The sequence below is a fragment of the Alteromonas sp. ALT199 genome (assembly GCF_018619335.1).
Lineage (GTDB): Bacteria > Pseudomonadota > Gammaproteobacteria > Enterobacterales > Alteromonadaceae > Alteromonas.
In genome coordinates, this window is the sequence record NZ_JAHHDX010000015.1 from 1 (window position 1) to 91,722 (window position 91,722).

General features: G+C 44.5%; 80 protein-coding genes, 1 tRNA gene and 2 pseudogenes. 55 read left to right on the forward strand and 28 right to left on the reverse strand.

Translation table 11 applies throughout. The annotated features are described in order from the left end of the window. The first annotated feature begins 428 nt into the window (after positions 1-428). Complete coding sequence (locus tag KL866_RS01755; RefSeq protein ID WP_251139772.1) at positions 429-1,559, forward strand: MBL fold metallo-hydrolase; 1,131 nt, start codon at positions 429-431, stop codon at positions 1,557-1,559. 21 nt (positions 1,560-1,580) lie between these two features. On the opposite strand, the gene KL866_RS01760 is transcribed toward KL866_RS01755, so the two are convergent. After that, a complete protein-coding gene (locus KL866_RS01760) occupies positions 1,581-2,219 on the reverse strand; it encodes an MOSC domain-containing protein (RefSeq protein ID WP_214992824.1) in 639 nt (212 codons plus the stop codon). Between the two features lie 118 nt (positions 2,220-2,337). On the opposite strand from KL866_RS01760, the gene KL866_RS01765 reads away from it, so the two are divergent. The 5 genes from KL866_RS01765 to dnaB all read left to right on the forward strand — a co-directional run bounded on the left by KL866_RS01765 (position 2,338) and on the right by dnaB (position 6,683). Then, positions 2,338-2,913 carry an RNA polymerase sigma factor gene (locus KL866_RS01765; protein ID WP_214992825.1) on the forward strand — a complete coding sequence of 192 codons (576 nt, stop codon included), beginning with the start codon at positions 2,338-2,340 and terminating at the stop codon, positions 2,911-2,913. After that, positions 2,906-3,418 (forward strand): hypothetical protein, encoded by a 513-nt coding sequence (locus KL866_RS01770; RefSeq protein WP_025257445.1) that lies wholly within the window; start codon positions 2,906-2,908, stop codon positions 3,416-3,418. Before KL866_RS01765 ends, KL866_RS01770 begins: the two co-directional genes overlap by 8 nt. A 13-nt stretch (positions 3,419-3,431) precedes the next feature. Further along, positions 3,432-4,445 carry a DUF4097 family beta strand repeat-containing protein gene (locus KL866_RS01775; RefSeq protein ID WP_214992826.1) on the forward strand — a complete coding sequence of 338 codons (1,014 nt, stop codon included), beginning with the start codon at positions 3,432-3,434 and terminating at the stop codon, positions 4,443-4,445. A 266-nt stretch (positions 4,446-4,711) separates the two neighbouring features. After that, positions 4,712-5,182, forward strand: coding sequence for a hypothetical protein (locus KL866_RS01780; protein WP_025257447.1), 471 nt, complete (start codon positions 4,712-4,714; stop codon positions 5,180-5,182). A 115-nt stretch (positions 5,183-5,297) separates the two neighbouring features. Beyond that, the gene (gene dnaB, locus KL866_RS01785) at positions 5,298-6,683 is read left to right on the forward strand and encodes a replicative DNA helicase (RefSeq protein WP_025257448.1); all 1,386 of its coding nucleotides are present in this window, start codon (positions 5,298-5,300) and stop codon (positions 6,681-6,683) included. A gap of 153 nt (positions 6,684-6,836) precedes the next feature. On the opposite strand, the gene KL866_RS01790 is transcribed toward dnaB, so the two are convergent. The 5 genes from KL866_RS01790 to KL866_RS01810 all read right to left on the reverse strand — a co-directional run bounded on the left by KL866_RS01790 (position 6,837) and on the right by KL866_RS01810 (position 9,989). Then, positions 6,837-8,033, reverse strand: a complete 1,197-nt coding sequence (locus tag KL866_RS01790) for an OmpA family protein (protein WP_025257449.1) — start codon at positions 8,031-8,033, stop codon at positions 6,837-6,839. Between the two features lie 101 nt (positions 8,034-8,134). Then, entirely contained in the window at positions 8,135-8,572 is a 438-nt protein-coding gene (locus KL866_RS01795; protein ID WP_025257450.1) for a secondary thiamine-phosphate synthase enzyme YjbQ, read from the reverse strand. Further along, a complete protein-coding gene (locus KL866_RS01800; protein ID WP_025257451.1) occupies positions 8,562-9,026 on the reverse strand; it encodes a chemotaxis protein CheX in 465 nt (154 codons plus the stop codon). Before KL866_RS01800 ends, KL866_RS01795 begins: the two co-directional genes overlap by 11 nt. Beyond that, complete coding sequence (locus KL866_RS01805) at positions 9,016-9,489, reverse strand: transcriptional repressor (RefSeq protein WP_025257452.1); 474 nt, start codon at positions 9,487-9,489, stop codon at positions 9,016-9,018. The genes KL866_RS01800 and KL866_RS01805 overlap by 11 nt, the downstream gene beginning before the upstream one ends. Positions 9,490-9,524: 35 nt before the next feature. Beyond that, positions 9,525-9,989 (reverse strand): Rsd/AlgQ family anti-sigma factor, encoded by a 465-nt coding sequence (locus tag KL866_RS01810; protein WP_025257453.1) that lies wholly within the window; start codon positions 9,987-9,989, stop codon positions 9,525-9,527. Between the two features lie 227 nt (positions 9,990-10,216). Here KL866_RS01810 and nudC point away from each other — a divergent pair, with 227 nt between their 5' ends. The 3 genes from nudC to KL866_RS01825 all read left to right on the forward strand — a co-directional run bounded on the left by nudC (position 10,217) and on the right by KL866_RS01825 (position 13,052). After that, complete coding sequence (gene nudC / locus KL866_RS01815) at positions 10,217-11,050, forward strand: NAD(+) diphosphatase (RefSeq protein WP_025257454.1); 834 nt, start codon at positions 10,217-10,219, stop codon at positions 11,048-11,050. Positions 11,051-11,316: 266 nt separating this feature from the next. Beyond that, positions 11,317-12,408 (forward strand): uroporphyrinogen decarboxylase, encoded by a 1,092-nt coding sequence (hemE, locus tag KL866_RS01820; RefSeq protein ID WP_014951100.1) that lies wholly within the window; start codon positions 11,317-11,319, stop codon positions 12,406-12,408. A 23-nt stretch (positions 12,409-12,431) separates the two neighbouring features. Then, the gene (locus tag KL866_RS01825; RefSeq protein WP_025257456.1) at positions 12,432-13,052 is read left to right on the forward strand and encodes a hypothetical protein; all 621 of its coding nucleotides are present in this window, start codon (positions 12,432-12,434) and stop codon (positions 13,050-13,052) included. A gap of 18 nt (positions 13,053-13,070) precedes the next feature. On the opposite strand, the gene queG is transcribed toward KL866_RS01825, so the two are convergent. Beyond that, positions 13,071-14,213 carry a tRNA epoxyqueuosine(34) reductase QueG gene (gene queG, locus KL866_RS01830; protein WP_214992830.1) on the reverse strand — a complete coding sequence of 381 codons (1,143 nt, stop codon included), beginning with the start codon at positions 14,211-14,213 and terminating at the stop codon, positions 13,071-13,073. A gap of 6 nt (positions 14,214-14,219) precedes the next feature. Between queG and KL866_RS01835 the strand changes: the two genes are divergently transcribed. The 14 genes from KL866_RS01835 to KL866_RS01900 all read left to right on the forward strand — a co-directional run bounded on the left by KL866_RS01835 (position 14,220) and on the right by KL866_RS01900 (position 31,431). Continuing rightward, a complete protein-coding gene (locus tag KL866_RS01835) occupies positions 14,220-15,719 on the forward strand; it encodes a bifunctional ADP-dependent NAD(P)H-hydrate dehydratase/NAD(P)H-hydrate epimerase (protein ID WP_025257458.1) in 1,500 nt (499 codons plus the stop codon). A 74-nt stretch (positions 15,720-15,793) separates the two neighbouring features. Next, positions 15,794-16,276 (forward strand): tRNA (adenosine(37)-N6)-threonylcarbamoyltransferase complex ATPase subunit type 1 TsaE, encoded by a 483-nt coding sequence (gene tsaE, locus KL866_RS01840; protein ID WP_025257459.1) that lies wholly within the window; start codon positions 15,794-15,796, stop codon positions 16,274-16,276. A gap of 72 nt (positions 16,277-16,348) precedes the next feature. After that, entirely contained in the window at positions 16,349-17,692 is a 1,344-nt protein-coding gene (locus KL866_RS01845; RefSeq protein WP_025257460.1) for an N-acetylmuramoyl-L-alanine amidase, read from the forward strand. A gap of 98 nt (positions 17,693-17,790) precedes the next feature. Then, a complete protein-coding gene (mutL, locus tag KL866_RS01850) occupies positions 17,791-19,638 on the forward strand; it encodes a DNA mismatch repair endonuclease MutL (protein ID WP_214992841.1) in 1,848 nt (615 codons plus the stop codon). Continuing rightward, the gene (gene miaA / locus KL866_RS01855; RefSeq protein WP_214992844.1) at positions 19,622-20,575 is read left to right on the forward strand and encodes a tRNA (adenosine(37)-N6)-dimethylallyltransferase MiaA; all 954 of its coding nucleotides are present in this window, start codon (positions 19,622-19,624) and stop codon (positions 20,573-20,575) included. The genes mutL and miaA overlap by 17 nt, the downstream gene beginning before the upstream one ends. 78 nt (positions 20,576-20,653) lie before the next feature. Beyond that, positions 20,654-20,902, forward strand: coding sequence for an RNA chaperone Hfq (gene hfq / locus KL866_RS01860; protein ID WP_014951092.1), 249 nt, complete (start codon positions 20,654-20,656; stop codon positions 20,900-20,902). A 17-nt stretch (positions 20,903-20,919) separates the two neighbouring features. Beyond that, positions 20,920-22,209 (forward strand): ribosome rescue GTPase HflX, encoded by a 1,290-nt coding sequence (gene hflX, locus KL866_RS01865; protein ID WP_025257463.1) that lies wholly within the window; start codon positions 20,920-20,922, stop codon positions 22,207-22,209. A 67-nt stretch (positions 22,210-22,276) separates the two neighbouring features. Then, on the forward strand, positions 22,277-23,428 hold the full coding sequence (hflK, locus tag KL866_RS01870; protein ID WP_025257464.1) for an FtsH protease activity modulator HflK: 1,152 nt from the start codon (positions 22,277-22,279) through the stop codon (positions 23,426-23,428). 5 nt (positions 23,429-23,433) lie between these two features. Further along, a complete protein-coding gene (hflC, locus tag KL866_RS01875; RefSeq protein ID WP_025257465.1) occupies positions 23,434-24,315 on the forward strand; it encodes a protease modulator HflC in 882 nt (293 codons plus the stop codon). Between the two features lie 318 nt (positions 24,316-24,633). After that, a complete protein-coding gene (locus KL866_RS01880) occupies positions 24,634-26,211 on the forward strand; it encodes an AbgT family transporter (protein ID WP_029661578.1) in 1,578 nt (525 codons plus the stop codon). Between the two features lie 210 nt (positions 26,212-26,421). Continuing rightward, the gene (gene hemH / locus KL866_RS01885) at positions 26,422-27,501 is read left to right on the forward strand and encodes a ferrochelatase (protein WP_025257467.1); all 1,080 of its coding nucleotides are present in this window, start codon (positions 26,422-26,424) and stop codon (positions 27,499-27,501) included. Between the two features lie 82 nt (positions 27,502-27,583). Continuing rightward, complete coding sequence (locus tag KL866_RS01890; RefSeq protein WP_025257468.1) at positions 27,584-27,991, forward strand: DUF4112 domain-containing protein; 408 nt, start codon at positions 27,584-27,586, stop codon at positions 27,989-27,991. Between the two features lie 336 nt (positions 27,992-28,327). Then, entirely contained in the window at positions 28,328-29,968 is a 1,641-nt protein-coding gene (locus KL866_RS01895; RefSeq protein WP_025257469.1) for an acetolactate synthase large subunit, read from the forward strand. 32 nt (positions 29,969-30,000) lie between these two features. Next, positions 30,001-31,431, forward strand: coding sequence for an aldehyde dehydrogenase family protein (locus KL866_RS01900; RefSeq protein WP_025257470.1), 1,431 nt, complete (start codon positions 30,001-30,003; stop codon positions 31,429-31,431). 252 nt (positions 31,432-31,683) lie between these two features. Here the strand turns inward: KL866_RS01900 and KL866_RS01905 are convergent, their stop codons facing one another. Beyond that, a complete protein-coding gene (locus KL866_RS01905) occupies positions 31,684-32,049 on the reverse strand; it encodes a DUF2237 family protein (protein WP_214992847.1) in 366 nt (121 codons plus the stop codon). A gap of 176 nt (positions 32,050-32,225) precedes the next feature. Here KL866_RS01905 and ubiG point away from each other — a divergent pair. The 5 genes and pseudogenes from ubiG (at position 32,226) to KL866_RS01930 (ending at position 36,672) form a co-directional block, all read left to right on the forward strand. Then, a pseudogene (gene ubiG / locus KL866_RS01910) lies at positions 32,226-32,974 on the forward strand (bifunctional 2-polyprenyl-6-hydroxyphenol methylase/3-demethylubiquinol 3-O-methyltransferase UbiG). Between the two features lie 252 nt (positions 32,975-33,226). Then, positions 33,227-34,201: a triacylglycerol lipase gene (locus tag KL866_RS01915; protein WP_214992850.1), complete on the forward strand. Its 975-nt coding sequence runs from the start codon at positions 33,227-33,229 to the stop codon at positions 34,199-34,201. After that, positions 34,201-35,205: a lipase secretion chaperone gene (locus KL866_RS01920; protein WP_214992852.1), complete on the forward strand. Its 1,005-nt coding sequence runs from the start codon at positions 34,201-34,203 to the stop codon at positions 35,203-35,205. The genes KL866_RS01915 and KL866_RS01920 overlap by 1 nt, the downstream gene beginning before the upstream one ends. A gap of 199 nt (positions 35,206-35,404) precedes the next feature. Continuing rightward, complete coding sequence (locus tag KL866_RS01925; protein ID WP_025257475.1) at positions 35,405-36,013, forward strand: glutathione S-transferase family protein; 609 nt, start codon at positions 35,405-35,407, stop codon at positions 36,011-36,013. Beyond that, positions 36,013-36,672 carry a glutathione S-transferase family protein gene (locus KL866_RS01930; protein WP_214992855.1) on the forward strand — a complete coding sequence of 220 codons (660 nt, stop codon included), beginning with the start codon at positions 36,013-36,015 and terminating at the stop codon, positions 36,670-36,672. The genes KL866_RS01925 and KL866_RS01930 overlap by 1 nt, the downstream gene beginning before the upstream one ends. Here the strand turns inward: KL866_RS01930 and KL866_RS01935 are convergent. After that, entirely contained in the window at positions 36,662-37,564 is a 903-nt protein-coding gene (locus KL866_RS01935; RefSeq protein ID WP_214992858.1) for a LysR family transcriptional regulator, read from the reverse strand. The two genes, KL866_RS01930 and KL866_RS01935, sit on opposite strands and share 11 nt — an antisense overlap. A 116-nt stretch (positions 37,565-37,680) precedes the next feature. Here KL866_RS01935 and KL866_RS01940 point away from each other — a divergent pair, with 116 nt between their 5' ends. Further along, the gene (locus KL866_RS01940) at positions 37,681-38,451 is read left to right on the forward strand and encodes a hypothetical protein (RefSeq protein WP_214992860.1); all 771 of its coding nucleotides are present in this window, start codon (positions 37,681-37,683) and stop codon (positions 38,449-38,451) included. Between the two features lie 31 nt (positions 38,452-38,482). Here KL866_RS01940 and KL866_RS01945 read toward each other — a convergent pair whose 3' ends face one another. Beyond that, the gene (locus KL866_RS01945; RefSeq protein WP_025257479.1) at positions 38,483-39,388 is read right to left on the reverse strand and encodes a homocysteine S-methyltransferase family protein; all 906 of its coding nucleotides are present in this window, start codon (positions 39,386-39,388) and stop codon (positions 38,483-38,485) included. A gap of 27 nt (positions 39,389-39,415) precedes the next feature. Continuing rightward, positions 39,416-40,588, reverse strand: a complete 1,173-nt coding sequence (locus KL866_RS01950; protein WP_025257480.1) for an ROK family transcriptional regulator — start codon at positions 40,586-40,588, stop codon at positions 39,416-39,418. A 268-nt stretch (positions 40,589-40,856) separates the two neighbouring features. Between KL866_RS01950 and KL866_RS01955 the strand changes: the two genes are divergently transcribed. Then, positions 40,857-41,825: a carbohydrate kinase gene (locus KL866_RS01955; RefSeq protein ID WP_214992864.1), complete on the forward strand. Its 969-nt coding sequence runs from the start codon at positions 40,857-40,859 to the stop codon at positions 41,823-41,825. A gap of 131 nt (positions 41,826-41,956) precedes the next feature. On the opposite strand, the gene yeiP is transcribed toward KL866_RS01955, so the two are convergent. The 3 genes from yeiP to KL866_RS01970 form a co-directional block, all read right to left on the reverse strand. Further along, positions 41,957-42,532, reverse strand: coding sequence for an elongation factor P-like protein YeiP (gene yeiP, locus KL866_RS01960; protein ID WP_025257482.1), 576 nt, complete (start codon positions 42,530-42,532; stop codon positions 41,957-41,959). 100 nt (positions 42,533-42,632) lie between these two features. Then, complete coding sequence (locus KL866_RS01965; RefSeq protein WP_214992867.1) at positions 42,633-44,363, reverse strand: cisplatin damage response ATP-dependent DNA ligase; 1,731 nt, start codon at positions 44,361-44,363, stop codon at positions 42,633-42,635. Beyond that, a complete protein-coding gene (locus KL866_RS01970; protein ID WP_214992870.1) occupies positions 44,363-45,379 on the reverse strand; it encodes a ligase-associated DNA damage response exonuclease in 1,017 nt (338 codons plus the stop codon). Before KL866_RS01970 ends, KL866_RS01965 begins: the two co-directional genes overlap by 1 nt. A gap of 65 nt (positions 45,380-45,444) precedes the next feature. On the opposite strand from KL866_RS01970, the gene KL866_RS01975 reads away from it, so the two are divergent. Beyond that, complete coding sequence (locus KL866_RS01975) at positions 45,445-45,705, forward strand: hypothetical protein (protein WP_251139774.1); 261 nt, start codon at positions 45,445-45,447, stop codon at positions 45,703-45,705. Positions 45,706-45,795: 90 nt separating this feature from the next. On the opposite strand, the gene KL866_RS01980 is transcribed toward KL866_RS01975, so the two are convergent. Further along, positions 45,796-47,007, reverse strand: coding sequence for a DUF418 domain-containing protein (locus tag KL866_RS01980; RefSeq protein WP_214992873.1), 1,212 nt, complete (start codon positions 47,005-47,007; stop codon positions 45,796-45,798). Between the two features lie 259 nt (positions 47,008-47,266). On the opposite strand from KL866_RS01980, the gene KL866_RS01985 reads away from it, so the two are divergent. Together KL866_RS01985 and pdeM are read left to right on the forward strand one after the other, a co-directional pair. Then, positions 47,267-49,765 (forward strand): ligase-associated DNA damage response DEXH box helicase, encoded by a 2,499-nt coding sequence (locus KL866_RS01985; protein WP_214992876.1) that lies wholly within the window; start codon positions 47,267-47,269, stop codon positions 49,763-49,765. A gap of 188 nt (positions 49,766-49,953) precedes the next feature. Further along, entirely contained in the window at positions 49,954-50,658 is a 705-nt protein-coding gene (gene pdeM, locus KL866_RS01990; RefSeq protein WP_214992890.1) for a ligase-associated DNA damage response endonuclease PdeM, read from the forward strand. A 135-nt stretch (positions 50,659-50,793) separates the two neighbouring features. Here pdeM and KL866_RS01995 read toward each other — a convergent pair whose 3' ends face one another. The 5 genes from KL866_RS01995 to folM all read right to left on the reverse strand — a co-directional run bounded on the left by KL866_RS01995 (position 50,794) and on the right by folM (position 56,284). Continuing rightward, entirely contained in the window at positions 50,794-51,687 is an 894-nt protein-coding gene (locus KL866_RS01995; RefSeq protein ID WP_025257489.1) for a carbon-nitrogen hydrolase, read from the reverse strand. Beyond that, entirely contained in the window at positions 51,674-52,738 is a 1,065-nt protein-coding gene (locus KL866_RS02000) for an agmatine deiminase family protein (RefSeq protein ID WP_025257490.1), read from the reverse strand. Before KL866_RS02000 ends, KL866_RS01995 begins: the two co-directional genes overlap by 14 nt. 152 nt (positions 52,739-52,890) lie before the next feature. Further along, positions 52,891-54,909 carry a S9 family peptidase gene (locus KL866_RS02005; protein ID WP_214992892.1) on the reverse strand — a complete coding sequence of 673 codons (2,019 nt, stop codon included), beginning with the start codon at positions 54,907-54,909 and terminating at the stop codon, positions 52,891-52,893. 4 nt (positions 54,910-54,913) lie between these two features. Further along, a complete protein-coding gene (locus tag KL866_RS02010; RefSeq protein ID WP_025257492.1) occupies positions 54,914-55,462 on the reverse strand; it encodes a hypothetical protein in 549 nt (182 codons plus the stop codon). A 114-nt stretch (positions 55,463-55,576) separates the two neighbouring features. Further along, positions 55,577-56,284, reverse strand: a complete 708-nt coding sequence (folM, locus tag KL866_RS02015) for a dihydromonapterin reductase (protein WP_214992894.1) — start codon at positions 56,282-56,284, stop codon at positions 55,577-55,579. Between the two features lie 162 nt (positions 56,285-56,446). On the opposite strand from folM, the gene folE reads away from it, so the two are divergent. Next, positions 56,447-57,130: a GTP cyclohydrolase I FolE gene (gene folE, locus KL866_RS02020; RefSeq protein ID WP_214992896.1), complete on the forward strand. Its 684-nt coding sequence runs from the start codon at positions 56,447-56,449 to the stop codon at positions 57,128-57,130. Positions 57,131-57,217: 87 nt separating this feature from the next. Here the strand turns inward: folE and KL866_RS02025 are convergent, their stop codons facing one another. Both KL866_RS02025 and KL866_RS02030 read right to left on the reverse strand, forming a co-directional pair. Continuing rightward, a complete protein-coding gene (locus tag KL866_RS02025) occupies positions 57,218-57,427 on the reverse strand; it encodes a hypothetical protein (protein WP_251139775.1) in 210 nt (69 codons plus the stop codon). A gap of 435 nt (positions 57,428-57,862) precedes the next feature. Then, positions 57,863-59,812, reverse strand: coding sequence for an alpha-amylase family glycosyl hydrolase (locus tag KL866_RS02030; protein WP_214992910.1), 1,950 nt, complete (start codon positions 59,810-59,812; stop codon positions 57,863-57,865). 358 nt (positions 59,813-60,170) lie between these two features. On the opposite strand from KL866_RS02030, the gene KL866_RS02035 reads away from it, so the two are divergent. Both KL866_RS02035 and KL866_RS02040 read left to right on the forward strand, forming a co-directional pair. Continuing rightward, a complete protein-coding gene (locus KL866_RS02035) occupies positions 60,171-61,388 on the forward strand; it encodes an MFS transporter (protein ID WP_025257497.1) in 1,218 nt (405 codons plus the stop codon). Between the two features lie 140 nt (positions 61,389-61,528). Continuing rightward, on the forward strand, positions 61,529-62,344 hold the full coding sequence (locus tag KL866_RS02040) for a mechanosensitive ion channel family protein (RefSeq protein WP_214992920.1): 816 nt from the start codon (positions 61,529-61,531) through the stop codon (positions 62,342-62,344). A gap of 102 nt (positions 62,345-62,446) precedes the next feature. On the opposite strand, the gene KL866_RS02045 is transcribed toward KL866_RS02040, so the two are convergent. After that, the gene (locus KL866_RS02045) at positions 62,447-62,830 is read right to left on the reverse strand and encodes a VOC family protein (protein WP_025257499.1); all 384 of its coding nucleotides are present in this window, start codon (positions 62,828-62,830) and stop codon (positions 62,447-62,449) included. Positions 62,831-62,849: 19 nt separating this feature from the next. Continuing rightward, positions 62,850-63,800, reverse strand: a complete 951-nt coding sequence (locus tag KL866_RS02050; protein ID WP_214992923.1) for an aldo/keto reductase family oxidoreductase — start codon at positions 63,798-63,800, stop codon at positions 62,850-62,852. A 276-nt stretch (positions 63,801-64,076) separates the two neighbouring features. Here KL866_RS02050 and KL866_RS02055 point away from each other — a divergent pair, with 276 nt between their 5' ends. The 5 genes and pseudogenes from KL866_RS02055 (at position 64,077) to KL866_RS02075 (ending at position 68,868) form a co-directional block, all read left to right on the forward strand. Next, a complete protein-coding gene (locus KL866_RS02055) occupies positions 64,077-64,619 on the forward strand; it encodes a lipocalin family protein (protein ID WP_214992925.1) in 543 nt (180 codons plus the stop codon). Between the two features lie 97 nt (positions 64,620-64,716). Further along, positions 64,717-65,762 (forward strand): annotated as a pseudogene (pyrC, locus tag KL866_RS02060) (dihydroorotase). A 32-nt stretch (positions 65,763-65,794) separates the two neighbouring features. Continuing rightward, entirely contained in the window at positions 65,795-67,042 is a 1,248-nt protein-coding gene (locus tag KL866_RS02065; protein ID WP_251139776.1) for an ABC transporter substrate-binding protein, read from the forward strand. Beyond that, the gene (gene dbpA, locus KL866_RS02070) at positions 67,042-68,421 is read left to right on the forward strand and encodes an ATP-dependent RNA helicase DbpA (protein ID WP_214992930.1); all 1,380 of its coding nucleotides are present in this window, start codon (positions 67,042-67,044) and stop codon (positions 68,419-68,421) included. Before KL866_RS02065 ends, dbpA begins: the two co-directional genes overlap by 1 nt. Positions 68,422-68,463: 42 nt before the next feature. Beyond that, positions 68,464-68,868, forward strand: coding sequence for an ACT domain-containing protein (locus tag KL866_RS02075; protein WP_251139777.1), 405 nt, complete (start codon positions 68,464-68,466; stop codon positions 68,866-68,868). On the opposite strand, the gene KL866_RS02080 is transcribed toward KL866_RS02075, so the two are convergent. Together KL866_RS02080 and KL866_RS02085 are read right to left on the reverse strand one after the other, a co-directional pair. Beyond that, positions 68,865-69,542 carry a lysoplasmalogenase gene (locus tag KL866_RS02080; protein WP_214992947.1) on the reverse strand — a complete coding sequence of 226 codons (678 nt, stop codon included), beginning with the start codon at positions 69,540-69,542 and terminating at the stop codon, positions 68,865-68,867. The genes KL866_RS02075 and KL866_RS02080 overlap by 4 nt on opposite strands. A 137-nt stretch (positions 69,543-69,679) precedes the next feature. Further along, positions 69,680-71,746 (reverse strand): M13 family metallopeptidase, encoded by a 2,067-nt coding sequence (locus tag KL866_RS02085; RefSeq protein ID WP_214992950.1) that lies wholly within the window; start codon positions 71,744-71,746, stop codon positions 69,680-69,682. Between the two features lie 250 nt (positions 71,747-71,996). On the opposite strand from KL866_RS02085, the gene KL866_RS02090 reads away from it, so the two are divergent. From KL866_RS02090 to nusG, 5 genes are all read left to right on the forward strand, one after another. Then, a complete protein-coding gene (locus KL866_RS02090; RefSeq protein ID WP_214992953.1) occupies positions 71,997-72,620 on the forward strand; it encodes an RraA family protein in 624 nt (207 codons plus the stop codon). A gap of 197 nt (positions 72,621-72,817) precedes the next feature. Then, positions 72,818-74,659, forward strand: coding sequence for an ABC transporter ATP-binding protein (locus KL866_RS02095; RefSeq protein ID WP_214992956.1), 1,842 nt, complete (start codon positions 72,818-72,820; stop codon positions 74,657-74,659). A 167-nt stretch (positions 74,660-74,826) separates the two neighbouring features. Then, positions 74,827-74,903: transfer RNA gene (locus KL866_RS02100), tRNA-Trp, on the forward strand. Positions 74,904-74,984: 81 nt separating this feature from the next. Further along, entirely contained in the window at positions 74,985-75,362 is a 378-nt protein-coding gene (gene secE, locus KL866_RS02105; protein WP_014951045.1) for a preprotein translocase subunit SecE, read from the forward strand. A gap of 4 nt (positions 75,363-75,366) precedes the next feature. Then, complete coding sequence (gene nusG, locus KL866_RS02110; protein WP_025257510.1) at positions 75,367-75,918, forward strand: transcription termination/antitermination protein NusG; 552 nt, start codon at positions 75,367-75,369, stop codon at positions 75,916-75,918. Between the two features lie 675 nt (positions 75,919-76,593). Here nusG and KL866_RS02115 read toward each other — a convergent pair. After that, the gene (locus KL866_RS02115) at positions 76,594-76,839 is read right to left on the reverse strand and encodes a Blp family class II bacteriocin (RefSeq protein ID WP_214992968.1); all 246 of its coding nucleotides are present in this window, start codon (positions 76,837-76,839) and stop codon (positions 76,594-76,596) included. Next, a complete protein-coding gene (locus KL866_RS02120; protein WP_159120527.1) occupies positions 76,829-77,044 on the reverse strand; it encodes a bacteriocin in 216 nt (71 codons plus the stop codon). Before KL866_RS02120 ends, KL866_RS02115 begins: the two co-directional genes overlap by 11 nt. 240 nt (positions 77,045-77,284) lie before the next feature. On the opposite strand from KL866_RS02120, the gene rplK reads away from it, so the two are divergent. The 9 genes from rplK to fusA all read left to right on the forward strand — a co-directional run bounded on the left by rplK (position 77,285) and on the right by fusA (position 91,641). Next, a complete protein-coding gene (gene rplK / locus KL866_RS02125; protein ID WP_014951043.1) occupies positions 77,285-77,713 on the forward strand; it encodes a 50S ribosomal protein L11 in 429 nt (142 codons plus the stop codon). 4 nt (positions 77,714-77,717) lie between these two features. Then, positions 77,718-78,413: a 50S ribosomal protein L1 gene (gene rplA / locus KL866_RS02130; RefSeq protein ID WP_025257514.1), complete on the forward strand. Its 696-nt coding sequence runs from the start codon at positions 77,718-77,720 to the stop codon at positions 78,411-78,413. A 306-nt stretch (positions 78,414-78,719) separates the two neighbouring features. Further along, the gene (gene rplJ / locus KL866_RS02135; protein WP_025257515.1) at positions 78,720-79,238 is read left to right on the forward strand and encodes a 50S ribosomal protein L10; all 519 of its coding nucleotides are present in this window, start codon (positions 78,720-78,722) and stop codon (positions 79,236-79,238) included. A 57-nt stretch (positions 79,239-79,295) separates the two neighbouring features. Further along, complete coding sequence (rplL, locus tag KL866_RS02140; protein ID WP_015068303.1) at positions 79,296-79,673, forward strand: 50S ribosomal protein L7/L12; 378 nt, start codon at positions 79,296-79,298, stop codon at positions 79,671-79,673. Between the two features lie 325 nt (positions 79,674-79,998). Next, positions 79,999-84,027: a DNA-directed RNA polymerase subunit beta gene (rpoB, locus tag KL866_RS02145; protein WP_025257516.1), complete on the forward strand. Its 4,029-nt coding sequence runs from the start codon at positions 79,999-80,001 to the stop codon at positions 84,025-84,027. An 81-nt stretch (positions 84,028-84,108) separates the two neighbouring features. Beyond that, the gene (gene rpoC / locus KL866_RS02150) at positions 84,109-88,281 is read left to right on the forward strand and encodes a DNA-directed RNA polymerase subunit beta' (RefSeq protein ID WP_025257517.1); all 4,173 of its coding nucleotides are present in this window, start codon (positions 84,109-84,111) and stop codon (positions 88,279-88,281) included. A 309-nt stretch (positions 88,282-88,590) separates the two neighbouring features. Continuing rightward, positions 88,591-88,965 (forward strand): 30S ribosomal protein S12, encoded by a 375-nt coding sequence (gene rpsL, locus KL866_RS02155; RefSeq protein WP_025257518.1) that lies wholly within the window; start codon positions 88,591-88,593, stop codon positions 88,963-88,965. 75 nt (positions 88,966-89,040) lie between these two features. Beyond that, complete coding sequence (rpsG, locus tag KL866_RS02160; protein WP_025257519.1) at positions 89,041-89,511, forward strand: 30S ribosomal protein S7; 471 nt, start codon at positions 89,041-89,043, stop codon at positions 89,509-89,511. A gap of 27 nt (positions 89,512-89,538) precedes the next feature. After that, complete coding sequence (gene fusA, locus KL866_RS02165; RefSeq protein ID WP_025257520.1) at positions 89,539-91,641, forward strand: elongation factor G; 2,103 nt, start codon at positions 89,539-89,541, stop codon at positions 91,639-91,641. Positions 91,642-91,722: the final 81 nt, after the last annotated feature.

Sequence of the window (91,722 nt, forward strand, 5' to 3'; positions counted from 1 at the left end):
GAGTAACACAAGGTCAAAATTTTCCTCAAGCGCAGCTTGTAACCCCGCATTACCGTCGCTTTCGTAGCGAGTGTCAAACCCTCGAGACTGCAACAGATGCGAGATTTGTTCACTTAACGTGGCATCATCTTCAATAATGAGTATTCGTGTTTTACACATAGCGGCTTAAGAAATTAATTTCAGGTTATATTATAATTATCATTTGCAACTTGTCGGTTTTGGAGCCCTTCTCGCTTTTATCTTGTTACAAATTTATTGTTAAGCGATTACTTTCTCGTCTTACAATAGCGGTCATCGTCTAGCTGTGTAATAGCGCTAGCTTTTTTAAAAAAGCGTCTTTCACATAAGCGTATTAATAGAATATAAATACAACGGCAAACTTAAGCCTTTGCTTGCAAGACTAAAATTACAAGGACGGGATATAAAAAATGCTAAGTTGTTCAAAGAAGCTACCAAAACAGTGGGCCTTTTTAGCGACTGTTGTTGCTACTATCGCAGCTGCAATTGTTCTAACAGGGTGTGCTACGCCTAATAAGGTTACTCACGTTGATAGTGACGAAGCGGTAACTAAGTACTCTAATACACCGGGCTTCGAGGATAGATTTAGTAATATTTACGGTCGTTTTAAGGCTTACCCCGTCACCTGTACCGAGGATTGCTACCCCGCCTCTGCCGATATTGAATGTGAAAGTGACATGCAGCATTGTCAGTTTGTGGGCAATAATCCGCCAGTGAATTCACACACAGGCTTTACTGTTACTTGGTTAGGACATGCGAGCTTTGTACTTACAACAGCTGGTGGTGAGCAAATACTTATCGACCCAGTATTTGGTCAGTTTGATTGGCCGGTTAACTGGGCTTTTAGATTGGCGGAAGGGTTCAGCCGCAACGAACCCGCTAAGATAGGTGAAAAAGAACTCGCTCAAACAGACGCTGTGGTGTATTCCCATATACACTATGATCATTTCAATAAAGCCGATATTGCCGAATTAGGCACAAAGCCCGAATATCTTGTACCGCTAGGTTTCGCAAAGCACTTTCCTAGTAGAGGTTATTCCATTAGCGAGATGGCGTGGTATACCAGCAAAAACGTAGGCAAAACCTCTATTCACTTTGTGCCTGCTCATCACTTTAGTAACCGAATTTGGGTGCCGTATTTATACGAGGACGACAATGCAACATTGTGGGGCGGCTGGGTCTTTGAGCATGAAGGCAGCACCTTGTTCTTTGCGGGAGATACGGGATATTCACCCCACTTCAAAGATATTAAAGACCGCTTTGGTGATATAGATGTTTGCCTATTACCCATAGCATCTTACTTCAGCGAAACCTCACCTAAATGGTATCGCAAGGTACATACTACGCCAGAAGATGCCATCGTTGCGGCTCAAGACCTAGGCTGTAAAGCCGTAGTGCCTTGGGGATATGGAAATGCCAGCTGGATGATGGGTGACATAACCTCACATTCTGCGCTGTTTCGACTGATGAAAATGAAAAAGCAGCTAAATCCCCCTATGCCTTGGGTTATTCTGAATGAAGGTGAGCAAGCGTCTTTTTAATTTAAGCTACGGATAAATGGTCTATTTATCCGCAATCTTTTGGCATTTTCCACGCCACTCATCATCAAGCGGTTCCAGCTTAGCTAGCTTTTGAGCTAGTGCTTTGTCGGCTTTCGTATGGGTGCACTGCATCAAGGTGTGAACATTAACAGTATCGTCTTCACGGTGCAGTAGTGTTACTTCGTCGCCAACGTTAATGGTGCCGGTTTTAATAACCCGGTAGTACCAGCCAGTAATGCCTCGCTCTCCAACAAACCTGTCTAAGTTAGGAATGCCGAAGCGTTGAGATATTTTATTGCAAGGGGCACGCGGTGCACTTACTTGCAGCTCTACATCGCCGAACTTCCAGATATCGCCGATATAGACGGTAGCATCGTCCATTCCCTCTACACTGATGTTTTCGCCAATACTGCCTAGCGAGAATTCGCCTTCAGGAAAGTGTTTTCTTAATGTTAGATAGTTGGTCGGATTAAACTGATGCAGCACTTTTTCTGGGCCACCGTGGAGGCGTTTATTGGCCTGTTCGTCTTCATCGGTTCTGTCCGTATGTACCGTTAACTTTTCGACGGCGGTTTTAACAATACTACTTGGTGCTCCACGAGGGCCAAGCGGCTGAGGTTTTCCAGCAAACAAAGCGTTAACAGTAAAGGTGGCAGACATGGCAACTCCAAAAAATTATTTTTGTGTATTTAAACCTTTCTACTATAGGGTACGACTAACCTTATAACACTAACAAGTGCTAATGCTAATCAGCACCACAAATAACAAAGAGAAAAGAATGGAACACACACAACAACGTGTTGTACACGCCAATGTGGTGTTTGGTAACAAAGGCGAACACGAACTTATATTTAAGGCGAAAGAGGGCGACAAACAAGCGTTTAGGTCTCTTTATGATGAGCATATTGGTCGCGTCTACGCACTGTGTTATCGGCTTACTGGTGAAAAAGGAATGGCAGAAGATGCTTCTCAGGAAGTTTTTATTCAGCTGTGGGAAAAGCTCGGAAATTTCGATGGGCAAAGCCAGTTTTCTACATGGCTACATAGCGTAACGGCAAACATTACCATTTCCTACATGCGCAAACAGAAAGGCTGGGTGCAGCGCATGTTTAACTTGGAAAATAGCGACATTAATGAAAGGCCAGCTCAGGAGAATAGCACCGATGTGGATTTAGAAGCATTAATTGTTCGTCTACCAGAGCGCGCCAGAATGGTTTTTGTACTTCATGCACTTGAAGGGTACCGACACGAAGATATTGCCAAAATGTTGAATATGGCAGTGGGCTCAAGCAAAGCACACTTTTTCCGTGCTAAGCAATTATTGAAAGAATATATGGGAGTCGATGATGAGTGATTTTGATGACAAGCTTGCTCAGCATGTTTCTGGGTTATCGAGAGAGAAACAGCCAGAACGGGATTTGTGGCGAGGAATCGAGCTGGGCATAGCGTCTCAGCAGAGCGATGCTTCAAATGAAGATAGCTCATCTTCTACGGTAACTTCAAGGCAGTGGATGGCAATAGCTGCCAGTGTTTGCTTAGTCACAGTCTTGTGGTTCGCTGCCCCTTTTGCGTTCAAAAGCGATGAGAGTAGAAGCAGTGGATACGCTTTGATTGACGCTATGAGCACCCAACAGCAGCAGCAGGTAAATAGTTTGCTAGCAAGCTATGAAAGTACAACTGCACTAACCCAAGACTGGCAAGAGCAGCTGAAGGAATTAGATGATGCCGCTGATGTTATTAAGGCGGCGTTAAAAGACGATCCAGACAATTCAGCATTAATAAAAATGCTGCATCATGTATATCAACAGCAAATTGCCTTAATTGAGCGAGTGCACGCGCCAAAGTGGCAGCAAATTTAATAAGGGCTTCAACATGAATATAAATATGAAAAACACAATATCGGATAAGTTAACGCACACGTTCAGCACATCTAATGGAATTAAAGCTGTGCTAACTACTGCATTGTTAAGCATTGCTACTGCCGCCTTAGCGGGCGAAAAAGTTGATAAAACCATTGATACCTCATCCTCTCCTAAAATCGATATTGAACATATTGATGGAAAGGCTGATATCCGCGTGTGGGATAAACCTCAGGTTCGTGTAACAGGGGAACTTGGTGATCAAACCGAAGAATTTATTTTTGAAAAGCGCGGCGATGTTGTTGTTATTCACGTAGAAGTAGAGCGTCATTCAAAGAGTTGGTATCAGAAGAGTCGAGATGGTGATGACCTGATAATTTACGTGCCATCGGCAAGCGATCTGCATTACACCGCAGTTAACGCAGATGTGACAGCTAAAGGAATAACAAAAGCGGTAGATGTAGAAGTCGTTAACGGCAATGTGACACTTGAAAACATTGGCGAGCGTGTTGAGGTTGAGTCTGTTAATGGCGATATTGCGTTAAAGAATGTCAGAGGCCGTTTGGAAGCTGGCACGGTTAACGGTGATATAGAAGCTACTCACAAAGGCAGCTCGCCTGTGAGTTTTACGGCGGTAAATGGAAAGCTCGATATAGCATCAAGCAGCCCTGACTTATCGATTGAAACAGTCAACGGACGTATTGACCTATCGTTACAAAGTGTTGATAGCCTGCAGATAAATACAGTTAACGGTCGTACTTTTGCAAAATTGGGGCTGAATGCGAACGGCAGCATTAAAGCTAATTCGGTAGGTGGCGCGATGGAGTTTTTATTCCAAGAAGATGTATCAGCACAGTTTGATATTGAGACTCACGCAGGGGGCAATATCGTAAACAACATTAGCGATGAAAAAGCTCAAAAACCAAAGTATGGACCGGGAAGCTGGTTGCGCTTTATACACAACGGTGGTGCAGCAAGCGTCGATATTTCAACGGTTCACGGACGTATAGAAATAGATCAAAAATGAATAAGCTATAGACAGTTTGATAGGGACTTTAGCTTGAAAAAACCAATTTAGACCACATTTATTAATTAGAAGATGTGGTGACCTTGAGAAGCTGCGTATAAACGCAGCTTTTTTTTATTCTGTCGCTAATTGTTGATGTTTGAACGTGTAATCAGAACTAAAGCTAAACTAGAGAACTCTATAATTACGTGATTTCAAGTGAACTTTATAGATGGTTACTACGTTAAACTGTTTGATTTTAATAAGCTTTATGAATGGAGGATAGATTGAGTATTGTTGGACACGTCAAAAGGTTTTGGCGATTTCATAGCCTAATTGTCGGTGCGTTTGGGATATGCGCGTTAACTTTAGGTTGTGCTGTTCAAGAGCCCGCTTATTACGAAGGAACGTGGGTCGTCACGAAGGCTTATAATGTGGGTATTACGGCTCACTCAACAGCCGAATCAAAGCAGTTTCTTGGCCGCTCTGTCACCTATGACCAAAATACAGCAAAACTAGATCAAGCGCTCTGTGAGTCGCCTGTTTATTCATCGCAAAAAATGAGTTCAGAAGATTTCTACGCTGCTTTTGGAACGTCACCGTCGTCATTAGGCTTTAGTGATGACGAGATAAACCAAGTGAATTTGGCTTGTTCCGATAGTGACGCAATCATTGGATCTACTCTAATTTTCCAAGAAAATAACCAAACCTACACGCTAGTGGATGGTACTTTTTTAAAGTTAGAGAAAACCCTTTAGCCCCAATCGTCTTTTTGGGCTTTCCCGATAAAAGACCTGCTTCCTTTGTTGAGAGATGTGCGTTAAAAGCGCATAATATCCAACTGACTTTTGTGCATTGGAATAGGTTTTACTTGTGGCGTCTGCGTCTAAAAACGATAAAAATGTTGAGAAATTGAAGGTTCCACCTCATAGCATTGAGGCCGAGCAATCTGTTTTAGGCAGCATGCTTATCGACCCTGAAAGCTGGGATAAGGTCGCGGAACTCGTTACCGATAACGACTTTTACAACCGTTCACACCAAATAATATTTCGCGCGATCACGCGTTTGCTTAATAGTAGCCAACCTATTGACCTTATTACGGTATCAGAAGAGCTTGAAAAGCACGATGAGCTGGAAGATGCGGGTGGCTTCGCCTATTTAGGCGAGCTTGCTAAAAACACCCCAAGCTCTGCCAACGTGGTGTCTTATGCACAAATTATAAGCGAGCGGGCTATCACACGTGAGCTTATTGGCGTAGCGCACGAAATTGCCGAAGTAGGCTATAACCCTGAAGGGCGCGATAGCGCCGACATTCTTGATTTAGCTGAAAGTAAAGTTTTCGAAATCGCAGAACGAAGAACCGGTGAAAACGAAGGCCCTCGTGATGTAGAGTCTGTTCTAGGTAAAACCATTGACCGTCTTGAAGAGTTGGTTAAAACCAATAAAGAGGTGACGGGTGTTACTACTGGCTTTACTGATCTGGATAAAATGACCAGTGGTATGCAGCCTTCCGACCTTATTATTGTGGCGGCGCGTCCATCAATGGGTAAAACCACCTTTGCCATGAACTTGATTGAAAACGCCATGATGGCAGAAGAAAAGCCAGTGCTGGTGTTCAGTCTTGAGATGCCCTCAGAACAAATCATGATGCGTATGCTGGCGTCATTAAGCCGTGTGGATCAAACTAAAATTCGTACCGCGCAGCTAGACGATGAGGACTGGGCGCGTATATCTAATACAATGGCTATGCTTAAAGATAAAGATAGCTTGTTCGTTGATGACTCGTCGGGTCTAACACCTATGGATGTGCGAAGCCGTGCCCGTAAGCTTGCGCGGGAGCGCGGTGGGATCAGCCTTATCATGGTGGATTACCTTCAGCTGATGCGTGTGCCGTCGCTAAGCGATAACCGTACGTTGGAAATTGCCGAAATATCACGGTCATTAAAGGCGCTTGCTAAAGAACTTGAAGTACCCGTAGTTGCACTTTCACAGCTTAACCGTACGCTGGAACAACGAGCCGATAAGCGCCCAGTTAACTCTGACCTGCGTGAATCTGGCTCAATCGAGCAGGATGCCGACCTTATCATGTTTATCTATCGCGATGAGGTTTATCACGAAAACAGCGAATATAAAGGTATCGCAGAGATCATTATTGGTAAACAGCGTAACGGTCCAATCGGTACTTGCCGACTGACTTTCCAAGGCCAGTTTTCTCGTTTTGATAACTACGCGGGCCCTGCTATCGCCGACGAGTATTAACGCTTTTTCTTTGGTTAATAAATTATAAAACAGACATGCTAGCTGAGATTAATTAGTCCGAGGTATTACTCTTTACAGTACGCTTGTTTGGCTAAGGTCTACAGATACAAAAAAGGCGCCTTTCGGCGCCTTCTTCAATTCATATAGTATGAATTACTTTTCTTCAGCTACTTTCACTGTGTCTTTAACTGTCACTGAAATGCGACGGTTAACACGGTGTGCTTCAGCGTTCTTACCATTGTCTAGAAGCTGACTTTCGCCGTAACCGATAGTCTCTAGACGAGAGCTGTCGATGCCGTACATGTCTACCATAACTTCTTTGAAGTTAGCAGCACGACGCTTAGAAAGGTCCATGTTATACGCTTCAGAACCTGGTGCAGAAGTGTGACCTTCTACTACAGCAGTTGTTGATGGATACTGCTTCATGAACTCAGCGAATTCAGAGATTTCAGGATCTTTTGGCATTTTAACAACAGCACTTTCGTTGTCGAATAGAACGCGTAGCGTAATTTCTACTGTCTCTTCGTCAAACACTGTACAACCTTTAGCGTCAACTTTAACGCCTGCTGGAGTATCAGGGCACATGTCTTTGCTGTCTACAACACCGTCGTTGTCTGCATCTTTGATTGCACAGCCAGTTGCATCTACTTTTGTGCCAGCTGGTGTATTAGGGCACTGGTCAACACTGTTTAAAACGCCGTCGTTATCGTTATCTACGCTACAGCCAGTCGCATCAACGCGAACGCCAGCTGGAGTCATTGGGCACTGGTCTTTGCCATCTACAACACCATCGTTGTCGCTGTCTTTAGGTGCAGCAGGAGTAGACTTACCAAACGGTACAGCAATACCTAGTTTTATGCTGTAGTCATTGTAGTCTTCACCGAAGTCGTGGTATGCCGCGATTTCAGTAACAAGCTTAACGCTTTCGTGAAGGTCCCAGTGTTTACCAACACCAATGTTACCTAGCGTAGTTGACTCACCAACCGATTGGCGCTTAACACCACCAAATACGAACCATGCATCGTTAGGCATGAAGTAAAGTGCGTCAACACCAACCATCTCGCCGCTGTCATCGCCGCCACCAGCATAGTCAAGGTCTAGCGCTGTAAATTCAACACGAGCAGCCCAGCTTTGAGTGAAACGGAAACCGTACTCAAAAGCTACACCACGACCGTCGTCGTAAAGTTCACCTTCAGTAAGGTCTAGTGGGCGTGAGTCATCAGTGTTGTAGTACATGCCAGATAGGCCGAACCAATTTTTGTATTCTGGCTCAGAAGAGTCTTGAGCAAATGCACTGGTAGATGAAAGTACAGCAAGAGATAGCGCTGCCATTTTAAAGTGTTGTTTCATAGTCACATCCTGTTTAACGTTGAGTGATTATCGATTTTAGATAATTTTGTATTGTGCTTAGCGGAATACGCTAGCACATATTGTGCCATTTATAATATGGGTTATGCTGCTATCCCTTGTAATGTGGCAATAATTGTTCGTCTTCCACCATGATCCCGGTGTTCGCCGAGCATGATACCCTGCCAAGTACCAAGTGCAAGTTTGCCTTGTTGGACAGGTACAGTAAGTTGACAGCCTAGTATACTCGATTTTAAGTGAGCAGGCATATCATCTTTACCTTCGTAAGTATGCCTGAAAAAAGAAAGATCTTCTTTTACACTATGGTTGAAGAAAGCCTCCATATCTTGCCTTACTGTAGGATCGGCATTTTCGTTTATAGTTAGGCTTGCACTAGTATGCTGAAGCCATAAATGTAGAAGCCCAACTTCAACCTGACGAATGCTAGGGAGCGAAGAAAGCACCTGTTCTGTTATCAGATGAAAACCTCTTGGGTAACTGTCGAGTGTAATTTTTTCAGAGTGCCAGAAACTATTTGTCAAAACAGATTTCCAAATGCGCTAACCCTTCATCGCACATGAAAGGGAGAATAATTTTAGCACCATCGACCTGGTGACTAATGGTATGTTGCTTTCCCGATACAACAATAGGTGTTGCCATACCGAACTCATATCCTCGTTCTGCAAGATCCCGTTTAGCGTTTCCGCAAATCATATTGGTGACTTCACCAACCATATCGCCCACTTCGGCATCGAGTTTTTCAGGACGCTCTCCTACCATTCGCTCCATAATAGTAAGGGCAAGTGATTCGTCAAACGTAATAGACATAGAGCCGCGTACATCTGGGCCTACCATGCCAATCAAACCCGAAACATCTCCCTTCGCTACATCACTTTGCTTACGTTTTGGTTTTCCTGGAGTCAATTTAGTTTGTGCCATAGTTTCAAGCACATTTAGCAGACCGCCGATAAACGGGTTCACAAAATCAGCATTCATGGACACTCTCCTGGTCAGTGTGTTCTTCCGTTTGTTGACAGTCGGCGCATAATCCGTGGGCCTCTATAGTTTGTTTAGAGACTTTAAAGCCGTGTTGCTTTGCTTGGCTATCAAGAGTCTCTTGAAGGCCTTCAGATTGAATTTCTGCGACATCCCCGCAACTATCACAGATTAGAAACTGAACAGGATGATTACAGCCAAAATGGTAACAGGCTACGAACGCGTTGGTAGACTCTAAGCGATGGATGAAGCCAAAATCGAGAAGAAAATCTAAGGCGCGGTATACTGTTGCTGGTTTAGCACTAGATTCAGTTTCTTTTAATGAGTCGAGTAATTCATAAGCACCCATAGGCCCGTGCTTTGATACAAGAATCTCGTACACCTTTTCTCTAAGCGGTGTAAATCTGGCCCCGCGCTGTTCGCAATACGCACGTGCCTTATGAATAAGTGTGGTTTTGTTCATTGATGATAACCGTAAACTCGACTTTCATTGTTATATTAAAGCGTTAATTCTGGATCACGTTTATTTGTATGTACGTGAGCAATTAACTCGTCTTCCAAGGCAAAACGCTCTTCTAATGTTTCTCCAAGCTCGGCTAAGGCGGAATCGAATCCTGCAGCCTGCTCTGGCGTCACTGCTTGTGCAAACGTATCATTAAATTTCAGAGCTTCGTCAGTGGTTTTTGTCAATCTAGGGTAAAGTTTATCTCGCAGTAGTAAGCCTTCGGCATCGTTTTCAACCAAAATATCGAAAATTTCGAAATGGCCTGCAGAAAGATAATCGAGTAAAGCACCACAAAAACTCGTGATTTCATCGGCATCGGGTAAGCATTCGGTATGTTTATTAATGCCTCCAAGCTCGCAGTAAGAAACCAGCAAAGCCTGCCTTTCTAAGAGCCAGCGGTCTATGATTTGGCTTTTACCGCCCCATTTAGATTTTACGCTTTCCAACTGTTGCAACATTATGATGTGCTACCCGTTTAGCGACAATAAGTCTCAGTATAACACTGTGCACTAGCGACACAAATTTTGGGCGAAAAAGATTGCAGTAAAAACATAGTACTAAGATAAACCGGGTTATCATGAGAAGGCAGTTGATCTTACATTTATAAATTTTGGTCTACACCTAAGGTAATTTTTATCAGCCTCTGGTGTACTATAGAGATCAGAAGCATAGGAGCAATGCAGCAATGATGATGAAATTAGATAAGGCAAAATTAACTTCCCAGCAAGCGATGTGGGTTGTCTTCAGCCGCAGTAAAGTCCTAGTAAAGGAGTCATCTGAGTCTATACCCGTTGCTAACTTAAGTGATATTCCGTTTTTAGCGTCTTATGTCGATGAAATTCATCAACTTCCACCGCTAAACGAAACTGCGTTTAGAGAATTGCCCGTTTTTGTCGTTGATTTAGGTGCCGAACATATAGATGAACCAGGTTGGGAACGGGTATCTTTACGCCAGCTACTGTTTGCTGAATACGATATTTCTTTTTCGGTAATTGGCAGAGCTTGGCAATACATTCATTTCTTACGCACACACCAATTTTGTGGTCAGTGTGGCGCGAAAACGGAACGTGTAGACTGGGAAATGGCAATGCAATGCCACCGTTGCCAGCACCGCACTTACCCTAGAGTTTCACCTTGTATTATCGTTTCTATTCATAACAATGAACAAATTCTTTTAGCAAAAGGCGTACGCCATAGAGAATCGAACATGTATTCAACCCTTGCTGGCTTTGTAGAAAGTGGTGAAAGTTTGGAGCAGGCGGTACACAGAGAAGTGTTCGAAGAAGTCGGCGTTAAGATTAAAAACCTACAATACTACAACAGCCAACCGTGGCCGTTCCCACACTCTCTAATGGTTGGCTTTATTGCAGAGTATGAAGAGGGGGAAATTCGTTGTCAGGAAAACGAAATAGATGACGCACAATGGTTTAATGTTGACGCACTCCCGATTATTCCACCTAAAGTATCTATCGCAGGGCAACTAATCGCTGAAACTGTGTCTCTGATCGGCAACAAATAAAAAACCCTGCCGAGGCAGGGTTTCAATAGGTTTAGCACGGTCCCATATAGGGCTTCTTTTTGTTAAGAGCTATAGTAATAGCAAACACTTACTTTGAGTGCAAGTTACTTTTTCAACAATTTTCAAGGAATGTTCGTCGTTGTTTATCGACGCTACGTCGATTTGTCGTTAAAACGTCGATTTTTTAGTACAGGTTTTAGCACACCCTGTACAGAATACTGATATACTTTGCCGCTCAAATATCTACAGTTATTTAGGTGAGTTATATGTCGCAAAATTTCCCCAGTGTTGATAAGCCCGCGTTAAAGAACGATCGTTACTTACGTGCGTTACTTAAGCAGCCGGTTGATGTCACACCTGTATGGATGATGCGACAGGCTGGACGCTACCTTCCAGAGTACAAGGCTACCCGCGCGGTGGCAGGCGATTTTATGTCGCTGTGTAAAAACGCAGAGTTAGCTTGTGAAGTAACGTTGCAGCCGTTGCGCCGTTTTCCTCTTGATGCCGCTATTCTTTTTTCTGATATTCTGACCATACCTGATGCAATGGGACTTGGTCTTTACTTCGAAACAGGTGAAGGTCCACGTTTTAAAAATCCAATTACGTGTAAAGCTGATGTGGATAAAATTGGCCTGCCCGATCCAGAAGGTGAATTGCAGTATGTAATGAATGCTGTTCGCACTATTCGCCGAGAGCTTAAAGGTGAAGTGCCACTAATTGGTTTTTCTGGAAGCCCTTGGACACTTGCGACTTATATGATTGAAGGTGGTTCGAGTAAGGCCTTCACTAAAATTAAGAAAATGGCATTCGCCGAGCCAGCCACGCTTCACGCGTTATTAGCAAAATTAGCTGATTCGGTGACAGAGTATCTCAACGCTCAAATTGCTGCGGGCGCGCAATCTGTCATGGTATTCGATACTTGGGGCGGCGTACTATCTCCGCGTGACTACAAAGAGTTTTCACTTCAGTACATGGAGCGTATCGTAAGTGGGCTAACTCGTGAAAATGAAGGTCGTAAAGTGCCTGTTACCTTGTTCACGAAGAACGGTGGAATGTGGTTAGAATCGATTGCGGCGACAGGATGTGATGCAGTAGGTTTAGACTGGACAATAGATATCAAAGAGGCGCGTGCTCGTATAGGCGATAAAGTAGCACTTCAAGGCAACATGGACCCTTCTATGTTGTATGCTCAACCGCAAAGAATTGAGCAAGAAGTGGCGTCTATCCTAGAAGGCTATGGTGAAGGAAGTGGCCATGTATTTAATTTAGGTCACGGTATTCACTTAGACGTACCACCTGAAAACGCAGGTGTGTTTGTTAATGCTGTACACGAACTTAGTAAGCAATATCACAAGTAAGCGACTTCAACAAAGGAAGTGGAATGAAAACGTGGCTTGTGTTGTTGCTGATAACGTTTGCGTTGATAGCAGGATATAAATTTTCTGGCTATCAACACCAACTCAGTGAATCCAATGCAGAGAAGGAGCGACTAACTAGTGTGTTGGGTCGCTCTCGTGCCACACAAACGAGTGAACTAAAAATCATCAAGCCGGCTGCCAAACTTGTAACACATGAAGCTGAAGAAACTCAGCCGAATGTAGGCATTGAAAAAGAGAGTTTGACAGAGACTGATATTACCAATGCTGTTGAACCGATTGTGCCAGACGTGTTTTATACGAAGACTGAGGGTTCACTCAACACGTTTTTTGCTTTGCCCCCTAATAACGAACGATTCGCGTTAGATTCGGTGAAATGCGAAAACGGGCTTTGCGAAATAAGCGGAGAGTATGATGGCTCTGAAACTGAGCTCTCTTTAGTTATTGAAGCGCTAGAAAAAGAGCCATGGTGGCAATTCGGCTCACCGACTATTAGCACTGAAGTAGCGCAGCGGGGTTTGAAACTTAATGTTTCTTTTGCTGCTTCTCACATGCCAAGTGCCCGAGTGCAAAATCACGATAGTATTCAGACCGACCTAGAACACCAGATTGCCTCAGCAGGATAGACTCTAATCTTGCATTTATTAAGCGTCTCTCGGTAAACCTTTTTCAACCACACGAATAAGTCGCGCTTGCTGCCTATTGTCAGCTTTTAAAGTTCGATGCTTTTCTTGCTGTCGCTCAATAGCCCAATCTATGTGCCTGTCTACTAAATTACTTACGCATCCCCGCCTTTCTTTTAAAAGTTGAATACTCTCTTTATTAAAGGGAGCGTTCCCTAACGCGACGGCGATATTGCGTTGCCACTTCTCAAAGCCGATACGTCGAATTGGCGAGCCTTCAGTATTGCGTAAGAAGGTTTCTTCAGACCAGCTGAAAAGCGTATTGAGACTTTGACCGTGCAATACCTGCCTTGGGTGAAAGTCTTCTTCACTAGTAATATCGGCGAAACGATTCCAAGGGCAGACGAGCTGACAATCATCACAGCCATATATGCGATTGCCCATCATTGGGCGCAACTCTTCAGGTATGTCCTTATCCGATTCAATGGTGAGATATGAAATACAGCGGCGACCGTCCACCTTGTATGGTGCTAAAATCGCGTTTGTCGGGCATATGGTTAAGCACGCCGTGCAGCTTCCACAACCTTCTTCAACAGGTGAGTCCACCGGCAGCGGCAAATTAATAAAGAGTTCACCTAAAAAGAACCAAGAACCCGCTTCTTTATTGAGTGTCAGGCTGTGTTTTCCTGTCCAACCGATACCTGCCTTTTCGGCGATAGCGTGTTCCAGCACCGGAGCTGAGTCTACAAACGGGCGGTATTGAGTATGCGCGAGAGATGCGGTAATTTTTTCACCCAGCTGCTTTAAGCGCTTGCGTAACACTTTGTGGTAGTCACGGCCCAATGCATAGCGGCTGATATAACCTATTTCTGACGCTTTTAAATGTTTTGCAAACGAGGCGTCAGGCGGTAAGTAGTTCATGCGAACACTGATCACTCGTAACGTACCAGGGACGAGTTCTTCAGGCCGGGCACGCTTCATCCCATGGCTTTCCATGAAGGCCATATCACCGTGGTAGCCATTGTCTAACCATTCTTGCAGGTGCGACTCGTGCTGATGTAGATCAATATCGCTGATGCCAACCTGCTGAAAGCCTAGCGCTGTACCCCAAGCCTTGATATTGTTGGTCAATTCAACAAGGTCGATAGAACTAATTTCGGACATTTGCTCATGCTAGATACTCAATTAACGTCAAGTTTATCATACAAACTATTTCGGGCCGATCAGGTTAGGGAAAATGAAGGGCAAGCCGCCGCAGATTCAGGCTGTGACATGTTCACCTTGATGCAACGGGCTGGTGATGTGGTATTCAAGCAATGCCAAGAGCTGATGCCAAATTCTGATGTTTATTTAGTATTGGTAGGGCAAGGCAACAATGCGGGCGACGGCTACATTGCCGCGATTAACGCGAAACTTGCTGGTAAGCAAGTACACTTATGTGCGGTAGAGCCTGAGCGCACGCTAGAGGGCGATGCTGGCAAGGCACAGCAGCGCTGGCTCGATTCAGGCGGCCGCATTAATGGGTTCGATGCGTCGTTATTGGATAAATCAGATGTAGTTATTGATGCACTTCTTGGTACGGGTATTAATAGCTACATTCGCAACGAGTTTGCTGACGTTATTGATGCGGTCAATGCGTCATCGACCCCTGTGGTAAGCGTGGATTTGCCCTCGGGAATAGATGCTGACACAGGGCAAAGCTTGGGACGCTGTGTTCAGGCCGATATTACCGTGACATTTGTAGGCATAAAACCCGGGCTTGTCACCGGAGCGGGCAAACAGTCGTGCGGTAAGTTGGTGTATGCGGACCTAGGTATAGGTAAAGCCTTCCAAGCACTAGCCAAAGCTAGCGCAACCATGCTGAATATCGACCACTTCAAAGGAATGGGCCCTAGGGAGATCAATAGTCATAAAGGGACATACGGGCGATTGTTGTGCATTGGTGGAAACCGAGGTACTGCTGGGGCTATTCGTCTAGCCAGTGAAGCGGCGCTTCGAAGTGGCGCGGGTATGGTGCGAGTGTATACCCATGAATCGTCGGTGGTTCAAGTAAGTGCTGGCAGACCTGAACTTATGGTGACCGATTTTAATTTAGAAGATGCATTAGCTTGGGCAACCTGCGTGGTTATTGGCCCGGGCCTTGGACAGGATGACTGGGCCGAAGAAGTGTTTGAAGCAACAATGAAGCATTGCCAAAGTCAAAATAAGCCTGTAGTTATTGATGCTGATGCTTTGAATTTATTGTGCAAACAGTCGACGGCCTATACGTTATCGGACAGTATTCTGACTCCTCACTCCGGTGAAGCGGCCCGCCTACTTGGTGTATCTATAGACGACGTAGAAAGTGACCGCTTTAACTATGCAAGGCAGTGCTCCCAGCGCTACCACGCTGTATGCGTGTTAAAAGGGGCGGGCACGCTTATTGATAACGAAAAGAAAACTTGGGTTTGCCGCCACGGTAACCCCGGAATGGCAACGGCGGGAAGCGGCGATGTGTTAAGCGGGATTTTAGGCGCACTACTTGCTCAAGGTGTAGAAACAGATATCGCTGCAAAATACGGCGTTGTACTTCATGCTAAAGCGGGTGATGATGTTGCCCAAGAGTATGGTCAACGTGGTATGATAGCAGGCGATTTGTTCGATGCAGTACGTGCACTTATAAACCACTAAGTTGCGTGGTTTTGTCATAAACGGGCAGGCATCTACTGTGTTTTTCGGCTTTTAACTACTGTGGAATTTTGTTGATGTCTTACCCGCATACCTCTTTTTTTGCCAATGAAGTAGAAGATACTGCGCAGCTTGCCAGAGACTTAGCGCAAGCTGTTTCAAGTCAACTACCTACACACGCTGTTATTTTTTTAAACGGCGACCTAGGCGCTGGAAAAACGACATTTAGCCGTTATTTCATTCAATCTTTAGGTCATTCAGGTAGCGTTAAAAGCCCAACGTATACATTGGTTGAACCTTACGAGTTGGATGGCATCAATGTTTATCACTTCGATCTTTATCGCCTAGCCGACCCCGAAGAGTTAGAGTTCATGGGAATCCGTGATTACTTTGGCTCGGGTGCAATTGCGCTTATTGAATGGTCGGAAAAAGGTGGCGAATACTTGGCATCCCCCGACTTAGTGATTAGTATAAATATTACTCCATCTGGAAGGCAGTTCAGTCTGGAGGCGAAAAGTGCACATGGTGCGAAGTTACTCCAGCAATGTAAGCGCGTGTAATACGCGAAAAGTAATTTAAATAGTTGCTCCGAGGTTTACGAGAGCAACATTACAAAAATACAAAGGCTAATTATGGTGCGCAGTATAGTTTCGATATTATTATTGTGTTTCGTGGCGTCGTTCGCTCACGGAGTTCAAAATAACATCGACGGAGTAAGGGTATGGCCGTCGGCTGAAAATACTCGCATTGTTTTTGATATGAAGGCAGAGCCTGAGTTCACCTACTTTACCCTTAACAACCCGGTACGTTTGGTGATTGATATTAAAAACACCGACGACTCTACCAAACTATCAGGTGTAGCAAATAGCGGCGATCTTGTTAGGAAAATTCGCTATTCCACGCCCAAAACACCGTCTTCTGCTCGCGTGGTAATAGAGCTCAACCGCAAGGCTAAACCGTCAATTTTTGCTGTAGCCCCGAAAGAGGAGTATGGCCATAGGTTAGTGGTTGACCTACCAGATAGTGCTCCTGCAAAGGCGCCAGTATTGGCTGGTTCAACGGGCTCTGTTGTCATGGACGATTCAAGCAGTGCTCGGGACAGAGATATTATTGTTGCTATTGATGCAGGGCATGGGGGGCATGACCCTGGTTCAGTTGGCCCGGCTGGCACTTATGAGAAGCATATCACTTTGAGTATCGCCAAAAAGCTCGAAAGCCTGATAAATAAAGAGCGTGGTATGCGCGCAATAATGACTCGCAGTGGGGATCATTATATCTCCCCAAATCGCCGCCCTGAAATCGCACGCGAGAAAAAAGCAGATCTTCTAATTTCTATTCATGCGGATGCTTTCAGTCAGCCCCAACCCCGGGGTGGGTCAGTTTGGGTGCTCTCTATGCGACGAGCAGACACTGAACTCGGTCGTTGGTTAGAGAAATCTGAACGTCATTCAGAGTTACTCGGTGGAGCTGCTGAGGTGATCAATGATAAGTCGAGCGAGCGTTATCTGACTGAAACGATACTTGGATTGTCGATGGACCATAGTATGGCGACTAGCCACGACTTAGGTAATAAAGTTGTAGAAGAATTAAAACAGGTGACTAGCCTTCACAAAAGGAAGCCACAGGCTGCTAGCTTTGCTGTACTAACCGCACCAGACATTCCTTCTATATTAGTAGAGGTAGGGTTTATTTCTAACCCTCAGGAAGAGAAAAACCTTAATTGGTCTAAACATCGCGAGCGTTTGGCCAATGCTATGTTCAAAGCGGCTAAGCGTTACTTCAAGCAAGTACCGCCAGATGGTACACTATGGGCTCATGAGCGAGCGAACAATAGAACTCACAAAGTGAGAAGCGGAGAGTCGCTTTCTTTGTTAGCACAGCGTTACAATGTGAAAGTGAGTAGCATAAAAGCCGCTAACGATCTTTCAAGTGATGTGGTACGCATTGGGCAGGTGCTAAATATTCCAAGAACTTAGCCAGACGCGAGTTTTTGAATCACCAGCGCCTTTAAATTTCGCATTTAGAAGTAAAGTCACTACTTATCCGTAATAGCAAACATCAATAGGGTAGCCTTTTGCCTATAAAGCTTTTATCCCCCCAATTAGCCAACCAGATTGCCGCTGGTGAAGTGGTAGAACGTCCCGCATCAGTAGTAAAAGAACTACTAGAAAATAGCCTTGACGCCGGTGCTACTAAAATAGAAGTGGATATTGAAAAAGGTGGTCACAAAAGGATTCGGATAAAAGATAACGGGGCAGGAATAATAAAAAGTGAGTTGCAGCTTGCTTTGAGCCGTCATGCGACCAGCAAAATCACTACGTTAGATGACCTTGAACAAATTTTGTCGCTAGGCTTTCGCGGTGAAGCATTGGCAAGTATTAGTTCGGTAAGCAGGCTTACACTAACATCGCGGACCGAATCTCAAACAGAGGCGTGGCAAGCGTACTGCGAAGGCAGAGAAATGGCAGTAAATATTCAGCCTGCGGCCCACCCTGTTGGAACTACAATCGATGTTGCCGACCTATTTTATAATACGCCAGCAAGACGCAAGTTTTTACGCACCGAAAAAACTGAATTTCAGCATATTGAAGAAGTTATAAAGCGCATTGCTTTAAGTTACCCCAAAGTGTCGTTTGTGTTGAAACATAACGATAAGGTAGCAAAGCGCTTTATCGCCGACAAAGAAGGAAGCTTAGCAACTCGAATTGGAACCGTAGTCGGGCAGAAATTCATTCAAAATGCCGTGAATATTAGTACAGAGTATGAAGGTCTTCACATTGATGCGTGGTTAGGGAACGAAGCTATGCTACGCAGTAGCAATGACTGTCAGTTTAGTTTTGTCAACGGCAGGGGTATGCGTGACAAGCTTATTATGCACGCTATTCGCCAAGCGTATGAAAGCGTTTGGGGTGTTATCGAGCAGCCTAGCTTTGTGGTATACCTAGATGTTGATCCTAAGGATGTTGACGTAAATGTTCATCCAGCTAAGCATGAGGTTAGGTTTCAACAGGGACGCTTAGTGCATGACTTTATCTGTAAAACAGTGAGTGACGCACTGCATGCCATGACCGATGAACAGTCGTTGACGGGTATGGAGACAAGTCGTCCAGTCAGTTCAGACTTCATTGCTTCACAAGTAGAGCACGATTACATTAGACCCCTGCAAAACCAAACTTCCGACAACACGCGTACATTTAACGAAAACTCTAGTTATCCATCGGGTTCGACTTCTCAAGGGTATGGCCAATTTGCAGGGGGGGCGAAATCGACATCAGCGGGTGGCTTTGGAGGAGGCCGAAACGGGGGCGCAACATCCTTACAAAACAGAGGGCCAAGCGCAGCATATCAGTCAAGTTATAACGCATTGATGACGCCAAATAGTGACATTAGTGATAATGGTACTGATGTAGTGCCAGTAGCTGCACACGTTAATATCTCTTCTATAGCTAGAATTTACCCAAAATTAGAAAAAATTTACCTTCTTTGCGCAACTAAAGTTGCAAGTATCTGGTTAAGCGAACTATTTTTAAAAGCACAGCATGGACAACCACTATTGATGCCGGTCGCAGTTTCGCTTGAGAACGTAGATGACAAAATTGTAGCGTTACTTAATGCATCGCATTTCGAAGTGAACAAAGTGGCTGGGAAATATCGACTGCAACAGGTACCTGCTGGCACGCGTCATTTACCTTGGCTTAAATGGTTTGAATTCTTTTTAACAATAGAAAGCGAAAGTATTGGAAGCACGCTTGAAGAGGCAATGAAATCCCTCGCGTTACCCGAAGAAGTCTTAGATAGTGAAGTGTTGAGCATGCTTTGGTACTGGTTGGATCAGCAAAGCGAAGGGAAACAATGGGAAATTATTGAGCAATTTGCTAAAGTGCGCCCCTTAAATTCAGTGCTAGATGTGTGGGGAGAATAAGGTGTCAAATGGCATAAATTCTGCATTACCTGTAATAGCAATTATGGGCCCTACTGCATCAGGCAAGACTGGCTTGGCATTAGATATAGCGGCCAAGGTTGACAGCGAAGTAATTAGTGTTGATTCAGCCCTTGTATATAGAGGCATGGACATCGGCACTGCTAAACCTACGCTGGAAGAGCAAGCGGGTGTAGTGCATCACCTAATTGACATTATTGACCCTGCAGACAGTTATTCGGTGTCGCAATTTGTTAACGATACAAATGGGCTCATTGGCGATATTTTAGCGCGTGGCAAGGTGCCAATTTTGGCTGGAGGTACAATGATGTACTTTAATGCCTTGATAAATGGAATTTCGCCACTACCTAAGTCAGATGAAAAGATACGAGATGATATAACACAGCAGGCACAACGCTTGGGTTGGTCTAAATTACACGATGAATTGCGTGGTGTAGACCCAATCAGTGGTGAGAGAATTCACCCCAATGACCCACAGCGAATTACCCGGGCACTAGAAGTGTTTAGGAGTACCGGCAAGACGTTGACATATTGGCAAGCGCAAGAGGGCGAAAAGTGCCCTTATAATATTGCACAATTTGCCATAGCGCCCGCAGATAGGGCAGTGTTGCACGAACGTATCGCGACTCGGTTCGACATGATGTTGGAGCAAGGGTTCGAAAAAGAAGTACTGAAACTTTATGAACGCGGTGATCTACATGAAGATTTACCGTCTATACGTTCAGTAGGGTACAGACAAATGTGGCAGTACCTTGATGGCCAGTTGAGTTACGCAGAAATGCGTGAAAGAGGTATTATCGCTACAAGGCAGCTTGCCAAGCGCCAGCTTACGTGGTTACGGGGCTGGGAGCAGATTACATGGCTCGACACATTTGCTAACGATAATTTGATTAAAATTACAGCGAAAGTCACACTTTAAATGTTTGAGTGTGGTATATATTAGACGTGCAGTGATAGTGAAATTTCTATCATGAATAATAAAAACTAAGGATATCAAATGGCTAAAGGGCAATCTTTACAAGACCCATTCTTGAACGCTTTGCGTAAGGAACGTATTCCAGTATCAATTTATTTGGTAAACGGTATTAAACTTCAGGGGCAGGTTGAATCATTCGACCAGTTCGTTATTTTACTGAAGAACACAGTAAGCCAAATGGTGTATAAGCACGCGATTTCTACTGTTGTTCCAGCACGCGCTATCACAATGCCTAGCGCAGGAGATTCTGAAAATACTAAAGGTGAATAATTTAAAAGGTAACGCGCTTGTTTGACCGTTATGAAGCCGGTGAACAGGCTGTACTTGTTCATGTTAATTTTTCCGACGAGAACAGTAAAGAAGACTTAAGTGAGCTTGAATTACTTGTGTCTTCAGCAGGTGTAAATGCGGTCGAAGTCATCACGACCTCGCGCAGTGCGCCTCATGCTAAGTTTTTTGTCGGATCAGGTAAGGCAGAGGAAATAGCAGCTGCTGTAAAGGCACACGATGCTAACGTTGTTATTTTTAATCACGCGCTTTCTCCCTCTCAGGAGCGTAATTTAGAAGCGGTGTGCAAATGCCGGGTGTTAGATAGAACTGGGCTCATTCTTGATATTTTCGCGCAACGCGCGCGAACGCACGAGGGTAAGCTTCAGGTTGAACTAGCTCAGTTGAGACATATCTCAACTCGTCTCATCAGAGGATGGACACACCTTGAGCGTCAAAAAGGTGGTATTGGTCTTCGCGGTCCGGGTGAGACTCAGCTAGAAACTGACCGTCGATTACTTCGTGGCCGTATTAAAGCCATTCTTCGTCGTTTGGAAAAAGTGCAAAAGCAGCGTGAGCAGGGTCGTCGCTCACGTAAACGCGCTGAAATTCCAACGGTATCCTTAGTTGGCTATACGAATGCAGGAAAATCGACGCTGTTTAACACCATTACCGACTCACACGTTTACGCTGCTGATCAGCTGTTCGCAACGCTGGACCCTACGTTACGTAAAATCGAGTTAAAAGATGTTGGACCGGCAATTCTAGCCGACACAGTTGGTTTTATTCGTCATCTTCCCCACGACTTAGTCGCTGCGTTTAAAGCGACGCTTCAAGAAACACAAGAAGCTGATTTACTGCTTCATGTTGTCGACATTGCCGATGCAAAATATCGTGAAACCATGGACGAGGTAAATAACGTACTTGAAGAAATTGAAGCTGGGGACATTCAACAATTACTAATCTGTAATAAGATTGATAAACTAGACGACGTTCAGCCGCGTATAGAGAGAAACGATGAAGGCGTGCCTGTTAGAGTGTGGTTGTCTGCACAAACTGGCGAGGGAACGGAATTATTAAGCCAAGCTTTGACTGAATGTTTAGCGAAAAGCATGGTGAACTACACATTGAAAATTCCGCCTGCTCAAAGTCGATTGCGTGGCGTGTTGTACGAGCTAAACTGCATTGCAAGTGAAGAATACGACAGTCAGGGAGACTGGGTAGTTGATGTAAGAATGCCCGCTGCCGATTGGAACAGGCTTGAAAAGCGTCTGGAAAACGGAATATCAGAGTATGTTGTGCGACATTAAGCAGTGTTAGACACTGCATTGAGCATGCAAAATTCAAAAATATAACAGTAATCTATGGAGTATCAGCATGGCTTGGAATGAGCCGGGTGGCAATAATAACGACCCGTGGAAGAATCGCGGTGGGAAAGAGCAAGGTCCCCCAGATTTGGACGATGTTTTTAAAAACTTATTTGGTAAGTTTGGAAAGTCAGGTGGCAACGGTGGTGGCTCGGGCAAAAGCCTAGGCGGCATCGGTGCTGGTATTTTAGTAGGTTTACTTGTCGTGATTTGGTTCATTAGTGGTTTTTATACCATTCGTGAAGCCGAGCGCGGTGTAGTACTCCGCTTTGGCGAGTATCATCAACAAGTAGAGCCAGGTCTTCGCTGGGCACCTACATTTATCGATACTGTAATTCCTGTCGATGTTCAGTCTATACGCGATCAATCATCTTCAGGCTCTATGCTTACTGAAGATGAAAACGTAGTGAGCGTTCAAATGGAAATGCAATTCCGCGTTGTTGATCCGTACCGTTGGACGTTTGCCGTTGAAAGCCCGGAGCAAAGCTTGAGTCAGTCTCTTGATAGCGCTATCCGTTATGTAGTTGGTCATTCGACAATGGATGACGTACTTACAGACGGACGTGAAGTAACGCGTCAGCGTGTGTGGGAAGAGCTACAGTCGATCATTGAACCATACAACATGGGCGTTTCTATCATTGATATGAACTTCCGTGATGCTCGTCCACCTGAGCAAGTTAAAGATGCATTTGACGATGCTATTGCTGCACAGGAAGACGAACAGCGCTTCATTCGTGAAGCAGAGGCTTATGCAAGAGAAATTGAACCTCGTGCTCGTGGTCAAGTGAACCGCATGAACGAAGAAGCACAGGCTTATAAAGAGCGTGTAACGTTAGAGGCGCAAGGTGAAGTGGCACGTTTTGAAGAATTACTTCCTCAATACGAGCGAGCACCTGTGGTTACGCGTGAGCGTATTTATCTTGAGACCATGGAAGAAGTGTTAAGCAATACCAGCAAAATCATGGTTGATAGCAAAGGTGGCAACAACATGATGTATCTTCCGCTAGATAAAATTATGGAACGCCAGCAATCTACGAACAACAAAAATACGCGCAATACATTGGAAGGCTTACAAGCACCAGTAACCGATGCTAACGGCCGCAGCCGCAACAGTTCACCAAGTTCAGGCTTGCGCGGCGATAGCTACAGAGAGGGGAGATAAGCACAATGAAGAATTTGTTAATTGCAGTATTTGTTCTTCTTGTTTTGCTTGCATCAGGCTCACTGTTTGCAGTTAAAGAAGGCGAGCGCGCCATTGTTATTCAATTTGGTAAAGTTCAAAGAGACGACGCAACCGGAGATACAAAAGTATTTGAACCGGGTCTTCACTTCAAGCTGCCATTCATTGACACAGTACGTGTACTAGATGCACGTGTTCAAACGCTTGATGGCTCACCAGATCGTTTTGTAACAAGCGAGAAAAAAGACCTTATCGTTGACTCTTACGTGAAATGGCGCATAGAAGATTTTGCGCGTTACTATCTATCGACTGGTGGTAATAAGCTTCAAGCCGAAGCATTACTTAAGCAGAAAGTTAACAACGGTCTACGTTCAGAGTTTGGTACACGTACTATTGCGCAAATAGTTTCAGGTGAGCGTTCAGCGCTTATGAATCAGGCAATGGAACAGGCCTCTACTTCTTCTGATGAATTGGGCATTGAAATTGTAGACGTTCGTGTCAAGCAGATTAACCTGCCTACTGAAGTAAGTAACTCTATCTTCCAGCGTATGCGCGCAGAGCGTGCTGGCGTTGCCCGTGAGCACCGCTCAGAGGGCCAAGAGCAAGCTGAAGTAATTAAAGCGAACATTGACGCAAAAGTAACGGTAATGCTGGCAGATGCTGAGCGTAATGCTCGTCAATTGCGCGGTGAAGGTGATGCGATTGCAGCTCAAATTTACGCTGATGCTTATTCTAAAAATGCAGACTTCTACAGCTTCTTGCGTAGTATGGATGCGTACAAAGAAAGCTTTAACAGTAAACAGGATGTTATGGTCATTGCGCCTGATAGTGACTTCTTTAAGTACATGAATCAGTCGAAAGGCAACTAAAAATCTAGTGTTTTTATGATTATAAAGGCCAGTCTTTTAGACTGGCTTTTTTGTATCTGCTCTAAAAGTAACTTACTGATACAAAGTGGTTATTTTTAATTATATGAGGCCAATTTAGCAAAGTGTACAGTGAGTTTACCTCTCATTTTCCCTATTCACTGCCAAATTTTCACTAAATCGGGTAAAATACCGCCTGAATATTATTAAAACACGCCACTCATTAAGTACAAAGTTGAAGCCGTCCCAGCGTTAACTTTGATGTAGTAGGCGTAAATAAACGACAGAGGGAAGATTTTGACAACGGAAAATAAAAATTCAGTGTCTGCCGATAATAACGGCGGACAAGGTGGGTTATTCTCGCGATTTCTCGCCACGGTGGAATGGTTAGGAAATCTACTTCCACACCCGGTAACGTTATTTGCGCTGCTTTCACTTTTCATAGTGGTTTTAAGTGGCATATTAGGTTACTTCGATTTAGCTGTTGCTGACCCTCGCCCTGTAGGCGCGAAGGGACGTGAAGAAGACGGTATGATTGAAGTAATATCCTTGATGAGTGCCGAAGGCCTGCAGCGAATTGTGACCGGGCTTGTAACTAACTTCACCGGGTTTGCACCACTTGGCACCGTGCTTGTTGCACTTCTAGGTGTATCGGTAGCTGAGCACTCAGGTCTTTTATCGGCAGCAATGCGTGCGTTGGTTATGAATGCCTCTAAACGCGCCGTAACCTTTGCTGTTGTGTTTGCCGGTATTATTTCAAATACCGCCTCAGAACTTGGCTATGTTGTGCTTATTCCTCTGGCGGCGATGATCTTCCACTCCTTAGGTCGCCACCCGTTAGCCGGTCTTGCTGCAGCCTTTGCTGGTGTTTCGGCAGGTTACAGTGCAAATCTTTTGTTAGGTACAGTCGACCCACTGTTGTCGGGTATAACAGAAGCGGCAGCACATATGATTGACCCTGATTACATGGTTGGCCCAGAAGTGAACTGGTACTTTATGTTTATCAGTACTTTTGTGGTGGCCACTATGGGGGCGCTAGTTACTGAAAAAGTGGTAGAGCCGAGGCTGGGCAAATTTGATCCGGCTGATGCTTCAATAGACCTAGGCAAACAATCTATGGATGCGCCAACGGAACTGGAAAAGAAAGGCCTGCGTTGGGCAGGAATATCTTTCGTTGTGGTTTGCGCAATACTCGCGTTAACAGTAGTACCTGAAAACGGTATTTTGCGCCACCCTGAAACAGGTGAGGTAGCTGGTTCTCCTTTCCTTAAAGGCATTGTTGCTTTCATCTTTATCACCTTTGCTATTCCGGGTTTTGTGTACGGAAAAGTAACCAAGTCGATGAAAAACGACAAAGATGTGATTGATGCTATGGCTAAAAGTATGGGAGCCATGGGCCTATATATCACCTTGGTTTTCTTTGCCGCGCAGTTTGTTGCTTTCTTCAAATGGACAAATTTAGGCACTGTGCTAGCCGTTAAAGGCGCAGCTCTCTTGCAAGCGGCAGGGTTAGACGGCCCTTCTGTGTTTATCCTCTTTATTTTGATGTGTGGCGTGGTTAACTTGTCATTAGGCAGTGCATCTGCGCAATGGGCAGTAACAGCGCCTATTTTTGTGCCTATGTTAATGCTTATTGGCTATTCGCCAGAGGTTATTCAAGCGGCCTACCGAATCGGTGACTCAGTCACAAATGTTATCGCACCTATGATGAGTTATTTTGGGCTTATATTAGCCATGGCTGCCAGATACAAAAAAGACTTAGGTATGGGTACACTTATCGCGATGATGCTGCCTTACTCCATGGTCTTCATAGTAGGCTGGACCATTTTATTCTATATTTGGGTATTCTTACTTGGTATGCCGGTAGGCCCAGGCGCAGCTACATATTACCAGCCTTAAGTAAATAACCAGCTCAGTAGCCACAATGTTTGTTAAGTGGCGGTCAAATAGCGGTATATGTTCTTAAATATAATTTTCGAACATCTACCGCTTTTTTAATGCTTAAAATCTATTGGAGCAATCGTGCTTTTCTGGCGTTATTAAAGATCATAATCTAAGGTAATTCAGTATAATAGGGATATAGCGCAGTACTTCTTGGACGATAAATACATGAAATACAAATCAAACAAAGGCTTTACCCACGGGCAATCTGATAAAATCGGCGTTTTGGTGACTAACTTAGGTACACCAGAAGCGCCAACAAAGCAGGCCTTGCGGCCATACCTTAAAGAATTTCTATCAGACCCTCGCGTAGTGGAAGTGCCAAAAGCAATTTGGTGGTTTGTATTAAACGGCATCATTCTAAACTTTCGACCTAAGCGCTCGGCAGAGGCTTACTCTACCGTCTGGACCGAAGAAGGTTCACCACTTATGGCAATCACGAAAGCACAAGCGTTGGCGATAGCTGAGCGTTGTAAAGCGCAGTACGGTGATGATGTCATTGTTGATTTTGCTATGCGCTACGGTAACCCAGCTATTGGTGACACGATTGATGCCATGCTGGCAAAAGGCGTACGTAAGCTTGTAGTGCTTCCGCTATATCCTCAATACAGTGCGTCGACAACTGGCTCTACCTTTGATGCCATAGCAAAAGACTTTACCTCGCGCCGTTGGCTTCCTGAGCTGCGTTTCGTCAACCACTATCATGATCGTGATAACTTCATCATTGCGCTTGCAAATAAAGTAAAAGCGCACTGGGAAGTGAATGGCCGCGCAGATAAACTTATATTGTCTTATCACGGCATTCCTAAGCGTTATTTGATGAATGGCGACCCTTACCACTGTGAATGCCATAAAACATCACGTTTGCTCGCCGAAAAGCTCGGGCTTTCGCACGACGAATATATGACAACTTTTCAGTCTCGTTTTGGTCGAGAAGAGTGGTTAAAACCGTATACAGATGAAACATTGAAATCGTTGCCGGAAAAAGGCGTTAAATCGATTCAGGTTATGTGCCCCGGTTTTTCAGCCGATTGCTTGGAAACTATTGAAGAAATTGGTGAAGAGAATCGTGAATACTTTATGGAAGCAGGCGGCGAGCGCTATGAATACATCGCTGCATTAAACAGTGATGACGAACACATCGATGTGCTGTTTGACATAGTGCAAGAAAATCTACATGGCTGGGCGGTAGAATCTGATAATGGTTTGCGCGCTGGGTTAGCCAGAGCACTTGGCGCCGACCAATAATCAGTAGGCAAATAATGATTTAACAATCACAATTTTGCTTATAGCACTTCAAACTCATAAAGGAAGAAAGGGAGAGCACAACGTGGACGTAAAAGCACCAAAGGCACTACTTAAAGCGCAGAAACTAGCGAACCTGTTAGATACTGCAGTAAAGCTTCCCTTTATTCCTATAAAAATTGGCTTGGACTCTATTGTGGGTCTTATTCCCGGAGCGGGGGACGCCATCATGCTATTCGTTTCATTGCGCATTGTTTGGCTAGGAAAAAGTTTAGGCATGCCCAAAACACTTGTAGCTCAAATGGTAAAAAACTCTGCCATCGACTTCGGATTAGGTTTTATTCCGTTTATCGGTGATATTGTGGATGTTTTTTACAAAGCCAACCAAAAAAACGTTCGCATTATGGAGCGCTGGTGGATAACAGAAAATAAAGGCAGTGTTGATGCAGCTACACAAGAAAAACTTGCTCAGTGGGAAAGCGAAAACCTCTAAACGCTAATTCTTAAACTCAAGAGTTTAGCGCTTTAATAATTCGCTGAGGGGCTGACTTTTTCGTGAAACCGAAGTTAGTTTCCGCACAACATACCTCATGTAAGTTTCAAGTTGTTAGCGGGCTTGGTTAATGTTATGAACCAGCTTAATAGCAAGTACCCTCATTTGAATTTCTACCTAAACGACAAAATTTTTTGTGAAGATATTAATTGGCATCCCAAAACTCTGACGTTAAGTTAATAGCGTCATAAAAAAATACCAATCGTTTTTTATGCTGAAGTCGTAGCTAACAATCACAACCCATCGAAATACCTCTATACAAGGAGCGTGCAGTAAATGAAAGCGTCCGACTTATTTGTTAAAGCGTTAGAGGCTGAAGGCGTAGAGTATGTCTTTGGTATTCCCGGCGAAGAAAACCTCGACCTACTAGAGTCGTTGCGAAAATCCTCAATTAAATTAGTGCTGACTCGCCATGAACAAGGGGCTGGCTTTATGGCTGCTACCTACGGCAGGCTTACCGGAAAAGTGGGCGTGTGCCTATCAACTCTTGGGCCTGGCGCAACTAATTTAGTTACCCCTGCGGCCTACGCTCAGTTAGGTGCTATGCCCATGTTAATGATCACCGGGCAAAAGCCAATTAAAACCAGCAAGCAAGGCCGCTTTCAAGTTATTGATATCGTGGACATGATGCGACCCATTACTAAGTTCACCAATCAGGTTGTAAGTGGAGACCGAATACCTTCAACAGTACGTGAAGCCTTCCGACTTGCTTCAGAGGAGCGACCTGGCGCAGTACATATCGAGTTACCAGAGGATATAGCGGCAGAGCAAACTAATGCGCAAATTTTAACGCCCAGTATGGCGCGTAGACCTATTGCTGAGTACAAAGCCATCGCCTCTGCTATCTCTATGATTGAAGAAGCCCATTCGCCGTTGTTATTGATTGGCGCAGGTGCCAATAGAAAGTTAACCGCAAAAATGCTTAGGGAATTTGTTGATAAAACCTGTATTCCATTTATCACTACGCAAATGGGTAAAGGCGTACTTAACGAGAGCGATCCCCGCTTTGCAGGTAACACCGCGCTGTCCGACGGTGATTTTGTGCACCGAGCAATAGAACGCGCCGACCTTATTATCAATGTAGGTCACGATGTAGTGGAAAAACCCCCGTTTTTTATGCACCACAATGATAAAAAGGTTATCCACGTAAACTTCGATTCAGCAGCTGTAGACCCCGTCTACTTTCCACAACTTGAAGTGGTCGGAGACATTGCTAACAGTATTTGGCAAATAAAAGAGGGCATTACTCCGCAAGACAGTTGGACACTCGACTTTTATAAAGACGTGCATCAAGCTTATGTAGAACATCGCGCGGAAGCAGAAGATGACAATCGATTCCCCATTTTACCCGAACGTCTAGTACGCGATATTCGTAAAGTGATGCCAGATAACGGCATTGTTACACTAGACAACGGCGTTTATAAAATATGGTTTGCCAGAAATTACCCTGCTTATCATCCTAATACGCTACTTCTGGATAACGCATTAGCGTCTATGGGCGCGGGCCTTCCCTCAGCTATTGCTGCAAAATTGGTCAATCCAGATGCTCCTGTTTTAAGCGTATGTGGTGACGGTGGGTTTATGATGAACAGCCAAGAAATTGAGACCGCTGTAAGGCTTAAACTCGACCTCGTGGTGATCATCTTGCGCGATGACGCGTACGGAATGATTAAGTGGAAACAAGCAAACATGCAGTTTGATGAATTTGGCTTAGATTACGGTAATCCCAACTTTGTTAAATACGCACAGAGTTATGGTGCGCAAGGTTGGCGTGTGGACGATACAGACGTACTTATTCATATGGTAGATAAGTGTTTAAACACAAAAGGTGTGCACATTATCGATTGTCCTGTTGATTACAGCATGAATGACAAAACACTTAATCATACCATTAAAGAGCTGAGTGCAAAGCTTTAAGGCATAGCATTGAAAAGGTAAGGAGTTAAAAAATGTTGAAGGAAAGCTACCCCTATTATTTAGCCAGTGAACCCGAATACGCGAACACCGACCTAGAGGTAACGAATAAGTATAATGGCGAAGTAGCGACTAAAGTTGCTATGGCTGATGCTGACACAATCGATAAAGCGATAGCTGCTGCTGAAAAAGCGCAGCCTGCTATGACTGCGATGGCACCTTTTGAAAGACAAGCAGTGTTAGAGCATTGCGTTAAACGCTTTACGGAACGCGCTGATGAGCTAGCAAAAGCACTGTGTATTGAAGCAGGTAAACCTATCAAAGATGCTAAAGGTGAAGTTACTCGATTAATCGATACCTTCAAAATTGCAGCGGAGGAATCGGTTCGTATCAATGGCGAAACGGTAAACTTAGAAATATCAGCGCGGGCAAAAGGTTATCAAGGCATGACCAAAAAAGTCCCCATTGGTCCATGCTCGTTTATATCACCATTTAATTTCCCGCTAAACTTGGCTGCCCATAAAGTGGCACCTGCCATTGCAGCTGGTTGTACATTTGTGCTTAAACCAGCCTCACGCACACCTATTGGTGCACTTATTATTGGCGAAGTGTTGGCAGAAACAGATCTACCCAAAGGAGCATTTTCAATTCTACCGTGTAGCCGTGATGGTGCTGATTTATTTACCACAGACGAAAGACTCAAGCTGCTAAGCTTCACAGGCTCGCCAGATGTGGGTTGGGCGCTGAAAGCGAAAGCAGGTAAAAAGCCTGTCGTGTTAGAGCTTGGCGGCAATGCCGCATGCGTGGTTGATGAAGATGCTGATATTGAAGATGCTATCGACCGCGTGATTGTTGGGGCTTATTATCAGTCGGGTCAAAGCTGTATCAGTGTTCAGCGCCTCTTAGTGCATAGCAAAATATACGATGAGTTCAAGTCACGCTATGTGGAAAAAGTAAAAGCCTTAGTATCTGGTGACCCTTCAAACGAAGATACTTTTATCGGCCCCATGATTTCTGAGGGCGAAGCTGAACGTTTACACGGCTGGATTACAGAGGCCAAGGAAAAGGGCGCGACTATTTTATGTGGCGGTACTCGCGAAGGCGCAATGCTTGAAGCTACGGTTATGGAAAACGTACCTAAAGACTGCGATGCCAGCGCTGAAGAGGCGTTTGGTCCGTTATCTATTTTAGTGCCTTTCGATGACTATGACGACGCGCTTAAAGAAGTGAATAACAGTCGCTACGGTTTGCAAGCTGGTGTATTTACCCGTGATATTTACAAAGCGCACAAGGCGTGGGATGTACTTGAAGTTGGTGGCGTAGTGATTGGTGATGTACCTAGCTGGCGGGTGGATAATATGCCATATGGCGGCGTCAAGGATTCAGGACTCGGTCGTGAAGGTATTCGCTACGCGATAGAAGATATGTCTGAAACTCGACTTATGGTTATTCGAACACCTCAGTGATCTTTAGGGTTTTTATTGCTGAAGGTTTGCTTACTAAACAGTAAATGCCAAATCCAAAAACAGTGAACATGTATCCAAGGTGTCCTGTTTACCAAACGGACGAGTACTAAAGAGTAAAAGAGCATGCTTAACCAAGCATGCTCTTTTTTACTATTCGTATCTTTTTTATCAATATGTATTTAATTTTGAGTACTGCTGTTGGCTCTTGTGAGTGGGAGATATTCTTCTAACCCCATTGCTTTTGTACACCCCCTAGTTTTTGTCAGCCGCATATTCTTCCAACAAAGAAAGGGGAATAATATCCAGAGCTTTCTCGTGGGTGGCTTCCAATCGTACCTTTGGCGCAACACCGGCTTCGTAAGCCTGCAACCACCGAGCTGCGCACAAGCACCACCTGTCGCCGTCAAGTAGACCGGGGAAAGACATGCTAGGCCAAGGAGTTATCAAATCATTCCCCTGTCGTAAGGAAAATTGTAGAAATTCATCGCTCACCACAGCGCATACACTGTGATTGCCCGCATCAGCATCGGGTACATAGCAAAAACCTTCACGGGTAAACCCAGTATTTCCACAGCATAGCTGGAGCGGTCGACCATATACATTTTTTGCGTTTGCCAAAATCAGAACCCTCTTTCACAACGTATATTCTTATAATGTGTCTTTATCTACGTGCCCATTTAGAATTATAAAGGTGAAAATTTTCAATGCTCACCTTACTGTATTCACCTTATGACCCTAAATGATAGGGGTCAATAGAAAAGCACTAGTGTACTTACGTTCAAAGGTAAAAAATCGTGCTCGATAAAAGTAAAAAAACCGGGGAAGTTAACTTTTCTGAAGAAGAAATTTTGCGCTTTGACTCACTGGCAGAGTCATGGTGGGACCCCAACGGCAAATATAAAACAGCCCTTGAGTTTAATCGAGCGCGCTTAGATGTCATTAAAGCGCAAATAGAAAATCATTTCGGTAAAGGTAACCTCCCACCCGATTACTCATCTTTATCTATCGTTGATATAGGTAGCGGCGGTGGGCTTATCAGCGAGCCTTTGGCTAAACTAGGGGCGAACGTAACTGGCATTGATGCAAGTGCGGTAAGTGTAGAAGTGGCGAAACGTCATGCTGAAAAAAGTGGCGTATCGGTAACCTACAAACATATGCTTTCAAGCGAACTGGTCAAAGAAGCAAGGCAATATGACATTGTTATAAACGCTGAAGTGGTAGAGCATGTGCCTGATCAGCAACAGTTAATTGATGAATGTGCTAGTTTAGTCAAACCGGGTGGAATGCTAATTCTCGCCACCTTAAATCGAACGGTTAAAAGCTATGTGTTGCCATTGTTGGGGCTGAATACGTAATGCGCTATTTGCCCGTGGGAACCCATGATTGGCAAAAATTTGTAAAGCCCGGTGAACTGGAAAAATGGGTTGGTGGAGACTTTACGTTGAAGCATCAGATAGGTATGAAGCTAAACCCATTTAAGGGAAAGTGGCTAACTACTTCTAGTGTTGCCGTAAACTTTATCCAAGCCTATTCCAGAAAGTGATGACGGTTTATTAATTGTGTTTATGGTTTGTATTTCGAATGAAAATGGTATGGGCGAGTATACTCATTTGTGAGCACTATCTTGTTGAATTTAACGGTTATTGACGGTTAGCTGACAAAAGATCTCACTGATCCATGGTTATCCTCCTTATTAAAATTTCAACACAAAGGTTGATCTTTACAGTTTGTTTACATAATTATAACAAAGGTCTGACCACAGACCACAACGTGATAATTATGAGGCACACACACGATGAGAATATCCAAAAATAATAGAGCAAGGAACGCTCTCATTGTCACTCTGCTTGCCATAACAGCAAGTGTTAGTTCATTAGTTGGAGGGGCAGGACAAGCCTTCGCTGGAACATACGCAAAAACTGAACACCCAATAGTATTAGTCCATGGCCTTTTCGGCTTTGAAGATATACTTTTTGTCGATTACTTCTATAAGGTTCCGCATAAACTCAGCCGCAATGGCGCTGTGGTATACATTGCTGAAGTTTCACCAGCAAACTCCACAGAAGTGCGCGGCGAGCAGTTACTTGAGTATATCGACGAAGTACTTGCCCTATCAGGCGCAGACAAAGTGAATCTTATTGGGCATAGTCACGGTGGCCCAACGGCACGTTACGCCGCAAGTGTGGCGCCAGAAAAAGTTGCCTCGGTAAGCTCTGTCGCCGGTGTTAATTGGGGAAGTAAAGTCGCAGATGAGTTACGGGATGCATTCGCTGAGGACTCAGTGGGTGAAGGCGCTGTAGGCATTGTGGTCAATGCATTTGCCAATATTATTGAAATTGCGTCTGGGTCAGATCCACGTGACAAGCCCACAGACTCAATCGCGGCACTTGATTCTCTATCAACTGCAGGTTCTGTAGCATTTAATCAAAAATACCCAGAAGGCATGCCTTCCGCTTATTGTCGTAACGACGGTAAAATGTTAGCTGAAAATGGCGTGTACTACTTCTCGTGGAGCGGCGGAAGAACTTATACCAATGCTCTTGATGTAGTTGACCCGTTTTTAGCTATTACCGGCACTGTGTTTAACGAGCCAAACGATGGCTTAGTATCAACCTGTAGTTCCCATTTAGGTAAAGTGCTGAAAGACAATTATAAGATGAACCACCTAGATGAGGTGAACCAGAGTTTTGGTATAACGCACTGGTTTGAAACCGACCCGGTAGATGTGTTTGTCCGTCAGGCTAATCGTCTTAAAAGATTGGGCTTGTAGTGACGAAAAGTAAAGTACGCTATGCGTACCCAATACTCACAGGGCTAGTTGTAGTTGCTCTGTTGGTATTGGGGACTATTTTTTATTTTCAATTTACATCTGACAACAAGAAAATTGATGCAGAGCCTACTATCAAACGGGCAAAGCTTAGCTGGCAAAAAGAAACCAATGAATTGCTGGGCAAGAATGGAACAACGCATAAAGAGGCAGATGCAAGCCATCATCTTAAAAACGAAGCAGCGACGGCAAATAAAAGCCTTATTCCTTTTGAGCTTAACTACTCAACTAAAGACGCTTTCGACCGCTTTATATTTGCGCGTACAACAGAAGACCCGCAAACCGTTAAGTTAGTCTATACCACCTACGTTAGCACCGTATTTACATCAGATACCCATGCGGTAGCGTCTGACTTATTTACCCGTTATGTCGATTATAAAGTGGCGCTTTCTGTTATCGAAATAGAGGTCGACCTTGCGAGTCATAACTTGCAGGATGTGTCTTATAAACTTGATGAGCGTGAAAAAATAAGGCGCACTTTCTTCAATGACACCGAATACCGTTATTTATTTAGCCAAGAAGCACAGGTGGACGAGGCCGCATTGGCGCGCTTACAAGTTGCTCATGAAAGCACCTTATCTAGAGGCGAAAGAAAAGCCCTCATTGTCGCGTCGATTGAAGCGGGAAACCAAGCCGAGCGCCAAGCTTTTCAGCCAACGCTGAATATGCATCGAATCAACGAGATAAAACGCAGCCACAAAAATGTTAATGACCGATACAATGCAGTGGCGGCAGAGTTTGGCAATGCAGTGGCAGAGCGCTTCGCGAAAACCTGGAAAAAGCAGGCACAATGGGAAAGCAAAATTGCTGAGTATGAAAAGTTTCGCGATAACCTATCGAATCAGGCCCTTGCACCGGGCGAGGAAGGCGTCGCACTACGTGAATACCAGTCTGCACGCTTTACCGATAATGAAATAAAACGCCTTAAGGTAATTACCGGCTCATAAGCGATGTCTGGATCACAATGTAGGCGTTCACAACTGGTGTTACTGCCTTTCGACAGCAAAATTTAGCGCAGAGGTATAACCATAAAAGTACTGAATAGTTCTATGCATAGGCAGAGTGATTTGAAAGCGGTTTGTGCAGTCACTAATCTAAAAAGAACGTAATACCCGACAATCCGTTATAAGGTCTGTGGCAATCATTATGAAAATCTACGAAACGAAAACGGCGCCTAACCCACGTCGAGTACGCATGTTTTTAGCCGAAAAGGGTATTGATGTTGATTACGTTCAGGTCGATATTCAAAAAGGCGAAAACCTAAGTGCAGAAATGCGTGTCAAAAATCCTTTGGGTAAGATACCTATTCTAGAGCTCGATGACGGTACGTGTATTGCCGAAACTGATGCAATTTGCACTTACTTTGAAGCATTACAGCCAGATCCACCTCTAATGGGCACTACGCCCGTTGAAAAAGCGACAATATCTATGTGGCAGCGCCAGGTCGAGCTCGCATTTATGATGCAAATTGGTATGTGTTTCCAGCACACCACGGGTTACTTTAAAGATCGTATGACACCGGTTCCTGAATATGGCAAGGAAGCGGGAATTAATGCGTCTAAATATCTTAACATTTTAGAGCGTCGGCTCGGTGTTAAAGAGTTTATCGCTGGTGATACATTTTCCATTGCCGACATAACGGCGTTATGCGCTATGGATTTCGCGCGAGTGGTAAAAATTCGTGTGACCGATGATCATGTTAATTTAGCGCGTTGGTATGACGCAGTAAGCAACCGAGTGAGTGCAAAAGCCTAATGATAGATTTATATACCGCAGCTACACCGAACGGTTGGAAAGCCTCAGTAGCACTTGAAGAAATGGGGCTTGAGTATACTGCACATGCTGTGAACTTAATGAAAGGCGAGCAGAAAACGCCTGAGTTTCTGGCAATGAACCCAAACGGGCGCATACCCGTTATCGTTGATAGAGAAGCCGACGGCCATGTTGTTTTTGAATCTGGCGCAATCATGGTTTATCTGGCTGAAAAGACCGGGATGTTTCTACCTAGCGACGCTAAGCGCAAAAGCCAAGTTATGCAGTGGCTAATGTTTCAAATGGGAGGCATAGGCCCCATGATGGGACAAGCAAACGTATTTCACCGCTATTTAGAAGAAAAAATTCCGGTAGCAATTGCCCGTTATCAAAACGAAGTGCGACGGTTATTCACCGTATTAGATAGCAGACTAGAAAATCACGAATACTTGGTGGACGACTATAGTATTGCCGACATGGCTAATTGGTGCTGGGTGCGCACTTATGAATGGTCTGGTGTAAGTATTGAAGAGTTAGACAACCTTATACGCTGGAAAAACAGTATTGAGGCAAGGCCAACCGCAAGGCGTGGCGTTGAAGTGCCCAATAAAATTGATAAAGAGGCACTCCTTAAAGGCGCCAAAAACGTGGTTACGAAATAGCGCTTGAAACCACATCGACAAATTGATTTAGCCATCCAGACGCCATACTAGGTTTGTATATCAACTCAAAGTACTCTTTATGGCAAAAGTCATAATCTGATACAGTCACGCTAGTAAGGTTATGGCTTTTCACTATGAAGTCAGGTACGTATGCCAAAGCGAATCCTCTTTGGACGATAGATAGCATTGTACCAAAATCGTTGCATCGATAATGTATGGACCGAGGTACCCTGTCATCTTTCCATCCATCCGAACCTACGCCCCGTTTTATACCACAAAAAGGTGAAACATCAGGGCAAGCGAACCCAAAACTAAGCAAACTTTGGCTTGTTAATTGGCCGCTTTTCGCTTCTGCTACAGCAGGGTGGTTTTTGGCTGCGGCAATAACATAGGAAGATGAGCCTAACAATATACGTCGAAGCGAAGGGTCTCTTTCTCGTTCCTCCATTGCAAAAGCAGTAACAAGGGCGATGTCACAGCCCCCTTTAGTGACATTCTCAATCGCTCTACCTTCCCAGCACGCATTGATATTGCTGTGGAATCTCGCCTTGAGTTCGGATGACTTCGCGAGCAGTCCCGGTAAGTAGTTTTGAAGCAAAAGCGATGGACCAGCAATGGTGATGTTAGATACGGCAGTGCTACCCCTAAACTCGCTAAGCGCTTGATCGGCTTCGTGTACAAGGTGAGTTGCATATAGCAAAAACTTGTTACCCCGAGAGTTGAGCCGAATGTGTTTGCCTACTCGGTCAAAAAGCTGAACCTCTAACTTTTGTTCTATGCGTTTTAGCACTTTAGACAATGCGCCCGTGGTTGCTGCCAAGTGCATAGATGCTTTGCTCAAGTTCTCATGTTGGGCAATAACGATAAATTTTCTTAGGTCTTCAATGTCCATAGATACACTTTATTGTTTCCAGTTAGGAATTGATTAAGTATTTATTGTAGCTTAATTGTGGTTGATTGGTATGCCAGTATCGCCATATTAACGTTCAAGCGAAGCATACAGGGTTTATGAAACGTCTTTGTTTTTCTATTTTATGTTTGTACATGATGTGTACAGGTGCGACAGCTACAATCACAGATGATTTGATCATCAATGGCACTAGCAAAGCGCTAAAGCCAAGTGCTCCTTTGCATTCTGACCATAAAAGTCATGACATGACTGGCTCTCACGGTATGGTGTTGTTTACTGATGGCGTTGAACTCTATGCGAGTCACTTGCCATTATATTATTCCCCTCACGATTATCAGCTTATCTACAAAGTAGAAAGTACACATAAAGCTAAGTTGATTAGGTATTTGCGCCAAGCGAATGCAAACTCATCTTCTACCGGTAACATGATCACCCTGTTACCGGAACACTTTGACTTGAATAAACTTATTGGTGGAGAGCGGTTTTCTATTTCATCACAGCTTTATAAAGGCCATTTTGAGCGGGGCGGGACTAAGTGGTTAGATGAATCTGAAATAACATTTGCAAAGCTGTTGTTCAAACGTCGCTTGTCACACCAATACAAGCCAGCATACGCTGATGGAGATATTCATCAAAAGAGCTTCGACGAGAATTGGACGAGTATTAGTCTAGGCGACAAACAGCTATACATTCATCATATTAGCGAGCGACCGTCATTCGATGCATTATTTGTCGTTAACGGCTGCCAAAAAACTGCAGAGAACGAAGTGAGTAAAAGTGTGCCAAGCGTGGCGCAAATACAAGATACTTTTACACACTGCGATGCGCCAAAGCTAGTGTACTTCGAAACGGAAGACTTTGCGCTGTAATGCCAAAGGTTTGCACTAGTGTGATCTGAGTTTAAGGTTTTAAGTTGTTACTGATGGCCTTGATATGCTCAGGGCCTATGCCGCAACAGCCACCGATAATACTGGCACCCGCCGCTATCCATGATTGAGCGTAATCCGCATAGCGCTCTGGCGTTATATCGTTGCGAAGCTCTGATAAAAGCGCGTTAGCTTCATGCTGACGCTTTCTTTCTGAAAAGCTATTGGCGTAAGCACCAGTAGTAATGTCCTCATTTATTTTTCGCGTAATTGTTAGTGCACTTTCCATTTCTTCAGGTTGTGAACAATTAAAAAGTACGCTTTCAACACGCTCCAACAAAGACGCTATTTTTTCTACCGGCTCGCCTGAGCGAAGGGTTACGGGCTCGTTTGATGAAGCTCTATTTTGCAAGGAAAACGACAGCCAAATGGGATGGGAAGAGAGTGTTTTTAATAGTGAAACTACCGCTTCAGCTTCTTCAATCGAGCAAGCCGTTTCAATAAGCCAAACATCTACAAAAGGCGCTTGCGCTTTAATAAGAGGCGTTAAAATCTCTGCCACACGCTTTGCATCGAATAAGTCCGGGCGATACGAGCCAAAAGCAGGTGGCACACAGCCGGCGACTGACAACTTATCGCTTTTATCCTGCTGAAAAGTGACGGCCTCCCTTGCTAGCTTAGCCGCTGACTCGGCCAGCAAAAATGCTTGTTCGTTAAACGCGGTTTCACCAATATGAAATGGAACGAGAGCATAGGCATTTGTAGTGATGACAGTGGCACCCGCATTTAAAAAGTGGGTGTGAACCTCACGCACTAATTCAGGGGTTTGCATTAATGCCAGTGCAGACCATTCCGGCTGTTTAAAAGGCGCGCCGATCTTTTCAAGTTCACGACCCATACCACCATCTAGAATATGAATCACTTTGCTACTTACTGTCATGAAAACCTTAACTGTACATCTTAATAGTTAAAAATAGTTAGCCTGAAGCGCCAAGTTTGCGCTTCCAATCGATTGGGCTTTTACGCCCACGTGACCGGGACTAACTTGCGCAGGTTTAATACCACGCATATCTAAGTCTTTCAGCGCACTTTGGGTTGCTTCAACTAATTGTTCTTTTATGTTGCTTGGTATGGCGCCGTCAATAATTACGCCGTCTAAGTCCAAAAGGCTCATAGCGCACTGTGAAGCGAAGGCCAGCCCTTTGGCCGTCTCACACACCCAATTTTTTACCAGTGATTCATCGCACTGCCAGTAGGAGGGTGACTCATAAATGTGCTTGGCGTCTTCCCCTGCTTTTTCCAGCTCTCTTTCCAATAGATAAAGCGAAGACTGTGTTATTAACTGGCGCTGTTGATTCTGGCCAAAAAAAGGTAGCGAGCCAATAGCACCGGCATTACCCGCTTTGCCATTGATGAGTTGGTTGTTAAGTACCAGGCCGCCGCCTAAAAACGTACCGACAAAAATATATAAAAAGCTATCGTATTGCTTTGGATTGCCGAAAGACATTTCCGCACTACATGCTGCTCCTGCATCATTTTTAATGAAAACAGGTAGGTTCAATAAGCTTTCAAGTTCGGTTTGCGGGTCGAACTCTTTCCATTCCTCTAACTCTTTTTTCGGCGCGCCTGCTTCTTCTGCCCAGCTCCAAATTTCAAAAGGCATAGCTACACCTAACCCTCTCACTAGGCTTTGTTGCGCTGCATCTATATTTTTAGTTAAAACATTGAATGCACGCTGCGCAAAGTTCAGTAAATTGCTTACCGTCGGGTAAGCGAACTTTTCGTGAAGGGTCGCTTTAACATTGCCTTTTAAGTCGAGTAAGGTCATATCAAAACTGCGGCGACCTACTTTAAGGCCAATGCTGAATGCCCCGTTAGCATTCAACCCGAAAGGTACTTTAGGCTGGCCGACGCCACCTTTTATAGGCGTTAAGCGTTTAACTAAGCCATCGGTTTCTAACTTCTTGATAATTACCGTAGCAGACTGCGCCGACAGCCCAGTCAATTGTGCAATTTCAGCTTTAGGTAATGCAATGCGTTGCCGAATTAAGGTTAAGATCGCGCGCTCGTTCGCTGAGCGATTATCAACTAACTCTGGTGCGTTTTGTGAAGGCAGGTGAAATGCCGATTCAATATTCAAAGTAATTACTATCTACCGTTAAAAGTGAAGTGAGTTTAACAAAACCAATCCGCATAGATAATGCCCACTTCTGTTCAATAATGTCTATAGTTTCTAATGCAATAACTACACATCCTACAATTCTTTGGAAAAAATATAAATCAATTAGGTTGATTTAATGGTTTTGTTCGTCAATACTATGCCCCAATTAATTAACGATTCGTTAACCTTGCGCATTGTGCGCACAAGGTAAACGTCCTTTATTTACATTTTTTTGAGCGAGGCTGGTATGAAAATTTTATGTTTAGGTGAAGTGCTTATTGATATGTTAAGCCAAGGTGCAGCCCCCAAAGATGGCAACATACCAGCCATGAAGCCTTTCCAGCCTTACGCTGGTGGCGCGCCAGCTAACGTGGCGGTTGCTGTTGCCCAACTAGGTGGTGAGAGCGCGATGGTCTCGAAAGTCGGTGACGATACTTTTGGGGCGTTTCTTAAAGAAATGCTTGATCACTATAAAGTAAACACGGACTTTGTGTGGACGACTCAAGAAGGCAATACGGCGCTGGCGTTTGTAAATTTAGATGAAGACGGCGAGCGTTCGTTCGACTTCTACGTAGATAATGCCGCGCATAAGCACATTTCAGAACAAGATTTGTCGACGATTGATTGCGACAAAAATACAGTACTTCACTTCTGCTCGGGTTCAATTTCTGGCCCTGAACTTATCCCTGGCACTGAGTTTATTTTAAACAAGGCAAAGGAAAGCGGCATGATGGTGTGTTTAGACATTAACTATCGCCCAGCGTTTTGGGATGATACTGCTAATGCTCCAGCGCGTATTGATGAGGCGGCTAAGAAAGTTTCTGTATTAAAAGCAAGCCGAGAGGAACTTGCAGAGCTTTACGGCGAAGAAAATGCCGATGCAAAGGTACAACAGTGGCTTGATAGTGGGGTTAAGGTTGTATTGGTAACAGACGGTGGTGAGCCAATTCACTATATTACTAAATCGTTCAGCGGCACCTTGGCATCGCCAAAAATGGACGTAAAAGACACTACTGCAGCCGGTGATTCATTTATCGGTGGTTTCCTTTATTTCCTTTCGACAAAGGTTAAGAATGCCGACGAATTCGATGCATGGGCCGAAAACTTTGAAAATGTAAGCGAAGCCACTGAGTTTGCTATTCGCTGTGGGGCTTACACAGTAACCCAATATGGCGCATTTAGCGCATTACCTACTCAGGCAAATATTGCTAAATAAGTCGGGCGAAAGCACGCTTCAAAACTGTGTGTAATAAACAATAAAAAAGGGTTCAATATGAACCCTTTTTTGTCATCTAAAAGCATTGAAAGTAGCTTAAATTCCAGCCTAGGCTAGTACTTTAAATTGGCTTAGTGCTTATCAGCTCTGCTTTGAAATTTTCGTTCTTCGGTGTTGACCTTAATCCATTCACCTGTGCTGATGTATTCTGGCACTTGTACTACTAAGCCTGTTGAAAGTGTGGCTGGTTTGGTACGAGAAGTAGCAGACGCACCTTTAATCGATGGATCTGTCTCAACTACTTCAAGCTCAACGCTCATCGGTAAGTCTAAGGCAACCGGCACTTCACTAACTATGACAACTTGAATGCCATCGGTCTCTTCGTTAATAAACAGCGCTTCGTTTTCAATGCTTTCTTTGTTCAAGTGATAAGGGGTGTAGTCTTCCTTATCCATGAATACATATTCTTCGCCATCAATATACGAAAACATGGCAGGGCGACGAATTAAGTCAGCCATATCTAGGGTGTCTGAGTCTTTAAAGGTTTCATCGTATTTGGCACCCGTTACCACGTCGTACATGCGCATGCGATAGATGCTGCCACCAGCACGGCCTTGAGGGACAGAGCGTTCAATGTCCCGCACGATGCAAGTTTTTCCGTCAAATACCACAGTGTTATTCTTTTTAATTTCACTAGCCTTAGGCATGGCGATTTCCTATTGTTTTATTTTCTTAAGGTGCAACCCTTGTTTCTATCTCGCTCCATTCTCTGCGATATTGCATAACTTAGAAAGTGTTTTTGTGGGCTTAGCCTTCTATTAACGCTTTAACATTAGCCAATGTATCAGCTTCATTAGCGGGCTTGTCCCAACGTATTCTATGTATACGGGGAAAGCGCAGCGCAACCCCAGATTTGTGCCTTGATGAAGGGTGCACTGCGTCGAAAGCTACTTCAAGTACCAGCTCTTTTTTCACTTCCCTTACTGGACCAAACCGTCCTACGGCGTTGCGTCTTACCCAATTATCCAGTTTTTTGAGTTCTTCATCAGTGAACCCGGAATAGGCTTTTCCGATAGGCAAAAGCTGACTGTCTTCCCAAGCGCCAAACGTATAGTCAGAATAAAAGCTGGAGCGCTTGCCGTGCCCGCGCTGTGCATACATCATTACCGCATCCACAACTAGCGGGTCGCGCTTCCATTTAAACCACTGGCCTTTAGGTCTGCCAGGTACATACTTACTATCTAATCGCTTTATCATCAGCCCTTCTACCGCACGATTTTGGCATACTTGGGCGTGTAGCTGGCGCAAGGTTTCAGGTGAAGTGGCATTGAGTGTTTCAGAAAGAAATAAACGGCTGTTATTCGTCTTGCTAAACCATTCTTTAAGGGCGTGGCGTCGCGCTTTTAGTGTTTTATCAGTTAAATCTTCACCATTAAGCACCAAAGTATCGTAAACGATAAGTCCAGCCGGGGCGGAAGACTGTAACGTTTTACTCGGTTTCTTTTTATTAAGGCGCTGCTGAAGGGTATTGAAGGTATCTACGTCTGGCTGTGTGGCGGATGAATTCTGTGAAGCATCTTTATCACTACTCGAGCATTGACTAGCCACACTTTGGGCAGTCGATTCTCCAGATGAGTGAAAGCCATGTTCTGCGTTATGGATAACCAGCAGTTCTCCATCTAGCACCATATTGCCGCTTACAGACTCAAGCAGATCAGGAAATGAGTGGCTAATATCATCGCCAGTACGAGAAAAAAGTGCTTTTTCGGGCACATCGCCATCGACCCCACTACCGTTCTGAGTCTTATCATCTAGAGAGTTATTTGACTTAACGACAAGTTGCACACGGATACCGTCGTATTTGTTTTCAATTTGCCAAGTATTCTTGGTAAATGCGTCGATATCGCTATCTTCAATGGGGTGAGAAAGCATTACCGGATGAAAGGTGACGGCATTTTCAATATCAGGCTTGTCGGCTTTTCCTTCTAGCCAACCAAGCATGTCGACATAAGGCGGGGTAACCGCATGCCAAAGTGTTTCAACTTCTTTGATGTCCTTATTGCCATAGTCGGCCAATATTTGTTTTATAGAGCGTGCCGACACGCCTATACGTAACCCCCGCGTGCCCAACTTTAGTAACGCCCAGCGTTGAGCCGGCGTCATTATTGTTAGGTAATGGGCTAGCGTCTCAGAAACTTTCTGCTTACTGACCGAAGCGAAAGTTTCTACCACTTCGGTAAGCGTGGGTAGCGAATCTGTTGGCTCACTATAAGGCCATAAATGAGCCACGGTTTCACTAACCTCACCCACATAGTCATAGCTCATGGCAAAAAGCTCTGGGTCGGTATGTTCGGTAATGAGCTTTTTCACCGTATTGCGCTTAAAAAAGTCGAACCGCAATGTACCTGCCATAGCAGCAATTGCCCAGCCTCGGTCGGGGTCTGGCGTATTAGCAATGTAATCGGCTATAAGCTGTGCTTTGGCTTTATTTCCAGACGTGAAATAAAGCTGCTCAAGTAAGTGACTGAATGCTTCCACTAATTGCCTCCTTGCTCTTCTTCATCATAACCGACGAGAGATAGCGCTCTGGCTTTAAACCCCATTTTTTCTGCCTGATACATCAGGGCATCTTCTCTGCCGTGAGTTACCCACACTTCTTTCGGGTTAACTTCTTCTATGGTTTGCAGCAATTCAGGCCAGTCGCAATGATCAGAGATAATAAGCGGTAGCTCGGCATTCTTTTGTTTTGCGCGAGCGCGAATTTGCATCCAGCCAGACGCCACAACAGGTCGCACGTTAGGCAAGCTTCGTGACCACCTGTCGGCAAGTGCAGAAGGGGGCGCAATGACTATCTCGCCGGCTAATGTTTTTTTATCCGCAACCTCAGATACTGGAATTAACTCACCCAAGTCTATACCTAATTGCTTGTATAGGTCACACAGCTTTAGCTGCGCGCCATGCAGGTAAATTGGCTTCATGTAGCCTGCTTCTCGTAACGCTAATATAACCCGCTGGCATTTACCTAGCGCATAAGCGCCTACTAGATGGCATCGTTCTGGAAACACCCGTAACGAATGAAGAAGTTTTTCAATTTCATGTTCAATAGGCGGGTGCTTAAAGACTGGAAGCCCGAAGGTGGCTTCGGTAATCAAAACATCGCAAGGGACAACTTTAAAGGGCGGGCATGTAGGGTCTTGTCGGCGCTTATAATCACCGGAAACTACAACGCGGTAGCCTGCATATTCAATGAGAATTTGTGTAGAGCCAAGAATATGGCCTGCAGGGTAAAACGTGGCTTTTACATCGTTAAAAGTAATACTTTCACCCATAGCTACGGTATTCTGGTGAATCGCCATATCTTCACCGTAGCGGGTTTGCATAATAGCCAGTGTTTCTGAGCTTGCGTACACACTGTTATGACCTGCCCGTGCATGGTCAGCGTGACCGTGTGTGACAAGGGCGGTGGCGACTTCATTCATTGGGTCGATGTAAAACTCACCCGGCTCGCAATAAAGGCCAGTATCGTCAGCTTTTAGCCAAGTTGATGGGTGCACTACTCACAGTCCTGTTAAATCAGAGAATGCTTGTTACTACGTATTTAATCCCTTAAAACGACCACTTGAAGTATGCAAGACCAATAACTCAATTTGATGGCGAGTTCTCTGTCGAGTTAGATGCAGATTATTGCTTCCGCCCTGATTGGAGTATGGGAGTGACCTACATTCATGAAAGCAATGAAGTAATAGGTTCAGACAACGTGATTGAGCTAGGCACTCACTATTGGTTCAACCCGCATTCATCTATTGAATTTGGGTTAGGCTATGATACTGACGAAAGCCAATTAGGCTCGGCTACTTTGCTAGGTACTATAAGATTCTAGCTAGTTACGCCAATATGCTGCAGGACCAGGTTTTACCTGGTTCTTTTACTTAAATCGGAATCATATAACCTCGTTTAGTTCAGATGTTAGCTACGAGGTTTTGTTCGCCTCTGTCGCCATTTCTTGCACTGCAACCAAACCGTCATCTTGCTTGCTTTGTTGCTTCTTATAAAAGCTGCGCAGATATAGTCTTCGCCATACTGCTTCAAATGGCCCTTGATCGAAATGCTTAGTAATAAAATTCGCCAGCAAAATTTGAATTGCTGTGAGCGCAAGGGTAATTAACATCAAATCGAGCAGCGTCACGGTATAGGCAAACTCGGGATAGTAGGCGGGCATAATCACACGAAATAACACAGCTAAAACAATAGATTGTGTTAGGTAGAGAGTAAACGCCACCTTGCCGCAGTTAATAAGTGACTGATACCACCAGGCGGTTGTATTTTTCACTTTAATTAACAGATGAGCGTAGGCAAAAGCACAGAAAATAGCGGGGATACTGGTGAACATGGGAATAACATCTGAGGTTACTTGCTCAAACATTATCTGAGGAATAACAGTAATAACAGATGTTGCTATGGCAATAATGGCCACTTTCTTAAAGACAGCAGAAGAAAAACCAACGCTAAAGAAACCGCTTCTATAAAGGTAGGCACCAAACATCATAAGCCCCATCGACTGCCACAGCATGGAAAAAGGTGCTGCAATAACGGTAGCAAGAACAAAAGAAGCTTGAACACCAATTTGGAACAAATAACTACTTTGCCATTCCATAACCTCTTTGGCGTAAGCTTCGCTAGACCTAAGGGGAAGTGCGCCACCATAGTCGTATGAAAGAGTAAGTGCTATGCCAAAAACAAGTATAATGATGCTTCCCACGACGAGATATTTAACGCTTTTCGCGCGAAGCTCTTCTTGGTCTAGCGTTAAGTGTTTTAGTACAAAATAGGCGCAAAGACTGTAATAAAGCAGTATGTCGCCGCCAAATATAAACACGCCATGTATTAACCCAAATAAAAATAGCCATTTAAGCCGAGATTTAGAAAAGTCTAAAAAGTTGCGCCCACGCTTTTGGCAAGCATCAAATTGAATAGCCAAACCTGCTCCAAACAGCAGGCAGAATAATGTACGAAATCTACCATCTAAGAAAAGCGCGCTAACTGTCGAGATAATCTCATCGGACAAAAGTGATTCTTCAAAAAACGCGTAGCCAGTGTAAAAATTTTGATGGTATGCAATGTTTAAAAACAGTATGCCAAGGATTGCTAAGCCTCTAATGGCATCTATCGATTGAATTCGCATTTACGTTCCTTGTAGTCACATGTTGTTGTGTAGCGAGTGTAGTGTATTCGTTTTCGTGGTGTCGATGTAAATAATGTATCCAAACATTAATTAACGACACATGTCTTAAATTACAGTAGAGGGCCAATGTTTCAAGGAGGTTGAGCTTTCATTGACACTTAGAGATTAATTGAAAATCCCATTAAGAATGGCGTTGGTATATATAAACTTAACTAAGGATTTGGCGTATAAAGCGAAAAAGGCATAACAGATACTGTAAATGACATTACTACCTCCCGCTTTCGCTAAGTGGTTTACGCAAAAAGGCTGGCAACTACGTGATTATCAGCACACTATGTTGGTGGAAAAAGATAAACATGACTGTACGTTACTTATAGCGCCAACAGGGGCGGGTAAAACTCTGTCAGGTTTTCTGCCGAGTTTGGTAGAGCTTAGTGACCTAAACGAGAATAATACGTCGGCTGAAAGCAAGAGTAAGCAGAGTGGGTTTACTGGTTTGCATACCTTGTACATTTCTCCACTTAAAGCGTTAACCCAAGATATTCATCGCAACCTGTTACAGCCTATCGAGGAAATGGCACTGCCTATCACTGCGGAAACCCGTACTGGTGATACGCCTTCTCATAAGCGTCAGCGACAGCGTAAAAAGCCGCCTAATATTCTACTTACTACCCCGGAATCCCTCATGCTGATGTTAAGTTACGCCGATGCCGATAAGCTTTTCGGCAAGCTAAAACGCGTGATCATCGATGAAACTCACAGTTTAATGGCTAATAAGCGCGGCGACTTTTTATCACTCGCCCTAGCACGGTTAAGCGTGCTTTCACCAAGCTGTAAACGCATAGGTTTGTCAGCGACAGTAGCATTTCCCGAGACTTTGGGCGCGTGGCTAGCGGGCAGTGACAGTGTTGCCAATATCATCAAAGTAAAAGCGGGAGAAAAGCCAAAAGTTGAAATGCTGCACTCTAAAGCGCGCATGCCTTTTGGCGGCTTTATGGCCCGTTACGCCATTGATGATATCTATGAGGCGATAGAAAATGCGCAGACCACGCTGGTTTTTGTCAATACCCGTGCTCAGTCCGAGCTTCTATTTCAAATGCTGTGGGAAGCAAACAAGGCTGCGCTCCCGATTGCACTTTATCACGGCAGTTTAAGCAAAGAGCAAAGGCGAAAAACCGAAGCCATGATGGCAAGTGGTATGCTAAGAGCAATTGTGTGTACTTCTGCGTTAGAACTAGGTATCGACTGGGGCGATGTAGATAAGGTCATTCAAGTAGGTGCGCCTAAAGGGGTAAGCAGGCTGCTGCAAAGGATAGGGCGAGCGAACCACAGGTTAGATGAGCCTAGCGAAGCGTTACTTGTACCAGCAAACCGTTTTGAAGCGCTAGAATGCCAAGCGGCCATTACGGCTATTGAAAAAGGTGAACTTGATGGCGAAAGCCCTCAGCCAGGCGCCCTAGATATCATTCCGCAGTTTATCTTGAACTGTTTATGTAGCAAAGCTGATAGCCCAGATGCCTTGTATCAAGAGATACTTACCGCTACGCCTTATCAAGGGTTAGACAAAGACGATTTCGACAAGCTGTGGCGCTTTACGCAAGACGGAGGCAGTGCCCTTAATGCGTATGAACGATATCAGCGTTTAACGCAAAACGACGATGGCACTTTTGCGCCTGCAAATCAGCGAGTTATACAAAGACACAGGCAAAACATAGGCACAATCGTTGAGGCAGGGCGTTTAAAGGTAAAGCGCATTAGAAGGGGAAACCAAGGCAAGATCATTGGCGAGGTAGAAGAGTACTTCGCCCAGCAGTTAACGCCTGGAGATACCTTTTATTTCGGCGGAGAAACACTGCGCTTTGAAGCTATCCGCGACATGCAGCTTCACGCCAAGTCGGCAAAAGCCAAAGAGCCTAAAATACCAAGCTACGCAGGCGGTCAAATGCCGCTATCTACCTATCTAGCAGAAGGGGTACGGGCTATCTTGGCCAGTCAAAAAACCTGGAAGGCACTGCCCGCACAGGTACAAGAGTGGCTGAAGCTTCAGCAGGCGTTCTCTCAGCTACCTAGCCCTGAAAAGGTGCTGGTGGAGCAGTTTCCATTTAGGCAGGCGCATTATACCTTGTACTACACCTTCGACGGACGCAAAGCGAACCAAACCTTAGGTATGTTATTAACACGGCGAATGGAAAAAATGGGCATTAAGCCTTTAAGCTTCAGCGTGACTGATTATGGTTTATCGGTAGCATCAGTGAACGCCATCACCCAAGGGCAATTACAGCAGCTGTTTCAGCCGGATATTCTAGGCGACGAGTTAGAAGATTGGATGTTACAAGCGCCAATGCTAAAGCGTTCGTTCAGACAAGTAGCGGTGGTGAGTGGGCTTACTGAACAGCGTTATCACGCCAGTCAAAAAACCATGAAGCAAGTAACGTTTTCTACCGACCTTATTTACGATACATTGCGAGAGCACGACCGGGACCATATATTACTTAAAGTAGCGCGTGCTGATGCTGAGCGTGAACTACTAGACTTACGGCGGCTCGCTAACTTACTGATTCGCTATGTAGATTCAGCAACATTAGTGAACCTTGAAAAACCCTCTCCCATGGCCATACCTATTGTGCTTGATGTACGCAGTGAGCAAGTAAAAGGCGCTGGGGCACAGGCCATCATCGAGCAGGCTGATTTGTATGCGGAAGCTGAAACCATGTTAGATGAAGTTCGCGCACTACTCTCAGGGACTAGCGTTGAATAGGGTAGGACTAAACAGAATAATTAAACTTCGCTTTCCCATATTGTCGATGTACCTCACGCCAAATGCTTTACTTAATAAAGATTTGCGGTAAGTCCGTTGAACAGAAAAGCTTAATAGTATTTCGCTAAATAAACGTGCAGCGTTACTCAGGTACTAAAAACTCACAAACGAAAAATAAAGAGGATAATTTGGCAATAACCGACGCGTGGCTGACTGAAAAAGTCAGTCAGCGGCATATCACTATTACGAAATATGCAGACTACCTGTGGTTATTAGACGCACGTGGTGTGGCGTATTTACCCGCATGCGACTGGCTGATTGTCTCTGATCTTCACCTAGAAAAAGGCAGCTATTTACGCAGTTATGCGAACCCCTTACCCAGCTTAGATTCCACCGCCACACTCAAACGTCTGGAAAGTATTATCGATGATTACAAACCTTTGCGAGTAATCAGCTTAGGGGACAGTTTTCACGACAAGCATAGTATGTCTCGTATGACTAATAAGGACCGTCAGCATTTATGTAGGCTTGTTGATAACGTCAATGAATGGATGTGGGTAGAAGGCAACCATGACCCAGATTTGCCTGAGGGCATTCCAGGCACGCCATGTTTTGAAGTAGTGCTAGATAATATGGTATTCAGGCATGAGCCGGAATTAAACGAAAAGCGAGCGCAAGTTATCGGTCACTATCACCCTAAAAAGCGGACCACCATTACACGCCGTCGTTACTCTGGCAAATGCTTTACTAACAAAGAAAACTTATTTGTCATGCCCGCTTTCGGGCAATTCACCGGCGGGTTAGACATAGACGAAGATGTAATGCTAGCGCTTCTTCCCAAGCCGACCCGTCAGGTTTTCATGCTCTGTGACGGCATTATCTTCAAGATATAGCCCACCAAAAATGGGGTCAGAGTACATTTCCCCTTTAGCAGAATTGAGATGGGGTCAGAGAATTGAGATGGGGTCAGAGTACATTTCACAGTTATCGCTGCTTCGAAAAAATGTACTCTGACCCCTTTATTTGGGTTAGTCGCGCCAGCGTTTGGTCAATTCGTCGTAGGCGTCTATGCGGCGGTCACGGAAGTAAGGCCAAATGCGCTTAACCTGTTCGGTACGTTCCATATCAAGCTCAACTGATAGCGTGGTTTCACCTTCAGCTTCGGCTTTTGCCAAAATCTCGCCCTGCGGGCCTGCAACAAAGCTTTGCCCCCAAAACTGAATGCCTGGGTCGCCTTTAACAGGTGATGCTTCAAAACCAGTGCGGTTCGCCACAATTACTGGTACTGAGTTTGCCACAGCATGAGAGCGCTGGATGGTTTCCCATGCGCCATGCTGACGGGTACGCTCTTCTTCGGTGTCAGTTAAGTCCCAGCCAATAGCCGTAGGGTAGAACAACAAGTCTGCACCTGCCATTGCCATTAGGCGTGCCGCTTCTGGGTACCATTGATCCCAACATACCAAGACGCCAAGCTTACCTACGCTAGTTTCAATAGGCGTGAAGCCCATATCGCCCGGCGTGAAATAAAACTTCTCGTAAAAACCCGGGTCGTCAGGAATGTGCATTTTACGGTATTTACCCGCAATTTCTTTACTGCGGTCGAACACTACGGCGGTGTTGTGATACAAACCTGAACCGCGCTTTTCAAAAAGCGACGTCACTAAAACGATATTGTGCTTTTCAGCGAGTTCACCAAAAAAGTCTGTTGCTGGACCTGGTATTGGTTCAGCCAAATCAAAGGCGTCAGTATCTTCTTGCTGGCAAAAATACAAGGTGCTGTGCAGCTCTTGAAGCAAAATACACTCGCAACCTTCAGCTGCTAATTTGGCAACTTGCTCGGCACTTTTATTCCAGTTCGTTGCTTTGTCGTTGTCGGCAACGGCCTGTTGTACCAGACCAACTTTTAGCTTAGCTGGGCGCATGTAATGACACTCCTTTCTTTAAGGTGGTGATAATCGAATCTTTTAACGTATTTGTGGGTACTTGCATAGAAATACAATGCAAGCTGCCGTATTGTCTTACGAGTACACTACAATCAATTGGTTCAACAATATGATTGGGATGTGCTTTTTGCACCGTCTCAATAGCTTCGGCATCTTCTTCTTCACCGTATACGGGCAACAAAATAGCTTTATTACAAATTAAGTAATTGGCATAGGAGGCAGGTAGGCGATCTCCTTCATCGTTTACTATATGAGGCAGCGGTAAATGAAATTGTTCATGCTCTGGCAGTTCAAGGGCGCACTCGTCACATAACGCTTTCAACCCTTCAAAGTGACTATCATTAGGGCGGTTGTTACACGCCTGAATTACCAAGCCTTTATTCGGTGTAAAACGTACTAAAGTATCAATGTGACCATCTGTATCATCACCCTCTAAATGCCCATGCTGCAATATAGTGACCTTGCTGCAGCCCAGCATGTCTTTAAATGCATCTTCGTAAGCACTGAGCGACATATCGCCATTTCGCTCAGGGTTAAGTAAACACTGTGCCGTACTTAATAAGTGTCCGTTTTCGTCGATTTCCAACGCGCCGCCTTCTGCCACAATCGGACTGCTGCGAAGCACAGATTTGCACATGGCGGCGAGATAACGCTGATTAGCAAGGTTATCCTCAGAAGCGTTAAACTTGTTACCCCAACCGTTAAAACGAAATTCTACTGGCGAGCCGTTACCTTCGTTGTCTTTACACGTTATAAAGCTGTAATCGCGCATCCAGGTATCATTAAACGAGGCGGGAACGATAAGCACTTGAGCATTTTCGGATAAACGGGGTTTAAGGTCGTCCACGTCACTTGGCGCGCATAATAAAATGACACCCGCGTTATTGCGATTCACTGCTGCAATTGCATTCAGGTAGGTCGCTCTTGCTTCTTCCAACCATGGAGCCCAATCGGTTTGTGCGTGCGGCCATGCCAACATCACAGCATCAATGTCGTGCCATTCTGGCGCCATAATACGGTTGCCGAGCATAGTAAAATTCCAAGTCGCTTAAAAAAATAGGGAGTGGATTATAGCCATGCCTCGACGAGAGACCAAGGCAAATGGCGATGAAATTAATTGACTGTGACGATTAGTGGTAGCGCTCGTAAAAGAGACCGCTACCACTTTATAGGGAGTTTAGCCTAGCTTTGTGTCGCTGTAGCGTTGGCTTTTTTAAGATGTTTACTCAGGAATTTGATAAGCGCATTGTAGTATTTTGCTTCGTCTTCTACATAGTCGAAACCATGCCCTACGTCGTCAAAAACCATCCACTCATGCTTAATATTGTTATCTTTCAAGGCAAAGTGCAGGCGATAAGCGTGCTCTATATCAACTACAGTGTCATCGGTACCATGTGCGATAAAAACAGGCTTAGTGATACCTTTGAATTGATACAAAGGCGAGTATTTAAATAACTCTTCTTTTTGCGTATTAGGGTTACCAATGATCTCGGTTAATATCGTCATAATATCGTCGTTTTGTACGTCACTTCGCTGAAACTGCAGTGCAAGGTCAGTAACTCCGGCAAATGAGGCAGCGCACTGATACAGTTCAGGAGAGCGAATAATACTGTACAATGCCGAGTAACCACCGTAGCTGCCTCCAATAATACAAACATTGTTTGCATCGACTTCATAGTGCGTCTTGGCGTATGACAATGCTTGTTCAATATCATCTTCAATAAGGCGTCCCCACTGTTGCATGCCTTGTTGTTTAAATGATTTTCCGTAACCTGACGACCCTCTATAGTTGACTTGTAAAGTTGCGAAACCGGCATCAACCAGTACTTGAATGCTGCCAGAGTAGTGACGAGAATCATTTACGCCAATAGGGCCGCCATGAGGGATAACAACTAATGGTGGGTTTTGAACCTCTGGCAATGTAAGAAAGGCTTCCAACCCTACTCCGTCTTCCGACTGAAGTTTCAATAGTGCTGTTTTGCTAAGTTTCTTGTTCGAAAGCCAAGGATATAAATCGACTAGGTGAGTAAAAGTGTCACTTTGGCGATTGTAATGGAAGATTTGCTCTGGATTAGCGCTGTCATCTGCAACAAAAAGGATATTATCTCCCGAAGTGTCCATGTCTATAGCGTAAATACCATCAATTTGAGACATGGTTTTTAGGCGAGTGGTTAGCTCGTTGTAATTATCGGAAAAGTAGAGTTGCTTGCCCATTCCTTTTTCAAGGAAAGATACGCCAATAATCTCTTTGGTTTCAGGGTGTCTTATAACGCTTTTTAGATCATAGCTAGGGTGCTCAAATATAATGCCATCAAACTGTTTATTTTGAATATTAAAGCGTCTTAAATTGATTTTATCGCTGCGATGGTTAGTTAACACGTACAGTTCATCTCCCGACTCACTGCCTCCCACTACTTTAACCGCGTCATTTTTATCGCTTTTCCACATTTCCTTATAGCGATATTTACGAGGCTTTGATCCGGTTCTTGCGAAAATTTCGGTTATACCATTAAAGGTTCTGCTCCCCCCTAATCGCCATCCTTTTGCATCAAATATCCAGTCTTGTAAGTCTGGTCCTGACTTATTCAGTTTGAATTTGCGCCGAAAGTTACTTTCTTTGATTTTCTTCGACAAATCTAAGTTAAAAAGGTCAACATAGTAGTCGTATTCATCATCATCTTCATAACGAGCAAAAATAGCGTTAGATGGCTTATTTGGAAGCGTGTCTACCCAATGACCAGGTTGTGAAATGTATGATAAACGAAACGGCGGATTTGGTGTTTTAGTACGGTCAGCAAACTCAACAATCACATAACGATGGAATCGACCGTTGGAGTATTGTTTCAATGAAATAAAATTATCGGAGAGCCATACTAATTCGGCAATGTAATTGAAGTGCCGTTCCCACGACGTTATTCTGTTTGAATGCTGAACATGCATTTGTTGACGCTCAAACGTGATAGGGTCATCTTTGGTGCCACGCACTAGATCGTGAATGATTAAATTGTATGAATCACTTTTAGGTTCGATATAGGCAATGGCCGTACCGGAAGGGTTTACTGAAAACAGTTTATATTTTGCGTCTTTGAAAAAAGACTCGGTCTGGAATTCAGAGGCTTTTGGCGTTTCAGCATGAGTATGCGGCGAGCCAAGGGTGAAAAAAAACAGTGAAAGAGTAAGCAGCAGTTTATTAATCGTCATTATTCTAGTCCCCGCTTTTTTCAGAATGTTTTAAGTAGAAATCGATATAATGATCGTCGGGGTATAAGCCGTTAGCGATGTCGTATTTATCAGCGAATTGAGAAAAATCTTGTTCGAGGATTTTGAGAATGATAGAGGTGCGATTGAGTACTTTTATTGTTGCTTGGCTTCCCAACCTCTCTATCATAAGTAGGCCGGTATAGTTGAGTTTGCCTGGCTGAACAGTAAAGGTAAGGTCTAAGCTTTCTAGGTCCATGTAGCTTTCAAGTAAGTTTCCTTTTGACAACGAACCGGTACGTTCGAACACTCTGTCCCACGTGTAGGTACCTGCAGGTAGTTTAATCACATCAATGTGCTGTGAGTGATTAAGAGGGCCAAATGTATATTTGTTCGTTAAGCCACTACCTTTAAGTACTACGCTCTCTGTATAGCCCTTAGAATATAGTGCAATAATTGCGTAGCCTTCATCAGGTTCTAGTGGTTCAACTGTGGTTGTGTTGGCTATGAGTGGAGTGGAAAATACGACAAGCAATAGTACGAGTACAGCTTTCATTACTTCATTCCCTTGATGGTTTATTATTTATCACAAGTTTCTTATGTGAGCGTTTTTGACAACACTACAAATTACGATTCGTAAAATCAACTAAGTGAAAACAATTTACTTCTTTTATTTTAAATGTCGCCCGCCATTAAGGTGCAATGTTTGGCCTGTGACGTAATCGCTATCGAATAAGTAATTCATGGCCTTTACGGCTTCTTTTGCGCCAGGAACCATTTCAAGTAAAGACTTCTTTAACGCTTTTTGCTTGTAAGCATCGTCGTCGCCTTCGTTGAACATGAGTAAAGCAGGTGCAATGCTATTCACTTTCACTTGTGGCGCTAGCTTTTTGGCAAAGGATAGGGTGAGATTGTGCAACGCAGCTTTGCTTGCCGCATAAGCCATGTGCTTTTCACTGCCAGTATCTTGCACATAATCAGTCATATGAATAATGTCAGCTTGCACTTCACAACCGCACAGTGCTTCTTCTAATGCTAAATTAATGCGATAGGGGGCAACCGCATGAATCATCATCATGCGTTCCATTAACTCTTGCTTATTACTATTATCTTTCTCTTGTGCCCAATCTGATGCGTTGTGAATGATCCCCCGATAGGTTTTACTGATTGCCTTAATCTCATCAATTGCTCGATCAATAGCCGGCTCAGTGCTAAAATCCGCCTGTAAAACTGTTGCGCCTTTATCCTTAAGCATTGCAATACTCGAGCGATGCGTTCGATAAGTCACAACAACGCGATGTCCTTTTGCAAGTAAACTTTCGGCCATCGCCAAGCCCAACCGTTGGCTGGCGCCTGTTATTAGTACAGGTGAGTTCAAGATAGTGTCCTTCTTTTCTAAGAGGTAACAGTTTTATTATTCCGTGCTAAACGCACGTAAGGTAGCAACAACATTAAATAAAAGTCATGTTGTCGTATAACCGAACTTTTACGATTTGAAAGGCGTATTAGTTCAAAAAAAGCAGTAACAACGGATAAAACAATGTTAGCAAAAGAAGCGGTAATTGTGCGTGATGCACTAGACCCCTCTATATCAGAGCCGGCACAACGTGTACGTGAAGCATTAGAAGCCAAGGGGCTAGAAACGCCTATGGTGGTTAATGGTCTTTCTGACGAACAAAAGCGCAAACGAATTGAAAGTGCGATGCGTGACGTAATGGACACGCTTGGACTTGACCTTACTGATGACAGCTTGTGCGACACGCCTACACGCATCGCCAAAATGTACGTCAATGAGATTTTCGGTGGCTTGGATTACCGCAAGTTTCCAAAGATTACTGCTATCGAAAACAAAATGCAGATCGACCAGCCTGTACAGGTGTCCGACATCAGCTTAACAAGTACGTGCGAACATCATTTTGTGACTATTGATGGTATGGCTACAGTGTCTTACATACCCAAAGATACTGTGATTGGTCTTTCAAAGATAAATCGTCTTGTAGGCTTCTTTGCTCAACGCCCTCAGGTACAAGAGCGTTTAACACAGCAAGTGTTGGTTGCACTGCAAACTTTAACGAACTCAGAAGATGTTGCTGTAAGTATTAACGCTACGCACTACTGCGTAAAGGCGAGAGGGATTCGAGACACTAATTCCTACACGAAAACGTCAGCATTGGGCGGTCGCTTTTTAACGGATAATGAATTGAAGCGAGAATTTTTCCGCTAGCTAAGCGCTAGAAAGTACCTGTTTCAGAAATCAAAAGCCGTTTCATCATAATGAAGCGGCTTTTTTGTTTATATTTGTTTATGGTTATTACTTGATAACAAGTTCTGTATCTAAGGCATCCACAATAAGATTAATGCGTCCACCAATACCATCGGCAGGGGTTAGACTAAGTACCTTATTGCAACATTCACAAGATTCATGTTGCTCGTGATACATGTCGCGAGCACTGTTCAGTCGAAAATCATTAATTGCACCGCAGTAGGGGCACATGTATTCCAATGCTTTAATACTTTGCATCGTTTTATCCGTTACCATGTTTAACATATCCATATGACGTAAGTTGAAATCCGCTGTGTGAAAAAAGTAGTTTGTATTGCTTCTATGCATTAACTTTGTCAGACCCATTTGTAAGAATAAACCTACGCGAAAGCTCTGCAAAAAGAACCACGCCACATCAAATCTGCAAAAAACAAACCACACACATTAGTGTAGTGCCACTTTCACGTTGAAAGGCCTTTAAACAAGCTGAGTTACTGTAAGACCGTGTTATTGCGCAAAAGGATAGGTGAACAATCCGCCTATGATAAAAGTATAGTCGGTAATTCTTTTACTGCCTTTGTAATTCGCGGATTACTTAGTAAGTAGTTGGCGACAAAGATAATTAAATTTGTCGGCGATAACTCACCCGTCACGGAGCTCGCAATAGGTGGGTTACCGCGTATTAGAGGTTTGTTAGTTAGCTAAGAGCCATAGCTGCTGAAAGGGAGCAAGCACAAGAGGTGCTGCTTCCATTTTTACATTAACGCCTGACAGCAAATCTACGCTTGACGTGAAGCATACTGTCGTCAAAAGGGAACGCTGAAGCTGCTGCTCGTGTTCACTGAAATTACAAACGACGAGGAGTTTTTCACCTTTGGCATTTTCTCGCATGAAAGCAAAGCAATGTTGATTATCAGCATCCAATATATGTGTTTGAGCTTGACCAAAAATGGCGTACTGTTTTCTAATCTCAATCATCTTTTGTAAGCCTGTAAATACGCGAAGGCTTGCCATTTCCGCTGGGCTTGTAGGTGCTGTTTGACCTAACGCTAGAGCAGCGTCGTCATTACTAACCGAAATACGATTAACCCATCTGTCATCATGTTTTTTGCTTTCGTCAAATCGGTAACTGTAGTCATTGAGCTTTCCAATTTCATCGCTTGAATACAGCAACGGGATACCACCTATGCTGAACGTTATCCCATATAACAACAACATACGCTTCACTGCTTCTTCAATACCTTGCGCGTCATTAGATTGCAGTGCGCCTTCTAGCCCGCATAAAGAGGCTAATGAACCACATACACGACAATCCCCGTTACTCGGGTTTTCCGCAAACGGCACACCGTTCGCAAAACTTCCTTCAAAACGGCCGGTGTAGAACTGATTAAGGAAGTAACGATGGTCGAACGGGTTAATATCTAATTCGTTAGCGACAGCATCGTCAAAGGTCCAACCTATATCATCATGGCAGCGCACGTAATTCACCCAAGTGCATTTGTCTGAAATAGCAAAGCTCTTTTTCATTGATTGTGTGAGTAGGTGGGTTTTGCGCGTAGCTAAAGAGTTCCAGAGTAGCGCCATTAACAAGGGGTTATAGGACAGCTGACACTCATCTTTATCGATATATTTAACTACTTCATCTGGATGGACGATAGCTTCGGATTTAAAAACCACCGCTGGCGCAACAATTTGTAGACAACAATTAAACGCTTGAATAAGTACGTGTGCCTTCTCTTGGTTCTCGCAATCTGTACCAAGTTCTTTCCAAATAAATGCTAATGCGTCTAAACGCAGGGCGGCGCTACCAACGTTAGCCAAAAATAGCATTTCAGAGGCAATGGCGTTGAATACTTCAGGGTTGCTGTAGTTTAAATCCCACTGAAAGCTGTTGAAGGTCGTCCAAACCCATTTTTCAATTTGCTCATTATAGGTAAAGCTACCCCTTCTAACTTGAGGGAAAATTTCTCTTAGCGTTTGTTCATATTGGTCGGGAATGGTCCTGTCATCAAACAAGTAATAATAATTTTGATATTGCTTGTTGCCACTTAGCGCGGCTTTTGCCCACGCATGTTCGTCAGATGTGTGATTAAAAACAAAGTCTAACACAAGGTTGATCCCTTCCTTTTGTAGGGCAGACGCAAGCTTCTCCAAATCTTTCACGGTGCCTAAAGAGGGGTTTACCTTGCGATAGTCCGATACGGCATAGCCGCCATCACTATCTCCTTTAGGCGCGTCGTATAAAGGCATGAGGTGTACATAAGTTACACCGAGTGCTTTAAAGTAGGGAATTTTATCGTGTAAGTCATTCAACGTAGGCCCCATTAAATCCACATAGCAAGCCATACCTACCTGCTGTTGATCGCGATACCATAGGGGAGATTTCAGCTTTTCATTATCGAGTTTTTTTAACGAAGGCTTACGACTTTTCAATCCATCTCTTAATATTTCAATAAGTTTTTGTAAATGAAAATAGCAGTCATACTGATGTCCATAAACATAAGTATAGTTCTTGAAAAGGCGGGGGAAGTGAGCCTTTAATCGCTTATTAAACGTAGCCGCATCCTTCTTTGTGAGGCCCGATAAATCAGTGGATGCTAGGATGCGCTCCAAACAAAGACTACTGCTGGCAGCATAACTCATAGAAAACTCCAAAGTATGACGCGATTAGGCGTCTAATGCCTCTTTCCTTAATGACGGGTTTACAGGCTTTTTAAATTCTGTTAACTTTTATCTTAAACGATTAAGTCTCTTTTTCCAAGCTAGACTGAAGTTTGATACAAAGCTCAATACCATTTCAGCTATCGAACTTATTACATCGTTATTTTTATCGACTAGATATGTGAAATAAGTGAGTACTTCAGGCACCTTATGTCTGCCAAAACTTACGTGTTTTAATAAAGTGTGTGCGGACGTAAAGTATCTTCATGCCGTTGTTGTGAGACCGACTATGCCTAGCCAAGAACGTAGCAGTAGAGTTATCAGGTGGTTAACCTACCTCATGTTTATGATGTTTGCTATGACATCAGATTCAGTAGGCGAGATAATCAAAGAAGTAAAAGTGGCTTTCTCTGTCACTAATGCACAAGCGAGCTTAATGCATTCTTTGCCTATGCTGGGTATCGCGTTATCTGGCTTATTTTTAGGGTTTTTAGCCGATAAATTAGGTCGTAAGCCAACCATCATCATTGGTTTAGCACTGTTTGGATTAGCATGTTACAGCTTCCTTATTGCCAATGACTTTATGTTGATCGTTAGTTTGATGAGCTTGTCGGGGGTAGCCGTTGGTATTTTTAAAACCGGCGCGCTGGCGCTTATTGGTGATATTTCAACATCAACAAAGCAGCATACGGCTACGATGAATGGTGCAGAAGCGTTCTTTGGTGTTGGTGCTATTATTGGCCCTCTAATTGTTGCGTATCTTATTCACCAAGGCGTTGCATGGCAGTGGCTTTACGTCATTGCAGGTGGCGTTTGTACAGTACTTATCATTGTGGCCCTACTGGTTAAGTACCCCACATATACACATGATACGTCTTCTGGCAAAAACAAAGTATCGATAGCTCAGAGTTTGAGTCTGCTTAAGAACCCTTATGCCCTGGGATTTTCTGTTGGCGCGTTTTTATACGTTGCGGCAGAGAGTGCTATTTATGTGTGGATGCCTAGTTACTTGGTGTGCGATGCCACAACACTTAGAGCGACATACGATTGTTATAGTGAGGGTTTCTCTGAAACCTTAGCTATTTATTCGGTAACCGCATTCTTTATTCTTCGCGCAGCAGGGCGTTTTATTGGAATCTGGATGATGTCTCGATTCAACTGGGCTTTGGTGTTGATGTTGTTCACTGGAGCCATTGTCTTGTGTTTCGGATTAGGGCTGTGGGGTGGAAAGCAGGTCGCACTCTACTTGTTCCCACTAACAGGCATTTTCATGTCAGTGGTATACCCTACGTTCAACTCTAAGGGAATAAGCTGCTTCCCTAAACATCAGCACGGCAGTGTGGCAGGGGTAATATTGTTTTTTACTGCTGCCGGTGCAGCCGCCGGACCATTTATTATGGGGCTCGTAAGTGACGCTAACGGAGGCGATGCAAAATACGGCTTCATGGTCGCAACAGGCTTCGCCGCTTTGCTATTTATCGGCTTGGTATACAATTTTATTAAAAACCCTACCAAACAGCGTTTAGCTGAAATTGAAGCGAGTGAGTACGCTAATTAAGTGAAACGAGCCGCGAAGCTAACCGCTCGCTGTACTAGTAATTTTAAACGTGCCGGGCATGAGCTCGGCACTGGTGTTTCAGCACGTTGTTGTTTAAGCTTCACCTAATTCCCTCTCATACAAATCTATAGCAATAGCCCATGGATGAATTAAAACAAGCTCAAGCCCTTTACGACACGCTCGTAGAATTTGCGGTGACTTACAGCTTCCAAATTGTAGGCGCCATTGTCATTTTCCTACTTGGTTGGTGGGTTGCCAATAAAATAAGCCATGTAGTTGAAAGGCTAATGGTGAGCAAAAACATTGATATTACGCTTAGTCGTTTTACCGCTGGTATCTGCAAATTAGTGGTACTCGGGTTAGTCATCATTATAGCGCTTGGTAACATAGGGATAAGCGTTACTCCGTTAATTGCAGCATTAGGTGCTGTTGGCTTGGGTGCCGGCCTCGCCATCCAGGGGATGCTGGCAAACTATGCTGCTGGCTTTACCATCATTATTACCCGTCCTTTCGTTGTGGGAGATACGATTCGCGTTCGTGGTGTTGCAGGTGTTGTTGACCAAGTAATGCTGCCCTATACCATTCTTATTGATGAAGATAATGTTCATATACAAATTCCCAACAAGCTTATCGTTGGAGAGATCTTGCACAATTCTGCAGAGAACATGCTTATTGAGTTGGAAATCGGTGTTGCTTATTCAAGCAATGTAGATAGCGTCATTGAAGTGATTCGAAACGCCGTTGAAGCTGTTGACGGTGTGAATTTAGAAAAGTCACCGGCCATCGGTGTTGATAATTTTGGCGACAGCGGTATTAATTTGGGGATTCGAGTTTGGGCGCCCGCTGTAAGGCATTTCGAAGTGCGCTATGCGCTTAATCAAGCCATTTTTAATGCGCTTCAACAGCATGATATTGACATTCCATTCCCACAAAGGGAAGTCAGAATGCTGGACTGATTTAAGCTTCTACATCTGTAAAAAATATTAATGCCGGATAAAAATAATGTTTTATCCGGCATTTTTTTCATACAAAAAGTTCTTATTGATACTTTAACCTGCTTAAAGCTCGTAAAGTTCTAACGGTAAGCCATCGGGATCTTGAAAGAACGTAAAGCGCTTACCCGTATATTCGTCTATTCTTACCGGCTCACATTCCACACGTTTGTTGGTTAAGTGATCAATTATTTCGTCGAGGTTGTCGACTTTAAATGCCAAGTGTCTAAGCCCTTGCGCTTCTGGGCGTGACGGTCTTCGTGGCGCCCCTGGAAACGAAAATAGCTCTATCTGACTACCATCAGGCAGACCTAGATCACATTTATACGAGTCTCTAGCTTCCCGGTAGTTTTCGTCGATAATTGAAAACCCTAACACGTCCGTGTAAAACGTTTTCGAACGTGGATAGTCACTACAAATTATAGCAACATGGTGAAAGCCTTTTAGCATGCTATTTCCTTTTATATGCTTACGGCATCTCTTGACCGCGAGCAACTTCAAATAATTTATACCAGTGCTCGCGAGATAAATTAATATCCATCGCTTTCTGGCTAGACTTGATTCGTTCTATATTGGTGCTGCCTAAAACTGGCGCAATATTAGCCGGGTGTCGCATCAGCCATGCTAAAACAATGGCTTCAGGCGTTGATTGGTATTCGCTTGCAAGCTGCGCAACTAAATTTGCGGTAGCGGCATCTGCACTAGCCTCGGTTTTCGCCCTTGTATATTTTCCTTGAGCCAAGCTTCCCCAAGCCTGAAGCTGAACCTTGTTCATCATACAATATTCAAGGGTTCCTGGTGCATAACCTATGTTGCGATTAGCCGCGCTATTACTGGTGATGCCATCCTCTAGCCAATCTCTAAAACCAAGGCTCATTTCAAGTTGGTTGGCAACAATAGGTGTCGAGAGTGCTGATTGAAGATAGTTTATTTGGTGTCCGTGCATATTAGACACGCCCACATGTTTAATTTTTCCCTGTTGCTGAAGGAGTAGCAAAGTGCCAGCGACCTCTTCTAATTCCATAAGCGGGTCGGGGCGGTGCAGTAAGAGTATATCAAGTTGCTCAATTTCTAATCGAGAGAGAATACCTTCAACTGAGGTGTGAATATGCTTTGCTGAGAAGTCATAACGCTTTGGTCCTAAATCATCCTCAAAACGTATTGCACATTTAGATTGAATGATCATTTTATCTTTAAGGTTTGGGGCTTGCTTGAGTGCTTCACCAAAAACGGTTTCTGCTTTACCGAATGTGTAAATATCAGCATGGTCAAAAACGTTAATATCTAAGTCTAGTACAGTGTCTATAATTGATCTTGCTTTGGTTACATCAGCTTTAGTGGCAGGGTTATTATTCCAGCCTCCACCTAGGCCCATACATCCATAAATCAGGCGGCTTGCATGTGGAAAGTGTGCATTCATGTAGTTTTCTCCCTTTAGAATGTGTGAGTGAACAAAAGTATTTATGCACTCAATAAAGCTTTGGAGCTTATTCTTATAATCAACAAAGCGCTACTCTAGTACGGCCTTGTTAATAATTAAAGCTTGATTGGTCGAGTATATTTTAACTAGCGACAGTTAGCGCTTAAGATTATTTCTGGAGCAGAAATAGCGAAAAAGTCACAACTTCTGGTGTAGGCGTTTTAATATTGTAGTGAGGTTAAAACACTACGGAATAATCACAAGAAAAGAGGGTTTATGTTGAAAAAGTGGTTTTTAGCGGCAATGGCAAGTGCACTACTCGTTGGGTTATCTGGCTGCACCGGTGTGCCAGATAATGTAAAGCCAGTTAAGGGGTTTGAGCTCCCTAAGTATTTAGGGCAATGGTATGAAATTGCGCGCTTCGATCACAGTTTCGAAGAAGGGCTAAGCGAAGTTACGGCAACTTACAGTATGCGAGATGACGGAGGTGTTAAGGTTATAAATCGCGGATTTTCAAAAGAAGAAAATAAGTGGGATGAAGCCGAAGGCAAAGCGTATTTTGTAGAGAGTGAAACGACAGGGCATCTAAAGGTATCTTTCTTCGGCCCGTTTTACGCTAGCTATGTAATTATGGAGCTAGACAAAGAGGGTTATCAATATGCACTGATTACAGGGCCTGATAAAGACTATCTCTGGATTTTAGCGCGAACACCTAAGATTACAGAGGAGGTACGCTCGCAGTTGCTAGAAAAAGCGACGGCCGCTGGATACGATATCAGTAAGCTTATTTGGGTAGAGCACGGGCAGCCAAATTCATAGTTATTTCCACAGGGTTGTTCTGCGCGTACAACAGGAATTGTGCTATTATTGCGCGCAAGTTCCCCTCTGTTTGAATAAGTACTAAGAGAGACCAGGCATGCAAACGCTCACCATTACTACGCCAGACGATTGGCACCTTCACTTTCGCGATAACGAAATGCTAGCTGAAACAGTGCCAGCGACAGCGCGTTGTTTTCAGCGCGCTATTGTTATGCCCAATCTTGTTCCACCCGTAATTAATGCGGAAATGGCAATGTCTTACAAAGGGCGAATTGAAGCTGCACGACCTGTAGATAGTAACTTTGAGCCATTAATGACGTTGTTTCTTACTAACCAGACTACACCTCAAGATATTGTTGATGCGAAACAAGCAGGCGTAACCGCATGTAAGCTTTATCCTGCAGGGGCGACGACTAACTCTGACGCCGCGGTAAAAGGTATTCAGGCTTTATACCCAGTATTTCAAGCCATGCAGGAACAAGGTTTGTTGCTGTTGATCCACGGTGAAGTGACAGAGCATCATATTGATATTTTTGACCGTGAGAAAGTGTTCATTGATACCCACCTAGGACCGATTGTTGAAGCTTTCCCTAGATTGAAAGTGGTGTTTGAACACATTACAACGGCAGATGCTGCAAGTTTTGTAGCGGGAGCGAGCGAATTTGTTGGGGCCACTATTACGCCTCAGCACTTATTATTAAACCGTAATGACTTACTAGTTGGCGGTGTACGTCCTCATAACTACTGTTTACCGGTACTTAAGCGAAACACCCATCAAAAAGCGTTGAGAGATATGGTGGCAAGCGGCAACAAGAAGTTCTTTTTAGGAACTGACTCAGCACCTCATGCAAAGCATAAAAAAGAAAATGCGTGTGGTTGTGCAGGTTGCTACAGCGCATGTCGGCTATCGAACTTTACGCTGAAGTATTTGAGCAACTAGGCGCAATAGACAAGCTTGAAGGCTTTGCTAGCCATTACGGTGCAGATTTTTATGGTTTACCGCGAAATACGACTACAATGACACTAGTGAAAGAGTCGTGGACGGTACCAGAGCAAGTAACCCTAGCTGATGGCACCGATATGGTTCCATTTTTTGCAGGGCAAACTTTACAGTGGAAATTAGAAAAAGCATTTCAAGCGTAGCGATATGTATTAGTCTCTTTTTATGTGCCCTATTGAGCTTTTCTCTAAGGGCACAAACGCTCTCTTACACTTATTTGAATGATTTTCCTAGCGATTTTTCACCGCTCCGCACTCAAGAAGCAGAAGTTTATTCTTTTTCACTGCTAGACCAAGCCTTGTCTAATTCAGACTTTAAATTGATATCGGCTTCCAATAAGGAAAAAGAAGCGCCACTAGTTCTATTGAACGTTTTAAGAACCGCTAAAAATGAACAAGACTATTACTGGGTTTCCCCATTGTTTGCTTTCGATTGCAATGATGAGCTTAGTTGTACCCCTAATGCGGGTAGTCAACCTTCACCGGTCGCCCTCACCTATATTGCAATGAAAAAGAATGGAGTTGCCCCAAAGATAGTGGACCGACTTGGTGAGTTAGTTGGTCGATATAAGGTATCGGAAGCGTTTAAACTACTGGTTAAACCTTTAAAAATGTCTTTTGAAGACGAATATCCTAGTGTGTTGGAGCGCTATGGCATAATAAGCCTCGCCGGTGGCTTAATAGCAGACGCGAGCGATTTATGGGTAATTGCAGACGTTGTTCCTCTTTTCGTAGAGAGAGCGGAACGCGGTGGATTAAAGGGGATTGCTGCTGATTTAGTGAAGGATATATTAGAGGATATTGCACTTTCACAACCTATTCTTTCCGCACCGTGGGAGCGTATTGCAAAAGAATCCATGGCAAAGTCGAACGTTTTGGTATTCTCTATCATTCGCACTGATGAAAGAGATAACGTGTTCCATTGGATTACGCCTATATCTAAAAACCTGCACGGGTTATATGGCATAGATAAACCTTATTTTGATTCCTTCGATGACGTGCCTGTTACTTATCGAGTGGGCGCTTTGTTAGAAGATTATCGGTACGAAGTTGCTTTGGATAAAGGCTTTAAAGTAAAAGCTTATGGCTCTTGGGGGGAGTTAGTCGACGCGCTGATGCGAAATGACGTAGATCTTGTTTTCGGCTCCCGAGGAGCGGTTAATTTTGGGTGTAACCCAAAGCGCCATAAATGTGAGATAATAACGCTAACAAGCAAATATAACATTTCCACTGCCTATCTCGCTTTATCTAAAAAAGATACCTGTGTTTTAGTACTCGAAAAACTAAAATTAGCCGCGGCTGGTGTGAAAATGAGCAACAAATTTAATGAGCAGCTTTCTTCGTGGAGTGACATGGTGTCCCAGGAATACGGCATAGCTCATCATACCGAACATGGTGTAGTTCACCTTTGGAACCCAAATTAATGACAGTTGAAACAGTTAAGCAATTAGATATAAACCCAGCCATCGTCAAGGCGCTAGACTCTCAAGGCATTCACCAACTTTCTCCAATACAGGCGCAGTCGCTTCCCGAAGCTCTGCAAGGAAAAGATGTTATTGGTCAGGCGCAAACAGGCAGCGGCAAAACTCTGTGCTTTGTGATCCCTGCCTTACAGCATATTGAAGTTAACGACTTTACTACACAGGCTATTATGCTTTGTCCAACCCGTGAGCTTGCCGACCAAGTAGCGCAGCAGTGTCGTACGGCGGCTAAAAATATCGGTAATATTAAGGTAACGACTCTATGTGGCGGGCAGCCCATGGGACCGCAAATTCAGTCGTTGAAACATAGTCCTCATATTATTGTAGGAACCCCTGGTCGTGTAATGGACCATGTGGAAAAGCGCCGTATCGATTTGAGTAATGTAAAATTGCGTGTACTCGATGAAGCCGACCGTATGTTAGATATGGGCTTTGAAGACGATTTGCGCATTATTTTCGGTCAAACGCCAACGCAAGTGCAAACACTTCTGTTTTCTGCAACTTTCACCGAGCAGATTGAGCGTGTAGCCAAGCAATACTTGCATAACCCGGTAACTTGTAAAGTTGAAGCTCAAGAGAGCAAGCCGGCGATTACTCAGTTAGGTTACAACGTTTTAGCTCACACCCGTACACAAGCGCTTAAAGCCGTGCTAACAGAATACCAGCCCAAAAACGCAATTGTTTTCTGTAACCGCAAAACTCAGGTAAATGAAGTCGTTGAAGAACTGATAGAGGATGGTTTCAGTGCTAAAGGGCTTCAGGGAGACATGGAGCAGCATCAAAGAACCTCAGTGCTAATGCAATTTGCCAGCGATGCCCTGCAAGTGCTAGTTGCTACCGATGTTGCGGCCCGTGGGTTAGACATCGACGATATTGCCTGTGTTATTAATTACACAGTAAGCGAGGAGCCAGAAACTCATATTCACCGCATAGGACGTACGGCGCGAGCAGGTGCTCAAGGTATGGCGATAACACTAGTGAGTGAAGAGGAAGAGCACTTTTTACGGAAAATAGAAGTGCTGCAAGAAAGTGATATACCGCTTAAGGGCGCGCAAAGCTTACGTTTTCATAAAAACAAAATTACTCAGCCTGAATTTACTTGTATTTCATTAAGTGCCGGTAAAAAGGAAAAACTTCGCCCTGGTGATTTGGTGGGGGCGCTTACCAAAGATGCGGGTATTCCTGGCGATGACCTAGGTAAAATCAAAGTACAAAACAGCATGAGTTTTGTAGCAGTGAAAACGCGAAGCGTGAAAAAAGCCATGACCCAGTTTAGAGAAGGTAAGATCAAAGGTAAGCGTATTAGAGCCCGAAAACTTTAACGGGCGTTTTAATAAGTAAGTATTTACCTTATAGAAAGGAAGATGAGTGTGATTGCTGAAACTGACTTAAGCGTGTTGCTGAAAAACTTAAACCCTGTAGCCAGTAGTGAAAACTTTGTATTCACTACTTTGCCTGCTGATAAGTTAACCAGTACGTTGATTAAAGCGGCTAAAGGCATGTTTCATGAACGTGAGGGGACCACGCTTATCTTGCCTGTGGTCGCAGCTCGGCAAGCTAATTTGCAGTATGAAGGTTACTATCGCTGTATAACCTGCGAAGTGCACTCTAGTTTAGAGGCGGTAGGTATGACTGCCGCTATGTCTACTGCGTTAGGTAAAGCCGGAATAAGTGCTAACGTTGTGGCGGCTTACTATCACGACCATATTTTTGTGCCAGCTGATAAAGTTGATGTGGCGGTAGAAGTGTTAACTTCGCTGTCTAACTAATCCTGCCTATTTTCTTTCCCCAAGAACGCACCAACAAGCCCTACGGTTAAGCAATATTGCGCACCATAGTAAGTTGTCATTACCCAAAAGGCAGACAGTGGAAGCGGGGTTTTGAAAACCGACTGGGCGAGAATGGCATCTGATATCACAAAAAGTAAAGCACCGGTTACGATTAGCTTAGCTTGAGTCAACCACACCGCGCTCACGCCCATTAGCGTGATAACGCTAATATAGGCGACTACGGGGTAAAATAAGGCTTTCGATGCTGGAAGAATGTGTACTGCCATCATTGCGGCAAAGCTAGCAATAATAATACTAACGAACCACTTCGTTTTGCGCGAAATAATACTGTCGTCGGGCGTTTTTTGTAAGCGGTGATGCATCAGTGCAAAGCACATAGCATACGTTAAATGCGCAACAAAAAAGCATGACAAGCCGATAATAAAGCTTTCGGGAAAATGCAAAGCCAGACTAATATCTCCCGCAAGACTACTAAGTAACGCCATCAACACTAGGTATCGCGGCATGGCACTGAGCTTCGTATACGCAAAAACTGCTAGTACCCCAATAGGCAAAGCTTTGGGTAGGAATTGTGCCACGTAAGGTGTAAGCGGCAGGGTGGCCAAGTAAAACAACGCTAAGCTGATAAAAATAATGGTTGCTCTTACATTCATATTTAGCCTTTTTGAATTTGCTCAGCCCTATATTTCAATACGACAAAAAAGCCCCAGTTTGATGAATCAAACGTGGGGCTTCAACTATCGTATTTTATGTACGCTACTCTTTATTTACTGTTTCTAGAGTACGTGCATTACCAAATTTTTACGCGTTCTTCTGGCGGCAAATACAACGCGTCTTCTTCGGTCACGTTAAACGCTTCGTAGAATTCAGGTACGTTGCGCACTGCACCATTAGTGCGGAACTTCGTAGGTGAATGGGAATCGGTTTGTACTTGGTTGCGTAACGCTTCTTCACGGTATTTGCTCGCCCAAACCTGACCATAACCAATGAAAACACGCTGATCGCCAGTGAAGCCATCTAGCTCAGGGGCTTCTTCACCATCAAGAGATAGGTGGTAAGCTTTAAGTGCAATACTAATACCGCCAAGGTCGCCGATGTTTTCACCTAGGGTATATTCGCCGTTTACGTGTAAATCAGGCAAGACTTCGAATTGATTGTATTGCTCTATGAGGTTTGCAGTACGTGCTTCAAACTCGCTGCGATCTTCATCGGTCCACCAGTTGCGTAAAACGCCGTCACCGTCAAACGTTGAGCCTGCATCATCGAAACCATGGCCAATTTCGTGACCAATTACCGCGCCAATACCACCGTAGTTCACCGCGTCTTCTGCGTTCATGTCAAAGAACGGGGGCTGAAGGATAGCGGCAGGGAACACAATTTCGTTTAGCGGCGGATTGTAGTAAGCATTAACGGTTTGTGGTGTCATGCCCCACTCGTGGGTCCACACAGGGCCGCCTTGTTTCTTCAGCATTTCTTCATATAGCACGTCAGAAGAGCGCTTAAGGTTACCGAATAAGTCGCTGGCATTAACCGTTAGGGCTGAATAGTCTCTCCATTGGTCAGGATAACCAATTTTCACTGTAAACTTAGATAGCTTGTCTAATGCTTGCGTACGGGTTTCGTCTGTCATCCAGTCTAAGTTTTCAATACTTTCTTTATAAGCCAGCAGTAGGTTATTAACCATTTCCATCATGCGGTCTTTCGCTTCAGGCGGAAAATGCTGTTTTACATAAACCTTACCGATAAGCTCGCCTACATGGGCGTTTGAAAGACTCACGGCACGACGCCACTGTGGCTGCTGCTCTTCAACGCCGCGAAGCACTTTGCTGTAAAAATTGAAGTTTGCTTCATCAAGCTCGGCATTCAATCGACTAGCTGAAGCATTTAACACGCCCCATTTAAGGAATGTCTTCCAATCTTCTAGTGACGTTTCTGCTATAACGCCATCAATGTTTTGCATGTAGTCTTTTTGCAAAATGCCAAGTGAAGGAATGTCGCTAACGTCAGCTTCAGCAAGATAGGCGTCCCAGTTGAACTTAGGCATCAATGATTTAAGTTCTTCAATCGTAAGCTTGTTATAGTTCGCTGCAAAGTTACGTGCCTGCTCTTTCTTCATGTGCAGTTGAGCAATCTTAGTCTCAAGCGCGAAAAGCATGTCAGCACTTTCTTTTGGCGCTTCGAAGCCCGCGATTTCAAACATAGTTTGAATGTGTTTAACGTAAGCGTCACGGATGCTTTGAGAGGTTTCGTCGTCTTTAAAATAGTACTCGCGCTCAGGAAGCCCTAGTCCTGCTTGCCATGTGTACATCAGATACTCTTTAGGCGACTTAAGATCCGGGTATTGGGTTAGGCTGAACGGTGTACCGTAGCCATAACGAGCAGCATAGGCAAAATACTCGGCAAGGTCGGTATAGTCTTCAATAGCATCGATTTTGGATAGCTCAGGTTTTAGCGGTGTAATGCCAGTCTCGTTGCGGGTTTCCATGTCCATATAGGCACGGTAAAAATCACCCACTTTCTGTTCGTCGCTTCCCGCTTTAAAGTCACCTTCGGCTGAAGACTTAATAATATCCATTACATGGTCTTGCGCTTCATCACGAAGAATAACGAAAGAACCATAGCTTGATTTGTCTGCTGGTATTTCAAAATTATCAAACCACTTACCGTTTACGTAGCGGAAGAAGTCATCTCCAGGGTCTACAGACAGGTCCATATTCTTTTTAATGACGCCTGAAGAGAGCTGTTGCTGAGCTTCTTCAGTGGCAGCGCTTTGGTTTTGTTGTTCTGTCGTTGAATTTTGTGGGCTACAGGCCGTTAAGGCCAGTGCCACGCTTAAGCTTAAAACGCTACGTAACATCTAGAGTTTTCCTTTTCGTTTTAATTGGGCAATGTTTGGGCTTGCCACTTATAGTTTTTAGCGCGTTGTAAGGGCCTTTACATTCATAAGAATATCCAAGTGTAACACGCGCGGTTTCTCTATCGTTTTAGCATGATGGTAGTGATAGAAAAAGTGTTTATAGTGAAAATACACAGCTTGTAACAACTTGGAAGACTAAGTTCGCTATAGTGTTTTGTATTGACCTCATCACAACTTTAAAGGAACGGCAATGGACTTACATAACACTTCTTTTGATAGCGTATCACCGTGCGAGTACGCCGACGCCCTGCCAAGAGAGCAGTTCATGCACTATGGAATAAAACCTTTGTGGGGAGGCATGCCTCGTATTGCGGGCCCTGCATTCACTGTGAAATGTGAACTAGGTGATCACCTTATGCTGCACGCGGCAATTTATAGAGCTAGCCCAGGCGATATTATTGTAGTCGAAGCAGACGATGAGTTCGCGGTTGCGGGCGGAAACGTGTGTGCGATAGCCCAGTCTCGGGGAATTAAAGGCTTCGTTGTCGATGGTGTAATACGCGACCTTGCCGAAACTCGCGAAAATGGGTTCCCAGTATTTGCTCGAGGTGTGGTTCCCAAACCGGGTGCCAAAAAATGCATATCGCCGCTGAATGAACCGATAACCTGCGGCGGTGTTGTGGTCAACGCAGGAGACATTATTGTGGCGGACGAGGAGGGCATTGCTGTAATTCCAAAAGCTCAAGCATTAGAGGCCTTTGTGATAGCTCAAAAGCGTGCCCACAAAGATGCTTCTATGTCACTTGAACAGTGGCAGGCTGAGCATTCTGAAAAGGTAGAAAGCATACTGACTAAACTAGGTTTTTCAAAGTGATGGGTTGATTCGATTCGTTATGATTGAATTGCATTTCGATAAACCTTCTTGCGAAATATTAACCAATTTTAAGTTAACTTTGTGGTAAAAAAACGCCGCAAAGTTCAGCACACTTTTAGTTATCGTGTAGAATTGTGCCCCAGCATTTTTGGGCACACGTAAACGTGCTCTGTCATTGAATAACTAACGAGTTCTACATGTTTTCATTTTTTGAAAAGCTTACCAAGCCTTTCCCTGACACTCCCCCTACCCAACCGCCAACAGGTATCATTGCCTTTTGTAAGTACTATACCAAAGGCATGTGGGGCGTAATCCTTACTGTTTCGGTGCTAAGTGCAATTGTGGCCATGTTAGAAGTGGCGCTGTTTGGTTTTCTAGGACAGTTGGTTGACTGGTTTTCTGAGCAAAACCGCGAAACCTTTTTAGAAGATCAAAAATTCACGCTTATTGGCATGAGTTTAACGGTTCTCGTTTTTATTCCTTTGTTTATTTTGCTGCGCTCACTATTTTCTCGTCAGTCCTTAATGGGTAACTTTCCCATGCGCATCAGATGGCAGGCTCACCGCTATCTGCTTGGTCAAAGCTTAACCTTTTTCCACGATGAATTTGCAGGGCGTGTCGCCACTAAAGTAATGCAAACCGCGCTATCGGTGCGAGAAACCGTAACCAAAGTGCTCGATTTGCTGGTTTACATCAGCGTTTATTTTATCTCTATGGTTGTGCTTATCTTTAGCACTGACTGGCGCTTAGCAATGCCGCTTATCGTATGGTTCTTTGTGTACATTGGTATTTTGAAAGTGCTGGTACCTAAACTTAAAGAGGTATCGCAAAAGCAAGCAGACGCGCGCTCATTAATGACTGGGCGTATTGTTGATAGCTACACCAACATTACGACAGTGAAGCTGTTTTCACACAGTCGCCGCGAAGCCGATTACGCAAAAGAAAGCATGGATGGTTTTCTAAAAACGGTTTACCCACAAATGCGTTTGGTTACCGTATTAGAATTTTGTGTGGAAATGGCTAATGCCATTCTAATCTTTACCATTGGTGCGCTGTCTGTGTATTTGTGGATGGAAAACATTGCGAGCCCTGGCGATATCGCTATTGCAATTAGTTTGTGCTTGCGACTAAACGGTATGTCTCACTGGGTAATGTGGGAGGTATCTGGGTTGTTTGAGAACTTAGGTACTGTGCAAGATGGTATGAATACCTTGGCGCAGCCTATTGCAGTAAAAGACAAGCCTAAAGCTAACGCACTGAAAGTAAATGGTGGCGGAATTAACTTCGACAACGTGAATTTTTCTTATTCCGGTGCGGATAACAAACCTATTGATGTGTTTACTAATTTGGACTTGACCATCAAGCCCGGAGAAAAAGTAGGCTTAGTGGGGCGTTCTGGGGCAGGTAAATCGACCTTAGTGAACCTACTAATGCGCTTTTACGACACCCAAAGTGGCCGCATTATCATTGATGGGCAGGATATTACCCAAGTGGGTCAAGAAACCCTTCGCGCTAAAATCAGTATGGTGACGCAGGATACCTCGTTGATGCACCGCTCGGTAAGCGACAATATTCTTTATGGGCGTACGGATGCGACAGAAGAGGACATGATAAAGGCTGCTAAACAAGCGGAAGCGCACGATTTCATTCTTACACTCACCGATAGTCACGGAAGGACAGGCTACGACGCGCATGTAGGCGAGCGCGGTGTAAAGCTTTCTGGTGGACAGCGCCAGCGAATTGCTATTGCTCGCGTATTACTAAAAGACGCGCCTGTATTGGTATTAGATGAGGCAACGTCTGCATTAGATTCTGAAGTTGAAGCGGCTATTCAAGCGTGTCTGGATAAGGTAATGGAAGGCAAAACCGTGCTGGCCATTGCGCATCGCTTATCCACCATTGCACAAATGGACAGATTACTAGTTTTGGACAAAGGTAACATTGTAGAGCAGGGCACACATGCTGAGCTTATCGCACAAAATGGCATTTATGCGAAGCTTTGGGCCCACCAAACCGGTGGATTTATTGGTGTTGAGTAGGTTATGCGTGAATTAGCGTGCAATCGCAGATGGGATGGATAAACCGCTTGTAACTTGAAAGTGGTTAAGTATAATACGCCTCCCTCCCTTGCGATACCGCACTTTCCTTAGAAAAGACGCACAAATCACAAGGGCAGTGTAAGTAAATTTTGTCTTTTAGACACCACAGGGGTGTAGTTCGAATTGGTAGAACAGCGGTCTCCAAAACCGATGGTTGGGGGTTCGAGTCCCTCCACCCCTGCCAGATTTACTTAAACTAAGAATTTTTAAATTGCGCATTGAATCGATGCGTAAATCAACGACGCTGTAGTGCTAGGATCGTAACATGAGCGAAAAGACGGAAAATCAGTCCAATGCGTTGGACATGTTTAAATGGGTAGTGGTTTTTGCACTACTTGCCGGTTTAGTAACCGCTAATACAATGTACGGTGAGATCTCGGTGCTATACCGTGCCATCGCGATTGTTGTAGTTGTTGGTATAGCTGGTTTTATCGCGGCTACTACCGAAAAAGGTAGCACCTTCTTGAGCTTTGCGAAAGAGTCTCGCACAGAAGTTCGCAAGGTTGTGTGGCCTACTCGCCAAGAAGCGAACCAAACGACCCTTATCGTGCTTGCAGCGACGTTAATCATGGCACTAATTTTATGGGGACTAGACGGCATTATCGTTCGTGTAGTTGGCTTTATTACTGGAATAGGAGCATAAACGTATGTCTGAAGAAGAAGCAGTAAAGAAAAGATGGTACGTAGTACAAGCCTATTCGCAATATGAGGCTCGCGTTAAGAAGACCCTTCTTGAATACATCAAAATGCACAACATGGAAGACTACTTCGGGCAGGTACTAGTACCAACAGAAGAGGTGGTAGAAATGCGTGCTGGTCAAAAGCGTAAATCTGAGCGTAAGTTCTACCCTGGTTACGTTTTGGTAGAAATGGCGATGACTGAAGAGTCGTGGCACTTGGTGAAAAGCGTACCTCGCGTATTGGGCTTCATCGGCGGTACATCTGACCGTCCTATGCCAATCACGCAAAAAGAAGCTGACGCTATCTTAAATCGTCTTGAAGAGAACGTTGATAAGCCAAGACCAAAGACTTTGTTCGAGCCTGGCGAAGTTATTCGTGTTACCGATGGTCCATTTGCAGACTTCAACGGTGTGGTAGAAGAAGTAGACTACGAAAAGAGCCGCGTAAAAGTATCGGTACTTATCTTCGGTCGTTCTACACCAGTAGACCTAGAATTTGGTCAGGTAGAAAAAGGCTAAGTCTTTTCCGCCTAAGAGTTTTGAAAAAGCCCCTACTACATAGGGGCTTTTTTATTTATCGAACTAGTATAATGGGTTTCTTCTTCAACATATTGCTAGCAAAGCAATTGAAATAGAAATAGGTAGGCCGTGTAAGATATGGCAAACCCATTTAGGAAATACCGTGCTATCGTGATAAGAGTCCCAAAAACCAACATTGGCCCAGCGTTTCAAAACAACGTTTAAAGCGACCAATGCTATTGCCCAAATCAGGGGAAAAATATATTCCAGTGCCGCAATAATCATTGCTAAGCCTTTTCCTCTAAGAACGACATTTCGCTAATAACTGTTAAAGTTTTAATTAGGCTTTTTCAGGTAGAGAGGAAAGCTATAGCTTAGGGAAGATATGATGAAAGCAGTTAGTACTACCCACCATTTATAATCTTCACTTACTAATAAACCAATAGTTAAAGCGGTTACGAATAGGAAAGTTGTGACAATTATACGCGCAATTTTAAAGCGCTCGAACTGATCTATATGAGCTCTTGAACTAAATAGCCGGATCCAAAGTATCGCTGTAATCCCTGAGTAATTGATTAAAAGTAAAAGGCTATTACTTGCAATAAACGCGCTAAAGGAAAACAGGCTCAGCATAGCACAAGCCATGTTAAGCCTTGATAACGGTGATAAATCCATTTATTCATCCAACGTTTCGCTGTAATCTGATACAGCATCGGCGGCGCCTACTATAGTGCCGACACCAGTACCAATTAGGCCGCCAATAAGCGCGCCGAATGGACCAGCATATGCGCCAAGTGCAGCACCTATACCTGCACCTGTAGCTGCTCCTTCTAATCCCCCCTCAAAAGCGGCTTGTGAAATATTGCCCCCAGATACAGCTTCGATTTGCTCTTCGGTGAGTACTAGCGGATTATTCATCATCAGTAAAATACTCCCATGCAGCACCTAGGGCAGCTCCTGTAGCAATAACGCCAACTGCAACGGGAAAAGCGACGGTAAATCCGACTGCTACGGCAACGCCAACACCAGTCGCGCCAATGCCACCTCCAGTTAGTCCCCCTGATGCAACGTCCCAGCCATCACCACCTGAAATCTGGTCCAGTTCTTTTTGTGAAAGTAACTCCATTTAAATTTCTCCAAATTTGATATTTTGTTTACATAGGTGCGTATTAACGCGTTAGAAACTTTCACCTATTTCAAAAAGAAAAAATACTGACCTTTCGATGGTTTTTTATTCTAATTAGCCCTTGCATAGTAATTAATCACCTTATATAATGCGCGCCCTTTTAAACGGAAACGGGAAGCCGATTGAGCAAATAATCTCTGTATTTGCGAGGCGTTAGACCCAAACAAGAGAGCATGTAAAATGGCTAAAAAAGTAAGCGGTATTATCAAGCTTCAGGTTGCAGCTGGCGCTGCTAACCCAAGTCCACCGGTTGGACCTGCACTAGGTCAGCACGGTGTAAACATCATGGAATTCTGTAAGGCTTTCAACGCGAAAACTGAAAGTCTTGAGAAAGGCGCTCCAGTACCAGTAGAAATTACTGTATACGAAGATCGCTCTTTCACATTCGAAACTAAGACTCCTCCTGCGTCTTACCTGCTTAAGAAAGCAGCGGGCATCAAGAGTGGTTCTGGCCGTCCTAACACTGAAAAAGTGGGTAAAGTTACTCGCGCTCAGTTGGAAGAGATTGCTAAAACTAAAGAGCCAGACCTTACTGCAGCTGATCTAGATGCAGCGGTACGCACTATCGCGGGTTCTGCTCGCTCAATGGGCTTGAACGTAGAGGACTAATCGAATGGCTAAATTAACTAAACGCGCTCGCCTAGTACGCGACAAAGTTGACTCTACTAAAGAGTACGAAATCAACGAAGCAGTAGCGCTTCTTAAAGAACTAGCAACTGCTAAGTTCGCAGAGAGCATTGACGTATCTGTAAACCTTGGTATCGATGCGAAGAAATCTGACCAAAACGTTCGTGGTGCAACTGTACTACCTAACGGTACTGGTAAAGACGTTCGCGTTGCAGTATTCACTCAAGGTGCAAATGCTGAAGCAGCGAAAGAAGCTGGTGCTGACATCGTTGGTATGGACGACTTAGCTGAGCAAGTTAAGAAAGGCGAAATGAACTTTGACGTAGTAGTTGCTAGCCCAGACGCGATGCGTGTTGTTGGTCAACTAGGTCAAATTCTAGGCCCACGTGGTCTTATGCCTAACCCTAAAACTGGCACTGTAACGCCTGACGTTGCAACTGCAGTTAAGAACGCTAAAGCTGGTCAGGTACGCTACCGTAACGATAAGAACGGTATCATCCACGCTAGCATCGGTAAGATTGCGTTCGAAGCGAACCAAATTCAAGAAAACCTTGAAGCGCTACTTGAAGCACTGAAGAAAGCTAAGCCTTCTTCTGCTAAAGGTACATACATCAAGAAAATCAGCCTAAGCACTACAATGGGTGCTGGTGTTTCTCTTGATAAGGCTTCTGTAGGTCTTTAATTTCGCTGAGCTAACGCTCACCGAAATCTCTTAAAGGTTATGGGTTGGAGCTGTGACAATTAGCAGTGCTAATAAGCAGCTCCCGTCCAAGACCGCAGGTGCGGTGTGGTGAAAGAGGTAAGAGAACTTTCACAGTCAACACACTGCTTAATACAACAACCTGCGCAGACGGTGGTTTGACTCAGACTCTCTGGGGTAACAAACACCGTAGAGCGGTATCAACCATGAGGGTTGGTATCAATCTGTGAACCCTGATGGCGTGAGTAGGTAACTACAAACAAAATCAGATACAAAGAGGTGAACTCAGTGGCACTAGGTTTAGCAGCAAAAAAAGAGATCGTAGCAGAAGTTTCTGAAGTTGCGTCTCGCGCTCTATCCGTAGCCGTTGCTGAATACCGTGGGATGGAAGTTGCAGAACTGACTGACCTACGTGTTAAAGCTCGTGAGCAAGGCGTATACCTAAAGGTTGTACGTAACACTCTTGCAAAGCGTGCTCTAGCAGACAGTCAATTTGCAGACTTAGACAGCGCCTTAACTGGTCCGCTTATCTATGGTTTCTCTATCGACGCACCAGGCGGTGCGGCACGTCTTTTCAAAGACTTCGGTAAGACTAACGATAAGCTTAAAGTTACAGCACTATCTATTGGTAGCGGTCTTCTTGGTCCAGAGAAATTGGACGCAGTTGCAGCACTACCTACCCGCGACGAAGCGCTTGCAAGACTACTTGCAACCTTCAAAGCACCAGTTGGGAAATTCGTTCAAACAATCAACGAAGTTCCTGGCAAGTTTGTGCGCGTATTGGCGGCGGTCAAAGACACCAAGTAATTGGCGTTTTTGGCATATTGATTTTTTTAACATTTTATACCCAGGAGTTTAGAGAACATGGCTCTAACTAAAGAAGATATCTTAAACGCAATCGCTGAAATGCCGGTAATGGAACTGGTAGAACTAATTGAAGCGGCTGAAGAGAAATTCAACGTATCTGCTGCAGCTGCTGTAGCTGTTGCTGGTCCAGCTGCTGGTGGCGATGCTGCTGCTGCAGAAGAAAAGACTGAATTCGACGTTGTAATGACTTCATTCGGTGGCAACAAAGTTGCAGTTATCAAAGCAGTTCGCGGCGCGACTGGCCTAGGTCTTAAAGAAGCTAAAGAAGTAGTTGAGTCTGCTCCTAAAGCTATCAAAGAAGGCGTAAGCAAAGATGAAGCTGAAGCACTTAAGAAAGAGCTTGAAGAAGCTGGTGCAGAAGTAGAAATCAAGTAATCTGACCTAGTCAGATTATTGCCTGAGACGGCAAGGCTGGTGGTTTTTTGAACCACCAGCCTTTTTGCGCTGTATAGTGTGTAGAAACTTACCCTTGGTTACACTACTTAAAGCGCCATTCGGAAATACCCATAAAAAGCATAAAAATCCAACAAGTTAACTAATAATTGGTTAAATTTTGTTGTATGCTGGTGTATCTGCCCGAAAAAGGGTTGTGGAAGTTTGTTGCTTAGTGCGCCATTTGAAACGCAGCTTTTAGCCCATAGCACGCGTTTTAAAGCATTTTGCAGCAGGTTGGGTCATAAATCAGCAGGCTGAGGAACCCATGGTTTACTCTTATAGCGAAAAGAAACGTATCCGTAAGGATTTTGGCAAACGCCCACAGGTATTGGAAATTCCATACCTTCTTTCAATTCAGCTTGATTCTTTCAAAAAGTTTATTGAGACCGATCCGGAAGCTCAATACGGTTTGGAAGCAGCATTTCGTTCCGTTTTTCCAATTAAAAGTTACTCAGGTAGTTCAGAGCTTCAATATGTAAGCTACCGCCTGGGAGAGCCAGTTTTCGACGTTAAAGAATGTCAAATTCGTGGCGTAACTTTCTCTGCTCCGTTAAGAGTAAAACTACGGTTAGTGTTGTTCGATAAAGACGCTGCCCCAGGTACCGTAAAAGATATTAAAGAACAAGAAGTGTACATGGGCGAGATCCCATTGATGACTGAGAACGGTACGTTCGTTATCAATGGTACTGAGCGTGTTATCGTGTCACAGCTACACCGTTCACCTGGTGTATTCTTTGATCACGACAAAGGTAAAACCCACTCGTCAGGTAAAGTGCTTTATAATGCACGTGTAATTCCTTACCGTGGTTCGTGGTTAGACTTCGAGTTTGACCCGAAAGATAACCTATTCGTACGTATCGACCGTCGTCGTAAATTGCCTGCAACAATTATCTTGCGCGCACTTGAAATGACATCTGAAGAAATCCTAGATACTTTCTTCGATAAAGTAAGTGTACGTATCGACAAAGACAAGTTGATGATGGAAGTGGTACCAGATCGCCTTCGTGGTGAAACTGCCGCTTTTGATATTATCGATGGTGAAGGCAACGTTGTTGTTGAAACCGGTCGTCGTATCTCAGCACGTCACACTCGTGCACTAGAGAAAGCAGGTCTTACTGAGCTTGAAGTTCCAGCTGATTACTTAATTGGCCGCGTATACGCTGCTACTTACGTAAACGAAGACACTGGCGAAGTTATTGTAAGCGCGAACGAAGAACTTACCCTTGAAAACCTTGCGGCACTAAGCCAAGCGGGTATCAAAGAGTTTGAAACGCTTTACATCAACGAACTTGATCACGGTTCATACATTTCAGATACATTGCGTATCGACTCTTCAACTAACCGCCTTGAAGCACTAGTTGAAATTTACCGTATGATGCGTCCTGGTGAGCCACCAACAAAAGACGCAGCAGAAACCTTGTTCGATAACTTGTTCTTCTCTGACGAACGTTACGACCTATCTTCTGTTGGCCGCATGAAGTTCAACCGCCGTCTAGGTCGTGAAGAACTTATTGGTTCAGGCACGCTAGACAAAGAAGACATTATTTCTGTTATGAAGCAGCTAATAATGATTCGTGACGGTAAAGATGAAGTAGATGATATCGATCACCTAGGTAACCGTCGTATCCGTTCTGTTGGTGAAATGGCAGAGAACCAATTCCGCGTTGGTCTTGTACGTGTAGAACGTGCAGTTAAAGAGCGTCTAAGTTTAGGCGATCTAGACAACGTAATGCCACAGGACCTAATTAACGCTAAGCCAATCTCGGCTGCGGTTAAAGAGTTCTTCGGTTCATCTCAGCTTTCTCAGTTCATGGACCAAAACAACCCGCTATCAGAAGTAACGCACAAGCGTCGTATTTCTGCATTAGGCCCGGGTGGTCTTACACGTGAACGTGCAGGCTTCGAGGTTCGAGACGTACACCCGACTCACTACGGTCGTCTATGTCCAATCGAAACGCCGGAAGGCCCGAACATCGGTCTTATTAACTCATTGGCAAGCTTCGCGCGCACCAATGACTTCGGTTTCCTTGAAACACCTTTCCGTCGCATTGTTGACGGTGTGGTAACAGACGAAATCGATTACTTATCTGCAATTGAAGAAGGTCAATTCGCAATCGCTCAGGCTAACATTGCTTTGACTGAGAATGGCGAGTTGGTAGACGACCTAATTCCATGTCGTCACCGCGGTGAAACTACTTTGATGCCGACTGAAGACATCAAATACATGGACGTTTCACCACAGCAAATCGTTTCAATTGCTGCGAGCATTATTCCATTCCTAGAGCACGATGACGCAAACCGTGCACTTATGGGTGCGAACATGCAACGTCAGGCAGTACCTACGTTGCGCGCTGATAAGCCGCTAGTTGGTACCGGTATGGAAAGAACTATCGCGGTTGACTCAGGTGTTACTGTAGTTGCTAAGCGCGGTGGTGTTGTTGACTATGTTGATGCCAGCCGTATCGTAATTAAAGTAGATGAAGATGAAATGCTTCCAGGTGAAGCAGGTATCGATATCTACAACCTGACTAAATACACGCGTTCTAACCAGAACACTTGTATCAATCAGAAGCCTACCTGTAGCGTTGGCGACCCGATTGTTACTGGTGACGTGCTAGCTGACGGTCCTTCAACGGACTTAGGTGACCTTGCACTTGGTCAGAACATGCGTATCGCATTCATGCCGTGGAATGGTTACAACTTTGAGGATTCAATCCTTATTTCTGAGCGTGTAGCACAGGAAGATCGTTTTACTACAATCCACATTCAAGAGCTTAGCTGTATCGCTCGTGATACTAAGCTTGGGCCAGAAGAGATTTCTTCTGATATCCCGAACGTGGGTGAATCTGCACTAAGCAAGCTTGATGAATCAGGTGTTGTTTACATTGGTGCAGAAGTGAAAGGCGGTGACATCCTAGTAGGTAAAGTAACGCCTAAAGGTGAGACTCAGCTTACGCCAGAAGAGAAACTACTACGTGCAATCTTCGGTGAGAAAGCGTCTGACGTTAAAGATACGTCGCTACGTGTACCTAACTCTGTTCACGGTACAGTAATTGACGTTCAAGTATTTACCCGTGACGGTGTAGAGAAAGACAAGCGTGCGCTTGAAATTGAAGACATGCAGCTACGTCAGGTTAAGAAAGACCTTACTGATGAGTTCGAAATTCTTGCAGACGGTATCTTTGCCCGTGCGCAAACTGCACTTCTACGTGCTGGTGTTGACCAAGCTAAGCTTGACAGCCTACCGCGTGAAAAGTGGTTTGAAATTGCACTTAACAGCGAAGATGCACAGCTAGAGCTAGACCAAATCGCAGATCAACACGCTGAAATTAAAGCGGACTTCGATAAGAAGTTTGAAACTAAGCGTCGTAAGATCACACAAGGCGACGACCTAGCGCCTGGCGTACTTAAGATTGTTAAGGTTTACCTTGCAGTTAAGCGTCACATCCAACCGGGTGACAAGATGGCCGGACGTCACGGTAACAAAGGTGTTATCTCGACTATCCAGCCTGTAGAAGACATGCCATACGATGCTAACGGTACGCCGGTAGATATCGTTCTTAACCCACTAGGTGTACCGTCTCGTATGAACATCGGTCAGATCCTAGAAACGCACTTGGGTATGGCTGCACACGGTCTTGGTGTGAAGATTGATCGCATGATAAAAGAGCAGCGTGAGCTGGCTGAACTACGTGAGTTCTTGAAGAAGGTGTACGAGCTTGGTGAAAATCACCAAGAAGTTGACATCGACAACTTCACAGACCACGAAGTACGTCGCTTAGCAGAAAACCTTCGTAAGGGTGTTCCAATCGCAACGCCTGTATTCGATGGTGCTCGTGAATCTGAAATCAAAGAAATGCTGAAGCTTGCTGATATTCCAGAAAGCGGTCAGATTTCATTGTTCGACGGTCGTACCGGTCGCGAGTTTGAGCGTCCAGTTACGGTTGGTTACATGTACATGCTGAAACTGAACCACTTAGTAGACGACAAAATGCACGCGCGTTCTACTGGTTCATACAGCCTTGTTACACAGCAGCCTCTTGGTGGTAAAGCACAGTTTGGTGGTCAGCGCTTCGGTGAGATGGAAGTGTGGGCACTTGAAGCATACGGTGCAGCATATACCCTTCAGGAAATGCTTACTGTTAAGTCAGATGACGTTAACGGCCGTACCAAGATGTACAAGAACATCGTCGATGGCGACCACAGAATGGAGCCTGGCATGCCAGAATCATTCAACGTACTACTTAAAGAAATTCGCTCGTTGGGTATCAACATCGAACTTGAAGAAAAGTAATACGGCAATCGCCGCGTAATGTTATGAGATGGCCCGGCGCTTGCGCCGGGTTCTAGAGACTGACTCCGCTGGGAGAGTAATGTGAAAGACTTATTAAAGTTTCTAAAGCAACAAAACAAGACCGAAGAATTCGATAATATTCGAATCGGTCTGTCTTCACCTGACATGATTCGTTCATGGTCATTTGGTGAAGTTAAGAAGCCTGAAACAATTAACTACCGTACGTTCAAGCCTGAGCGTGACGGTCTGTTCTGTGCGCGTATCTTTGGTCCGGTTAAAGACTACGAGTGTCTTTGCGGTAAGTATAAGCGCCTTAAACACCGTGGTGTTATCTGTGAGAAGTGTGGCGTTGAAGTTACACTGACTAAAGTACGTCGTGAGCGTATGGGTCACATCGAGCTAGCTAGCCCGGTTGCACACATCTGGTTCCTTAAATCACTTCCGTCTCGTATCGGCTTAATGCTTGATATGACACTTCGTGATATTGAACGTGTACTTTATTTTGAATCATACGTGGTAACAGAGCCGGGTATGACGACGCTTGAGCGCAGCCAACTTCTTAACGAAGAAGAATACTTGGATGCACTTGAAGAGCACGGTGACGAGTTTGATGCGAAGATGGGTGCTGAAGCAGTATTCGATCTTCTAACAGTACTTGACGTAGACGCAGATGTTGCGGCTATGCGTGAAGAGCTGCCTTCAATCAACTCTGAAACTAAGCGTAAGAAGATCACTAAGCGTCTTAAATTGCTTGAGTCATTCCAGCAGTCTGGTAACAAGCCAGAGTGGATGATCATGACGGTACTGCCGGTACTTCCGCCAGATTTACGTCCTCTAGTTCCACTAGATGGCGGCCGTTTTGCAACGTCTGACCTGAACGACCTTTACCGTCGTGTAATTAACCGTAACAACCGTCTTAAGCGTCTTCTAGACCTTGCTGCTCCAGACATTATCGTACGCAACGAAAAGCGTATGCTTCAAGAGTCTGTTGATGCGCTTCTAGATAACGGACGTCGTGGTCGTGCAATTACCGGTTCTAACAAGCGTCCACTTAAGTCGCTTGCAGATATGATCAAAGGTAAGCAAGGTCGTTTCCGTCAAAACCTTCTTGGTAAGCGTGTTGACTACTCAGGCCGTTCTGTAATTACCGTTGGTCCTACACTACGTCTTCATCAGTGTGGTCTTCCTAAGAAGATGGCACTTGAGCTATTTAAGCCGTTTATCTACGGAAAGCTTGAAGGTCGTGGTCTTGCGACAACAATTAAAGCAGCTAAGAAGCTTGTAGAGCGCGAAGCACCAGAGGTTTGGGACGTACTAGACGACGTTATCCGTGAACACCCGGTACTACTTAACCGTGCACCTACACTTCACCGTTTGGGTATCCAGGCATTCGAACCAACACTAATCGAAGGTAAAGCGATTCAGCTTCACCCGCTAGTGTGTGCGGCGTACAACGCCGACTTCGATGGTGACCAAATGGCGGTACACGTTCCGTTGACAATCGAAGCACAGCTAGAAGCTCGTGCACTAATGATGTCAACGAACAACATTCTGTCGCCAGCGAACGGTGAGCCAATCATCGTACCTTCACAGGACGTTGTATTGGGTCTTTACTACCTAACGCGTGACAAAGTAAACGGCTTAGGCGAAGGCATGGTGTTTACCAGCCCGAATGAAGCAGAAAAAGCGTACCGTACAGGTAATGCTGAGCTTCACTCTCGCGTTAAAGTACGTATTACTGAATATGACATCGATGAAGATGGCAACAAAACTGAGAAAGTAACCCTAACTGACACTACTGTTGGTCGTGCGATTTTCTCATTGATCCTTCCAAAGGGTCTGCCATTTGAAATCATTAACCAAGCGATGGGCAAGAAGCAAATTTCAAAACTATTGAATGCTTGTTACCGTACGCTAGGTCTGAAAGACACAGTAATTGCTGCTGACCAAATCATGTATACCGGTTTCCACTACGCGATGATCGCGGGTGCGTCTGTTGGTATCGACGATATGGTTATCCCTGCTGCTAAGAAAGAAATTATCGACGCGGCGGAAGCAGAAGTTATCGAAATTCAGGAACAGTTCCAAAACGGTCTTGTTACCGCGGGTGAGCGTTACAACAAAGTTATCGATATCTGGTCAAATGCCAACGAAAAAGTTGCTAAGGCCATGATGGATAACCTTAAGACTGACATCGTAATTAACCGCGATGGCGAAGAAGAAGAGCAATCATCATTTAACTCAGTTTACATGATGGCCGACTCGGGTGCTCGTGGTAGTGCCGCTCAGATTCGTCAGCTTGCAGGTATGCGTGGTCTGATGGCTAAGCCAGATGGCTCAATCATCGAAACCCCAATTACGGCGAACTTCCGTGAAGGTCTGAACGTACTACAGTACTTCATCTCAACTCACGGTGCTCGTAAAGGTCTAGCGGATACCGCACTTAAGACAGCTAACTCGGGTTACCTAACACGTCGTCTAGTAGACGTTGCACAAGATTTGGTAATCACTAACGACGACTGTGGCACATTCGAAGGTGTTCAAATGACACCACTAATCGAAGGTGGCGACGTTGTTGAGCCACTACGCGAGCGTGTACTAGGTCGTGTGGTAGCAGAAGATGTACTTAAGCCAGGTACTAACGAAGTACTAGTAGAGCGTAACGTTCTTCTAGACGAAGCGTTAGTAGACATGCTTGAAGCTAACTCAGTTGACCAGATCCAAGTACGCTCGGTAATCACTTGTGACAATGACTTCGGTGTTTGTGCTAAGTGTTACGGTCGTGACCTTGCTCGTGGACACATGGTTGGAAGCGGTGAATCGGTTGGTGTTATTGCAGCACAGTCAATCGGTGAACCAGGTACACAGCTTACCATGCGTACGTTCCACATCGGTGGTGCGGCATCACGAGCTTCTGCTGAGAACAGCGTTCAGGTTAAAACGGCGGGTAGCCTTAAGCTACACAATGAAAAATCAGTACGTAACTCAGACGGCAAAGTGGTTATTGTTTCTCGTTCAACAGAGCTTACTGTTATCGATGAACAAGGTCGTGAGAAAGAACGCTATAAAGTACCTTACGGTGCTGTACTTAGCGTGGATGACGGTGCAACTATTGCAGCTGGCGACGTTGTTGCTAACTGGGATCCGCATAGTCACCCAATCGTCACTGAACGTGCAGCTAAGATTAGCTTCGCAGATATTGATGATTCTAACACTGAAATGCAGCAAGACGAGCTTACTGGTTTAACTCGTATCGTTGTTAAAGACCTTGCGAAAGTTAACTCTAAAGAGCCTAAGCTAATTCTTGAAAGCGACGAGTTCGGTCTTCAAGAAATTCGTCTTCCAAGCTTCACAACTATCGAAGCAAAAGAAGGCAAAGTAGCGAACGAAGGTGACGTGTTAGCGCGTATCCCTCAGGAAAGCTCGAAAACTCGTGATATCACGGGTGGTCTACCGCGCGTTGCGGACCTATTTGAAGCTCGTAAGCCTAAAGAGCCTGCAATTCTTGCAGAAATCTCAGGTACTATCGGCTTCGGTAAAGAGACCAAAGGTAAGAAGCGTCTTGTAATTACACCTGCAGAGGGTGACGCATACGAAGAGATGATTCCGAAGTGGCGTCAGCTTAACGTGTTCGAAGGTGAGAAAGTGGAAAAAGGCGAAGTTATCGCCGATGGTCCAGAGTCTCCACACGATATCCTACGTCTACGTGGTATCTCAGCTGTAGCGAACTACATCGTGAACGAAGTTCAGGAAGTATATCGTCTACAGGGTGTTAAGATTAACGATAAGCACATCGAAGTAGTTATCCGTCAGATGCTACGTAAGTGTCTTATCACGCACCCAGGCGATACGCAGTTCCTTGAAGGCGAACAGGTTGAAGTATCGAACGTTAAAGTGGCAAACCGTGAAATTGAAAAACACGGTAAGATCCCTGCGCAGTACGAAACACAGCTGCTTGGTATCACTAAAGCGTCACTGTCTACTGAGTCATTTATCTCAGCGGCATCGTTCCAAGAAACAACACGTGTTCTAACTGAAGCTGCGGTTCAAGGTAAAGAAGATGACCTACGCGGTCTGAAAGAAAACGTAATCGTTGGACGTCTAATTCCAGCGGGTACCGGTTTCGCATACCACGAACGCCGCGCACAGCGTCGCAAAGAGCAAATCGAAGAAATGTCAGTTTCTGCTGCTGAAGCAGAACAGGCACTAACCGAAGCGCTTAATGCAGGTGCAGACGAAGATACTGCCGAATAAGGCAAGATCATAGGAGTACGTTAACGTACTCCTAACAAATTGGCAGTTCAGTTGTACAGATTGCAGATAAATTAACTGCTTAACCTTTGTACAGCTTGACAGTCAGGGCGATGATCTTTAATATTCCGCGACCCGATTTTGGATAGCCTTTAAAAGGCTCGATAAACGGTCGCGGTTTTTTGTATCAGCGCTCAGTGAATATTGACGAGCACAATGTTCACAAACAAGAGCGATTAATAGATTAATCGCATTAATATGGACCCAGTCGCTGTGATTGGGTTTTCGTAGTTTTTAATCAGGAGCTAGTTAATGGCAACAGTTAACCAGTTAGTGCGCAAGCCGCGTAGAAAGCCCGTTGAAAAAAGCAACGTAGCTGCTCTACAAGCTTGTCCACAAAGACGTGGTGTATGTACTCGTGTATATACTACTACGCCTAAGAAACCAAACTCTGCACTACGTAAAGTATGTCGTGTACGTCTAACTAACGGTTTTGAAGTTTCTTCATACATCGGTGGTGAAGGTCACAACTTGCAAGAGCACAGTGTAGTACTTATCCGTGGTGGTCGTGTTAAAGATCTACCAGGTGTTCGTTATCACACAGTTCGCGGTACTCTTGACTGCGCAGGTGTAAACGATCGTAGACAAGCCCGTTCTAAGTACGGCGCGAAGAAGCCTAAATCATAACGGTTCTCCGTTAGTAAGGCCAAACTGAAGTTTAAGAGTTTTGGGTTTTCCCTGAATTCATACGGAGAATAGAAAATGCCAAGAAGAAGAGTCGTAGGTCAACGTAAAATCCTACCAGAGCCAAAATTTGGTTCACAACTGCTTGCGAAATTCATGAATGTCGTAATGCTCGACGGCAAAAAGTCAGTCGCTGAAAGAATCGTTTACGGTGCGCTTGAGATTGTTGCTGAAAAAACCGGCAAAGCACACCTAGATATCTTCGAGGAAGCGCTTGATAACATCCGCCCAACAGTAGAGGTTAAGTCTCGTCGTGTTGGTGGTTCAACTTATCAGGTTCCAGTTGAAGTACGTCCAGTTCGTCGTAACGCGCTAGGTATGCGTTGGATGGTAGAAGCTGCACGTAAACGTGGCGAAAAGTCTATGGCACAACGCCTAGCGGCTGAAATGCTAGACGCAGCAGATAACAAAGGTTCAGCGGTTAAGAAACGTGAAGACGTTCACCGTATGGCCGAAGCAAACAAAGCGTTTGCTCACTACCGTTGGTAATCAACGTTATTTAACTGAGAGAGATTTATGCCTCGTAAGACCTCGATTGAGCGTTATCGCAATATTGGTATTGTGGCTCACGTGGACGCGGGTAAAACCACGACCACAGAGCGAGTCCTGTTTTATACAGGGCTGTCTCACAAAATCGGTGAAGTGCACGATGGTGCTGCTACCATGGACTGGATGGAGCAAGAGCAGGAGCGTGGTATTACTATCACGTCTGCTGCAACAACTTGTTTTTGGTCTGGTATGGAGCAACAGTTCGATCAGCACAGAATTAACATCATCGACACACCTGGACACGTAGACTTTACTATTGAAGTAGAGCGTTCATTACGTGTACTAGACGGTGCAGTTGTTGTTTTCTGTGGGTCTTCTGGGGTAGAACCTCAATCAGAGACAGTCTGGCGACAGGCTGACAAATATCAAGTGCCACGCCTTGTGTTCGTTAATAAAATGGACCGGGCTGGCGCTGATTTTGAGCGTGTTGTGGGTCAAATCCGCAAACGTTTAGGCGCTAACTGTGTTCCGATTCAAATCAACATGGGCGCTGAAGAGAATTTCCACGGCGTCATCGACCTTGTGAAGATGAAAGCCATCAACTGGAATGAAGAAGACATGGGTATGACATTTACCTATGATGACATTCCGGCTGAATATTTAGATACCGCTGAGCAGTACCGCACCGAAATGATCGAAGCGGCTGCAGAAGCGTCTGATGAGCTGATGGATAAGTATTTAGAAGGCGACGAGCTGACTGAAGAAGAAATCCGTTTAGGCCTTCGTACGCGTACACTGAACAACGAAATTGTTCTTGCCACTTGTGGCAGTGCCTTCAAAAACAAAGGTGTTCAGGCAGTACTAGACTCTGTAATTCATTACCTTCCGTCGCCAACTGAAGTTAAAGCCATCACAGGTGTGCTAGACGACAAAGACGAGACTGAAGCAGAGCGTCATTCAAGTGACGATGAGCCATTCTCAGCATTGGCATTTAAGATAGCGACCGACCCGTTTGTGGGTACGCTCACGTTTTTCCGTTGTTACTCAGGTGTAGTTAATACTGGTGACACGGTTTATAACCCAGTTAAGGGTAAACGCGAGCGATTCGGTCGTATTGTGCAAATGCATGCGAAAGACCGTGAAGAGCTTAAAGAAGTCCGTGCTGGCGATATCGCAGCGGCAATTGGTCTCAAAGACGTGACAACTGGTGATACGCTTTGCGATCCTAATAACGTTATTACGTTAGAGCGTATGGAGTTCCCAGACCCAGTAATTTCAATTGCGGTCGAGCCTAGGTCTCAAGCTGACCAAGAAAAAATGGGAATGGCCTTAGGTAAGCTTGCTGCAGAAGATCCGTCGTTTAAAGTAAAAACTGACGACGAGACAGGTCAGACAATCATCTCAGGTATGGGTGAACTTCACCTTGATATCATTGTCGACCGCATGAAGCGTGAGTTTAAAGTTGAATGTAACGTAGGTAACCCCCAGGTTGCTTATCGCGAAACCCTTCGTAAATCTGTTGAAGTTGAAGGGAAGTTCGTTCGTCAGTCGGGCGGCCGTGGCCAGTTTGGTCATGTATGGTTACGCATTGAGCCTCAGGAAGAAGGTTCAGGCTACGAATTTGTGAACGAAATCGTCGGTGGTGTTGTACCAAAAGAGTTCATTCCAGCGGTCGATAAAGGAATTCAGGAGCAGATGCGAAGTGGTGTTCTTGCAGGGTATCCAGTACTTGATGTAAAGGTTACTTTGTTCGATGGTTCATACCACGATGTTGACTCTTCTGAAATGGCGTTTAAGATCGCCGGCTCTATGGGTTTCAAAAAAGGCGCCGCAGAAGCAAATCCGGTGTTGCTTGAACCCACGATGAAAGTTGAAGTAACTACTCCAGAAGACTGGATGGGTGATGTAGTTGGCGACATTAATCGTCGTCGCGGCATGATCGAAGGTATGGAAGATGGCGTAGCAGGTGTTAAAATAATACGTGCAAAAGTGCCGCTTTCAGAAATGTTTGGCTACGCAACTGACTTGCGTTCACAAACACAAGGTCGTGCTTCATACTCAATGGAGTTCTTCAATTATTCTGAGGCGCCGAACAATGTGGCGCAGGCTATTATTGAATCTAGAACTTAATCTAAATGAAGGTTCGGTCCGGTCTATTGGTGGGTCGGACTTTTAACTTAGGAAACGAGAAAAATGGCAAAAGAAAAGTTT

Excerpts from the sequence above, each read along its gene's own strand:
- KL866_RS01755 (WP_251139772.1), top strand. The coding sequence starts at position 429 with ATGCTAAGTTGTTCAAAGAAGCTACCAAAACAGTGGGCCTTTTTAGCG.
- KL866_RS01760 (WP_214992824.1), bottom strand. The coding sequence starts at position 2,219 with ATGTCTGCCACCTTTACTGTTAACGCTTTGTTTGCTGGAAAACCTCAG.
- KL866_RS01765 (WP_214992825.1), top strand. The coding sequence starts at position 2,338 with ATGGAACACACACAACAACGTGTTGTACACGCCAATGTGGTGTTTGGT.
- KL866_RS01770 (WP_025257445.1), top strand. The coding sequence starts at position 2,906 with ATGAGTGATTTTGATGACAAGCTTGCTCAGCATGTTTCTGGGTTATCG.
- KL866_RS01775 (WP_214992826.1), top strand. The coding sequence starts at position 3,432 with ATGAATATAAATATGAAAAACACAATATCGGATAAGTTAACGCACACG.
- KL866_RS01790 (WP_025257449.1), bottom strand. The coding sequence starts at position 8,033 with ATGAAACAACACTTTAAAATGGCAGCGCTATCTCTTGCTGTACTTTCA.
- KL866_RS01800 (WP_025257451.1), bottom strand. The coding sequence starts at position 9,026 with ATGAATGCTGATTTTGTGAACCCGTTTATCGGCGGTCTGCTAAATGTG.
- KL866_RS01805 (WP_025257452.1), bottom strand. The coding sequence starts at position 9,489 with ATGAACAAAACCACACTTATTCATAAGGCACGTGCGTATTGCGAACAG.
- KL866_RS01810 (WP_025257453.1), bottom strand. The coding sequence starts at position 9,989 with ATGTTGCAACAGTTGGAAAGCGTAAAATCTAAATGGGGCGGTAAAAGC.
- nudC (WP_025257454.1), top strand. The coding sequence starts at position 10,217 with ATGATGATGAAATTAGATAAGGCAAAATTAACTTCCCAGCAAGCGATG.
- hemE (WP_014951100.1), top strand. The coding sequence starts at position 11,317 with ATGTCGCAAAATTTCCCCAGTGTTGATAAGCCCGCGTTAAAGAACGAT.
- KL866_RS01825 (WP_025257456.1), top strand. The coding sequence starts at position 12,432 with ATGAAAACGTGGCTTGTGTTGTTGCTGATAACGTTTGCGTTGATAGCA.
- queG (WP_214992830.1), bottom strand. The coding sequence starts at position 14,213 with ATGTCCGAAATTAGTTCTATCGACCTTGTTGAATTGACCAACAATATC.
- KL866_RS01835 (WP_025257458.1), top strand. The coding sequence starts at position 14,220 with ATGCTAGATACTCAATTAACGTCAAGTTTATCATACAAACTATTTCGG.
- tsaE (WP_025257459.1), top strand. The coding sequence starts at position 15,794 with ATGTCTTACCCGCATACCTCTTTTTTTGCCAATGAAGTAGAAGATACT.
- KL866_RS01845 (WP_025257460.1), top strand. The coding sequence starts at position 16,349 with ATGGTGCGCAGTATAGTTTCGATATTATTATTGTGTTTCGTGGCGTCG.
- miaA (WP_214992844.1), top strand. The coding sequence starts at position 19,622 with ATGTGTGGGGAGAATAAGGTGTCAAATGGCATAAATTCTGCATTACCT.
- hfq (WP_014951092.1), top strand. The coding sequence starts at position 20,654 with ATGGCTAAAGGGCAATCTTTACAAGACCCATTCTTGAACGCTTTGCGT.
- hflK (WP_025257464.1), top strand. The coding sequence starts at position 22,277 with ATGGCTTGGAATGAGCCGGGTGGCAATAATAACGACCCGTGGAAGAAT.
- hflC (WP_025257465.1), top strand. The coding sequence starts at position 23,434 with ATGAAGAATTTGTTAATTGCAGTATTTGTTCTTCTTGTTTTGCTTGCA.
- hemH (WP_025257467.1), top strand. The coding sequence starts at position 26,422 with ATGAAATACAAATCAAACAAAGGCTTTACCCACGGGCAATCTGATAAA.
- KL866_RS01895 (WP_025257469.1), top strand. The coding sequence starts at position 28,328 with ATGAAAGCGTCCGACTTATTTGTTAAAGCGTTAGAGGCTGAAGGCGTA.
- KL866_RS01900 (WP_025257470.1), top strand. The coding sequence starts at position 30,001 with ATGTTGAAGGAAAGCTACCCCTATTATTTAGCCAGTGAACCCGAATAC.
- KL866_RS01915 (WP_214992850.1), top strand. The coding sequence starts at position 33,227 with ATGAGAATATCCAAAAATAATAGAGCAAGGAACGCTCTCATTGTCACT.
- KL866_RS01925 (WP_025257475.1), top strand. The coding sequence starts at position 35,405 with ATGAAAATCTACGAAACGAAAACGGCGCCTAACCCACGTCGAGTACGC.
- KL866_RS01930 (WP_214992855.1), top strand. The coding sequence starts at position 36,013 with ATGATAGATTTATATACCGCAGCTACACCGAACGGTTGGAAAGCCTCA.
- KL866_RS01935 (WP_214992858.1), bottom strand. The coding sequence starts at position 37,564 with ATGGACATTGAAGACCTAAGAAAATTTATCGTTATTGCCCAACATGAG.
- KL866_RS01940 (WP_214992860.1), top strand. The coding sequence starts at position 37,681 with ATGAAACGTCTTTGTTTTTCTATTTTATGTTTGTACATGATGTGTACA.
- KL866_RS01945 (WP_025257479.1), bottom strand. The coding sequence starts at position 39,388 with ATGACAGTAAGTAGCAAAGTGATTCATATTCTAGATGGTGGTATGGGT.
- KL866_RS01955 (WP_214992864.1), top strand. The coding sequence starts at position 40,857 with ATGAAAATTTTATGTTTAGGTGAAGTGCTTATTGATATGTTAAGCCAA.
- yeiP (WP_025257482.1), bottom strand. The coding sequence starts at position 42,532 with ATGCCTAAGGCTAGTGAAATTAAAAAGAATAACACTGTGGTATTTGAC.
- KL866_RS01980 (WP_214992873.1), bottom strand. The coding sequence starts at position 47,007 with ATGCGAATTCAATCGATAGATGCCATTAGAGGCTTAGCAATCCTTGGC.
- KL866_RS01985 (WP_214992876.1), top strand. The coding sequence starts at position 47,267 with ATGACATTACTACCTCCCGCTTTCGCTAAGTGGTTTACGCAAAAAGGC.
- KL866_RS01995 (WP_025257489.1), bottom strand. The coding sequence starts at position 51,687 with ATGCGCCCAGCTAAGCTAAAAGTTGGTCTGGTACAACAGGCCGTTGCC.
- KL866_RS02000 (WP_025257490.1), bottom strand. The coding sequence starts at position 52,738 with ATGCTCGGCAACCGTATTATGGCGCCAGAATGGCACGACATTGATGCT.
- KL866_RS02005 (WP_214992892.1), bottom strand. The coding sequence starts at position 54,909 with ATGACGATTAATAAACTGCTGCTTACTCTTTCACTGTTTTTTTTCACC.
- KL866_RS02010 (WP_025257492.1), bottom strand. The coding sequence starts at position 55,462 with ATGAAAGCTGTACTCGTACTATTGCTTGTCGTATTTTCCACTCCACTC.
- folE (WP_214992896.1), top strand. The coding sequence starts at position 56,447 with ATGTTAGCAAAAGAAGCGGTAATTGTGCGTGATGCACTAGACCCCTCT.
- KL866_RS02025 (WP_251139775.1), bottom strand. The coding sequence starts at position 57,427 with ATGCAAAGTATTAAAGCATTGGAATACATGTGCCCCTACTGCGGTGCA.
- KL866_RS02030 (WP_214992910.1), bottom strand. The coding sequence starts at position 59,812 with ATGAGTTATGCTGCCAGCAGTAGTCTTTGTTTGGAGCGCATCCTAGCA.
- KL866_RS02035 (WP_025257497.1), top strand. The coding sequence starts at position 60,171 with ATGTTTATGATGTTTGCTATGACATCAGATTCAGTAGGCGAGATAATC.
- KL866_RS02040 (WP_214992920.1), top strand. The coding sequence starts at position 61,529 with ATGGATGAATTAAAACAAGCTCAAGCCCTTTACGACACGCTCGTAGAA.
- KL866_RS02045 (WP_025257499.1), bottom strand. The coding sequence starts at position 62,830 with ATGCTAAAAGGCTTTCACCATGTTGCTATAATTTGTAGTGACTATCCA.
- KL866_RS02050 (WP_214992923.1), bottom strand. The coding sequence starts at position 63,800 with ATGAATGCACACTTTCCACATGCAAGCCGCCTGATTTATGGATGTATG.
- KL866_RS02055 (WP_214992925.1), top strand. The coding sequence starts at position 64,077 with ATGTTGAAAAAGTGGTTTTTAGCGGCAATGGCAAGTGCACTACTCGTT.
- dbpA (WP_214992930.1), top strand. The coding sequence starts at position 67,042 with ATGACAGTTGAAACAGTTAAGCAATTAGATATAAACCCAGCCATCGTC.
- KL866_RS02075 (WP_251139777.1), top strand. The coding sequence starts at position 68,464 with ATGAGTGTGATTGCTGAAACTGACTTAAGCGTGTTGCTGAAAAACTTA.
- KL866_RS02080 (WP_214992947.1), bottom strand. The coding sequence starts at position 69,542 with ATGAATGTAAGAGCAACCATTATTTTTATCAGCTTAGCGTTGTTTTAC.
- KL866_RS02085 (WP_214992950.1), bottom strand. The coding sequence starts at position 71,746 with ATGTTACGTAGCGTTTTAAGCTTAAGCGTGGCACTGGCCTTAACGGCC.
- KL866_RS02090 (WP_214992953.1), top strand. The coding sequence starts at position 71,997 with ATGGACTTACATAACACTTCTTTTGATAGCGTATCACCGTGCGAGTAC.
- KL866_RS02095 (WP_214992956.1), top strand. The coding sequence starts at position 72,818 with ATGTTTTCATTTTTTGAAAAGCTTACCAAGCCTTTCCCTGACACTCCC.
- secE (WP_014951045.1), top strand. The coding sequence starts at position 74,985 with ATGAGCGAAAAGACGGAAAATCAGTCCAATGCGTTGGACATGTTTAAA.
- nusG (WP_025257510.1), top strand. The coding sequence starts at position 75,367 with ATGTCTGAAGAAGAAGCAGTAAAGAAAAGATGGTACGTAGTACAAGCC.
- KL866_RS02115 (WP_214992968.1), bottom strand. The coding sequence starts at position 76,839 with ATGATGAATAATCCGCTAGTACTCACCGAAGAGCAAATCGAAGCTGTA.
- KL866_RS02120 (WP_159120527.1), bottom strand. The coding sequence starts at position 77,044 with ATGGAGTTACTTTCACAAAAAGAACTGGACCAGATTTCAGGTGGTGAT.
- rplK (WP_014951043.1), top strand. The coding sequence starts at position 77,285 with ATGGCTAAAAAAGTAAGCGGTATTATCAAGCTTCAGGTTGCAGCTGGC.
- rplA (WP_025257514.1), top strand. The coding sequence starts at position 77,718 with ATGGCTAAATTAACTAAACGCGCTCGCCTAGTACGCGACAAAGTTGAC.
- rplL (WP_015068303.1), top strand. The coding sequence starts at position 79,296 with ATGGCTCTAACTAAAGAAGATATCTTAAACGCAATCGCTGAAATGCCG.
- rpoB (WP_025257516.1), top strand. The coding sequence starts at position 79,999 with ATGGTTTACTCTTATAGCGAAAAGAAACGTATCCGTAAGGATTTTGGC.
- rpsL (WP_025257518.1), top strand. The coding sequence starts at position 88,591 with ATGGCAACAGTTAACCAGTTAGTGCGCAAGCCGCGTAGAAAGCCCGTT.
- rpsG (WP_025257519.1), top strand. The coding sequence starts at position 89,041 with ATGCCAAGAAGAAGAGTCGTAGGTCAACGTAAAATCCTACCAGAGCCA.
- fusA (WP_025257520.1), top strand. The coding sequence starts at position 89,539 with ATGCCTCGTAAGACCTCGATTGAGCGTTATCGCAATATTGGTATTGTG.